The organism is Clostridioides sp. ES-S-0190-01, from assembly GCF_020658275.1.
Classification (GTDB): Bacteria; Bacillota; Clostridia; order Peptostreptococcales; family Peptostreptococcaceae; genus Clostridioides.
Genome location: NZ_JACVWA010000045.1, coordinates 115,343 through 230,685, shown reverse-complemented (window position 1 = coordinate 230,685; position 115,343 = coordinate 115,343). Strand labels below are relative to the sequence as shown.

Sequence of the window (115,343 nt, the reverse complement as noted above, 5' to 3'; positions counted from 1 at the left end):
AATCCAAAGCCATAGATTTAGAGTTAGAAAAGAAAAAAATACTTTATAAAAGATATATTAAACTATCACAAGAAGCTAAAAATCATATTGAGTCAATTAGGTATATGGAAGAAGCTGTAAACATTGGAAAAAGCATGATTACTAAGGAAGATAGACAACTTGGATTTTGGAAAGGTGTATCTACTAGAGCTTATATGGTAGCACTTGAGTCTCTTGCTAGGAAGTTAGAGAGTATTGATAATTTAAAGGAAGCTAGAAAGGTATTAGAGTATTTAATAGAAATCAATCCTGATGATGAGCAAGGAATAAGGTATAAATTACTCAATGTATTAATTAGGTTAAATGATAGAATAGCAATAAATAATTTATTTGAAATGTATAAAGAAGAAAATTCTGCTACATGGATGTATAGCAAAGCTCTTTATTATTTTAAAAATAAAAATATGTTTTTAGCAAGTGATGCTATTAAAAGTGCTAAAAATAAAAATAAATATATTGGATTATATTTAATAGATTGGCGAAATGCCTTTGGTAGAGAGTTTGTTACAGCGGAAGAAAAGGGAGAAGCTGTCTATTACTATGATGAAAATATAGTACTTTGGAATGAAGTTAAAGGTTCTATGGATTGGTTACTGAAAAAAATGTTGGAATTTTCATAAAAAAAACTACTCCTTATTACTTATAAAAAAGTAAGGAGTAGTTTTTTTATTTATACATCTAATTTTAAATCTCCTGGTTTTATCATACCTTTTTTTCTCATAAATTCTGATATTATTAGAGTTACAATAGCAGGAAGTACAAAGTTAAGTAAAAGTATACCAATCCACATAGTTATTCCACCTTTTCCAGCACTTTGCATGGCAGTTACTGTTCCAAATTGTCCAACTAATCCACAAGTTCCCATACCAGAGCCAATAGGTATATTTTCCATTTTAAATATTGTTGTAGATAATGGGCCAAGTATTATTGAAGCTATTGTAGGTGGTATCCAAATTTTCCAGTTTTTTATTATATTGGGAACTTGGAGCATGGATGTACCAAGTCCTTGAGCTACAAGACCTCCTACTCCATTTTCTCTAAAACTCATAACAGCAAAACCTATCATTTGGCAACAACAACCAACAGTTGCTGCTCCACCAGCAAGCCCTCCCAAACTTAACATCATACAAATAGCTGCACTACTTATAGGTAATGTAAGAGCTATTCCAACCAGTGCAGAGACTAGAGCTCCCATTATGATGGGTTGCATAGTTGTAGCTTGCATTATTATGTTTCCAAATGAAGTCATAAATGCAGAAACAGCTGGTCCAATAAGTTCTGCCACAAGTACTCCAATTAGTATTGTTACAGCAGGTGTAACTAATATATCTACTTTTGTTTCTTTTGAAACTAATTTTCCAATCTCTACAGCAAAAAGTGTAGCGACAAATGCCCCAACAGGACCCCCTAATTCGTTACCACAAGCTCCAACAAGTGCACAAGAAAATAGCACAAGTGGAGGCGCTTGAAGTCCATACGCAATAGCCACTGCTATAGCTGGACCTGTAACTTGTTTAGCAAGAGGGCTTATAACTTCAGTAAAAAGAGAAATATTGAAGTTGTCTCCTAATGTGTTAAAAATTGTTCCAATTAAAAGGGAAGAAAAAAGACCGAGTGCCATGTAACTTAACGCATCAATAAGATACCTTTGAACAGAAATTTCAATGTTTTTTCTTTTAGCAAATGATTTGAAATCTTTTTTTTTGTAATTGATTTCCAATTTAAAGCCCTCCTCATATAATACAAGTATAAATTTCTTTTGAATTAATTATATAACTTTTTAGCTGACAAGACAAATGTTATTTCACTAAAATTAGACTATTGTAATAGTAAGAAATTAACACTAATTTTAGTTTTAAATTTTAAATTTATGGTTTATAATTAGTATAGGGATATTCTGAAATATAATACTTTTCCAGTTTATCCCAATATTTAACTTAGGTAGATTGCTTACAAAACAAATGATTATATATTAGGCTAAAGGAAGTGGATAGATGAGATTTGTAGAAAATAAGAAATACAGAAAAATTGCCATAATTATATCTATTCCTATATTGCTTGTTGCGCAGTACTACCTTTTTAAATTTGGAATACTTAGACCAATGGTAAAGGGAGTGGAAATCGAAATTGTAGATGGGGAATATGTTAAAGATTTAGATAAATATGTAGTAAAACTAAATGAAACAGTTACTTTGTCTACTGGCGAATATATCAAGGTTCCTTCATATGCTAAAGACCCAAATATTTGGTTTAATGTGTTGGATAATTCAGGGACTTTAAAAATAGATGGAAATAAGATGACAGCATTAAAGGTTGGGTATTCTTCTGTGGGTATTATGAAGAATTCAAGAGTGTTGAAAAAGGCTACTATAAAGGTAGTAGACCCAGAAGTAGAATCACTAGATATGGAGATTAATGGGGATTTAAAACATGTTGGTGATAGTGCTACTATAGAAAGTACAATAGAGGTTGATTATGACAAATTTAAAAAGTCATATAAACCTATCTATAAGAGTAGTAATGATGATGTGCTAAAAATTAAAGGAAATACAGTAAGTGCAGTTGGAGTTGGAAAAGCCACAATATATGCTAAGTGTGGAAATAAAGAAGTAGAGAGAACCTTTAGAATTCAAGCTAGAGTTGCCGAAATAAATATGAATGATGTAAAAATAGAAGTTGACCAAAATGAGAAATTAAAACCAGATATAATAACTTCTCCACCAGGTTTAGAACCACCAAAAATACACTATGAGTTGGCCGATTCAAAATTACCTGTGGAAAGAGCTATAAGTCTAAGCGGTGATGGAAGTGTAGTAGGTCTTAGAGAAGGTAAAGAAAGAGTAAGGATAACTTGTGGAGATAAGTCTAAAATAATAACTGTAACAGTAGTCAAAGAAACTATAACTAATGATTATATACAGAATTTAGTAGGTTCACATAAAATAGTAAATAACAAAGTTATTATTAAACTTGAATGGGATTATATGAAAGATGTTTTTGACTATGATATATATCTTAAAGACAAGTTGTCAGAAGAATCATTTAAGAAAATCAAATCTATAACTGTAAATGAAAGTGATTTAGGAAAATCACAAAAAGTATATGCTACTATAGAAATTGATGTAAAAGATAATCAGAGTATAGATTATGATATTTATGTTCTAGGTAAGAAAGACTCAGACACAACCAAGCCAAGTAATATAATAAACATTACTAATATGAATGGTAATGGCAACTCAGATAATAATGATAACATACAAAACATGAAGGTTGAAAATATATCCGCTAATGTTGACAGAGATAACAATGTTATTAGAGTTAACTGGAGCAGTGTATCTCATAAAGAATGTACCTATAGTATATATATAAAAAATAATACTAATGGAGATGGTGAGTTTACTTTGTATCAAAGTGATATAAAAGGGAATGAACATACTATAAGTATCCCTGAAGGAGATTTAAATTTAGATATATATGTAGTGGCAAATTACAATGGACAAAATTCTAAAAATAGTGATGCTATAAATGTAAGATAAATTTATACAAAAATTTAGAAGTGTTAGATTTATGATTTATTAATAAATCAAATCATTATAAGAAGAGGATAGTATGGGAGTAATCATACTATCCTTTCTATTTTATTGAAACATACTGGTGTTAAATTTTTAGTGTGAAAATTATTGTAAAAATGAAAACATAAAAGGCATATATATCATACCAGATTATCATAATCCAACAACGCATTCTATGTCTAACTTATCATGTAAGAAAATAGCAGAGATAGCAAAAAAGTATAATATCATAATTATTGAAGAAAGAAAAGATGAGATTATAAAAAGAAATGAAGCTACTAATAAGATTTTATCTGAGTATAATTTAATTAAATAAATAAAAATGCGGAGAAATTTATTATAATAAACCTCCGCTTTTATTATTTAATGAAATACTTTACTTTCTATTAAAATTTTAACTTTAATCATCTTGAAAATATAATCGTTTTATGGTAAAATAATTCTTAAAAATAGAAATAATTAATCATTTGTTAAAAAAAATGCATAATAAATTGTAATTTATTGACTATAGTGGGAAAATATTCACAAATGTATAAAATAACAGAAAAAATGCAAAAATAAAATCAATTTCATATGTTATAAAATCTATATGGCAAAATTAAATTTGCCTATCAGAATGATATAAACACATCAGAAAGGAGGATGCTATCAATAATGGAAATTAATTAATTTTGGTAGCTAAAAATTATGAATGAACAAACTAGAATATCCTTAGAGAGAGCTGCTGAACTAAAATCAAAAATTGATGATTATATTCAGGCTAGGAAAACAATTAACAGAGGTCTTGAAAAAGAAGAAGAGATAAATAAACGAAAACAAAACATATTAAGCATATTAAATGGAACAGAAGAAGACTGGGATAATTACAAATGGCAATTATCAAATAGAATCACAGATGTAGATACTTTATCAAAGATTATCAATCTAACTAAAAAAGAAAAAGAATATATAAAAGAAGTTGGTACTCAATTTAGATGGGCAATATCTCCATATTATTTGAGCTTGATAGACCCAGATGACATATGTGACCCTATAAAATTACTTTCTATACCGACACATATAGAATTGGAAGATGAACAAGATGATTTAGACCCAATGGGAGAAGAGTATACAAATCCAGCAGGATGTATAACTAGAAGATATCCAGATAGATTAATAATAAATGTAACAAATGAATGTGCTATGTATTGTAGACATTGCCAAAGAAGAAGAAATATTGGTCAACAAGATTCTCATAAGTCGAAAGCTGTTATACAAGAATCTATAGACTATATTAGAGAAAATGAAGAAATAAGAGATGTATTAGTAACTGGTGGAGATGCTCTTACATTAAAAGATGATTATTTGGAATGGATTCTTAGCCAACTTAAAGAAATACCACATGTTGATTATGTTAGATTAGGAACTAGAACTCTTGTTACCATGCCACAAAGAGTTACAGATGATTTTTGTAATATGCTAAAAAAATATCATCCTATATATATAAATACACATTTTAATCATCCGATGGAAATAACTAAAGAATCTAAAGAGGCTTGTGAAAAATTAGCAAATGCAGGTATACCATTAGGAAATCAAGCCGTGTTATTAAATGGTATAAATAATGATAAATTTGTAATGAGATGTTTAAATCAAGAATTACTTAAAATAAGAGTAAAACCATACTATATATTCCAAAGCAAACATGTAAAAGGAACAAAACATTTTAATACATCAGTAGATGATGGTCTTGAAATAATGGAATATCTAAGAGGATATACATCAGGAATGGCAATACCAACATATATAGTTAATGCTCCAAAAGGAGGCGGTAAGACTCCATTACTTCCACAATACCTTGTATCAAAAGGAACAGATTATGTTATGCTTAGAACATGGGAAGGCAAAGTTATAAAAATGGAAGATGAACCAGCTGTAGATATAAAGAAACTTATAAAAGAGCAAGCACAGGATTAATAAAATATTTAAATATATAAAAAGAAACAACTTTAAAATAAAAATAAAATGGATGCTAAATTTATATCAATTTGCATCCATTTTTATATTAGTTAATTATTTTATTTATTATTTTGTTGTTGATTAACCAATTCAAGGTATCCACTTGGATGGAAGTAATATATCTCAGAAGTATTTTCATTTACAAAATAACCAATGTCACCATCTGCATCTGGTAAAAATACATATCCATTAAGATTTTTAGCTTTTAATGCTTCAAAATCGCTAGCATTTCCTTGATATATGTAATCAACTTTATTGTTGTATTTTACTAAAAGTTCTTTGGCTTGCTCTTGAGTCAATTTAGTACTTTGACTTACAGGAACATTCTTTTGAGAATCAGCATAAGAAGATTCATTTACTGGTGCAGTTAATAATAAACAAGATAAAACTAATAAAGATATAAGTGCTTTTTTCATACTAAAACCCTCTTTCGTAATTAATTATATAAGATTCATTTCTTAATAATATTATATGTTTTCTATAATTAAATATTACCATTAAAGAGGATAATATTACAGTTACACAGCTGTAACCTTTGATTACAAAATCGTAATTAAATTGTATTTTTATTCCATTTGTATTTTATCATGTCTACGATTAACAAATTCACAAAAGTATATTTTTATTACACCCATAACAGGAGCAGATAGAATCATACCAGGTATACCAAAAAATCCTCCACCAACAGTAACTGCTAGTATTGTAAAGAATGGGCTAAGCCCTAGCTGTCCACCTACAATTTTTGGTTCTATAAATGCAACTTCTACTTGTTGAATTATTATTAAGTAAATTAAACAAGTTAATGCAGTTGTCGGATTGTAGAATAAGTTGATTACTACAACTGGTGCCATACCTATTACTGGGCCAAAATATGGAACCATATTCATAATACCCATTAATGTACCAAACAATAGGGCATATTCAGACTTTAAAAAGTATAGACCAATTCCAGAAAGTACTCCAACTACAAATGAATCTAAAATTTTGCCTGTAAAGTATTTACCAATATTTAAATTTAAGCTTTGACACAATTCTATTATAAAGTCTCCATATTTTTTACCTAAAGAAATATAAACAATTTTCTTTGTAAATTCTAAGAATCTTTCTTTTTCTAATAATATATAGAAACAAATTATAAAACCTAAAACAAGTTGTACTATAAATTTTCCAACAGAGAAGGTAGTACTAAAGATTCCTCCAAGTGAACCAATAAGCAAGTTACTAAACTTGGGCATTACGCTCATAATTTTATCACCATATTCTTTTAATGTATTAGGGTCTACTGATTGTAAGCTTTTTCCTAAATCAAATAAAAATTGTTCTGTCTTGTCTATATACATAGGAACTTGAGTTACCAGATCAGCCAAACTATTTACTATGGATGGAACTGTAAATAGTATAAAAGATATTAATATAACTATTAATACGCCATAAGTAAGAAGCAAAGAATATATCCTTTTAAAATTAAGTTTATTTTCTAAAAATTTTACTAATGGATTAAATACATATGCTAATACAAAGGCTATTATAAATGGAGTTAGTAGTGACATCAGTAAACTTATTACTCCAAAAAAATATTTGTAATTATCAATAACTTTAATCAAAATATATGAAATAACTACAGTAAGTATAATATTTAAATGAATTTTTTTATCTTGCAAAACAACACAACCTTTCTTATATTTATTAAGTTTATATTTACTTAAATTTAAAATCAAGTTAATATTTATAGCTTATTATACAATAAAAAGTAGTATTAATATAGTGTGATTAATATTAAATTTGACAAGTGTACAATATTTTGCAAGTTTTCTCTAAATAGTGTTTTTATCTTCTCAAATTTGCATATTGCAAATAGAAACAGTTATAATTTGTTTCTAATTCTCTGTACATTTCTATTTATATAGTGCCTTCCAATATATTTGTATAAAAGATTTTTACACCATCCTATTTTTTGGTTATATTGATTGAAAAAATCATCTGGAGTATCAAAGGTTCCCAAATCATCAATTATTCCCTCTTTTTGAATAAATGTATTATTTAGATTCCAAGATATTTGAGGATTTTGCAAATCTTTAGTGGCAATGCCCCATCCCCAAAATAAGCCTTGACAGTCATTGTATTTTTGCTGAATACTTGTAAGATAATTTTTATCTAAAATAAGACCTTCTAATTGATACCATTGTTTTTCATAGTATACTTCTATCCATGTGTGAATGATTTCTGTAGGAGTAATCTTGTAAAGAACTCCTAAGAGTTCTAATTGAACTCTTTTATCTAGAGTAAAACCATGAATCCTACATGGAATGCCAACGCCTCTTAAAAGTGACATAGCAAGTATCGTTTTTGTATTGCATTGTCCATATCCATCTTTTAGTATTTTACTTGCAGATATATTGTCACTTTCATTAAAACCAAACTTGATGTCATCTCTAACAAAATTATAAATTTGTTTGATTTTATTAAAATTATCTAATTGATTCCATTTTTTTTCGATAATAAGCTCTTGAACATTTTTTGAATTAAAGTCTAATAATGTACTTTCTGATAAATGTCTTTTCATAAAATATAAATCTCCTTTATTTAGTGTAATTATATTTTATATCTTAGAGTAATTTGAAACTTTCAAAAACTTGCTGTTTTTTAATATACCAGAAATATTCATACCAGTCATACATTTATTGGTATATGCTAGATGTGAAGCGCTGTCAAAACCTGACATCATAGCAGCATCAGTTATAGAGTATTTACCAGATAAAAGTAAAAAATATGCTTTTTGAATTTTATGTAGGAGAATATAACTTTTTAATGGCATTCCTGTTTGTTCTTTGAATATATGGGACACTCTACTTGGCGAAAGAAAGACCATATTAGAAATCTTTTTTATAGAATGGTCATGACAGTCACACTCATTAAGTCTTTGCATTATTTTATGAATTCTTTTATCAACTACTGTGTAATTGTCTTGAGTAACATTAAGACATTCGAACATAGAATTTGTAAAATTTAAATAACTTTTTTCATCATGATTTTTGAAAAAATTAATATATTCTTTTTGTGTATGTTTATTATTATGAATATCTATAATTCCATAACCTTTAATTTTGTCAATATATTTTGACTTAAAGCTTAATGCAAGTGATGATGTTGGCTCAATTAACATAGTAAAACATATTTTTTCTCCTGTTGAAAAACAATGTTCTATATTACTATCTACAATAATACATTTACCTTCTATATCATTGCCATCTATAGTTATATTTAAACTGTCTTCAATTCCTATAAACAATTGTAACATCCAATGTTTATGCTTATTTGATTGAATAGAATTTGTAAACGAAGAAATATGATTATTTGATATAATTAATAAAATTACCTCCAAACATTTTTCTTATTGAGGAAATACAGGTTAATTGTACAGTATTTTTCAGTAAGATTAGTGAAATTTTTATTTTATTATACTTTAGATTTTAATTTTGTTCAATTATTTTAAAATTAGATTATTTTTATAATGAATTAATTTTATTTTATATAATATTGGACCTACATTAAGATATTTTAAAATATAAATTACTTATTGTAAAACTTGCATATAAAAAATAAAAATTTTATAATTATATTACAGATTATATAAAATAAAACATCAAGTCATAAGTTGAAGAAAAGAGGATGCCATGAAGTTATTTCAGCAAAAAACACAAGTTCATAAATTTAAAAATTCAAAGGAATTTATAGAAGAATTCAAAATTTGTAAATCAGATTTTATATTAACAAGTAAAAGTGCATATGATACATATTTTAAAAGTCTTGGTTTGGATGCACATGTAGAATATAAAAGTAAGTATGGAACTGGTGAACCTAATGATATAATGATGGATAAATTATTGGATGATTTTTCAAAAACTAATTGTACAAGAATTATTGCTATTGGTGGGGGAGCAGTTATTGATATGGCAAAGTTGTTAGTACTGAAAGATGGAAAGAAATCAAGTGATTTATTTCAAAAAAAGGTTCCTTTAGAAAAAATAAGAGAATTAATAGCTGTTCCTACAACTTGTGGAGCAGGTTCAGAGGTGTCAAATATTTCAATTGCAGAAATAACAGAGATGAATACGAAGTTTGGATTAGCTGTAGATGAATTATTTCCAGATTATGCAGTTTTAATTCCAGAGTTATTATTAGAGCTTCCATATTCATTTTTTGCTACAAGTGCAATCGACGCTTTAATACATGCTATAGAATCTTTTGTATCTCCAAAGGCGAGTATTTATACAGAAATTTTTAGTACCAAAGCTATAGAGATGATTTTAAATGGATTTCAGCAAATTGAACTAAATGGAAAAGATTATAGATTTGATATTATAGAAGATTTTTTGATTGCAAGTGATTTAGCTGGAATTGCTTTTGGGAATGCTGGTACAGGAGCAGTACATGCACTTTCATACCCATTAAGTGGAGTTTATCATGTTACTCATGGTGAAGCTAATTATCAATTTTTTATAGAAGTATTTAAAGCATATAATAGATTATCACCAGATGGTAAATTAGCAAAAATAAATATGCTTTTGAGTGAAATAATGAATTGTAAAGTATCAGAGGTATATGAAAAAATGGAAGAACTACTTAATAAAATTATTACAAGAAAAAGTTTAAGAGAATATGGAATGAAAGAGTATGAGATAAATAGTTTTGCAGACAGTGTACTAGATAGTCAACAAAGGTTGCTAAATCAAAGTTATATTAAACTTAATAAAGAAGAAATAGTAAATATATACAGAACTTTATATTGATACCCCAAATCTAAAAGTTAATTGTTCTATATTTAGCTATAACTCAAATTTATGAAAAGCGGTGATTTAATTAAATCATCGCTTTTTATGACTGATATTTTTATAAGATAATATATCTTGTACTTATTAAAAAATATATATTTCATTTAATTATGACAAATAAAGATAAAATTTAAATATTTTAGAGGTAATTTTATTTAGATATAGAATTTTAGAGTAATGATATACAAATGTGTTATATTACCACCTTATATCAAAAATAGTAATATAATAATCATATACATTTAGAAAATTTATTGTTTAAAAGGAGTAGAACCTATGATAAAAAAAGAAATGGGTAATTTTAAAGGAAGCAGTGATTATGTAGTATCACCAGAATTAATGGCATCAGTTAATGTTGCTATAGCACTTGAAAAACCACTTTTAATTAAAGGAGAACCTGGAACAGGAAAAACTATGCTTGCACAAGCAATTTCAAATCAACTGCAAAAAGATTTAGTAATTTGGAACATAAAATCAACTACAAAAGCACAGGATGGTCTTTATGTATATGATACTGTTCAAAGACTTTATGATAGCCAATTTGGAGGTGAAGGAGTAGATGATATTGGTAAGTACATAAAATATGGTAAATTAGGAGAAGCATTTAGTTCAGAACAACAAGTAATTCTTTTGATTGATGAAATAGACAAGGCAGACTTAGAGTTTCCAAACGACTTACTTTGGGAATTAGATAAAATGGAGTTTTATATAAATGAAACAAAAGAAACTGTAACAGCAAAACAAAGACCTATAGTGATTATAACTTCGAATGCAGAAAAAGAGCTTCCAGATGCTTTTTTAAGAAGATGTATATTTCATTATATAGAATTTCCTGATAGAGATATGATGGAGGAGATAGTAAAAGTACATTTTGATAAAGTTGAAGAACATTTATTGGAACAAGTAATGACTACTTTTTATTGGATTAGAAGTTTAAGAGAGATACAAAAGAAGCCTAGTACATCAGAGTTAATAGACTGGATACAAGCATTGACTTTGAGTGGAATTCCAATTGAAAAAATAGAAAAAGAAGTTCCTTTTGCAGGGATACTGCTTAAAAATAACGAGGATATTGAATCTATGCAAAAACGTTTGTAGTCAATAGGAGCTGAATAATTATGTTTATTAAATTTTTTTATTTATTGAGAGCAAGAGGTCTAGATATATCTTTAAATGAGTGGATGACTCTAATTGAAGCACTAGACAAAGGGCTTTGTTATTCAAATTTTTCGAATTTTTACTATCTTTGTAGGATGATTTTAATAAAAAGTGAAAGTAATTTTGATAAATTTGATGCAGTGTTTTTGGAGTACTTTAAAGGTATAGAACACAAAGAGGAAATTCCAGAAGAGATTATGAACTGGCTTAAAAATCCAAATGTAGATTTAGAAGAATTTGAAAGATTAGAGCAAAATCCCAACATAAACCTTGATGAATTGAGAGCTAAATTAGAGGAACGTATAAAAGAACAAGATTCTCCACATAATGGAGGGAATTACTGGATAGGAACAGGGGGTACTTCTGAATTAGGTCATTCAGGCAAAGGTCAAACTGGTATACGCATAGGCGGAACTTCCACCTATGGAAGAGCTGTTCTCGAAGTTGCAGGAGAAAGAAAGTATAGAGATTTTAGAGATGATGAAGTTTTAAATATGCGTCAATTTCAAGTTGCATTAAAAAGGCTTCGTCAATTTTCTACTAGAATAGATGCTCCAAAAACAGAACTTGATTTAGATAAAACCATTGAAGAGACTTGTAATAATGCAGGATATTTAAAACTGTTTTTCGAAAAACCAAGAAAAAATACAGTGAAGCTTTTGTTGCTTATAGATTCAGGGGGTTCAATGAGAGGATATAGTACTTTATGTAATACATTATTTCAGTCTGTAAGTAAATCAAATCACTTTAAAGATGTAAAAGTATACTATTTTCATAACTGTTTTTATGATAGATTATTTACTACACCAGAATGTTGGTTAAGTAAGTCTATTGATACTGAATGGATATTACAAAACATAGATAAAAACTATAAAGTTATAATCGTGGGTGATGCGTCTATGGCACCTTCTGAGTTACTTCATATTGGTGGTAATTATCGAGGTCCATATAACGATACACCTGGAATAGAGTGGCTTAAAAGATTCAAAAGAAAGTATAGTAAAATTGTGTGGCTAAATCCGGAACTGAGAGATGGGTGGGATTCAATCAGTTATTGGTATCAGACTCAAAGGTTAATACAAAGTGAGTTTAATATGTATCCATTAACTGTAAAAGGATTGGAAAAATCATTGAAAAATTTAATGGTCGCGAAATAATATAAAAAATGATGGTACAAATTATATAAAAAATGTACCATCATTTTTTATATTATAAATTGTATAATTGAAATTTAAAAATTATGTAGTCTAATACATTTTAGACTTACAAAAAACATATACATTAATAATAATTTTAGAAATTGAGGTGATTATAATAAATTATGAATTAATCGTAAAATACAATGGAGATATATTAAGATTAGAGCAAGAATTAGGTGTTTCAGTAGAAATACTTAATGCTTCCTATGCGATAATAACATCAAGTGATGAAGAAGATATAAATAGATTACTGACTTATCCAGAAATAGAGTTTATAGAAAAACCTTTTATATTACAAACTCAAGACATACAAAGTTTTTCAAGCACAGGGATAACAGGTTTTAAAAATAGAACAGGATTAACTGGAAAAGGAACTATAATTGGTATAATTGATTCAGGTATAGATTATACTTTGCCTGTATTTAGAGATAGTGAAGGAAAGTCCAAAATATTATACTATTGGGACCAGTCTATACAAGGAAATCCTCCAGCAGGTTTTAAAGAAGGAACATTATATAATAATGAAGATATAAATAATGCAATAGCTGGTAATACATATATACCTATCTCAACGACTAGTCTACATGGTACACATGTTGCAGGTATTTGTTCAACCATTGCAAGCGATGCTAGGATAATCGTAGTAAGGGTTGGAAATATACAGACAGATGTTTTTTCAAGAAGTACAGAGTTTATGAGGGCGATTAAATTTATTTTAGATAGGGCATTAGAATTAAGAATGCCTGTTACATTAAATATAAGTTATGGAAGTAATGAAGGCTCACATAGAGGGACTTCTTTATTTGAGCAGTATATAGATGATATGTGTTTATTTTGGAAAAATAATATAGTGGTAGCGGCTGGTAATAATGCAGATAAGGGGGGACATAAAAGGATTAGGCTTCAAAATAATACTACAGAAGAAGTTGAGTTTGTAATTGGAGAAGGAGAGCGTATATTAAATATAAACATATGGCCAGATTTTATTGATGACTTTAGTGTACATTTAGTAAGTCCATCGAATAGTCAGACACAATCAATTTCTCTAACTTCAGGTGAAATAAGAAATACTCTAGGAGATACAAGAATTACTGGTTATTTTTATCCTATAGCACCATATTCTCTTACTAGAAGAGTTACATTGCAGTTAAGTTCAAATACACAGATAAATCCTGGTCTATGGAGAATTGTATTTGAACCTATAGATATTGTAACTGGTAATGTAAACATATATCTACCAACTTCTGAGGGATTAAATAGAAACACGAGGTTTTTGATTCCTACTCAAGAACTTACTGTTACAGTTCCTGGAACAGCAAGTAGAGTTATAACTGTAGGAAGTTTCAATTCAAGAACAGATATAGTATCTATATTTTCTGGCGAGGGAGATACACAATTGGGTGTATTTAAACCAGATTTATTAGCTCCAGGCGAAGATATAATATCTTTTTTACCAGGAGGTACCAGTGGAGCATTAACTGGAACGAGCATGGCCACTCCTCATGTTACAGGAGTTTGTTCGTTGTTTATGGAATGGGGAATTGTAAATGGAAATGATTTGTTTTTATATTCGCAAAAGTTAAGAGCATTGCTTCTTAGGGGAGCAAGAAGAACAAGCAATCAGTCATATCCAAATAATTCATCGGGATTTGGTTTTTTAAGTTTATCAGACATAGATTTATATACTTTATCTAGTATAAATCAAGACTTAGAAACAGAAGACATTGGATATAGAAGCACTAATAAGTCGTTTAAAGATGAAGAAAATAATTATAGAGTTATAGAAAATTATAATTCTCAGAGAAACGATGATTTAAAGTTGGAGGATTTTATAAGTGAAAATATGGATAGACAATCAGGAACATTGGCAGGAATAAATGTAATTCATACTCCTGAATTTGAAGATGAGTTAGCTTCATTGGGTATGAGTCAAGAATTTCTTAAGCTAAGTGACTCATTTGGTGTATTATCTATAAACACTACAGACTATAATAGCATACAACGAGTTTTGGAACTTCCATCAGTTATAAGGACAGAATCAACTATAAAGATGACACTGCTTGGAGAGATTAATCAAGGTACTTTTGGTGGTGTAGTTGCAACCGAAGAAATAGGTGTAAATTTTTTTAAAAATAATCCCAATATAACAATAACAGGAAGAGGTACTCTTATAGCGATTGCTGACACAGGAATAGACTATTTACATAAAGACTTTATATATGCAGATGGAACCTCAAAAATAGCTTTTTTATGGGACCAAACAAAGAATGGAACTCCACCTGAAGGTTTTTATATTGGGACAGAATATACACGAGAAGATATTAATAGAGCAATTGCAGAAAATGATGCTAGTCTATCTCAAGATGAAGTTGGGCAAGGGACTATGATAAGTGGCATATGTGCAGGTCTTGGTAATGTAAATAAGGAATATGCAGGAATAGCTGAAGATGCTGAATTAATAATAATAAAAATTGCTAAGATAGAAGGATTTTATAATAGTGCAATGTTATTTGCTGCATCTCAGTATGCATATAAAAAATCTTTAGAACTTGGGAAACCATTAGTAATAAATATATCTTTGGGTAGCAATAGTTTAGTTGGATTGACCAATAGAAGTAATAGTGAAAAAGCATTTTTTACTAGAGGGCTGTGTATAACAGCAGGAGCTGGAAATGAGGGAAATACTCAGACACACACATCTGGAATAATACCAAATGTAGGAAGTTCCGTTGAAGTCGAGTTGGAATTAAATGAAGAAGAAGAAGAATTATCAGTTGAACTTTGGCTGAATAAACCAGATAAGGCAGATGTAATAATAGTGTCTCCCACTGGTGAAGAAAGTAAAAGTGTTGGAATATCAAGTTATAATAGGATAACAGGTTTATTTGATTTAGAAGGAACGGAGTATTCTATAACATATGTATATCCAACTACTTTTTCAGGGCAGCAGTTTACCAATGTTACTCTGAAAAATGCTAAAAGAGGAGTGTGGAAGATTAGATTAGTAGGAGTTTATATTGTAAATGGAATATATAACTTGTATCTTCCAAATAGGGCTCTTTTAAAAAGTGGAACTAGATTTAGAGAGGTTGACCCTTTTTATACAATAAATTATCCAGCTGTTCAAGATGATTTAATAACTGTAGGAGCTTATAATACTATTAATAATAGTTTGTGGCAAAGTTCATCAAGAGGGCCGACTATTGAGGATAGATTAAAGCCAGACTTAGTAGCACCAGGAGTTAATATAATAGCTGCATATCCTGGAAATACATATGCGACTATAACTGGGACAGCAGCAGCTAGTGCACATGCTGCAGGAGCCGCTGCGATGTATTTTCAATATACTTTTGTTGATAGAAGATATCCAAATCAAGCATATGTTCAAAAAATAAAAACTTTTATGCAGGCTGGAGCTAGAAAAAACCAAACTACAGAGTATCCAAATATGAGTACTGGATATGGAACTTTGGATGTTAGAGGTATGTTTGATGTGTTAAGATAGGAGGGATTTATGGAAAAATCTTATTGTATAATTTACCAAGGTGATATAGAAACTGCACTTCAAGAAAACGGAATAAATAAATATATGGTTTTAAATAGTCAGCTTGCAGTAATATATGTACCTATGGATTTTGATGAAACTATTTTAAACAATATATTACAGGTTGCTTGGTGGGAAGAATCTGCTCCAATGAGCAGCTTAATTGAAATAACTAATAATATGAATAATGGAGAAACTATTACAACAGCTACTGAAGCAGAGTATATTTATGAGAATCCATATAATGATATAACAGGAAGAGGGATTTTATTAGCAGTTATAGATTCTGGTATAGATTATTTACACCCTGACTTTATAAATGCGGATGGAACGAGTAAGGTTTTACGATTATGGGATCAGGAAGAAAATACAAATCCACCACCAGAAGGATTTATTTTTGGGAGTGAATTTACAAGAAGTGAATTAAGTCTAGCTATAAGTAGAAATGATGGAAGTTTAAGTCAAGATAATATAGGTACTGGAACTTTGGCTTCTGGTATATTAGTGGGAAATGGAAGAGTAAATTCACAATATAGAGGTATAACTACAGAGTCAGATTTGATAGTGGTTAAATTAAAATCATATACAGATACTTATTATGCTGGAAAGATAAATTATAGTGTTTCAGATTTTTTAGCAGCTATAACATATGTTACTAATATAGCAAAAACAGAAAATAAGCCTATAATAATAAATCTTACTATTGGAGTTAAGTCAGGTGCTGTAGCAACTACTTCCATATTAGATACATTTAATATATTAAGTAGTGCTGGTGTTGTTGTAGTAAGTGGTGCAGGTAATCAAGGTAATACAGATATTCATTATGCTGGAAGATTTAGTAGTTTAAATGAAGTCCAAGATGTAATAATACAAGATGGTGACGATTACGCACTTGATATAACACTCAATACAAATGGTCCAGATAAGATAGGGGCACAAATAATATCTCCTTCAGGTGAGGTTAGTCATGATATAAGATATTCTCCAGACTTTTATGTATATAGAGGAAAGTTTAATCTGGAAAATACTACTTACTCAATGAGATTCATCTATCCATATATTACTTCTGGGAATGAAAGCCTAGAGATAAGACTCAGAGATATAAAACCTGGTGTGTGGACTTTGAGGCTAACTCCAGAACTTATAATAGGGGGAGAGTATGATATATATTTACCAAATAAAAACTTGATAGCACCAGATACAAGATTTTTAGACCCAGACTCAGTGGCTACAATAACTATGTATGCTGCTGGTGATGATGTAATCACAGTTGGTACATTTAATAATAAGACTGATAGTATGTGGATTGGTTCATCAAAAGGGCCAATTAGAGGAAGGGGAATTAAGCCAGATATAGTAGCGCCAGGAGTAGATATAATATCTACATATAAAAATGGAACCTACAATACAGCAACAGGTACAGGAGTTAGTAGTTCAATAGTTTGTGGAGTCTTAGCCCTATTAATGGAATATTTGGAAAAACAAGATAATATCCCAAGGTTATCGTTGTTTACACAAGTTTTAAAAACATATTTAATATTGGGAGCTACGAAGCTCGATATATATACGTATCCAAATGTTTCACAGGGATATGGTATTTTAAATTTAAAAAATACAATTCAACAGATGGCAAATACTTTATAAATAAAAAAATATGTAAATAATGGTATTTTATCTATTATAAATTTTACTTATGAATTTAATTTGAAAAATTGCTAAAACTATTACAAAATAAATATATAGAGGTGATAGTTTTGGAAAGTAAAAAAGCAAGAGCATTAAAAGGTAATGATAACAAAAGACTTAGAAGTCCGCTTCTAGTTGGAAATGAATCAACAGCAGCTTGGGCAGATGTTGAAAAATTAAAACCTCATAGTAAAGTTTCAATACCTTCACTTAATAGTGTTGAAGAAGCAAAAGATTGGGTTGATAATGGAAGTAAACTGTAAAACTTCTATACTTGATAACAAAAATAAATAATTTATTGTATTTAAGTAAAGTGGTATTAGTTTAAAAAGCTTAAAGTTAAACTTAAGCTAATAAACAGTATACTGCTTTACTTTTTTTATAGGTGTCAGAAGGCAAAATGTAATTTATAAATATTTGAAAGGAAAATATAAATTTTTGCATATAAATATTTATAGATTATATAAGACAAGTAAATATCAATTGTATAAATTTATTGACTAAAAATTTATAAATTGGTATAATTTTGTTAATTAGCGGAAATAATAGAAGATAAATACTGTGAAGAGAAGAGTAGATATAAAATGTAGTTTTAGCGAGTTGAGGATGGTGAAAGCTCAATACAAGTTTTATATTGAAGAACATCTTGGAGTTTCTAATCGAAAGCTTATTTAGCAAGTAGACTTAGACGGAAGGCACCGTTATAGGCTTTAAGCATTGCTTAACTAAGAGGTCATTTATGACAACTAGGGTGGTACCGCGAAAGTAATAGTCTTTCGTCCCTTTATACAGGGATGAAGGGCTTTTTTTATGGAATTATATTTAGAAAAAATTACTAAAAATTAAACTAGGAGGCTTTAAAATGCAAAAGGAATTTATAACAGTAAAAGAATTGTACAGAGATAAAGAACAGTACATAGGAAAAACTGTAAAAGTAGCTGGATGGATAAGAACATCTAGAGTATCTAAAAACTTTGGATTTATAGAATTAAATGATGGAAGTTTCTTTAAAAATATGCAAATAGTATTTGATGAAAAAGTTGAAAATTTTAAAGAGATAGGTAAATTGGCAATAAGTTCATCTATACTTGTAGAAGGTGAGTTGGTATCTACAGAAGGAGCTAAACAACCAGTAGAAATACATGCAAAAAATATAGTTGTAGAAGGTGAATCAGATAGCTCATACCCACTACAAAAGAAGAGACATACACTTGAGTATTTAAGAACAATCGCACATTTAAGACCAAGAAGTAATACTTTTTCAGCTGTATTTAGAGTAAGATCAATAGCTGCATATGCAATACACAAATTCTTTCAAGAAAGAAACTTTGTATATGCACATTCTCCAATCATAACAGGTAGTGACTGTGAAGGTGCAGGAGAAATGTTTAGAATAACAACTATGGATTTAAATGATATACCAAAAACAGAAGATGGGAAAATAGACTATACACAAGATTTCTTTGGGAAAGAAGCTAATTTGACAGTTAGTGGGCAATTAAATGCTGAAATAATGGCACTTTCTTTTAGAAATGTCTATACTTTTGGACCTACATTTAGAGCTGAAAACTCTTATACAGGAAGACATGCTTCAGAATTTTGGATGATAGAGCCAGAAATAGTTTTTGCAGACCTTGAAGATAATATGGAACTTGCAGAAGATATGATAAAATATGTTATAAACTATGTTTTAGAAAACGCTCCTGAAGAAATGGAATTCTTTAATAGTTTTATAGATAAAGGATTGCTAGAAAGACTAAATAAAATAGTAAACTCTGAATTTGTTAGAATAACATATACTAAAGCAGTAGAGTTATTACTTGAATCAGGACATGAGTTTGAGTATCCAGTAGAATGGGGATGCGATCTTCAAACTGAACATGAAAGATATATAACAGAACAAATATACAATTCTCCAGTATTTGTTACAGATTATCCAAAAGATATAAAAGCTTTCTACATGAGAATGAATGAAGATGGGAAAACTGTTAGAGCAATGGATTTATTAGTTCCTGGTGTTGGAGAAATAGTTGGAGGTTCTCAAAGAGAAGAAAGAGAAGACGTACTATTAGATAGAATTCATGAAATGGGATTAAATGAAGAAGATTACTGGTGGTATTTAGAACTTAGAAAATTTGGTACTGCTACTCACTCTGGATTTGGTCTTGGATTTGAAAGAATAATTATGTATATGACAGGTATGTCTAACATAAGAGACGTTATACCTTTCCCAAGAACTCCTAAAAATGCTGAATTCTAATAATTATAATCTATAATATAATTATATAATTTTTCGATATAATAAAATAGCTTGTGTGCTATCTGATTTAGATACATACAAGTTATTTTTATTGTGTTTACAAATATATGTAGTTTGTTTGTTCATATTTTATTATACAATGTAATTATAAGTTACTTATACTAGGAGGATAAATAATGTGTAGTTTTTGTTTTATTAAATTTAATGTGAATGATGTAAAAATATTTAATCGAATAAAAAATTTATTTTCATATATAGCAGATATAAAAAATGATTGTATACAAATTGAGGATTTAGAATATTATATTTTAGAAAAAGTAGACGAATTTTATAATAAAGAAGAATTAGATTATTTTTGGTGGCCAACAGAAGCAGAAAATAAAATGTTTTGGGAGAACTATAAACTACTGGATGAAGAGAATCGACAGGAATACATAAAGTCTGTTTCATGGGATTTTGAGACTGTGTTTTCTGAAATTGGACTTGGCGATTATACAATAGAAGGTTGCGAAATGATTGGTGAACAAACTGCTAAACTTTATTTTAACCCTATTGGATATCCTTATGGTGGAAATGAAGTGCTTCAAGAGTCATTAAAAGCTTTTGGAGTGACAATAGTGGGTGTGCTTGGATAACGTTTGTTGTGCTATACTATAACTAGTAGAGTAATTTTTTGGAAGTTTAAATATAAATTATATTTAAGCATTATATTTATGTAAATAGTATAAAAATATGTAAAGTGATTTAAATCTAAAAAATTATTGAATAGTATATTTATTACACAAAAAGTTTTATCATTATCATGAGGGGGAGTAATAATGTTAAAGAAAGGGTTGTTTATAGTTTTAAGTTTGGCACTTATATGTACAGGTTGCAGTTCAGAAAATGATTCTAAAGGTAAGCAAGCAAACAAAGATAATTCTCTTATACTATTAAAAAATGATGAGAATAACTCAGGTGATATGACAGATGTATACATAAAGACAGAAGGTAAGGATGAAGAAAAAATAGCATCAGATGTACCTACATATACTAAAAAAGATTATATAAATGGAGAACAATCAATATTAATCCAAGATAAAGAAAATAATTTATATAAGTATAATCTAAAAAAAGAAAAGGAAAAAATAGCATCAGATTTATATTCTGACGAAATTAATTCATATGAATTTATGCCTTCTTCAAACACTATAGCATATATATCATCAGAAAAATCCTTGTATGTAAAATACGATGGAAAAGATAAAGAAAAAATAGCCAATGATGTTGTATTGTATAGGATGTCTACAGATGGAAAATTCATATATTATATGAATACAGATGAAGAGTTATATCTATATAAAGAAGATGGAAATAAAGAAAAAATATCTACTGATATACAGAGTTTTGATATTGTAAATAATAAAGGTGATGTAATATTTATAAATAATGATGATAATCTATATTTAAAAAGTGCAGATAAAAATGATAAGGTCAAAATTAGTTCAGATGTATCAAATTTATGGGGGGTAGAATCTAATGATGAAGAAATTATGTATATAAGTGAGTATAATTATAAGGATTTGAAAGGTGAATTATATTTGTACAAAAATAATGCTAGTGAAAAAATAGCATCGGATGTTAGGTCTTATAAATATAGAGATAGTAAATTTTATTTTATAAATAGTGATGATGAATTATATGAGAAAGAAATAGGTAAAGAGGTGTCTAATAAAATAAAATCAGACATTAATTATGTAAGTTTTATTAAAGATGGAATTGTATTTACAAATTCTGATGGAGATGTATATATTAAGAAAAATAATAAAGAAGGAGAAAAAATAGGCAATGATATGAAAGAAAATTCTAATGTATCTATTATTAATGATGAAAAATTACTTTATATTAAATCAAGTGGTGAGTTATTTTTAGATAAAGACAGGATAGCAAGTGATGTTGTTGGCTATTCATTTAATTCAGAGAATATAGCATATTCCACTAAAAATAAGGAAATACATTTTTATAATTTAAAAACTAAGAAAGACAATATAGAAATAAACAATGTAGGAAAATATTCAGAGATTTATTTAGGAAATAAATTGATTTACTCTAAAAATTTAGAACCAAAAGACTTAAATGGTTTTTGGAAAGCTGATGAATATAATATATTTGAATTTGAAGAGCCAAATAAGATAAAACTTTATAGTAAAAGTGAAGAAGAAAGCAATTATACAGTTAAATATGAAGTAGAAAGTTCAGATAGTAATAGCATAGTATTAAAAGGAAAAGATACTTTATCAAAGGAAAAATTTACTATAACTAAGTTTAATAGTAATGAAATTTCATTACAAGCTAATAATGTAAGTGGTACACTTAATAAAATTTCCAAAGAAGACGCGGAGAAATTTATCAAGAGTATAAATAACAAGGAAAATAGTGAAAATACTGATAAAAAGAGTACTAAAAGTAATTCAGGTTCAAGTTCGAATTTGAAAAATAAAGAAGTAAGTTATGATGATGATTATATTATATATGATAGTGATTCTAGAGTATTAACTAAAGATGAACTTGAGCTTTATAGTAAAGAGGAGTTAGCATATATAAGAAATGAAATATTTGCAAGATATGGATATGTATTTAAAGAAGAACCTTATAAAAGCTATTTTAGCAATAAGTCATGGTATCAGCCAGATTATAGTATAGGAGCGGATACAGATGTTTTAAATTCTGTAGAGAAACAAAATGTATCATTGATTAAGGAAATGGAAAACTAAGTTATAAGAAATTTTAAAATACATGTCTAAATGTAGTATAAGATAGTCTATAGACATTAAAATTGAAATGTGAATTAATTTTAAACATGAATTAATTATATATAAAATTATTAAATCTATAAGTTAGACTTAAGTATAATTTATAGATTTAATAATTATGAATCTAAAAGCTAATTTATAGGTTTACATAATATTATACAAATATTTTGAACAAAATAAATTTATTATTAAGAAAATATAAATATAAGGATTAATACTTTGTTTCTATACTCCTAATAAAACTCAACACGATTACGACCTTGTTCTTTTGCAATATATAAAGCTTTATCACAATAACTTATAAATTCATTTAAAGTTATTAATTCTTCAACTTTCTTTGTATGAACTCCGATGCTAACAGTCACACATTTTGAAGGAACGTCATCACGTTCAAAATTACAATACTCTATAATCTTACGTAAATATTCGGATTTAAGTTTAGCATTCGCCTCATCACAATTGAAAAGACATATAAAAAATTCTTCACCACCATAACGGATAGCATGTGAATTTTCAGAATTTGTAAAATCTAAAATTACTTTAGCAATATTCTGTAAACAGTAGTCACCCTTTTGATGTCCGTAAGTGTCATTAAACTGTTTAAAATAATCTATATCTATCATCATTCCTGTTATAGGTTCTTGCTTTGTATGGGTCTTTAATTTTTTTTGAAGAACATCTTCTAAATACCTACGATTATTCATTTTAGTTAGGTCATCAGTCATAACCTTAAGATTTAATAAATTATTCATATGGGAGATTTCTTCATATTGTTGATGGATTAGCATTTTATCATAATAAGTAAATACACGACTTCTATATAACATTGTAGAAATAAAAATAGCAAGTGATGTTATAAAAAATGTGTTTACAATATTACTGAACTCATTACCTGATACAGTTTGAATTCCTGGTAAGAGTAGATTAAGAAATAAAAAACATCCTCCAAAAACTATTATTGATTGACCTAATTTTAATACTGAAAAAGCAGCAGCTGTTAACATTATATAACTGAATACACTCAAATCATTTCCGCCTAACTGGTCAAGCAAAGTAATTACACAACCCCATAAGCAGAAAAATGTTACATAAATCACCCACAAGTTTATATAATAAGTACAATGTTCCTTTTTTTTATTCCAAAGATAAGAAAAAACAAGCATAAAAATTAAAGAGATACAAAATAGTATTATATACATACAAAAATACCATTGACGTCTTGGGGTGGCAAAAGGACCACCATCTCTAGCTGATATTGATATCATCATAATTAGTTGAGATATTATTATTATGATACAAATAATTTTGCCTGTATGATAAAGATAATTGCAAAGTTCCCGTTCAACATTTTCTTTGTATTTTTTATCTAGAGGGAATCCAAAGAATTTTTTAAAATTTTCTAAGTTCATATAAGCCTCCATTAAAAATAAAACATAAAAATAAGTATTCCTCTTCTTTTCTTAGATACTCGGAATACTTTGTTTATAACTTAATTATAGCAAAATATGTTATATGTAACAATCTAAATTTGTAATAGATAGTATTTATTAGTTAAGATTAAATAAAATTTTGTATTAGTATTTTATTATAATTAAGATTAGTAAGTTATTTATTTTAGAATATTAGACAATTATAATGAAATACTAATACAAGACAAATAAAATAGATAAATATATCCAATTAAGGTATAATTAAGTTTTATATGATATAGTTATATTTGATAATTGACAATGGTAAAACTTGGAGGGAAAAAATGGATGAAAAAAAAATAGATAATATGAATTATTCATATAGTAACTATTCTAAAAAAACAGGTAAGCCAACTAGAAAAATAAAAAATAATAACCTTACACTTGAAACTAAAGAAGATAAACTTTGTTCTAGTTGCAACAAAGAAAATAATCCTAAAGATAATTACTGTAAATTTTGTGGAAATGAACTTCATGAAATAGTATCATTAAAATCGAGCGAAACAAAACTTGACTTAAAATCTAAAATAAAAGAACTCTCATATCACGCAAATACAAGAGGGATATTTTTAACGACTTTTTCAACTATATTCATATTGCTTGTTATTTCGTTAATATTTAAGGCTATAATTACTATTCAATTTAATGATATCAGTTACATGATAAATCCAGCACATATAATGTTAGCCCTTAATCTAGGTCAAATTAGCGTATCTATGTCTACTATGATGGGTTCTGGATTTATAAGTGCAAATATAGGATTGTTAATATTACTTATAATTCCTGTTTTAGGATTAATTATATCAAATTTAATTTTTATGAGAAAAAGATGTAAGGATTCAAAAACTACATTAGCCAATTCTCTTGGAGTGGGAATTTTTTATGGATTAATTTTAGCTATTTTATGTACTTTTACTAATGTTAAAACTAGCTCACATAGTATGCTAGAGTATGGATATGCTTTAGAGTATAGTTATGAATTTTTTAGTGCACTTTTAAATGGATTTGTATTAGGATTTATATGTACATATATAACTAATTATAGAAAAAGCTATGAAAAAGAAAATATGTATATGTCCCTTTTTTCAAATGCTATTAAAATATTCATATTAGGTTATGTTTTAGTGTTAGCAATACTTTTTATATTAACTATATCTGATAGTAGTTATTTAAATGAATTGAATATGAGTGGATATTCAAGTGGTATCGATTTATTTGCTGTATTGCCACAAATTGCTAGTTACATGTGGGCTTTTGCAAATGGAATTTCGGTAACAATAATAAATTCAACAGTTTCAATGCTTAGCTTAGGCTCATCCTCTTTATTTGGAGATACTAAATTAATGTTTTATGCAATGGGGGCTTTGTCTGCATTAATAATTTTATTAAATGGATATAAATTAAGATTTAAATATGATACAGATAATATTAAACCTGTAATAATATTTAGTATATATTATGCATTTTTAATGGGTATGTTGGCTCTATTTAGTACTTTTATACTTGATAGTAATATTAACTTCTTTAATACAACTAGCTATGGAACAACTCTAGTTATGCAATTTAAATTGTTCTCAACTATTATAATTTCATTTATATACAGTTTTGTGATATCTTTAATAGGATATAAGCTAAACTCAGCTGATTAAATATGATTGGAGGAAACTTCTGTGGAAGAAAATAATAAAAAGACAGTAGATGATAAATTTTCTAAGGTTAAGAAAAGATTTGGTAATGGAAAATTTAAGATTGAATTATATAAAGAAAAATCAAAGATAAATAGAGAAATTGATGATATTCAAGAAAAGAAGAGTAAAATCTTTTTAGAAATGGGAATGTTGACTTATCAAAAAATTAGAGAAAATTCTATTGATGATGAGTGTTTTGATAAATTCTGTGATGAGTTATTAGAACTTGATAAGATAATTTATGAAAAAAATATGGAAATTAATGATATGGAAATTGCAGAAAGCAATGTAACTTGTGAATGTGGCTATATTGGAAATATAAATGACAAATATTGCGCTGAATGTGGTAAAAAATTTGAATTAGATAATGATTGCGATAATTTTATAGTTTGTGGTTATTGTGAAAGTGAAGTAGATTCGGAATCTGAGTTTTGTCCATGTTGTGGTAGAAAAATTATTATGGATTTAGAGTAATATTGGGGAACCTATGTATTGTATACATGGGTTTTTTTATTGAAATCATTTGTATCTATATAGAAATGAAAATAAAAACCAAAAAAATGAAATAAATTTTCTTAAAACTGTGAAATATAAGGAAATACTTGGAATAAATCTATAAAAAATAGAATTAATAAAAAAATATGAAAAAATATTGCAAAGAAAAAGTTTTCATGTTATTATTAATACATAAATTAAGAAAATAAATTTCAGAAATGAGGTAATCGAAAAAATGCTAGATAAGGTAAAGGGAAGACTAATAGTATCATGCCAAGCTTTAGAAAATGAGCCTCTTCACAGTTCTTTTATAATGGGTAGAATGGCTAAAGCTGCTCAAGAAGGCGGAGCAGTTGGCATTAGAGCACAAGGAGTTGATGATATTATTGAAATAAAAAAAGTTACTGGACTTCCTGTTATAGGTATTATAAAGAGAAATTACGAAGATTCAGATATATATATAACACCAACTAAAAAAGAAGTAGATGAGCTTTTAGCAACAGGATGTGAGATGATAGCACTGGATGCTACTAATAGAGTTAGACCAAACAATGAAGATTTAAAAGAAATTATAAATTATATAAAAGAAAATAATGTTTTAGTAATGGCTGATATTTCAAATTATGATGAAGCTGTTAAGGCGCAAAAATACGGTGTAGACTGCGTTTCAACTACATTATCTGGATACACTCCATATACAGAAATTTTAGATGGTCCAGATTTTGTATTGATGGAAAGATTGGTTAAAGATTTAAAAATACCTGTAATAGCAGAAGGAAAAGTAAATACTCCTCAAGATTTAAAGAAAGTCTTTGAAATTGGAGTTCATTCATCAGTTGTAGGTTCAGCAATAACAAGACCACAATTGATAACAGAAAAATTTGTTAAAGCAATTGAAATTAATTAAAAATTAATTATATTTAACTATATTTGAAAATTAAAATTGGAGGTAAAGATATGAGAACAACAGATATGAAAGGAATTTATTCAGCATTATTAGTTTCATTTGATAAGGAAGGAAATATAAACGAAAAAGGGTTAAGACAAATAATTAGACATAATATAGATGTTTGTAAAATAGATGGTCTTTATGTAGGAGGAAGTACAGGAGAAAACTTCATGCTTTCAACTGATGAAAAGAAAAAAATATTTGAAATAGCTAAGGACGAAGTAAAAGAAGAAATAAAGTTAATAGCTCAAGTTGGTTCAGTTAATTTAAAAGAAGCTGTAGAGCTTGCTAAATTTACAACTGATTTAGGATATGATGCTATAAGTGCTGTTACACCTTTTTATTATAAATTCGATTTTGAAGAAATAAAACATTATTACAATACAATAATAAATTCTGTAGACAATAGATTAATAATATACTCTATACCATTTTTAACTGGTGTTGATATGAGTTTAGATCAATTTGGAGAATTATTTGAAAATGAAAAAATAATAGGTGTTAAGTTTACAGCAGCAGATTTCTACTTATTAGAAAGAATGAGAAAAACATTCCCAAATAAATTAATATTTGCAGGATTTGATGAAATGATGTTACCAGCTACAGTTTTAGGTGTAGATGGGGCAATTGGTTCTACATTTAATGTAAACGGTATCAGAGCTAGACAAATATTTGAACTAACGAAGAGTGAAAAAATATCAGAAGCACTTGAAGTACAACATGTGACAAATGATTTAATAACAGATATATTAGGAAATGGTCTATATCAAACAATTAAATTACTACTTGAAGAACAAGGCGTTGAAGCTGGATACTGTAGACAACCTATGAAAGAAGCAACTGATGAAATGAAATCAAGAGCGAAAGAAATATACAGAAAGTATTTTTAATAAAAATACTTTTAGTATGGGAGGATTGGTCAAATGGTAGGATTTACTTGGATAGATTTTGCAATACTAGTAGTTTACTTATTGGCAGTTTTATTTGCAGGATTGTTATTTTCAAAGAAGGAAATGAAAGGAAAAGAGTTCTTCAAAGGTGATGGAACTATTCCATGGTGGGTTACATCAGTATCAATATTTGCCACATTATTAAGCCCAATATCATTTTTATCACTAGCAGGTAATTCTTATGGTGGAACATGGATTTTATGGTTTGCACAATTAGGTATGTTTATAGCTATACCTTTAACAATAAAATTCTTCTTACCTTTATACAGTAGATTAGAGATAGATACTGCATATGAATACTTAGAAATGAGATATGAAAGTAAAGGACTTAGAGTACTTGGAGCTTTAATGTTTATAATATACCAAATAGGACGTATGTCTATAATAATGTATCTACCATCAGTAGTTTTAGCAGGTCTTACAGGAATACCTGTAAATGTGTTAATAATAGTTATGGGGGTAATAGCAATAATTTATTCATATACAGGTGGATTAAAAGCTGTTTTATGGACTGACTTTATACAAGGCATGGTACTAATAGTAGGTGTTACAGGTACGCTATTTTATTTAATATCAAGTATAAATGGCGGATTTGGAACAGTGATGGATACTCTTACAAGTGGGCATAAGTTCTTAGCAACAAATGAAGTTATGTTTGATAAAAACATACTATCTACAAGTGCATTTATAATATTTGTTGGAGCTGGTCTTAATACTTTTTCATCATATGTATCAAGTCAAGATATAGTTCAAAGATTTACTACAACAACTGATATAAAACAACTTAACAAAATGACATATGGAAATGGTGTTTTATCAATGGGACTTGCAACAGTATTTTATCTAATTGGAACTTGTTTATTTATATACTATACTCAAAACCCAGATTTAGCACAAACAGTTCAACAAGACCAAGTATTTGCATCATATATAGCTTATGAATTACCAGTAGGTATAACAGGAATACTACTTGCAGCAATATATGCAGCATCTCAGTCAACTTTATCAACAGGGCTTAATTCAGTTGCTACAAGCTGGACTTTAGATATACAAACTATTATAACAAAAGATATGAGTATGGAAAGACAAACTAAAGTTGCACAATATATATCATTAGGAGTAGGTATACTTTCTATAGTTGTTGCAATAATCTTAGCAAATGGAGAAATAAAGTCAGCATATGAATGGTTCAATAGTTTTATGGGGCTAGTTCTAGGAGTTTTAGCAGGAATATTTGTACTTGGTGCGTTTTGTAAAAGAGCAACTAAAATGGGAGCATATATTGGATTTGCAGTATCAGCAATTTTAGTTGTTTATCTAAAATATAGAATGCCAGAAGTAACTTCTTGGGCTTATTCTCTAATAACAATAACTACTTCTGTAGTAGTAGGAACAGTATTTAGTGCAATAGAATCTAAAGTTAAAGCAAAAGTATCTTTACCAAAAGCTGAAACTACAGTTTATTATGAAAAATAATATAGAATTTAAATAAGAAATTATCCTATAGAGTGGCTAGATTAGAGTGATTAGATATATAAATAATCTAGCTACTCTATAAGAATGTATAAAGAACTGTATATGTAAAAAACCTGAAAGTAGAATATACTTAAAATTATATAGGGAGATAGTGATTATGATATTTGGAAGTATAAATCATAGTAAGACATATTCAACATTACACGAAGACTTACTTAAGTGTTTTGAATATGCTAAAGAAAATTCATTGATAGATTACGAAAAAGGGACTCATACAATAGATGGTGATGATATCTTTGTAAATATTGTTGAGTATAAAACTTGTGAAAAAGAAGAAAGATTCTGGGAAGCTCATAAGAAATATATAGATGTACACTTGATGCTAGATGGATGCGAAAGAATAGATTTGAATTTTATAGAAAATTTAGAGCAAAAGACATATGAAGAAGATAGTGACTTTTTGCCTCTTGATGGGAAAAACAATGGCTATGTTGAACTTAGAAAAGGTGATTTCTTAGTATGTTATCCAGAAGATGCACATATGACAGCAATAAAAGTTTCAGAAAAAGAAAATATAAAAAAAGCTATTTTTAAGGTTTTGGTTAGATAATGAAAATTTATATAACTACTAAGGCTGAAAATAGTGATTTAACTTTCAGCGATTAGTGATATTTCGTAAATTTTAGTTAGATTACTATTTTCAGCCTTAGTTTTTTATAAGAAAGTTTAAATAGATATTAAAAGGTTTAGAATTGTATAGAGGAGTTAATTTATGGATAAAATAGATGTATTTTTATTAATAGGACAAAGTAATGCGAGAGGCTTAGGAAATCCAAAAGACAGTGTTATTCCAAATGAGAATTGTTTTGAATACTTAAGTAGCAACGAGATTGTAAACATGAGATGTGAATTAGAGACTTCTGAAGGAGATGGTACTATAGCACCTGCATTTTCAAATGAGTGGAATAGACTTACTGGTAATAAAGTTTGTTTTATACACAATGCAAAGGATGGGTCAAGAATAAAAAATTGGAATTATGATAATAACTGGTTTTTAAATGACACTATAGAAAAATTTAATGCAGGGTGTAATACTTTAAGCAAGAATTATAAAATAACAAATAAATATGTTATTTGGATTCAAGGTGAAAGTGATGCAAAGTATGGTAGTGATGTTTTATACTATAAAGAGAGTCTAAAAAAAATTGCATATAGACTAAAGGAAGAATGTATCATTGATAAAATGTTTGTTAGTTTAACTGGTTATTGGCTTGGAGAAGATGAATATTTTGTTAGAACAAGACGAATTGCAGCAGCACAAGAATTTGCTTGTAATGAATGTGACATATTAAGCATAGGAAGCAAAATTGCTATGAAATTTCATGACCAAGGTCTAACTATTGATGATGTACATTATAGTCAAGAAGGTCTTAATATGTTGGGAGAAGATTTATGTAAGAATATTTATAAATATCATATAACTGAGAAAAAAATTATATTAAAGGATACCATAGATTTATCAGAAGCGAGAAAATATATCTGTGAGTTGGAAAAAATAAATAAAAAATTCATGTAATATAAAATTTTAATTAGTAATATTGGTTATAAAAATAATTTGTATGGAGATATGTTATGAAAAATTACGTTTGTATAGATATTGGAGGTACTTCAATAAAATATGGATTTATTAGAGAAGATGGGTTAATAATCGATAAATCCAGTTTAGATACTGAAGCAAAAGAAAAAGGTGGACCAGGAATATTATCTAAAATAAAGAAAATAGTTAAAAAATATATGAAAGAAAACAATATTGATGGGATATGTATATCAACTGCAGGTATGGTTGACCCAATTGAAGGTAGGATAGTATTTGCGTTAGAAGAATTAATTCCAAACTATAAAGGTATGGAATTAAAGAAAGAGATAGAAAAAGAATTTAATATAAAATGTGAAGTTGAAAATGATGTTAATTGTGCTGGCCTTGGTGAAATGTGGCTTGGAGCAGGTAAGGGAGCAACTTCTTCTATATGTATGACAATAGGTACTGGTATTGGTGGTTGTGTTATAATAAATAATAAGCTTATAAATGGATTTAGTAATAGTGCTGGTGAAGTAGGATATATGAATATGAATGGAAGTACTTTCCAAGAACTAGCATCAACTAGTAGTTTGGTAAAAAAATTAGCAAAAATAAAAAATATGGATGAAAATGACCTAAATGGGAAAATAATTTTTGATTTAGCAAAGAATAATGACGAAGATTGTTTAAAAGAATTGGATAATATGATAAAATCATTAGCAATTGGTATTGCAAATATATGTTATGTAATAAATCCTGAAGTTGTAATTTTAGGTGGTGGAATAATGGCACAAGAAGAATTTCTAAAACCTAAAATAGATAGAGCATTAAAGGAGATTCTTATAGAAAGAGTTTATAAAAATACTAATGTAGAATTTGCAAAGAGACAAAATGATGCAGGTATGCTTGGGGCATTGTATAATTTTTTAAACAAAATATAGAGAATAGAAGGTTTTTTAATGAGTATTTTAGAACAATTGGAATCACCAACTTTTAAAGTTACAAAGTCAGATAAATTATTGATAGCTTATATAAAGGAAAATATAGAGGATGTATTTTATAAACCAATATCACAAATTGCTAAAGAGAGTAATATTGGTGAAGCAACTATAACTAGATTTGTTAAAAAAATGAAGTTTAATGGGTTGCAAGACTTTAAAGTTACTTTAGCGCAAGAAATATCAAGTAGTAATAAAAAAAATATTATAAATAAGAATATACAAAATGATGAGCCAGCTTTAGATACAGCCAAGAAACTTTTAAACTCAAATATAACTACTTTAGAGAATACTGTTGAGATAATCAATAGTGTAGATGTTCATGACTGTGCAAGACTTATAATAAATGCTAAAAAGGTTTACTTTATTGGTATTGGATATTCAGGTATAATAGCACAAGATTCAAACTATAAGTTTATGAGAATTGGGCTTAATTGTGTAAGTTTTGATAGTAGTCATACTATGATAATGATGTCTTCTATAATGGAAGAAGGAGATTTAATAGTTGCAATTTCTCATTCTGGGGAAACTGAAGAAATTATAAAAACTGTAAAACTTGCGAGAGCTAATAATGCTAAAATTATATCTATTACTGAAAATAAAAATTCTGAATTAAAGGATATTTCAGATGTGCACTTATCTTATGTATCTGGGGAAACTGTATTGGAAACTGGTTCAATATCCTCTAAATTGGCACAATTTTTTATTATTGATTTAGTATATACACAGGTAGTAAAAGAGCTTTCAAATGAAGCTATTGAAAGAAAAATCAAGACTACAAATGCTATAAAACTGTTTAAAAATGAATAAAATCAGATATTTGTAATACTTTATGTGGTTTTCTTAAAAATTTAGTAATGGGGAGATTTTACATGTCTAAATTAAAAGACTATGATATTGACAAAGTAATACTTTTTAATAATTTATGTAGTGAAACTAAGAATCAACTTAAGGAAAAAGCTAAACTAAAAAGATTACAAAGAAAAGAAATTTTATTTTATGAAAAAGAACAATTGGACAGAGTATACGTACTTTTAGATGGAAAAGTATCTATTTTTAAGATAAGCGAAAATGGTGAGAGAAAGGTGATTTTTATATTAAATAATGGAGAAATTATAAATGACATTACCTTTGATTTTACGAAGAATTCTGCTGTTGGATGTGAGGCATTTGAAAATTCAATTGTGTCTTATTATAGCATTGAAGAATTTACAGAAATTATGAAAAATGATTTTCAGCTTACAAAAGATATTATTTCTTATATGGAGAGAAGGACAAGACGTTTATATAGACAGTTAAAAAATTCAATATCTATAAAAGTAGATAAGAAATTAGCAGCAAAATTGTATAGATTAAGTAAAGAGTTTGGAATTTATTGTGGAGAATGGACCTTATTAAATGTAAATCTTACAGTTACATATTTAGCTGATATGCTTGGCTGTAAAAGAGAGACAGTTTCTAGAATGATAAAAGTATTGCAAAAAGAAGAACTTATAAAGATTGATAATAAAGGTTTTTATGTAAAAGAAGCCGAACTATCAAAATACTTTAAAAATAATTAATTATAATTAAATAAAGATATTATTAAGAGAATCTATCCATAGATTCTTTTTTATTTATCTAAAATGATAATATTTGCCTTAAGTTTATTGAAACAGCTTAATTCTGATAGTATAATTAATTTAATATGAACAGTAAATATACAGATGTTGACACAGCTTCTATACTCAGAAAGGGATGTATCAAAATGAAAAATAAAAAATTCATAGGTTATGCTTTAGGTTTGATTTTTATATGTGTATTTGTGATGTTTTCTCTTTGGGATTTTACCTATAATGTTAATTCATTAGTAGAAAAAAGTAAAAAGATGCATTTAGAAGAGTTGTCATTGCAAAGTTCAAATACTATAAATGTTAAGCTTAACTCACTAACAAAGTTTATAAATAGTATTTCTAAAATTATTTCAGAGTCAGAGGGTATGAAGAAAGAAGATATAATGAAATTGCTAAATGATGTATCAAAGGAATCTGATTTTGAAAAAATCTATATTGCATATCCAGATGGTACAGCCTATACAGGTGATGGAAAGGTCTATAATATATCACAACATAGCTATTTTAAGAAAGCAATGAAAGGGGAAAGCAATATTTCAGAAATCATAAAATCATCTGTTAACAATGAAAATAGTTTTATAGTAGCGTCTCCTATGTACAAAAATGGTAAAGTGATAGGGGTTCTGTATGGTTCTTATTATACAAGTAAATTAAGTGAATTTATAGATGTGACTAGTTTTAATGGAGAAGGAAGTACATATATATTTGAAAAATCAGGAAATCTTGTCTTAAAATCTACTCCAGGAGAAACTGATGACACCATAAATAATGTTAGCGATTTTTTTGATTTTATTTATGTTAGAGAAGATTACAGTTATAAAAACTTTATTGAAGATATATCAAATAAGAAAAGTGGATTTTTAGAATATAAATTCAAAGGAAAAGAGGAATATGCCACGTATACTCCAGTTGGTATAAATGATTGGTATGTATTGTCTTTTATTCCAAAGACTTTGATAGTGAAAGAGATTTCTAAGATAAACAAACTTGCAATTATATTAACAACTAAAAACTTCATAGCACTTTCAATTTTGATTTTAATTGTATTTTATAAAGAGAAAAAATCCAAAGAAAAGCTTGTAAAAGCAAATCTAGAGATATCTTCACTCACTAACAATATACCAGGAGGTGTTTTTAAATGTAGTGTAGGTGAAAAATATGAATTTGTGTTTTTAAGTGATGGATTTATTAACCTGTTTGAATATACTAAAGAAGAGATAAAATCCATGTTTAATAATAATTTTTATGATGTAATTTATAAAGATGATGTAGATAGAGTGAAAAATGAATTTGCACTTCAAATATTAGAATCAAAAGTAGTTGAAATAGAGTATCGAATGATTACTAAGAGTGGGAATTTTGTGTGGGTTGTAAATAAGTGTGAGCTTATAAAAGATTCTGATGGAAAAGAGTATTTCTACTGTGTGTTGGTTGATATAACAGATTTAAAAAAAGTAGAAGAAGAACTTAAGATTAATGAAGAAAGGCTTAGAATAGCCTTATCCAAGACTTCTAACATAGTATTTGACTATTATATGCATACAAAATCTATACATGTCTCTAGTGATGTCTCTTTAATATATGGATTACAAAAAAATATTGAAAATGGCATAGAATATTTTATAGATTCTGGGATAATACATCCTGACTTTGTTGATGTGTTTAAAGAATCTTTTAATAAAATGGAAAAAGGTGAAGAAAGTGTAGTATCTGTAATAAAAACAAGACTAGTCAATGGAAAATATATATGGAATAGAATGACTCTAACGAATCTATTTAATGGAGCAGAAATTCCAATTAGAGCGATAGGTCTACTAGAAGACATAAATGAGCAAAAAAAAGCTGAAATGCAATATAATCAAGAAGAGCAATATAGAAAAGCTATGTTGTCTGAAGCAATTGCTATATATGAAATTAATTTTTCTCAAGATAAATTTATATCAAGTAATATAAAGCCTGATAACAATTTAGGCTTAAGACCTGCTGGAAAATATTCTGAAGTAATGGAGGCTATTGTTGACGATATAGTTTTTATTTCAGATAGGGAAAACTTTAAAAAAGTATTTTATTATGAAAATGTCTTAGATTCATATAATAAGGGAGTAAATGAGTTAAAGTTAGAGTATCGAAGATATGACATTAATGGTAAGATTTTATGGGAACTTTGTACAATGCATTTACTTAAAGACCCCCAAAGCAATCAACTTAAAGGATTTGCGTACATTAAAGATATAGACAAACAGAAAAAAGAAGAGATTGAGCTTAAATTTAAAGCTGAACGTGATATATTAACAGGAATTTATAATAAAGGTACAACTGAAACTCTAATAAAGAGATTTTTGAGTTTAGACAGAGTTAAAGAAAGTAGTCATGCATTTTTTATTATTGATTTAGACGATTTCAAAGCTATTAACGATAATTTAGGGCATGTCTTTGGTGATAAAGTATTAGTTGAAGTATCAAAAAAATTAACTTCTATTTTTAGAGAGGATGATATAATTGGACGTATTGGTGGAGATGAGTTTGTAGTTTTCATAAAAAATATGAAGAATATAAAATTTATTGAAAACAAAGCGATTGAGCTATGTAATGCATTTAGAAATTATTATACTGGAGAAAATAAGTCATATAAAGTTTCTTGTAGTATTGGAATATCTATTATGCCAAATCATGGAACAACTTTTATTGAATTATATGAAAAAGCAGATAAAGCTCTTTATCATTCAAAAAATCAAGGAAAAGATAGATTTATTATATTTAATGACTCTATTTAAAGTTTAAATGCAAATGGAGGGCTTAAATTTTTAATATAAAGAATATTAAGTTGAATAAGAATATTTTAACTATCTTGATATGATTTAGTTATAAATGGAGGCATATTATGAATGTAAAATATAGATTTACTATTACTATGGTTATTTTTTTACTTATATTAAATACATCATTTGTTTTAGCCACTTCTGAGAAAGAAAAAGTAAGGGTTGGATATTGGCCTAGTTATGGAATTTCTGTTACAAAAGATGGTCAGTTATATGGATATACATATGATTATATGAATGAAATCGCTAAAATAAATAATTGGAAATTAGAATATATACCTTGTGGATGGAGTCAAGGTCTAGAAATGCTTAAAGAGGGAAAAATTGATATATTTGGAGCATTGCAAAAGGATGAAGAACGTGAAGAATACTATGATTATACAAATTTAAATTTTGGATATGAATATGGAGCATTGTATGTGAACTCCAAAAACAATACAATATCTTATAATAATCTAAAAGAGATTGATGGAAAAGTAGTAGGTACAGTTTCAGATAATCATTTTAAAAGTGTATTTGATGAATACTGTAAAAAAAATAAAATATCTGTAAAATATAAGTACATAGAAGGTGCAGAAGAACTTCAAAAGGAACTTGAAAAAGGAACCATTGATATGATACTTACAGGAAGCATTAGAGATATACCAAATACAAAGGTAGTATTACGTTTTTCATCAGAGCCTATCTATTATGCAACAACTAAGGGAAACAAAAAAATACTAGATGGTTTGAATTATGCATTAAATGAGATTAAGCGAGAAGATATATATTATGATGGTAATTTATTTAATAAACATTATAAGAGTACTGCAATAGCTAAAGAAGTATTTACTTTGGAGGAAAAAGAATATATAAAGAAACATCCTGTAATAAAAGTTGTATCAGGTCCTGATACGTCACCACTATCTTTTTTTGATAAAAATACAAATTCCTACAAAGGTATATCAATAGATATATTAAAATCAATTTCAAATAACTCAGGTTTAAAGTTTGAGTATATAAAGGTAGATAATTTTTCAGAGGGTTTAAAAATGGTTGAAAATGGTGAGGTAGATATTTGTGCAAATATGTTTATGTCACGGAGTACTGAGTTAGAGCATAATATTATATTTACTGATGGCTACCTTGAAACTACCATGTTAGGTTTGGCAAAAAATGATATTAGAATGGATGAAAAAACTAAGGTAGCAATGATTAAATGGACAGGGATAGAATCATTCGTAAAAGAATATTATCCAAATCAAGAAGTAAGTTTTTATCCAAATGCTAGTAAATGTATTGAAGCTGTCAAGAAAGAAGAAAGTGATGTATTTATAGGAAGCAACTATATCCTAAATAATATAATTAATACTGAAGAATCTGATGGGCTTATGTTTATGCCAATAAAAAATCAAGTCGTGGATATTGGAATAGGGGTTTCTGAAAAAGCAAATCCTGCATTATTGTCAATACTCAATAAATCCATCAATAGAGTTACAGAAGAAGAGGTTGCAATTGCAGTTACAGGCAGTACGAAGTACTTAGAGCATACAGTTACTCTATTAGATTTTATACAGCATAATATTATGGCATTTATTTTGATAATATTATTTATTATATTTATAGTTTTTGGAATATTTATTGTAAATTATAAGGTACAAATGAATAAATTAAAAAAGATAGCATATGTTGATGAAGTAACAGGTATAAGAAGTCTATTGAAATTTAAAATTGATGCTAATAAGCTTTTTGAAAAATATGGAACGTATAACTTTGTTATATATTATATTAACATAGATAAATTTAAATATATAAATGATATGTTTGGTTTTGAATTTGGAGACAATATTTTAAAATATATAGCAAGAAAAATAGGTGAAAGTATTTTTAAGGATGAAATATATGCAAGATTATCAGACGATAGATTTATTGTAATGACTAAAAAAAGTAATATAGAAAATTTAAGAAAAAGAGCAAATGATTTTTTTGAGATTGTGAATAGTGATAAAGAAAATACATTTAAAATAGATATAATACTTAAATGTGGAGCGTATTTAATTGATAAAGATGATGTAAATATTGATGTAATGATTGATAGAGCTAAGATAGCTTGTCAAACAATAGAAACCAATTATAAGAGTAAAGTTGCTTTTTATGATGATAAAATAAGGCTTTCTATACTTCGTGAAAAAGAAATTGAAAATAATATGGATAATGCACTTTTAAATAAAGAGTTTGTAGTTTATTTGCAACCTAAAATTAACCTTATAACAGATGAGATTGTAGGTTCAGAGGCTCTTGTTCGTTGGATTCATCCAATTAAGGGAACTATATCGCCTAATGATTTTATTCCACTATTTGAGAAAAATGGATTTATAGAAAAACTTGATTTGTATGTTTGGGATAATGTCTTTAGTACAATGTCAAAATGGATAAAAAATGGAATAAAGCCACCACCAATTTCTATAAATGTATCAAGAATTCATTTAAATAATAGAAATATAGTAACTAGTTTAAAATCTTTAATCAATAAGCATAATATACCAGCGCATCTAATAGAACTTGAGTTAACAGAAAGTTTATTTTTGTCAAATATAAGCATGCTTTTAGATATTTTAAATGATTTGCATGATATTGGATTTATTGTATCTATGGATGATTTTGGAAGTGGATATTCTTCACTTAGTCTTTTAAAAAAATTACCAATTGATGTATTGAAGATTGATAGAGAATTTTTAAATGAGACAATTACATCTACACGTGGAGAAAAAGTTATAAAGAATATAATTACATTAGGTAAGGATTTAGATATGCTAATTGTAGCTGAAGGAATAGAAACTGAAGGTCAATTAAATTTATTAAAAAATGCAGGCTGTAATATTGGACAAGGATTTTACTTTGCAAGACCTATGGATATAGAATCATTTGAAAAGCTTGTATTTAAAAGAACAGATTTTTAATTTAAAGTTATAAATAATAAAGAAATATTACTAGAGTTTAATAAACTCTAGTAATATTTTTTTTATTATTTTTAAAACTGTGATAATTATCACAGAAGTATCTAAAATAAAGTGTTAAGATTTAAACAAGATAATAAGTAAGCAAAACTAAAATATAAGAAAGGTGATAAAAATGAAATTAAAATTAGATTCATCCAAATTCAATGAAGGTCTGAATTTCCTAAAAAAAGACTACAAAATATTTGCACCAGTCATAATGCCATTTAAAGGTACTTTTTCAGATACGGACATGATAAGATACAAGGAAGTAAATACTTTTGAAGAAATGGAATTTGCTCAAAAATCAAACTTTTCACCAAAAGAAGTAGTGCTTCCTATTAATCAAGTCTTATTTTACTTTACTGAAAAAGAATTTAAGGAAAGCGATTTAGACAATAAAAAGATTTTAATTTTTCTAAGAGCTTGTGACATAAATGGAATAAAGAGACTCGATGAAATATATTTAAATAATGGAGAAGAAAAAGATTATTTTTATAAACATATTAGAGAAAAAATAAAATTTGCACTTGTAGGATGTAAAGAGAGTTTTAGAAATTGTTTTTGTGTAAGTATGGATTCTAATAAAACTGATAACTATTCACTTGGATTGAATATAGAAGGAGAAACATTGTACTTAGACATAAAAGACAATGAATTTGAAGTATTTAATGGAGAGCCATCAGAATTTGATGTTAGTCATGTAACAGAAAATTTAATTTCTATAGATATACCAGAAAATATTGATTCTAATGAGATAATAGGAAATCCAATATGGGATGAATATGACACAAGATGTATTGGATGTGGAAGATGTAATTTTGTATGTCCAACATGCTCATGCTTTACAATGCAGGATATTTTTTATAAGGAAAATGAAAATGTAGGTGAAAGAAGAAGAGTTTGGGCTTCATGTCAAGTAGATGGATATACAGACATAGCAGGTGGAAATTCTTTCAGAAAAAAACAAGGAGAAAGAATGAGATTTAAAACTATGCATAAAATAAATGATTTCAAAAAAAGATTTGGATATAACATGTGTGTTGGATGTGGAAGATGTGATGATGCATGTCCACAATATATATCATTTTCAAAATGTATAGAAAAAATAAATGATTTAGTAACTAGTAAGGAGGAGATATAAATGAACTCATATATACCAGTAAGTGCAAAAATACTAGACATAGTTAAACATACTGATAAAGAATGGACATTCAAAGTGAATTGTGATACAAAAGGGGTTCTGCCTGGAAAATTCTATGAAATATCTATACCTAAATATGGTGAAAGTCCAATATCAGTATCAGGATATGGAGAAGATTATATTGATTTTACAATAAGAAATGTAGGTAAAGTTACTAGTGAATTATTCAATTACAAAGAAGGAGATTCGTTTTTTATAAGAGGACCTTATGGAAATGGATTTGATGTATCTTTATATGAAGGAAGAGAAATCGTAGTAGTAGCAGGAGGAAGTGCATTAGCTCCTGTAAGAGGAATAGTTGAATATTTTTATAATAATAAAGATAAGTGTGAAAAGTTTAAATTAATAGTTGGATTTAAATCACCAAAAGATGTTCTATTTGCAGAGGACTTAAAAAGATGGAGTGAAAAATTGGATATTTTAGTTACTGTGGATGGAGCTGATGAGGGTTATAGTGGAAATGTAGGATTAGTAACAAAATATATTCCAGATTTAGATATAAAAGATATAAATAATACTTCTGCAATTGTAGTTGGACCTCCAATGATGATGAAATTTACAGTAGGAGAGTTTTTAAAAAGAGATTTAGACGAAAAAAATATTTGGGTTTCTTATGAAAGAAAAATGTGTTGTGGAATAGGAAAATGTGGACACTGTAAGATGGATGATATTTATATATGTTTAGATGGACCAGTATTTGATTATTCATATGCTAAAAATCTTATTGATTAGGGGGTGGAGTTTGTGATAAGAGATTTAAATACTAAAAAAGTAATGAAAAATGCTTATAGAATTACAAAAACAAAATATAAAACTTCTTTAAGAGTTAGAGTGCCAGGAGGTCTTATTGACCCTGAAAGTTTAATCACAGTTTCTAGGATTGCAAATGAATATGGTAATGGTCAGATACACATAACTACAAGACAGGGATTTGAAATCTTAGGAATAGATATGGAAGATATGGAAGAAATAAATAATATCATACAACCTGTTATTGAAAAGATGAATATAAATCAAAGTGAGAAAAATGCAGGTTATCCAGCAGCAGGTACGAGAAACATAGCTGCATGTATAGGTAATAAAGTCTGTCCAAAAGCGCAGTATAATACAACTGAATTTGCAAAAAAAATAGAAAAAGCAATTTTTCCAAATGACTTACATTTTAAAGTGGCATTGACTGGATGTCCGAATGACTGTATAAAAGCTAGAATGAATGACTTTGGAATTATAGGAATGACCTTACCACTATATGAAAAAGATAGATGTGTGAATTGTGGAGCGTGTGTAAAAAAATGCTCAAAACTATCTGTTGGAGCATTAAAAACAGAAAATAATAAAGTAGTAAGAGATGGAGATAAATGCATAGGTTGTGGAGAATGTGTACTAAATTGCCCAACAAATGCATGGACTAGAGATGAAAAAAAATACTATAGATTAGCTATAATGGGTAGAACAGGTAAGAAAAATCCAAGACTAGCAGAAGATTTTCTTTTATGGGCAGATGAAGACAACATAATAAAAATAATACTTAATACTTACAAATATGTAGAGCAATATATAGATAAAGATGCACCAGGAGGGAAAGAGCATATAGGATATATAATTGACAGGACTGGATTCATGGAATTTAAAAAATGGGCACTTGAAGGTGTACAATTTGAAGAAATAACTAAAGTACATGAAAATATATACTGGAGTGGTGTTAAATATCTATAAGTAATAAAAAAATATATTTAAATAAATTATAAATTTAATAGAAGGAAGAGGGAATTATGCATAAAGAAACTTTGGATAAATTAACTAACGCAGCTATAAATAAAATAAATTTATTAAATACAAGTAAGATAAAATATTTAGTGTCTTCTGCTTTTGCAGGACTTTATGTAGGTATCGGTATACTTTTGATATTTACTATTGGAGGGATTTTGACAGATGCAGGTTCTCCTATGACAAAGATAATGATGGGGTTATCGTTTGCAGTAGCACTTAGTTTAGTTGTAATGACAGGAACAGAGCTGTTTACTGGAAATAATATGGTAATGTCTGTAGGTATGCTAAATAAAGGGGTAAGTATAAAAGATACTTCTAAAATATGGATATACAGTTGGGTAGGAAATTTAATAGGAGCTTTAATTTTAGGTATAATGTTTGTAGGAACTGGTTTAGTAGATAAAGGTCCTGTAGCAGAATTTTTTGCAAACACAGCAGCAGCCAAGGCATCTATGCCATTTATGTCTCTTTTCTTTAGAGGAGTTTTGTGTAATATCTTAGTTTGTGTCTCAGTTTTATGTTCATTTAGAACTAACAATGATAGTGCAAAAATAATTATGATATTCCTATGTTTATTTGCTTTCATAACAACAGGGTTTGAACATAGTGTAGCGAATATGACAATCTATAGTGTTTCATTATTTTCTCCAACAATTCAAACAGTTAGTATTGGAGGAGCTATTTATAATTTAGTAGCAGTAACACTTGGAAACATTGTTGGAGGAGCTTTATTTATGGGACTTGGTACTTACATACTAGGTAAAGAAAAAATTAAACAAGTTTGCTAGATAAATCTTACAACGCCCTCAATAAGTACAAATATTGTATTATTGAGAGCGTTGTTTTTAATTTTAAAAAAATATTTGAAAGAAAAAACGTATGCTGGCATATGAATATATATGTTATATATGATTATAAAGTTCGTTAATATATGAATTAAAATTAGAATTATAAATAGAAAAATTAGAATCCTCACGTAGAAAAGACGATTTTGAATACGATAATAAGTGTGATAAAATTGACTTTGTTGAAATTTTTAAGGAGGTATTTGATGACAAAAAAATTAATAATATCAAAAACTAAATTGTTTATTTTTATAATAGCATTTATATCTGCATTTATAGCTTTATTTGGAAGTAAAAATACACTTATAGGTGTGGCTATAGTAACAGCTATGCTAATGCTTTTGGAAAGGGATTTAACTATTTCTCCAATTAAAAATTTACTGAAATACTTGATAATAAACGTAACATTAGGAGTATTATCGTTTTTTGCAGTACAAAATATGTATTTAGGAATTTTATTAAATTTTATAGCATTATTTATAATAGGATATTTATTTAGTTATGACTTGAAAAGGGCTGTATATGTACCTTTTGGTCTTATGTATATATTTATGATAAGTATACCTGTAGGATTAAGCGAATTTCCTATAAGATTATCGGCTTTAGCTAGTGGTTCACTTGTCATAATGATTGCTCAATTTGTTATGAATAGAAATAGAATGAAAAAAATTGGTGACAAAGAATTAATATCTATATGTGATGAGTTGTTGGAAAAAATAAATCTTTTAAAAAATATTATTAATAGTGATAATTCTGTAAATAAGTCTAATATGAGAAAAATAGATAGTTGTAATTACACAATAAATTCTATATCAAAAGGTCTTAAAATGGTTATATTTGATAATAGAAAAGATGATTTTTTTATTAGTATTAAAGGAATGGATATAATAAATATCTTATTTTCATTAGAAAGAATAAGTTTAATCTTAGATAGATATAAAATAGATACTAAGGAATTTGAGGATGAAGACATAAAAAATATGCTAAAAGAAAGTAGTACAAATAGTAAAGAAGATGTTTTAGTTGTAGTATCTAAAGAAGTAAATTATATCAAGATGTGCTTAGAAAATAAAGATAAGATAACTGATAAAGAAATACTTGGGTTTAGAGACTATGTTGTCGCTCAAGATACTAAAAATATAAATTTGAAAGAAATTTATAGTGTTTTAGAAAATCTATATGAATTTTTATTAGAGTACAAAAAGGTAAAATCAAAAGAGGAAAAAAGAGTTGAAAGAAAAATAAAGATACCACGTGAATTTAAAAGAATATCAATATATAAACAACATTTTAATTTAAAATCTATAAGATTTTCTTATGCAATAAAAATCGCTTTGGCTGCAGCAATCTCAGGTTTTATTATGGATTATTTTCACTTAAAAGATGGAAGATGGATAATGTTAACTGTGTTTTCATTAACGCAACCTTATGCAGAGAACTGTTTGCAGAAATCCAGAAAAAGAATAGAAGGTACACTAGTAGGAGCGGTAATATTTATTGTTTCATTTTCAATAATAAAAGATAATACATTAAGGTCATTAATAGTACTTTTAGCAGGATACATAAACTCATATGTAGTTGATTATAGAAAACTGATAGTGTGTGTAACTGTTTCAGCCCTTGGTTCGGCAGCAGTTATGGGAGACCCTAATGTTTTAACTATGAGTAGAATTTCATATGTAGTATTAGGTGCAATTATTGCATTAATAATAAATAAATTTGTTTTACCATATGATGCAAAAATGGGGTATCAGCATGTTATAGATGTGTATAAAGGTATAGTTAAAAATATAATTAATGAAGTTAATAAATCTATTGAAAATTCAACCAATGTTCATTATATAAAGAATCTATTATTAGTGCCATCACTTATTGAAGATAGACTTATGCTGATAAATACTATATACAAAGATGAACATCAAGATGATTTCTTAGAAAATCAACAATTACTAATAAGTAATATGTACAATTTATATATAAATGTCAAAAAGAATAATATTAGAGATGAAGATGTAGAAAGAATATTGAGAGATACTAGTTATATTTCAAATTATGATGCTGATAAATATGATGAAGGAAGAAGTGTAATTTTAGATAGTATTGAAAGTACAGTAAGTTTAGGTGATAAAATAATTTGCCTAAATTTACTTCAAACCTTAAATGGTGTAAAAGAAATGTATAGAATAAGTAATATCAGTAAAATGTTAGTGCAAGAAGTTGCATAGTTTTCTAATCTAATCTAATTAAATTATATAAAAAGTCATAGCTTTAAAATAAAGTATATGACTTTTTCTTTTATACAATGTTAACAGAAAATAGTATATTAAAAACAAAAACCATATATTTATGAATTTTGTGTGAAAAAGGTTAAAATATTGATTTTTTTCATTGGTTGAAAAAACAATTTACTTAGGATAAACTATAATAGTATTCAAATATTATGGGGGTTAGATTTATGAGTAAAGATGTAAAGGTAAAGCGCAATAAGAAATATGATACATTTAGTATAACTATGGAACTTGAAAGACCTTTACTTTATGATGAGGTTGAAAACGAAGATGATAAAAATGATAATAGAAAATTTAATATAAAAAAGAAAATATTCATGGGAATAGGTATACTGTTTGTATTGATTCTGCTTAGTTTTTTCATATGGATAAACAAAACATATGAACCTCAAAAACTAGCAAAAGAAGCATTAGTTAGCAATAGTAAAGTTGAGGTAACCATAAATGAAAATATTTCATTTACACCGAAGGGTAGAAAAGTTTCTAAAGGTCTAATTTTTTATCCAGGAGCTAAAGTAGAAATTGAATCATATGCACCACTTGCAAGAAAAATAGCAGAAAGTGGATATGAAGTGGTAATTGCAAAAATGCCACTTAATCTAGCTATACTTGGAACTAATAAAGCACAGAAAATTATGGATTCTTACAATAATATAGAACATTGGGTAATAGGAGGTCACTCATTGGGTGGAGTTGTTGCATCTAATTTTGCACGTGACAATAAATTAATTGATGGAGTTGTGTTTTTATCTTCCTATCCAATGGGCAATGAACTAAAACAGCTAGGTAAAAAGGTTATATCTATATGGGGAAGTAAAGATGGAGTAGTTAATTTTAAAAATCTTATAGAAGCAAAAGAAAAACTTCCTGATGATACAACTTATGTTGAAATTGAAGGGGGAAATCATGCACAATTTGGAGATTATGGAAAACAAAAGGGAGACAATGATGCTATTATAAGTCAAGAAAAACAGCTTAAGATTACTGCAAATAGTATTATTAAATTTTTAAATAATATATCTTAAACAAAAGCTTGAAGTTTATAATATATATAAAGTATTATTTTAAGTAAATATTATTAATATAATAAAATTAAGAGTTGATTAAAAGGGGGATTTTAATATGGAATATGATATGCCACTTTATAGACCGCCAAGTGAGGCTTATAGTCTTATAATACAAGTTACACTAGGATGTTCTCATAATAAATGTACATTTTGTAGTATGTACAAATCAAAGAAATTTAAAATAAAACCATTAGAAGTAATAAAAAATGAAATTGATATATTTAGAAGACATTATAAAAATGTAGACAGAATATTTTTAGCAGATGGAGACGCATTGATAATACCAATGGAAAAACTAAGAGATATAATATTGTATATAAAAGAAGTTTTTCCAGAGTGTGAAAGAATTACTCTATATGGCTCTCCTAAGTCTATAGAGAAAAAAACTGATGATGAACTTAAAGAGTTAAAAAAACTTGGTGTTAAGATGATTTATCTAGGGCTTGAGAGTGGAAATGATGAGGTATTAGAAGATATTAAAAAGGGATTTAATAGTGAACAACTTATAAAAGTTGGTAGAAAAGTTAAGCAAAATGGTATTAAATTATCAGCTACTGTAATAGCAGGTCTTGGAGGAACTAAAAAAACGAATCAACATGGAGTTGATACAGGAAAAATGCTAGGAGCAATTTCACCAGATTATGTAGGTGTATTGAGTTTAATGGTAGAACCTAATACTGAACTTTACGATTTACTTCAATCAGGTGAATTTACAGTATTGGAAGATAAAGCTGTGCTACAAGAAATTAAAGAAATGATAAAAAATATAGATACCAATGAAAAAGTCGTATTTAGAAGTAATCATGCCTCAAATTATGTTAACTTAAAAGGAATATTACCTGAGGATAAACAACGTCTAATTGATGAGATAGATTATTATCTAAGTAACTTAAAATTAAAAAGAGAAGAGTATAGAAGACTGTAAAATTTAGCTATTCTTAATATATATGTGTAGATGTAAAATATTAAAATTATCTAGAGTTTAAGTAATCATGCTACATTAATAGTGTATCACTATTAATGTAGCATGATTTTTTTGTTAAGAAACATAATCATAAAATTATAGAAAAAATCTATCAATAATGATGAAAATATGCACTGGTTTAATAGATTTCTACGCATTATAATAGAGACATAAATTTAAAACACAAAAACTATAAACATAAAAACGTGTGGAGGAATAGAAATGAAAATATATCAAAATATCTTTGAACCATTAACTATAAAAAGGATGAATGTAAAAAATAGAATAGTTATGCCACCAATGGGAACAAACTTTGGTGGAGAAAGTGGAGAATTTAAAGATGAACACATTAAATATTATGAACAAAGAGCTAAAGGTGGAACTGGACTTATAATTGTAGAAAATGCTTGTGTAGATTTTCCTTTAGGTTCTAATGGAACTACACAAATAAGAATAGACCATGACAGATACATACCTGCTTTATATAAGTTAACTGAGAGTCTACATAAACATGGTGCATGTGTAGCTATACAAATTAATCATTCAGGTGCTTCAGCTATGCCAGATAGAATAAATGGATTAACTCCAGTATCTTCTTCGAACATACCCTCAAAAAATGGAGGAACAATACCAAGAGAATTAAAGAAGGAAGAAATACTAGATATAGCTACAAAATATGGAAAGGCAGCAAAAAGAGCTCAAATAGCTGGTTTTGATGCTATAGAGATACACGCTGGACACTCATATCTAATAAGTCAATTTTTATCCCCAATTTACAATAAGCGTACAGATGAATTTGGTGGAAGTCTTGAAAATAGAGCGAGATTTGCAAAACTAGTAATTGATAAAGTTAGAGACGAAGTAGGAGCCTTATTTCCTATATCTTTAAGGATAAGTGCTGATGAATTTATAGAGGGAGGAAATACTTTAGATGATACTTTAAAGCTTCTTGAATATTTAAATGAAGAAGTAGATATATATAATGTATCAGCAGCATTAAATGATTCTATACAATTTCAAATCGATACAATGACATTAGAAGATGGGTGGCGTTCATATATGTCTAAAGCAGTTAAAAAAAGATTTGGAAAAACAACAATAATAACTGGAAATATAAGGAATCCAGAGATAGCATCAAAAATACTTGAAAATAATGAAGCGGATTTTATAGGTATGGGAAGAGGCCTTATAGCTGACCCTAATTGGGCTGAAAAGGTAGAAAATGGAAAAGAAGATTCAATAAGAAAGTGTATTTCATGTAATATAGGATGTGCAGGTAATAGAATTGGAGCAAATAGACCTATAAGATGTACAGTAAATCCAGACTTAATAAATGGAGAAGAATATAAACAAAGAAAAGTAAATAAGACAACAAATGTGGTTGTTATAGGTGGAGGAACGGCGGGTCTCGAAGCCGCAGCCACAGCAGCAGAGGTGGGCTGTAATGTATTTTTATTAGAAGAAAAAGCAGATATAGGAGGGCTTGCTGAGACAATATCAACTTTTCCGGATAAAAGTAGAATAAATGATTTTCCAAAGTATTTAAAACAGAGAGTTAATAAATTAAAAAATTTAATTGTTTTTAAAAATACAAAGGCCGATATTAAATTTATAGAAAATTTAAAACCTGATATAATTATAAATGCTACAGGTTCAAAACCATTACTTCCACCAATAACTGGTTTGATGGATAGGATAGACCAAGAAAATGGAAAGGTGAGTTCAATATTTAAGCTATTTAATGATATAGAATATTTTAAAACAAAAGACTTAGAAAATAAGAAAGTAGTAGTTGTGGGTGGTGGAGCTGTTGGATTAGATGTTGTAGAATTTTTCTCAGAAAATAAGGCTAAAACTTCTATAGTTGAGATGTTACCAGTTGTGGGCAAAGATTTAGACCCTATAACAAAGGTGACAATGATGAAGATGTTAAAAGATTACAATGTTGATGTTTATACAAATACAGCATTATTGGAAGTTGAGGATGATAATTTTAAAGTTAAGAAGAATGAAGAAGAGTTCTTACTAAATTTTGATTATGGATTTATATGTTTAGGAATGAAATCTAATAATCCAATTTTGAATAATTTAAAGAAATATTTTGAAGCTAAAAATGTGGAAGTTCTAAATATAGGAGATAGTAAAATAGCTAGAAGAATAATCGATGGAGTTAGAGAAGGAAGAAATATAATAACAACTTTAGAAAAGTTAAATCTTTTATGATAATAAATAATAGAGATGATTTTAGAAAATTCGAATCTCTTGTAGAGAATAAATAATAAAAGTAAAGTAATTTTAGAAAAGTTAAATTATTTTTGTTTTATAACCGTAGTACTATTTTTAATTTTAATTATATCAAGTAGGACTATTGGCAATATAGTAGATTTAAGGGAATTCCTAAAAAGATTTCCCCTAAATCTCGTTTTAAGATAAATTAGTTATAATATTAAACTAATCTATCAATAGCTCCTGATTGAATGTGTTGAATACTTGATTGGATTTTTTCATATGACCAATCCCACCACTTAATTTTTAATAATTTTGAAATTATATCATCATTAAATCTTTTCTTTATAATTTTTGCAGGTATTCCTCCAACAATAGAATATGGAGGGACATTATTAGTAACTACAGCTCTTGTTCCAATAATTGCTCCATCACCAATTTTTACACCTGGCATAATTACAGCATCATAGCCTATCCATACATCATTTCCAATTACAATATCACCCTTATTATCCCAAGCATCTGTTATATGATTTATGTCTAAATCCCATTCTTCATAAAAGATTGGAAATGTATAAGTAGAGAGTGATTTCACAGTGTGGTTTCCACTGGTCATTAAAAACTTTACATTACATGCAATTGAACAAAATTTTCCGATTATTAATTTATCAGTGTTTATAGGATACTGATATAGTACATTATTTTTTTCAAAATCCCTTGGGTCATTATAAAAGTCGTTATATATTGTATAGTCTCCAACTTTTATATTGTCTCTTGTAATCACATTTTTAAGATATATAGTTTGATAATCATTACTTCTTGGATATATTTTATCTGAATTTGGAATAGTCATGTTTAAATCTCTCCTTTATATTATGTTGTTTTCCTGACTATCCCATTATTACAATGCATCTCTTCACAGAATCACTCCTTATATATTACTTATTTATTTATAGTTTATTATTTTATTTTAAATAAAATATTTTTAACTAAATTGTATTTTATTACAATTGTCTATTTATTTGATTATATCAAAGTGATAAAAAATTACAAGTATTTAAGATATACCAAATATAAATCATCTTTTATTAAGTTAAATAATGCTATTATTGAATTAAACTTTAATTTTCAACAGTGATTTGACTAGAATATATTGGGTATGATAAAATTATGTTTATATAAATATTTATGTAGTATTTATGTAAATTTATTATCTATATTATATAAATAGATAGTATTTATATGTATTTATTTTTAGGAGGTTTTATTATGAGTCGACTAGAGAGACTCGAAATGAAGAAAGTAGAAACTAAGCATTTGCAACAATTCAATCAATTGTTACGTTATGTATTTCAAGTGACAAACCATGATTTACAACAAGTAGGTTGGGAGGAAAGAGAAATAACTCTTGCTAAACTACCTGTATTAAGACAAGCAGATGTATTTGGTTGGTTTGATGAGGATAAACTAGTATCTCAAATAGCTGTTTATCCATTTAAAATCAATATATTTGGTCAAGAATACGATATGGGTGGTCTTACTGGTGTTGGAACATATCCTGAATATTCTAATTTAGGTCTTATGGATAAATTGATGCGACAAGCATTAACAGATATGAGAGAAAGAAAACAATCTATATCTTATTTATTTCCATACTCAATTCCATATTATCGTCGTAAGGGATGGGAAATAATATCAGATAAGATATCTTTTGAAATTAAAGATACTCAGTTGCCGAAACCTAAAGCGGTATCAGGAGAAGTTGAGCGTGTAAGTATAGAACACGAAGATGTCAGAAATGTTTATGAACGATTTTCTAAAAAGAGCCATGCGTCTATGATTAGAAGTGAGTTGGCATGGGAAGAATACTGGCGTTGGGATTTAGATGACTTAACATGTGCAATTTATTATGATAAAAACCATGAAGCACAAGGTTATGTGTTATATTGGATTTCTGATGAAATATTCTATATTAAAGAAATGGTATTTGTAGAAGAAGAGGCACGTACAGGATTATGGAATTTTATAAGTGCTCACTTTTCAATGATAAATAAAGTGGTTGGAAATACATATACAGATGAACCATTGGCATTTTTACTTGAAGATGGAGACATAGAAGAAAATATAAAACCATACTTTATGGGTAGAATTGTTGATATAGAACAATTTATAAATCAGTATCCATTTAAAGAACAAGAAAATGAAGTAAAGTTAGTATTTCAATTAAAAGACCCTTTATTAGATTGGAATACAGGAGTATTTACACTAAGTGTTTCTAAAGAAGGTAAAGGTATACTAACCTCTGGTGGTGATAAGTATGATTTGAAGCTTGATATACAAACACTTACAACTATGTTGCTTAGTTACAAAAGACCAACTTATCTTCATAGAATAAAAAGAATTACTTGTGATAAAGAAATAGTAGATTTATTAGAAAATCTTATTGAACGTGAAAATCCATACTTCTCAGATTATTTCTAATAAACTTTAATAAATTTTAAAATGTGTCTGGGATTGTACAGAGTATTTACTCTGAAACAATCCCTTTTTAACTTGTTCTTATTCCATTTTATCAATTAGATTATTGTTTTTACTGTAATTAATAACAAAGTTTCTAAAACTATTAACAGCAGGAGTTAAATATTTATTTTTCATTGTAGCTAAATATATGTACCTTTCATGTATAGGATTTGTTATTGATAAAACCTTTACATTAAAATATTTAAGAGCAAAAATATTTGGAACAACTGCTATACCATAGTTAATAGAAACTAAACCTGCGACAGCTGTATCTTCTTCTGTTTCACATACAATTTGTGGTTTTACATCAACTTTTTCAAAGAGCTTATCAATAATTGGTCTAACTCCACTATCTTCACTAAAGAATATAAAAGGATAATCCTTTGTATCCTTTAAGTCTACACTTTCATTTGAGGCTAAAGGATGGTTATATGGCACTATTACAACCAATTCTTCCTGAAGTATAGCTGTAAAATCTATGTTGGGTTCATTTGGAACAAAAGAGCAAAATGCTAAATCAAATTTTTCATCTTTTAAACTTTGGATAATCTTTTTAGTAGTACCTTGACCAAATGAAAATGAAATATTTTTATTTGACTCTTTTTCTAAAAACTTACCAAGTATATCTGGAATGAAGTAAGCTCCCAATGTATAAATAAATCCTAAGTCTATGACACCTTTTGATATACTCGTATATTCTCTAAGCTTTTTTTCTCCTCTTTCTAATTCACTCAATGCTTTATCAACATAAGTTAAAAAAAATTTACCATATTTAGTTAAACGAACATTTCTACCTTGTTTTTCAAATAAAAAAGTTCCCAGTTCTTTTTCAAGAGCAGATATAGCATGACTTAAGCTTGGTTGAGTTATAGACAATTGTGTAGCTGCTTTTGTATAGTGCTCAACTTTGGCTAAAACTCTAAAGTAATGCAAATGATTTAGGTTCATTGATATTCAATCCCTTCATAAGTAATAAAATTCGGGTTATTTCTACAAAATTATACCATATTATACCATAATTCATAGATTAATTCTATCAATATTAAGAATAATATGTATTTTATTAATAACAATTAAGTAATATAATGAAATTACAAGAAAGAGTGTAAAAAAATTAAATGTAAGTATATAAAATGAAGTACTACTGTAGAATTAGTATTGTTATGACTTATAGTATTTTTACGATATAATAATATTGTGATGTAAAGAATATAAAATCTGATAAAACTTCTATATGTGTGGAGGAGAAATATGAATAATATAGTACAAGTAAAAAATATTAGAATAGGAGAAGGTATACCTAAAATCTGTGTACCAATAGTTGGAAAAACTAAAGAAGAAATTATTGAAGAAGTTAATGACTTAAAGGAAATTTGTTTGGATGTTGTAGAATGGCGTGTTGATTTCTTTGAGAATGTAGAAAATATTCAACAAGTTAAAGAAGTTATTAATGAATTAAGAAAATATATACCAGATACACCTCTATTATTTACATTTAGAAGTATAAAAGAAGGTGGACAAAAATTAATATCAAAAGATTATTATACTATTTTAAATAAGGAAATCTCTAATACAGGATTAATAGACTTAATAGATGTAGAGCTATTTATGGGAGATGAAATTGTAAATGAAATAGTCGAGTTTGCTCATGAAAAAGAAGTGAAAGTAGTCATGTCGAATCATGATTTTAATAAAACTCCCAAAAAAGAAGAGATTATATCTCGTTTATGCAAAATGCAAAAACTAGGAGCAGACTTACCTAAAATAGCTGTTATGCCAAAAAATGAAAGAGATGTTCTAGTGTTGCTTACAGCTACAAATGAAATGGTTCAAGTTTATGCAGATAGACCAATAATAACTATGTCTATGGCAGGAATGGGAGTTATAAGTCGTTTGTGTGGGGAAATATTTGGCTCAGCATTGACTTTTGGAGCAGTTAAAAAGGTTTCTGCACCAGGTCAAATGTCAGTTGAAGAACTAAATTCAATACTATGCATATTACATAAAAGTATTAATTAGTTTAAAAGACTTGAGTATATATGATAAAGGTTGATGTTGTTTCAGGTTTTTTAGGAGTAGGAAAAACTACACTCATTAAAAAAATATTAAAGGCATAAGGTTTTGTAAATTCATCTGATGTATATTTAGAATTTAGCTATTCTTCTGGCAAAACTAATGTTTTTAAATATAGCGGAGTTAAGGATGGAAAAGTAACTATAATAGGATTAAATTTAGGTAATAAAGTTTTAAAAGAATTATTTAATTAAATAACAAAAATATATAATTCTAATTTTGATTATTAAAAGATTATTATAAGAGTCTTTACTAATATAACTAATATGTGAAATTATGGAAAAATAATAATTTTATAAAAATAGATGATAAATATAAATTAAATTATATATGTATATATTGTAGTCCAATAGTGATATAATAATATAAAAAATTTTTATAGAGAGTGAGATTACATATGCGAAGACTTGAAGAGATATTAGAGTACAATAAATCATTTGTAAAAAATAAAGAATATGAACAGTATGCAACCTCAAAACATCCAAATAAAAAAATAGTAGTCCTATCATGTATGGATACAAGATTAACTGAACTTTTACCTAAAGCCATGAATCTTAAAAATGGAGATGTTAAACTGATAAAAAATGCAGGTGCTACTATAATGCATCCATTTGGAAGTATTATGAGAAGTATTTTAGTTGCAATTTATGAATTTGATGTGGATGAAGTTATGGTTGTAGGACATCATGGATGTGGTATGTGCAATGTGGATACGGATAAATTACTAAATAAAATCTTAGATAGAGGAATATCAAATGATGTAATACTTACACTTCGTAGTGCAGGAATTGATACAAAACAATGGTTACATGGATTTGATTCAGCAGAGGATTCTGTAAAAGATAGTATTAATTTAATAAAAAATCATCCTTTAATTCCAGAGGGAATTGTTGTGCATGGGTTGATTATATCGCCAGAAACTGGAAAAATAGATGTTGTTGTAAATGGATATGAGGATAAATAATATATTTTTATAGTATATAAGTAATATATTATTAAATAAGAGGTTGTTTCAAAATTTATTTTATTTTGAAACAACCTTTTTTAATTGATAAATTTATGAAAAGGTTTATCTTAAGGTTTTAATGAAAAATATAAGTAGTTAGCTAATTAAAAAACTTATTATTAGCTATTAAAATCATAACTAATCAATAGAAAAATATTTAATAAATGAAATTTATATGAATTTTTTATAAATATATTGAAAAAAGATATCTGTTATAGTAAAATAATCATTAGCCGACTAAGTAATATAAAAATAAGGAGGGTAAGTATGAATAGCAATTCTGAAGAAAAATTAAATGATGTTTTCTTGCAATTGATGCGAATATATTTTATAAGAACTCATTTTTATTTTGATAAATTAGGCTTGTACCAGGGTCAGCCACAAATACTTTTTTCTCTTAGGATGAAAAATGGTCAAAGTCAAAAAGAATTAGCAGATAAAAGAAAAGTAAAAGCATCTACAACGACAGTTATGATAAAAAGAATGGAAAAAACTGGGCTTGTAGAAAGAAAACAAGATGAAAAGGACCAAAGAATTTCTAGAATTTTTTTAACAGATAAAGGCCTAGAAGTATGTAAGAAAGTTGAGGAATTTAACAAAGAATTAGAAAGAGAAATCTTTTTAGGATTTAGTGAAGAAGAAAAAATAGTACTTAGAAGACTTCTAATGCAAGTTAGAGACAATTTAAAAGCAGGATGTCATAAACATGAGCATGAAAAATATTTCTAAAGTTTAAAACAATGTTTTTCAATTAAATGCTATCAGACTAATTAATATTACAGAAGGGAAGAAGTGTATGTTTAAATTAATTAAATATTTAAAGAAGTCAGCCTTATCAATAGTAATAATAGTATGCTTATTGGTAGTTCAAGCAGTATGTGACCTTTCTTTACCAAAATATACATCTAATATAGTAAATATAGGGATACAGCAAGGTGGAGTAGAAAACTCTGTTCCATCTATAATTAGAAAAAGTGAATTAGATAAGATTACTTTGTTTATGGATAAAGATAATAAGGATAAAATATTAGACAATTATACTTTATTGAATAAGGAAGATTACAGCAAGTATAAAGAGAAGTATCCAAATTTAAAAGACGAATCTCTTTATGAGTTAAATACTAAAAACAAGGATACTATAGATGAGTTAAATACTATTTTTGGTAAATCTATTTTAATTGTATCAGGGCTTGAGGGGGACAGTAAGGAAGTAAAAGCAATGAAATCTCAGATAATGAGTCAACTTCCTACACAAGGGACTCAAGGTGAAGAAGTTAATATATTTAAAGTGTTATCAATGATGCCAACAGAACAATTAGACAAATTAACTAAAGAGATGAGCAAAAGCTTTGAAAGTATGCCAGAAAGTATGATAACACAAAGTTCAGTATCATATGTAAAAGCAGAATATGAAAACATAGGTATTGATACAGAAAATATGCAAAATAATTATATATTACTTACTGGTGCAAAAATGCTTGGTATAGCTATGATTAGTATGATAGCTACAATTACAGTTGGATTTTTAGCAGCAAGAGTAGCAGCAAGCGTAGGAAGAAATTTAAGAAGTGGAGTTTTTAGAAAAGTTATGTCATTTTCAAATAGTGAAATGAATGAGTTTTCTACAGCATCATTAATCACTCGTAGTACAAATGATATTCAACAGATACAAATGTTGATGGTTATGCTACTTAGAATAGTTTTTTATGCTCCAATAATGGCTATAGGTGGAATAATAAAAGTTTTAAATACTAATACTTCAATGGCTTGGATTATAGCAGTTGCAGTAGTAGCCATTTTATCTTTAATAATTGTATTATTCTCAGTTGTTATGCCTAAGTTTAAATTGGTTCAAAAGCTTGTCGATAAGTTAAACTTAGTAAGCCGTGAGATAATTACAGGTATTCCAGTTATAAGAGCTTTTAGTACTGAAAAACATGAAGAAAAAAGATTCGATGAAGCAAATAAAAATTTAACTAAAACAAATCTTTTTGTAAATAGAGTTATGACATGTATGATGCCTGCTATGATGCTTATAATGAACCTTATTACAGTTCTTATAGTTTGGAGAGGTGCATATAGTGTTGATTCTGGAGCAATGCAAGTTGGAGATATGATGGCATTTATACAATATACAATGCAGATAATAATGTCATTCTTGATGATATCAATGATATCTATTATGCTTCCAAGAGCATCTGTTTCAGCTACACGTATAGATGAAGTGTTGGTATCAGATATAAGTATCAAAGACCCAGAAAAATCAAAAGTACAAGAATTTAAAGAAGATAAAAAAGGTCTTGTTGAATTTAAAAATGTTTCATTCATGTATCCAGATGCAGAAGAAGCTATATTGACAGATATATCCTTTACAGCAAAACCAGGAGAAACAACTGCATTTATAGGAAGTACTGGTAGTGGTAAGTCGACTCTTATAAATTTAATTCCTCGTTTCTTTGATGTTACTGAGGGAGAAATATTACTTGGTGGAGTTAATATAAAAGATGTTGCTCAACATGATTTAAGAGAAAAAATTGGATATGTACCTCAAAAAGGAGTATTGTTCTCTGGTACCATAGAATCCAACTTGAAATATGGCAGAAAAGACGCAACAGATGAAGAAATGAGAGCTGCAGCTGAAATAGCTCAAGCTACAGAATTCATTGATTCTAAACCAGAAGCTTTTAAAACTGAAATTTCTCAAGGTGGAACAAATGTCTCTGGAGGTCAAAAACAAAGACTTTCTATTGCAAGAGCAATAGCAAAAAATCCAGAAGTTTATATATTTGATGACAGTTTTTCGGCTCTTGACTTAAAAACTGATGCAGCTCTTCGTAAAGCTTTAAAATCAAAAACTGCTGAAAGTACAGTATTAATAGTTGCACAAAGAATTAGTACCATCTTGCATGCAGAACAAATAGTTGTTTTAAATGAAGGAAAAATAGTTGGAATAGGAACACATAAAGAGCTTCTAAAAAATTGCGAAGTTTATGAGCAAATAGCTTTATCACAACTTTCAAAGGAGGAGCTAGCTAATGAGTAGAATGGGAAAAGGTCCTATGGGAAAATCTATAGGAGCAGGACAAAAAGCAAATGACTTTAAAGGAACCATGCGAAAACTAATTGCATACTTATCTAAATTTAAAATATCAATAATTTTGGTAATTGTATTTGCTATTGGTAGTGCATCGTTTTCTATAGTAGGTCCAAAAATTTTAGGTAAGGCGACTACAAAGATATTTGAAGGATTAGTGAGCAAAGTCTCTGGAGGCAATGTAGGTATAGATTTTGACGCAATTGGAAAAATTTTAGCCTTATTACTTTGCCTTTACTTGGTAAGTGCACTATTCTCTTTTATACAAGGATTCATAATGAGTGGAATTTCTCAAAAAGTATCTTATAATTTAAGACAAGAGATTTCAGTAAAATTGGATAGATTGCCAATGAAGTATTTTGACACTAAAACACATGGTGAAATACTATCAAGAATTACAAATGATATAGATACTCTAAACCAAAGTTTAAATCAAAGTATGACACAACTTATAACATCAGTAACAACTATGATAGGTGTTTTGATAATGATGTTATCTATAAGTGGTATTATGACATTAGTGGCAATTTTAATATTACCAATATCAATGTTTGTAATTTCAAGAATAGTAAAGAAATCACAAAAATACTTTAGATCCCAACAAAAATATTTAGGGAATGTAAATGGTCAAGTTGAGGAAACTTATAGTGGTCAAACAATAGTAAAAGCATTTAATCGTGAAGAAGAAGCAATTAATGAATTTGATAAATTAAATGATAGTTTGTATAATTCAGCATGGAAATCTCAATTTTTATCTGGGATAATGCAACCACTTATGATGTTTATTGGAAACTTAGGATATGTAATGGTATCAATCTTAGGAGGTTGGCTTGCAATTAAGAAAACAATTGAGGTTGGAGATATACAGTCATTTATACAATATGTAAGAAACTTTACACAACCAATGACTCAGATTGCACAGGTTGCTAACTTACTACAGTCAACAGCAGCAGCTTCTGAAAGAGTATTTGAGTTTTTAGAAGAGGAAGAAGAAGACCAAGTTGTTGAAAATGCAGTTTCAATAGATGGTTTAGAAGGTAAGATTGATTTTGAAAATGTTAATTTTGGATATAATTCAAATAAGACTATAATAAATGATTTCTCAGTAAATGTTAAACCTGGTCAAAAAGTTGCTATTGTTGGACCTACAGGAGCAGGTAAAACTACTATAGTTAAGCTTTTAATGAGATTTTATGATGTTAATAGTGGTTCAATACTAATTGATGGTCATAATATTAAAGATTTCAATCGTAGTGAGCTTAGAGAAATGTTTGGTATGGTTCTTCAAGATACATGGTTATTTAGTGGCTCAATTATGGAAAATATAAGATATGGTAAACTAAATGCTACAGATGAAGAAGTTATAGAAGCAGCTAAATCTGCACATGTTCATAGATTTATCAAAACATTGCCAGATGGATACAACATGAAATTAAATGAAGAAGCAAGCAATGTTTCTCAAGGTCAAAAACAATTATTGACTATAGCTCGTGCCATTTTAGCAGACCCTAAAATCTTAATATTGGATGAAGCTACAAGTTCTGTTGATACTAGAACAGAAGTATTAATTCAAAAAGCTATGGATAATCTTATGGAAGGTAGAACAAGCTTTGTTATAGCACATAGATTATCAACTATACGTGATGCTGACATGATTCTTGTTATGAATGAAGGAGATATAGTTGAACAAGGAAACCATGAGGAACTTCTAAAGAAAGGTGGATTCTATGCTAATCTTTACAATTCTCAATTTGAAGAAGATGAAGCAATGTAGTAAGAATTTACTTTAAAATATGAGTATCGTTGTAAGAGAAATATAGAATAAACTATGTAGATAAGATTATATTTTGTAAGATATAATCTTATCTATTTTTTTATGTATTTACAAAGTTATGTATTTTGTTATAATATATAATAAGGAAAATGTTGGAGGTGATTATCAAAATGTATATTTAATCGTATTCTTTAAATTTTATTAATAATAAAATTTAATTTTAATAGTTAACAATTATGTAAAGTTATCTACTTTAGTTACTTTTATTAGTTGTGTAAAAAACTACTTAAATTTAAGAATTGGGTTAAATATAATATAATAATCACATATGAGTCAATTAAATTGACATATTTTTAATATATATTTAGAATTTTAATCCTTCTTATAATGTAAGTAGATTGTTTTGTATTACTTAGATTTATAAGGAGTTTTTTTATTGAAAAAACTACATAATATAATTGAGGAGAGGTGTTTTAAAGTGATTTTTTATATAAGATTAAGAAAATAACGCACGATTATGGTTATTATAATATTAAATTAGAAGTATCATTTAAGGATAAAATTAAACAAGCAAATTCTTAATGAATTTAATTATAGAGCCATAATCTCGTGCTATATATTAAATAAAAAATAGTATATAAGGAGAATATGGATATGGCCAAAAAAGGAATAATAGTAGGACTAAACATAAATAGTAAATCTGAGGATTTCAACGAACTAATGATTGAACTTGAAAACTTATGCTCTGCATGCAATATTGATGTTGTAGGAAGTATAACTCAAAATGCAAAGCAGGTTAATAGAGCATATTATATTGGTATAGGTAAAGTTGAAGAATTATTAAATATAATAAAACAAGAAAAAGCAGATATAGTTGTGTTTTATAATGAGCTTTCTACATCACAACTTAAAAACCTTGAAGAAAAATTAAACTGTGAAATTATAGATAGAACAGCATTGATACTTGATATATTTGCACAAAGGGCAAAAACTAGAGACGCCAAGCTTCAAGTGGAAGTAGCAAGTTTAAGATATATGTTACCAAGACTTATAGGCTCAAATGAAAATTTAGGGCGTCAAAGTGGAGGAGTAGGTACTAAAAATAGAGGTTCTGGTGAAAAGAAATTAGAGCTCGACCGTAGAAGAATAGAAGAAAAGATAACTTCTCTAAATAGGGAATTAGATGATTTAAAATTCCAACGAGAAACTCAAAGAAATATGAGAAAAAAATCTAATCTTCCAAATGTAGCTTTAGTTGGATATACAAATGCCGGAAAATCTTCAATAATGAATGAATTAGTTGATATATTTAAAAACTCTGAAGAAAAGAAAGTATTTGAAAAAAACATGTTATTTGCGACATTAGAAACTTCTATTAGAAGCATAGTTCTTCAAGATAATAAAGAATTTTTATTGTCTGATACAGTTGGATTTGTAAGTAATCTACCACATGATTTAGTAAAAGCATTTAGGTCGACATTAGAAGAAGTGTGCGAAGCAGATGTGTTATTACATGTTATTGACGTTTCAAATCCAAGCTATAAAAATCATATTAAAGTAACAGTAGATACTTTAAATCAAATTGGCGCAAATGATATCCCTATAATAAATATTTACAATAAAATTGATTTAGTTGATGAAAAATTATTAAATGATATTGTAGATGATATAGGCAAGGAAGGTATATTTGTTTCAGCCAAAAAAAATATAAATATAGACAAAATGATAAAATGCATTTGTGATAGCATATTTAAAGATTATATAAGATGTAAGCTTTTGATTCCATACAGTGAAGGAAATGTAGCTTCTTATTTTAATAATAATACAAGTGTCATAAATACAGAATATATGGAAGAGGGAACTCTTTTAGATGTAGAATGTAGTAATATAGAATATAACAAGTATAAAAAGTATGTTTTAGAATAAACTTTTTAAAAGGTATTGTAATCTAGAATTTATTTAAAGTAGTTAGTTTGGAGTTAAGTTGTAAAATTATTATAAATTATAATTTGTATAAAGCGGTATAGTTATCTAAGCTATACCGCTTCATTATATATGATAAAAAATAAGATTATTGACACAAAAGTAATTAATTACTATAATATAAAGTAACTAGTTACTAATTATAGTTATTATCAAGATTAAGGAGATAATTAACATGAAAAATATAGTGATAATTTATAAAAGTAAGTATGGTTCAACAAAAAAATATGCTAAATGGCTTTCAGAATCATTAGCTTGTGATATTTTTGAAATTAAGGATGTTAATCTAGAAAAGATTATAGATTACGATACAATTATTTTAGGTGGAGGTCTTTATGCTTGTAATATAGCAGGAATTTCTTTTTTTAAAAAGCACTATGAGAAATTAGCAGGTAAAAATCTAGTTGTTTTTGGTGTAGGAGCATCTCCATATGATGATTCAGTAATAAGAAAATTGAGAGAAGTTAATTTTAAGGATAAGTTGAATAATATTCCTTGTTTTTACTGCCGTGGCGAATGGAATGAAACAAAAATGTCATGGCTTGATACCACTCTTTGTAGTTTTCTTAAAAAGTCAATAGCTAAAAAACAACGTCAAGGTTTTAATCCAATAGAAGCTCCTTTATTATTAGGAGAAGATTTTGATTGGTGTGATAAAAAGTATCTAAATCCTATACTTGATTATGTGGATAAACTTCAAAATACAAGCTTATAACTATATTGTAATTTATAGAGTAATTAATTCTTAAAAATACAATTTTTTTATTAGTTCTCCTGTATCTAAAAGGGGGGCTTTTTTTATTTGTAAATTTATGTTATATTGATATGAATTTATTATTGTATAAAAATTATATTAATAGAAATTTAAACAATTTGTTTTAAAAATAGAGTAGTCTAATTCTTAAAGAGGGGGTTTTAAATAGTGGATATAAATAAGATAGTAATGATGCAAAGGGAATACTATAATACAGGTAAAACAAGAGATGTATCATTTCGTTTAGAGCAGTTAAAAAAGCTAAAGTCAGTTATATTAAAAAATGAAGATAAAATACTTTTGGCATTAAAACAGGATTTAAATAAATCAAATTTTGAAGGATTTATGACAGAAGTAGGTATTTTATATAGTGAGTTGAATTTTGCTATAAAAAATATAAAAAAATGGAGCAAAACAAAAAGAGTTCGTTCAAGTATGGTCAATTTTCCATCTATATCTAAGGTTGTTCCTCAACCTTATGGTGTTACACTTATAATGTCACCTTGGAATTATCCATTTCAACTAGCTCTTATACCATTGGTTTGGTCATTAGCAGCAGGCAATTGTGCAATAATAAAACTTTCTGAGTACTCTGTATCAACTTCACATATAATCAAAGACATACTTGAAAGTATATTTTCAAAAGAATATATTGCAGTAGTTCAAGGTGACCAAGAAGAAAGCGAAAAAGTACTTTTAGAAAAATTCGATTATATATTTTTTACAGGAAGCACTGCGGTAGGTAAAGTAATTATGAAAGCAGCATCAAAGTATTTAACTCCTATAACTTTGGAACTAGGAGGAAAAAGTCCTTGTATTATACTAGAAGATGCAGATATAAATCTTGCTGCAAAAAGATTGACATGGGGAAAACTAATAAATGCAGGACAAACTTGTGTAGCACCAGATTATATTTTAGTACATGAGAATAAAAAAGATGAGTTAATAGAGAAAATAAAATATTATATTGAACAGTATTTTGGAGAGAATCCATGTGATAATGAGCAATTTCCTAAAATTATAAATGAAAAGCATTTTAAGCGTATAATATCCCTTATTGATATGGAAAAGGTAGTATATGGTGGTAATTATAATAACCATACATTAAAAATAGAGCCAACTATAATAGATGATGCTAGTTGGGATGATGATATAATGAAGGAGGAAATATTTGGACCAGTATTTCCTGTTTTGACATATAAAAACTTAGACGAAATTTTGCAAGAAATTATACAAAGACCAAATCCACTAGCTCTTTATATATTTACAAAAGATAAGTATTTGGAAAATAAAGTTTTAGAAATGATTCCAGCAGGAGGGTGTTGTGTAAATGATACAATTATCCATATAGCTACCAACTACTTACCATTTGGAGGTATTGGTGAAAGTGGTATGGGTTCATATCATGGTAAAGCAGGATTTGATACATTTACGCATTACAAAAGTGTATTGAAAAAATTAAATTTAGATATTCCTATTAGATATGCACCATATAATGATAAATTAATTAAAATTCTTAAAAAAATGATGTAAACTATATTGTAGAAAAAATACAAATCAAATTAAAAATATATATTTTGATTATATTTTATCAAATTAAAAATTTTAATTTGGCATATTTGTTATAAAAGTAGTAATTTTGTGATAAAATTTAATTATATAGAAATAAGGAGGAAAAAATGAAAATTAATTGGAATACAAAGTACACGACAATAGCAATTTATACGTTTATAATATCTGCTTGTAGTATTATATTCTATCTTATATCATCACAAATTGATGTATTCTCTAACAATTTAGATATTATGTTTACAACATTACAGCCATTTATAATAGGGTTTGCTATTGCATATCTTCTGAATTTTATTTTGAAATTTTATGAAGAAAGACTTTTTATCAAAAGTGAAAAATTAAAAAACCTAAAACAAAAATCAAAAAGAGGATTGGGTCTTTTATTAACATATGCAACAGCTGCATTGATACTTTACTTATTTATGCAATTCGTATTACCTCAAGTAATTGAGAGTATTGTTGGATTAGCAAATGATATACCTATGTATGTAAACAACGCAACTAAGCTTCTTGATAAATTAATGACTGATTTAAATCTTGATGAACAATACTTTAATTTAGCAGTAGATAAATGGAATGAATTTGTCACATACATTATAAAATTTGTAACAGATTTAATACCAATATTAGGAAATATGTTGAAGGATATAGCTTCTAGTATATGGAATATTGTACTAGGATTGATTGTTTCAGTATATTTGCTAATTGATAAAGAAAAATTCTATGGATTAAGTAAAAAAATAACTTATGCACTTTTTACAGAAACACAAGCTGCTAAAATTCTAGAATTAACTCACAGAAGTAACTATACATTTGGTAGATTTTTAGGTGGTAAGATACTAGATTCATTTATTATAGGTATTTTAACATTTGTAATACTTACAGTGGTAAAAATGCCATATACATTATTAATATCAGTAATAATTGGTATTACAAATATTATTCCATTCTTTGGACCACTGTTTGGAGCAATACCATCTACAATAATAGTAATGTTTGTTTCTCCAATACAAGCACTATGGTTATTGTTAATTATATTAATAATACAACAAATAGATGGAAATATTATAGGTCCTAAAATACTTGGAGACTCAATTGGGATATCTGCATTTTGGATTTTATTCTCATTGTTAGTTGCAGGTAAATTATTAGGCTTTGTTGGAATGGTAATAGGAGTTCCTCTATTTGCAGTAATTTATTCTATAATTAAAGATATTATTGAGGGTAAATTAGATAAAAAAGGATTACCAACAGATACTTCTGATTATATGTAGTTAAAAATATATAAATTAATAAAATATTTAAAGCACTGAGACAATTAAAATCTTGGTGTTTTTTAGATAATAAATTCATTATAAAAGAGGTGTTTTTTGTGGCATTTATAGAATGTAAATTTAAATCAAAATATACAGGAGGAGAGACTGATATAATCGTAGTTTTACCTATAGCAAATGGAAAAGAACTATTTACTGGCAAAGAGATATATGACTTTGAAGGTAAGTTTAAAACATTGTACTTATTTCATGGGCTAGAAGATGACCAAAGTTCATGGATTAGATACACTAATGTAGAACATTATGCCAAAAGCAAAAATATAGCTTTAGTAATACCAAGGGTAGAAACTAGTTTTTACACAGATATGTTATATGGACATAAATATTTCACCTTTGTAAGTGAAGAGTTACCTAGATTTGTTAGAGCTATATTTCCTTTATCAGATAAGAGAGAAGATAATTTTGTAGCTGGAATGTCTATGGGAGGGTATGGCGCTTTAAAATTAGCACTTTCAAAACCAAATGAATTTTCAGCAGTAGCAAGTTTTTCTGGTTCACCTGATATGATTCATGAGTTGGAAAATCAGCAAATAGAAACAAATGCTGATATTCTATTCCATGACTTTGGGAAACCAGAAGATGCTAGAAATAGTGAGAATGATTTACTTTACATACTTAAGAATCTTAAAGAGAGTAATAAAGATATTCCTAAAATTTATCAATTTTGTGGTGATAGGGATTTTTTATATAAGAATAATCAAACCTTTAAAAAATATGCAGAATCTTTAGATGTTGATATTGTATATGAAGAGTGTGTTGGTGGTCATGAATGGCGTCTATGGGATTTATGGATAAAGAAATTTATAGATGCAATTGGATAAGCATTTTATTGTCATTAGAGCAAAATATTATAAAGTATTTTTAAACGTAATAAAGACTGAAATATTAAAATACAATTATGATTTCAAAATTTCAGTCTCTAAAAGTTCAATAAAATTTTATTAAGTTCTTATGCGAGTTATTATTGGCGTAAAATTATCAACTATATCTATATAGTATTTACTCAATTCTTCTAAAATATCTTCGCATAAATCAGTGCTGTGACCAAGGTTAATTAGAAACTGTTTTGTAAAATATTTTATTACAGATTGATAAGATATATCATATTTATGTGAAGTATAGACCCTAATTATCTCAGGTTTCATAGCGAGTATACCAATACAGGAAAGTATCAATTCGTCATGTTCTATAGATTCTTTTTCATTAACATATCTTTTCATGACCATTTCAGTTACACTTCGTTGATAGCTTAAAATAGCCTCCTCATAAGCTATATCCAAATAAAAGTTTCTATACGCTTCATTTTTTAAAAGAAAACAAAGGTCAGCATTCATAGCAAGAAAGAACATCATCATTGTACCTTCTTCATGATAATTATAGATTAAAGATTGCATTTCATCCCTTATATCTTCATATATTATAGCTCCTATTTCACTTTTACTTGAGAAATAATAACTTATTAAGCCTAAATTTATATTGGCTCTTTCTGCAATTTGCCTAGTGGTTGTCTTGTGATAACCTTGTTCAAAAAATAATTCTCTAGCAGCACTTATAATACTAGCTTTTGTTTCCTTACCTTTTTCTGATTTTGACATATTTACTGTGTATACCTTTCTTTTCAATCTTTTTTTGAAAATTTACTAACTATAAATATCGTAACCGAACCACCTATTATAGGTACTAAAATTCTGTCAAAGACAGTAAGGAAGCCAATCATATTTAAAAATGCTAATATTGCACTTACTATGACAGCACAGATAGCTCCTTTTTTTGTAGCACCTTTCCAGGAAAGACCAATGACAAATGGTGCAAATATCACACCTGTACATAATGGTGCTGGCCAAAATAATAGTTCTAATAAACTGTCAAACTTGAGTGCTATAATTGCTCCTATTATAGCTGTTAAAGCTGAGGCGATTTGAGAGTATTTAAGAGTATTTTTTAAATCATTAAACTCTATATTAGGATGTAATAATTTATTATAAATATCTCTCGATATTATGGCACTCATTGAGGTCATTAATGAGTCAGCAGTGGACATTATGGCAGCTAATATAGCAGCTAAGAATAATACAGAAACTAAAGGAGGTAGAGTTGTTGATATCATTTGAGGTAAAACCTGAACAGATGATATGTTTGGAAATAAACTACCACCAATAGCTCCAATTATGCCTATAGGGAAAGCAAGAAATAATAGTATAAATCCTGCAATAACACTGCTTTTAACTGCATTTTTAGCATTATCAGCACATTGGTATCTCAAAAAACTTTCATAAGAAAATATTGAGCCTAAAACCAATGGTAAAACTGTATACATAAAATCACTAAGCGACTTATTTCCTGGGAAGAATGGTTCTTTTACCATTGATTGTAACATAAGTAAAGGATTGTCGCCAACTAATTTTAAGCTTATATAAGCTACTATTGGCAAAAATACTACACAAATAGCAAGTTGAATAAATGCTGATACTGCAACTCCCCACATTCCTGATGCATAAGTATATATAATGATTACTATGACTCCTACAATTACAGCTATATCATAAGGGATACCAAATGCAGTAGATACAGAACCAAAAGATATTAGTTGACTGCCCATAATAGCTAATATTGATATTGGTGTTACAAGACATTGATAAGCTCTTAAGAATATACTATGACCATATCTAGTTTCAATATAGTCAGCAGGTGTTATATCACATGATAAGCTTCTTAATTTTCCTGCAAAAAACGCATTTACAAAACAAGCTAAAGCCGCACCTATAGTAGAGTACATACCAACCCATAGTCCTCTTTCAGCTCCCCATTGAACTCCACCAACCAAACATCCTCCTCCAAAAGACGTAGCAGCAATAGTTGCGGCAAGTATGGGTAAAGGAAGATTTCTACCCGCAATTAGGAAATCGGATGCTGTTTTAACTTTTTTAGAAAAATAAAAGCCAATCCATATGTACACTGCACATGTAGCAATTAAAAGTAACATAATTTTTTCTCCTTATATAATATTTTTTAAATAAAATTTATAAAATATATTTATAAAATATATTTTATATAAAAGTAAGACAATATTGACTTTAACTGGCTTTGGATTAGTGTAGCTACAATAATTTAACATATTATGTTATGTAAAAGTTAGATAAAATAAGAAAATTGAAAATTCTGAAATTAAAGATTATAATAAACGTTTACTTGATATATTCTTTTTTGTAATTGTAACATGCTTTTATTTTAAAATCAATAGTACATGTATAAAAATAAAAGGAATTTAAAGGGTGAAAAAATATTTTTAATATCTGATTGTAGTATATAAAAAGAAGATAAAAATTATTCTTGAATAAATTTATAATAATTTAAAATAAGTAAAATTTTGATAAAATAATTTAGAATGTATGCTTTGGTGACACTTTATATGGATATATTAATAAAAATAACGATTTAAATTAAGTATAAATGCCTTTTTAGTTCATTTAAGTAATGAAAAAATAAAACCAAAAAGTGTTTGACAATTATGAATTTTAAGAATATAATTAAATTAAAATTATACACATATAAAATTTTGGTTCGAATCATAGAAAGTGTAGAGTTGGATTTGAAATTCAAGTTATTATACGTGAATAAAAATAAATAAAGAATAAATTATATTAAGGAGGGGTAGATGTGAGTAGTCAAGAAAGCAAACCAAAAGGAAACCTTATATCAAACTTTAGAGATGATATGAGAGACCCTAAAAAGAGAGCAGTATACACTTACTCAGGTTCTATAAATTTGGCATATAATTTTATAGGCTACTTTGTATCAACAGTAACAAACATATTTTTAACTGATGTAGCAAAGCTTGGGGTAATTATGGCAGGTGGTATGCAAATAATACAATCTTTCATAAAGATGGCTGTGGCTCCGATAACAGGGACTGTATTTGACAAACAACCATTTAAAAAAGGAAAATATTATCCTTGGCTTAGATATACACCAGCAGCATTAGCACTAACATATGGAGTATTTTTCATAGTTCCATTAATGAAAATAAGCCCAACATTGCTTTTACCTTTAATGACAGCATTATTGTTAATAGCATCTTGTGCTCAGCAAGTAGTTTTCACTATAATCTATGCTATTTACCCTGTGGTTACTAAAACACCTAGAGACAGAGTTATAGGTTCGACTACTACAAATATATTCAAAGAAGTTGGAAAATTTTTAGTAGGTTTTTCATATCCGTTATTATTAGTTTTATTTGCAGATGTACTAGGTGGAGAAGGAATGGGTTATTTAGGTACTTATCTATTCTTTGCAGTAGGATGTCTTCTAGTATTTTGGTTTTCTTCAACAGAGATAATAAAGTCTGGAGCAGAAGCTGAAGTACTTCAAAAAGAAGAAAAACCAAAAATTAAAGCAAGTGAAATGCTAAAAGCTTTATTTACTAATGTACCACTTATGATGGCATTCTGTTTAGAGTTTCTTATATGCATAAGATCTATAGGTTTAGGACCTTTAGCTCCTTATTACTTTAAGTATGTAATAGAAGATGAACGTGGATTAGCAGTATTTTTAGCAATAATGCCTTTGGTAAGTGTAGGCTTTATGTTTTTCGCACCAGTATTTATAAGAATTTGTAAAGAACAAAAATTAGCTTCAATAATTTCTTTCTCTATATGTGCATTATGTCACTTGTTAGTTGCATGGACTCCTTGGGGGAGAACAACTTTAGGTGTAACTATGTTATTGGCAATTGGTGGAGGTTTCTCAAATGTAGTATCAATAATAAATCTTAACTTCTTTGCTGGTTCTTGTGATTATGGACATTGGAAATCAGGAAAAGATTTACCAGGTTTAAGTATGTCACTATATCCAGTTGCAATACAAGTAGGTGTATTACTTGCGACTACTATAAGAACAATTTTAATGAATTCAATGGGATATCAAGCTGATATGGTAGTTACAGCAGCAGTTAAAACAGGTTTTATAAATATGATTTCTTACTCTATGGCAATACCTTTAATAATAGCTGTTGTTATAGCAATCTTATATCCAGTAAGTGATAAAAAATTAAATCAAATAAGAGAAGAATTAAATCAAAGAAACGCTTAATAAAAAATTTGAGTAAATGACTTAGTTTAGTTGTGAGAGTAAGTAGACGCAATAGCGTTTATATAAATGAAAATACATATACAGAGGGGGCTTTTAAAAATGATAGAAAAATTATTGAGAAATACAGTAAAAGAATTACATCAATATGTTCCAGGTGAACCAATAGAAAAAGTAAAAGAAAAATATGGTGTAAAAGAAATAATAAAACTAGCTTCAAATGAAAATCCTCTAGGACCATCACCAAAAGCAATGGAAGCTATGATTGAAATGTTAAAACAAGGTCAACTTTATCCAGAGCCAGAAGCTAATGAACTTAGAAGAAAATTAGCTGAAAAATTGAATCTAAAAGCAGAAAATTTCATTGTTGCTAATGGAGCAGATAACGTTATCACGCTAATAGGTGAAGCTTTTATAAATAGAGGGGATGAAGTTATATACTGTGACCCAACATTCCCGTCTTATAGAACAGTAACTGTTAAAAATGAAGGAATACCAGTAGAGGTACCTTTAACAGAGGATTATAAGTATGATTTACAAGGTATATTAGATAAGATTACAGATAAAACAAAGTTAATATGTGTATGTAATCCTAATAATCCAACAGGAACAATTGTAGATGATAAAGAATTGGAAGAATTTTTAAAGAAAGTCCCTGAAAATATTATAACTATATTAGATGAAGCATATATAGAATTTTTAACAGTACCTAATTATGTGGATGGGCTTAAATATGTAAGAGAAAATTACAATGTTATAGTGACAAGAACTTTCTCTAAAATATATGGTCTTGCAGGACTTAGAGTAGGGTATGGTATTGCTAAAGATGAGATAATAAGAACTTTATTTACCGTAAAAGAACCTTTCTCTGCTAATCGTGTTGCGATAAGTGGAGCAACAGCAGCACTTGATGATGATGAATTTATAAAGGAGACATATGAGTTAAATAGAGTTGGAATGGATTATTTCAAAGACGAGTTCACAAAAATGGGATTTGATGTTGTAGATTCACAATCAAACTTCCTTTATGTAGATATGAAAACAGATATACCTAAGCTATTTGAAGACTTAAAACAAAGAGGTTTTGTAATAAGACCAAATGCTACACATGCACGTGTAAGTATTGGAACTATGGAAGAAAACAAGAAATTTGTAGCAGTTTTAAAAGAAATATTAAATCTTAAGGAAGAGCCAAGTATTGGCTAATAGATAGAAATATTACGAAATGGGGTGTAACTATGAGTTTAAAAATAAACGCAGAGAGATGTAAAAGTTGTGAATACTGCGTTATATCTTGTAAAAAAGGAGCATTAAAAATATCCGATAATATAAACACAGAAGGATATACTCATGTAGAAGTCGATGAAAGCAAATGCATACTTTGTGGAATCTGCTATCAAGTATGTCCAGATAATGTATTTGAAATAATTAAAGAAGAAGCATGTCAAGAGGTTTAAAAGGAGTTGGGAGAATATGAAAAAAATGTGGAAGGGGAATCACGCCATTGCAGAAGCAGCTCTAAGAGGTGGTTGTGAGTTTTATGCAGGATATCCAATTACACCACAAACAGAGGTAATGGAATTTTTATCACATAGAATGTCTGAACTTGGAAGAACTTTTATACAATCTGAAAATGAAATGGCTGCTATATATATGGTATATGGAGCATATGCAAGTGGAATGAGGTCTATGACAAGTTCTTCAGGACCAGGAATATCTTTAAAACAAGAAGGAATCTCATATTTATGTGCAAATCATTATCCTTGTGTAATTGTAAATGTGCAAAGATGGGGACCTGGTCTTGGTTCACTAGATTCAGCACAAACAGACTACCTAAGAGACACTAGAGGGGGAGGAAATGGAGATTATCATCTAATAGTTTATGCACCAAATAGTATTCAAGAAACTGTAGATTTAATGTATAACTCATTTGATGTAGCGGAGAAATATAGAGTGCCTGTTGAAATTTTGACAGAAGCAGCTTTAGGTCAAATGATGGAACCAGTAGAGTTTCCTGAATTTAAGAAAAGAGAAGAAGACTTAGGTTGGACTTATGATGGAAGCAATAGAGACCATGCAAAAGTTCCAGATAACCAAAAACCAGCTTTTTGTATGGAAAAGCGTATGAAAATAACTGAAAATGAACAACAATGGGAAGATTATCAAGTTGAAGATGCAGAATATGTGTTTGTAGCGTTCGGTATACCATCAAGAACAACTATGAATGCGGTTAGAAGACTTAGAGAACAAGGCGAAAAAGTTGGAATAATAAGACCAATAACAGTGTGGCCTTTCCCATATAAAGCATTTGAAAAGGTAAATAAAGATGTAAAAGGATTTATCTCAGTAGAGTCAACTGATACAGGGCAGTTAGTAGAGGATGTTGCATTAGCTTCAAAGAAAATATGCAAAGAAAATGTACCTGTTTATGGATTATTTAGTGGAAATCATATACCAAAAACATTACAAGTAATGGACACTTACAGCAAAATAAAATCTGGCGAAATTAAGGAGGTGTTCTAATATGGCTACAGATAGATTAACACCTAGCATTGTTTCAATACCAAATAAATTTTGCCCAGGTTGTGGTCATGGAATAGTAAACCGTATAATAGCAGAAGTGATAGAAGAAAATGGATATGAAAAAAATCATGTATTAACTTTAGGCGTTGGCTGTGTTTGTAATATGAATTTTAGCTGGAATGGAGATAAGATGCAAACCGCACATGGTAGAGCTTCATCTACAGCTATAGGAGTAAAAGTAGCACGACCAGATATGTTAGTTATGACTTATCAAGGTGATGGAGATGCATATGTTATAGGTCTTTCTGAAACATTAAATACTGCATATAGAAATCATAATATAACTGTGTTTGTAATAAATAACAATAACTTTGCAATGACTGGTGGTCAAATGTCATGGACTACTATGCCAGGTCAAGTTACAACAACAAGTGTAAATGGAAGAGATATAAAAACTACTGGTAGTCCATTAAAAGTTCCTGAAATGGTGGCAAATTACTTTGATGTAGCCTATGTAGCAAGAGGTTCAGTTCATAGTCCAAAAGAAATAATTAATCTAAAAAAATATATAAAAAATGCTATAGAAGCTCAATTGAATGGAGAGGGATATTCATTGGTTGAAATATTAGCACCTTGCCCAACTAACTGGGGTGTATCATTAGAAAAATCTATCCAGTGGATTGAAGAAGAAATAGTGCCATATTATACTCTTGGCGAATTTAAGCAAAGGGATGGTGAATAGTTATGGAAAAAGAGTTAGTATTTGCAGGATTTGGTGGTCAAGGAGTCTTAACTTTAGGTTTAATTGTGGCTGAATCAGCACTTGAATTAGGAAAACAAGTTACTTGGATGCCAGCATATGGTCCAACTATGAGAGGTGGAAAAGCATACAGTGTGGTTAAGTTTTCTGATGAGAGTATAGGTGGACCTGATATGGAAGAAATAGATGTTTTAGTAGCAATGAATAAGCCATCCTTAGATTATATAAATTTAGTAAAAGAAGGAGGAACAGTAGTTATTAATACGTCTGCTATAGATGAAAATATAGTATTAAGAGAAGATGTAAATGTAGTTAAAATAAATTGTCAGGAATTAGCTCAAAAGGCAAACAATCCAAAAGCCGCAAATGTAGTAGTTCTTGGAGCATTGGTTGCAAAAACAGGATTATTTGAGAAAGAATTAGCTATAAAAACTATGTGTGATTTCTTTGAGGAAAAAGGAAAAGGCAAATTTAATGTTCAAAATGAAGCAGCATTCATGGAAGGCTATAATAACGCCATTTAATAAATTACCCTTATCTTAAGTGATTCATCTCAAGATTTAGCAAATCTTAAGTGCCAAGAGAAGCTTTATCTTGAGATGGAATTTACTTAAAATCACAACTATAAACATATAGGAGAGTGAATTTATGAGTTTGGAAAAACTTATTAGACCAAAGAGTATTGCTATAGTAGGAGTTACTGATAAACTTGGTTTTGGTAGAAGTGCTGCACTTAGCATAGTAAAAAGTAAAGATACAGATAGAGTATATTATGTAAATCCAAAAAGAGAAGAGTTATTTGGCAGAAAATGTTATAAGACAATACAAGAAGTTCCAGAAGTTGTAGACTGTGTGGTAGTATGCACACCTAGAAATGTAGTTCCATCTGTGTTAAAGGATTCTGGAGAATTAGGAACAAAGGCGGCAGTGGTATATGCTAGTGGATTTGCAGAAGAAGGAACAGAAGATGGAGTAGATTTAGAAAATCAACTTATAGAAATATCTAATACATATGATATGAAAATATTAGGTCCAAACTGTATGGGATTACTAAACTGTATAGATAAAGTTAATCTATGGGCTGGTGGTTCTAAGTGGGATTTGGATACTAAAAAACCAGGGATAGGAATTGTAGGGCAAAGTGGATTTATAACTGCAGAAATTGTTTCAAGTGATTATTTTAATATATCTTATGGTTTTTCAACAGGAAATGGAAATATAGTTACACTAGAAGATGCAGTAGACTTTCTTGTAGATGATAATTATGCATCAGTAATAGCTATTTATCTTGAGGGACTAAAAAATCCTCAAAAATTTATAAATGCACTAAAAAAAGCAGCTCAAAAAAGAAAACCAGTAATAATCTTGAAGTCAGGAAGGTCAGAAAAAGGAGCTATATCAGCTGCTTCCCATACAGGAAACTTAGCTGGTTCAAGTAAAGCTTTTGAAAGTATTTTTGAAAAGTATGGAGTAATTTCTGTAGAGAATTTAGAACAATTTATGAGTTTAGCTCAGGCTTTTAGTGTCTTAGAGGGTAATTTACCTAAAAATTCTAATTTTGCAGCAATAAACTTCTCAGGCGGAGAAAATACTATTTGTGCAGATTTAGCAGAAGAAAATTGCGTAGAACTTGCAGAAATATCTGCTGAAACTAAAGAAGAGATGAAAAAATATCTTCCAGGATTTGCAACACCTAAAAATCCATTGGATGCTACGACTGCATTATTCCATGAAAAAGATATGATAGTAGGATTATTACACACATTTGATAAAGATGATAGTGTTGGATTTACTATGATAGGTGCAAATATAAGAGATGAAGAAAATGAAATGCATGAGACTCTTTGTCAAGCTGTAAGCGAAGCTAGAGAGCAGGGATTAAAGAAACCTGTATTTGCAGTTCCTACACTTGAAGGAAATAGATATCTGAATTATAGGGCTAGGTTAGAAAACAGCCAAGTACCTATAATGTCATCAGTTGGGACTACATTTACTTGTTTCAATAAAATGGCTAAATTTGTAGATTATGATTATTCAAAGAGAACTTTAGAATTTGAAGCTGTTAAGAAAAGAAACTCAAATAATGTAGTAGCTTTATCGGAATTAGACAGTAAAATTGAAATGAAGAAATATGGAGTACCAGTGCCAGGTCAAGGTATTGCAAAAAGTATTGATGAATTGGATGAAATTTTAAATTATATAAACTATCCTGTTGTCCTAAAAATAAACTCTTCAGAGATATTACACAAGTCTGATGTTGGAGGAGTCAAAGTAGGAATTAATAATAGAGAAGAGGCAGTAAACGCATATAATGAGATTTTAACTAACGTAAAAGAAGCAAAGCCAAATGCCAAGATTGATGGTATATTGGTTCAAGAAATGGTTGAAAGTGGAATAGAAATAATTATTGGTATAACTAATGATGACCAGTTTGGACCAATGTTATTGGTTGGTTTAGGTGGAGTGTTTGTAGAAGTATTTAAAGATACTACTTTATATCCTTTGCCTATAAATCATGATGAAGCTATAATGATGCTTAAGAAGTTGAAATCATTTAAGCTTTTAAATGGATACAGAGGTAGTGAACCTTGTGATGTTGATGCTCTTGCGGATATGATGGTTAAATTAGGTAAATATGCTTATGAAAACAAGGATGAGGTTAAGGAAATAGATTTAAATCCTGTGTTCGTATATCCTAAAGGAAAAGGTGTATGTGCAGTAGACGCCTTAATAGTTAAATATAAATAGTTAACAAGTTTTGGTATTCAACCATAATTAAAGTACTGACTGAAAATCACACTAATTTATAGATTGTGATTTTCAGTCACCCCACATTTAATACACCTTATCTATTATACTAAAAATTTTAATGGTAATATTTTTATATTGTTACAGGTGGATTTGTTGGTACTGAATATGTACGAGTAGCCAATTCTTGGTCTACAAAGAATAACCCACCTTCTCCAGCAAGTTTAACACGTTTTATATTGTCTTCGCAAGTTGTCTCTTCTTCTGCTTGTTCAGATATAAACCAAAGTAAGAATTGAGAAGTTCTAAAGTCTGCTTCAGAGTTTGCTACAGCAGCTAGATTGTTTATTAAAGCAGTAACTTTTTGTTCATGAGCTAATGTACGCTCAAGAACATCCATTGCAGAAGTGAAATCTGCATCTGGCATTGGTATAGCATCAAGCTGAACATTTCCTCCTACATTATGTAAGTATTTGTAGAAATACATAGCATGGTCTGTTTCTTCTTTATATTGAACATAAAACCAATTAGAAAATCCTTTAAGTCCTTCTGCTTCAAGGTAAGAAGACATAGAAAGGTAAAGATATGCAGAATATAATTCATGGTTAATCTGTTCATTAAGTAATTTTTCCATTTTAGCTGAAATCATTTTTATACCTCCAAATTTTAAACGCTCTTATAAGATATAATAATATTAAATGGAAAAATATTCAACAAAAGTGATTAAATATTTTAATATTTTACATATTTAATCAAAACTTATACTACCATTAAAAAAATTATAGCTTACTATGGCTACAGAACCAATTAGTGGTGCATTTGCTCCAAAATTTGAATGCCTTACATTTATTTTTTTATATTTAGAAAAACTTGCTGAAGCAGTCAATTTCTTTAATAATGTATTTTCTATAAATGTACCAGGAATATTAAAGTCATAACCTATTATTATAGAACTACAATCAATTAAGGTAAGTGTATTTACTAATGCATATGATATATATGTACAAAATTCATCAAGTAAAAACATACCTAGATTATCCTTGTTATTGGCTTCATCTATTAACTTGACTAGAGAAAAATCTTTACAATTAATTAGTGGAGAATCTGGATAAATATGACTTAACGATTCAATTCTTTTAATTAACTTACTCACACTTGTATAATAGTCTAGACATCCATTATTGCCACAACTGCATACTGGACCACTAAAATTAATAGATGTATGCCCTATTTCACCACTTTGCCCTAAATTACCAGTGTGAAGTTTATTTTCTAATACTAAACCAGCTCCGATTCCATTCATTATATGTAGATATATATAATTTGGAATATCTTTACCTAGACCATACATTTTTTCAGCCAAAGCACCTGCATTAGCATCATTTATCAAAAATATAGGTAAATCAGATATTTCTCCTATAAAATTTACTATGTTTAGGTTTGATACGTTTCCAAAGTCTGGAGGATTTAATATTATACCATTTATATTATCTACAGGACCTATTGAAGAAATCCCAATTCCAATTATATCTCTTTTGTTATTTTTCATTATTTTAGAAAACATTCGTTTTATTATATCTTTTAAAACGTCATTTGACAGATATTTAGGGTAAGTCTCAAAAAGTTGTTTGACAATATTACCTTTTAAATCTGCAATGATTACCTTACAAATATTTCTTCTTATCAAAATGCCACAAACACAAGGAGAGATATTAGAAATATCTAATAAAATAGGTTTACGACCTGATGAATGTGCATTTAAAGTTGATGATTCTATCTCTCTAATCATATTTTCATTAATAAGTTCAGTGACTAGGTTTGATAAAGTCATTTTAGTAAGACCTGTAGATTTAGCTAAATCAACTCTAGACATAGGAGTATTTGTAGAAAGTAGTTTCAGTATTATTAACTTATTTTTAATTTTTACATCTTTTATGTTAGAACCTTGTTTGTTGCTCATCGTAGATCTCCTTAAAAAAGTTAAGTATTTTTATGTATTTTCATATATATACTATGACCTTATAATAGAATAACATTTGATTAAGTTCGAAAATACCATTAATTAGAATATATCACATTATATATTAGAATAGCACTAAAAATATGCTATAATAGGATGAAAAAATATTAAAGTAAGTTAAGGTATACAATAATAAATTAGAATTTGAGGTGAAATACTATAGATAAATATACAAAAGAAGAATTGATACAAACACTAAGAGTTGTATCTTCAGTTATCGTAAGATGTGAAAAAGCACAACTAAAGTTTATGGAAGGGACTTCTCAACATTCACTCCTTAAGAATAGGATAAAAGCAATGTATATTTCAAAATCATTAATAACAGATGAAAATATAATTGATAAATATACAAAAGAAGAATTAATAGAAGCACTACGACCCGTATCTTCAAGTATAGGCAAATGTGAAAAAGCACAGTCAAAATTTGCAGAGGGTACTACTAATTACAAACGATTTAGAAATATAATAAAAGCAATGTATATTTCTAAATCATTAATAACAGACGAGATTAATAGAAGAAGTTAGATTCCAGATTTTTAAGTTATTAGAAGCTTATTTTTTAGGTTATTTTGAAAAAATAATTATTCCTATTTCTAAAATGGGAAAGTCATTTTATATAATCAATTAGAATAATAGTCATCCACTTAAATGCTATATTTTTGTGCCCTTTCTTAACTTTTTCATATCTAAAATTTTCTATTTTAATATCATGATGAAGGATTAGTCATACCTGCTACACTTGTTACTATAATATTTCTGCTTAAATTTATTACAATTGTTCCTGCACATGTAGTTACAAATACAATAATAAGGGTTTCAAGAGCAAAACCGAACATTAAAGAAAGAAGCAGTGAAATATTGATTGTTATTTTTCTCATTAACTGTAAAATAACAATTAGTACAATAAATAGAAAGAACAGTGTAATAGCAAATAACATGCAAATGATAAATGATAATATGATTTTTGAAAAAAACAAATCCTAAATTGTCTTTGTGCTGTTATTGAAAAGAGCTACAGTACCACCAGTCAGTACAGGTATTAAAGATAGGAGCAGAAGAGAAATCATTTTTTTGACTCCTTGGTTCTTATCTCCTACGCAATACATTATATTTCGTTTATTCAAATAAAGCAATAAAAGATATCTTTTATTGCTTTTTATAATATGTTTATTCAATAGTGAAAGTCTTATATAATTTTTATTAAATTTTTATATGCAATAAATTTCATTATTGTATAATATTAAAATGAATACAAAGTGTATTTACTATCTTTTATTACAAATTGTTACCAAATATGTATACATTAGAATTAAAAAATGGAAAATTGTAACTAAAATGTAAATTTTTTCTCTAATCTATCTAATATTATGGAAACTTTTTGTAATTTATGATATAATAAGAAACATATAATTATTAAATTATAATAAATGACTATAGCGTAGATGTATTACTATGTTATAGTCATTTTTGGATTAAACTTGATATATCAAGGGGGAAGAATATGAGAACAATTAAAAGAGTTTTAGCATTAGGTTTAACATTAGCTATATTTCTAATGAACGCACCTAATGTAAGTGCATTAACATCAGATACCATTAAAGGTAAGAACATATACGAGACGGCTGGATTAATAGCAGATAAAACGAGTTATGATACAGCAATTGTGGTAAATATGGATAGTTCTATAGCAGATGGTCTTTCAGCAAGTGGTCTTGCTGGTGCTGTAGATGCTCCGATTTTACTTGCTCAAAAAAGTAACATACCAAATGAGACAAAACAAAGATTAAAAAATGTAAAAAAGATATACATAATAGGTAAAGAGTTATCAATAAGTAAGTCAGTAGAAACTGAACTGAAAAATACAGGAGCACAAGTAACTAGATTAGGTGGAGATGATAGAATAAAGACTAGTTATAGTGTTGCCAAAGAAGTAAGTAGCATTAAAAAAGTTGATGAAGTTATATTAACTAATGCATATAAAGGAGAGGCTGATACTATAAGTGCTGCACCTGTCTCAGTAAGAGATGTAGCTCCTATAGTACTTACAGATGGAAAAAGTGTTCCTTTTTCAACAAGTAATGTAAAATCATATGCTGTAGGTGGAAGTATTTCTATGAGTACGAGTTTAGTTAACAAGACTAACTCTAAGAGACTTGGTGGTTCAGATAGATATGATACAAATAAAAAAGTTATAAAAGAATTTTATCCAGATTCATCAGAATTTTATTTAAGTGATGGATATGATTTAGTAAATGCTCTTACAGGTTCTACAATTGCTAAAGATAATCCAATTGTATTAGTATCAGAAGATAGTGATAAATCCATACTAGCAGGAGCAGATAAGATTACTAGATTAGGCTCAATAAGCGATAGTGTATATAATAAGTGTGTTTCTGCTGCACAGAATAATGGTGATTCGTCTACAAAAGGGGATTCACCTATGAAAGATGAGACAAGTATATTAGGTGAACCAACAGCTAGCTTAGAAGCTTGTTTAAAATGGGCAAAATCTAAAAAAGCCAATGATTTATTTATAGAATTAATACCAATACTGTATGATACAGCTGTTCAAGAAGGTGTAAATCCTGTTTTAGCTGTAGCTCAATCAGCAAAAGAAACTGGTTTCTGTAATTTTGGTGGAGTATTAGATGCATCTTTTAAGAATCCTTGTGGACTTAAGACTTCTGTTGGTGGTTCTGATACTGACAAAAATGCACACTCAAAATTTGATACTTGGGAAGAGGGAATACTAGCTCAAATTCAACATTTATGTCTATATGCAGGACAACAGGGTTATCCACTTTCAAATCCAGTAGACCCTAGACATGAAAAATCTTTGTTTGGGAAAGCTAAAACAGTTGAAAGTCTTTCTAATAATTGGGCTGGTGGTCAATATGGACAAGACTTAGTTAGAATGATGGGAGAAATTGAGGCGACAAAGTAATTAAATTATTAATTTAATGGTTATATTTAATGAGTTTCATTAAATAACCAATTCAAAATTACAAATAAGGAAAATTTATTATGAAAAAGAGTAATGTTTTTAGTATTATATTTCCTACAATCATAATGTTATTGGTGTTTTTGACTTTTGCTACAGATATATTCAATATACCAGATATTCATTCTAAAGGGATTTTTGTAATAGGGATGATTTTAATTTTTCCAATTGCCTTTTTAATTCAAGGGATAGTTTGTGTATTGAGTAAAACCAACTGGATTTTATCACTTGTAGTATCTTTAATAACTTATATAATATTAATGTATATGTTTTTAAATGATTCAGCATATATCTATATTTTACTTTATGCCGCTTTTTATATGATTGGATATATAACCACTAAAATTTGTCAAAAAATGAAAATTTTTAAAAGATAAATTAACCAAAATATATTAATAAGGAAGTGTCTGCATTGATTTTTTTAAATCAAAAGATAGACACTTCTTTTATTGTAAAAATAAAATATTTATTTAAGAGGAAGTATTGTAAATAAAATTTAACTATTATCATTTTCTTTTAACAATTGTATACAATAAACCTGTAGTATAATTAAGATAGATAAAATAAAGGGAGGGATAATATGAATTTAATTGATAATCATATTCATACTAATTTTTCAAGTGATGGAAAGGATTCAATGGAAGATACAATAAAAAAAGCTATAAGTATAGGTGTTAGATATTTAACTTTTACAGACCATTTAGAACATGATGAAGGGAAGGGATTTTGTATAGATTATAACAACTATGTCCCAGTGTTTAATACACTAAAAGAAAAGTATAAAAAGGATATAGAATTATTATTAGGTGTTGAAGTAGGATATAGAAAACATTTAAAAAATGAAATAAAAGATGTAATAAGTTCACATCCTTTTGATTTTATATTGTGTTCAACTCATACAATTGATAACGTACCTGTTCCATCAAAAAAATACTTTGAAGGACTTAGCAAAGAAGATGCGTACTATAAATATTTTAATAGCATACTTGAAACTAATCATGAGTTTAAAGATTATAATATATATGGACATTTAGATTATATATCTAGATATGGGATATATTCAGATAACAGAGTGATATATAATGATTTTAAAGATATTATTGATGAAGTTTTAAAGTCAATAATTAATAATGGAAGTGGAATAGAGTTAAATACATCTGGTTATAGATATGGATTAAATGCCATACATCCAAATGAAGATATCTTAAAAAGATATAGAGAACTTGGTGGTTTTATAGTTACTGTAGGTTCTGACTCTCATAGAGTAGAAGATATCTGCAAAGATTTTGATGTGGCTTACGATATGCTTAAATATCTTGATTTTAAATATGTATCATTATTTAAAGAAAGAGAAACTTATTTTTTAAACATAGAAAAAGTTAAATCTAATAATATAGCATAAAGAACTAATATGGCATATAGAGTCTTTTTAAATAATTTGAAAGTTAGTATAAAAATTAATAGCAGAATATTGTATCCTCTAGGAAAATACTAGAGGTTTTTATTTTGTAAAAAATGATAATAGAGAAGAGTTTAAGTTTAAGAAAAATGATTGTCTCAAATTAGAAAACTATTACTATTATATTTAACTATTATATCTTTTTATTATGATATAATAGTTAAATACATTAACCTATCTTTAAATCATGCAAATTATTAGAAAGAAGGGATAAAGTTGTCTAATAAAAATAAAGAAAATATAACCTTAAGCAATCAAATCACAGAATCAACTCAACAAACTTTAACAAAAGAGGCTATACTACATATACCAATGAGCAACTATGCTTATGGCTATGATAGAGAAACATTACATATAAGAATTAGAACCAAAAAAAATGAGGCAAAAAAAGTGACCTTAAGGATAGGAGACCAATATGTATGGGACAAAGGAGGTGCAGGAGGAGGGAATCTAAATGCATCTGGACTTGGTTGGTCTGGTGGAACAAATATAACAATGAACAAAGAAGTAGAAACAGAATTATTTGATTATTGGATAGCTGAGTGTAAGCCTTTAAATAAACGTTCGAGATATGGATTTATAATAGAAGGTCAAGAAGAAAAAATTTTATTTACAGAGAAAAAGATAATAAAATTAGGAAACGAAAATGATGAAAAAGAGTTATGCGAAATAAGTAATTTTTTTGGATATCCATATTTGAATTATATAGATATACCTAAAGTTCCAGATTGGGTAAAGGAAACTATTTGGTATCAGATATTTCCTGATAGATTTGCAAATGGAAATCCATCTATAAATCCAGAAGGAGTAGATATATGGGGCGCTATTCCAACAAGAGATAATTTTACAGGTGGAGATTTACAAGGTGTAATAGACCACCTAGATTATTTGAGCGATTTAGGGATAAATGGAATTTATTTTTGTCCTATTACAGTTGGAAAAACTAATCATAGATATGATACGATGGACTACATGGAAATAGACCCTACCTTAGGTGATAAATCTACTTTGAAAAAACTAATAGAAGAAGCCCATAAAAGAAATATAAAAATAATGTTGGATGCTGTATTTAATCATATAGGATATTATTCTAAGCAGTGGCAAGATGTAGTTAAAAATAAGAATAATTCGAGATATAAAGATTGGTTTTATATAAAAGATATAAGTAAAGTTGATACTCCAATAGAAGAAATAGATGAAAAAAACATACCTTATGAAACTTTTGGGTGTGAAAAATACATGCCAAAACTTAACACAGAAAATTCAGAAGTAATAGAGTATTTATTGCGTGTAGGGAGGTATTGGATACAAGAATTTGATATAGATGCATGGAGATTGGATGTATCAAATGAAGTAGATCATGTTTTCTGGCGAAAATTCAGACAAGAGATTAAAAGAATAAAACCTGATATATATATATTAGGAGAAATTTGGCATGGAAGTTTACCATGGTTGATGGGAGACCAATTTGACTCAGTTATGAATTATTTAATGTCAGAAGCTATGAAACAATTCTTTTGTACAAATGAGATAAATGCTGAAGAATTTAAATACATGATAAATGATGTAATAGTAAGCTATCCAATGCAAGTTAATGAAGTTATTTTTAATTTACTTGGAAGTCATGATACTACTAGAATATTGAGCTATGCTGATGGAAATGTGGATAAATTTAAACTTGCATATTTGTTTATGTTTATACAATCAGGAGGTCCGTGTATATACTATGGTGATGAAATAGGAATGCAAGGAGAACTAAGTCCAGTATCTGAAGGACAAAGAAAATGTATGGAATGGAATGAAGGAAAGTGGAATAAAGATATACTTGATTTTATGAAGAAGATTATTAGACTTCGTAAATCAAATAGAGAACTTAGAACTGTATCAAATGAATGGATACTAGCAGATAAAGAAAATGGAACAATTATATTAAGGAAAGAATCTATTACAATAATAATAAATAATTCATCCAAAGATTTAACCTTAAGATTACCAGATTATTTGGTAAATAGAAAAGTAAAAGATTTATATGAAGAAAAAATAGTTGATTTAAAGAAAGAAATAACATTAAAAAAATACAAGTTTATTATTTTAAAATAATATAACCATGTGTTTGTTAGATTATACTATAACTTTTTATATTATTTAAACAAAGTATCATTAATTATAATAAGTGAATTCAGTATAATTTTATATACAAATTATTTGCAGTAAAACTTGTTAAGTAAAGTTTTTATTTGAATAAAAATTAATATTGAAATTTTTAATTATTTTGTAGTTAAGTAAAGATGTATAATTACTGAATAAGTAGAGGGAAGGGAAAACATGAATGACTATGAAGAATATATAGTTACAGTAAAATCTAGTATCGTGAATCTAATTTTAGGTTTAATATTTTTATCAATTGGGATTGTATTAATTGTATTTTGTGTATATATTAAACAGTACTATATATTATTAATTACTCTTGTACTTACAATATATGGATTAATTTCAATTCTCAAATATACAAGAAAGTATATTATTTTTGATTTATATAATATTAAAGTTCGTAAATGTATAGGGAGTGAAAAAGAGTATTCATATAATGATATTACTAGAATTTCAATAAATAATAAGAAACAGGAATGTCCAGTTAATATATATGTGGATAATAATAAAATTGCAACTTTTTTTGTATCGGATAAAAGTTATATGTCTGCTATAGCGGAAATGAAGCGAAGAGAGTTGCCATTTGATGATAAAAGTATAGACTATATATCAGACATGCCACTTTGGATTCCAATTCCATCTAGTGAGATTAAAAAATTTTGCAATGAAGCTTCAAGAAAACTTGAAAAACAGGTTAAAGAGGATTTGTGTAAAATAGAAAAGGAGTTTGGAAAAGATATATCCTTTTCTTTTGGTATAGATGTTGAAGAAAAAATATTTGTATGTGTATTTTTAGTATGTATTATGAAAAATGGCAACTATACAAAAGTTATAAAAAAATACAGAGGAAAAAAAGCATGGGCTATGTTTCCTGTATATATAGTGGGTCCACAACTATATAAGAAAGAGATTGAAGATGGCAAATTTATTTGTAATATAAATTATTTAAATGCTTTTTCTGGAAAAATGTGGTCAAATTTTTCTAAAATGATAAAAAAATATGGTGTGCAAGAGAGTGAAATAGAAGTTGATTTTGAATTAAAGAGTGAATTGGATTAAATAGTTCTATAGAGAATATCTTAAATATAAGGTATAGACACAAAATAAATTAATTATTAGTCTAAAAAATCCTTATAGAGAAAGGGGTACAAGAATGCTAGAAGCATTTATATTTGATTTAGATGGAGTGATTACAGACACAGCATATTATCATTATTTAGCTTGGAAAAAACTAGCTGATGACATTGGCATAGATATAGATATAGAATTTAATGAGTCTTTAAAGGGTATAAGTAGAATGGAGTCATTAAATAAAATATTAGAATATGGATATAAAAAAGATTTATTTTCAGAAGAAGAAAAAATGAAAATGGCAGAAGACAAAAATAACTATTATGTATCTTTAATAAACAAAATAACTTCAAATGATATTTTGCCAGGTATAAAAAATTTACTTGATGATATAAAATCTAATGATGTAAAGATAGGGTTGTCTTCTGCAAGCAAGAATGCTACAAATGTATTAAAACATCTAGGCATAAGTGATAAGTTTGATTTTATAGCAGATGCGTCAAAATGTAGGAACACCAAACCATATCCAGATATATTTCTTATGTCAGCAAAGGGACTTGGTGTAAATCCTAAAAATTGTATAGGAATAGAAGATGCAAGTGCAGGTATTGATGCTATAAACTCAGCCAATATGTTTTCTGTTGGAGTTGGAGATTATAAAAATCTAAAAAAAGCAAATTTACTTGTAAATTCAACAAGTCAGTTAAATTTTAAGTATATATTAAGTGAGTATAATAAGTATATAGTTAGGAGCATTATATGAAATGTTTGTTTGATAATATAAATGAGTGGAAAGTTATACAAGACAAGATTGAAATTAAAGAAAATAGATTAGCAGAGTCTATAATGAGTATAGGCAATGGTTATATGGGTATGAGAGGAAACTATGAGGAAAGATATAGTGGAGATAGCCATAGAGGTTCTTATATAGCTGGAGTATGGTTTCCTGATAAAACTCGTGTTGGATGGTGGAAAAATGGATACCCAGAATACTTTGGTAAAATTCCTAACTCAGTTAACTATATAGGGATAAGAATTTTCATAGATGGGGTAGAGTTAGACCTTGAAAAATGTAATGTTGAAAATTTTTATAGAGAATTAGATATGAAAAATGGTATTTTAAAACGTAAATTTACTGTGAATATTAATGGTAAAAAATTTGAAGCTAATATAACAAGATTTTTAAGCGTATCAGTTAAGGAATTAGCTGTAATAAAGTATGATATAAAAGCTTTGAATTCTAGTGCTAAAATAAAATTTATTCCATACTTAGATTCAAATATAAAAAACGAAGATTCAAATTACGAAGAAGAATTTTGGAATGCAGTTTCTTCAAGTTCCTCAGAATATAGAGGAAATATACTTTCACGTACAAAAGAAAATACATTTAAGACACCCATATTTACAGTAGGTGCAACGATGCATATTAAAGCAAGAGGTAAAGTAGATGATATATCTTATTTAAGTACTGATAATTACTGTGAAAATTCAATAACAATGGATGTTTTAGAAAACGAAACTATTGGAATAGAAAAATATGTAACAATAACTTCCACTAGAGATTATAGTGAAAATGAGTTATTAAAGAAATGTGATGATATCTTAAATATAGAAATATCTAAAGAGTATGAAGAAATTTTAAATGAACATACAAAATTGTGGAATAAAAGATGGGAAAGTGCAGATATAAAGATAGAAGGAGATAAGAGTAGTCAACAAGGTATAAGATATAATCTATTTCAATTATTCTCGACTTATTATGGAGAAGATTCAAGATTAAATATAGGGCCAAAAGGTTTTACTGGTGAAAAATATGGAGGTGCTACTTATTGGGATACAGAAGCATATTGTCTTCCAGTCTATTTAGGTGTAGCAGATAAGAGTGTAGCAAGAAATCTTTTAGTATATAGATACAATCAGCTAAAGCAAGCAAAAGATAATGCCAAAAAACTTGGACTTAAGGGAGCACTATACCCAATGGTTACTTTCGATGGAGTGGAATGTCATAATGAATGGGAGATAACATTTGAAGAGATTCATCGCAATGGAAGTATAGTATATGCAATATATAATTATACAAATTATACAGGTGATTTTGGATATATAAAAGAAAAGGGCATAGATGTAATAGTAGAAGTAGCTAGATTTTGGGCTAGTAGGGTACATTTATCTACAAGAAAAGATTTATATATGATACACGGAGTTACAGGCCCAAATGAATACGAAAGTAACATCAATAATAATTGGTATACTAATTATATAGCTAAGTGGTGTTTAGAATATGCTGTAGAAAACATCTTAAAATTAGAAAAAGAGTACAGTGAATGTATTAAAAGAAATAATGTAAGTAAAGAGGAAATTGAGGACTGGAAAATAATATCAAATAAAATGTATTTGCCATATGATGAAGAATTACAAATAATAGTTCAAAATGATAATTTTTTAGATAAGGAATTTATAGAGGTAAAGGATTTGCCAAAAGAGAATCTTCCTCTTAATCAAAAATGGTCTTGGGACAAGATTCTTAGGTCATGTTTTATAAAACAAGCAGATGTGTTACAAGGAATTTATTATTTTGGGAATATGTTTACTAAAGAAGAGAAAAAGAGAAACTTTGATTTTTATGAAAAATATACTGTACATGAGTCTTCTTTATCTTCTAGTGTTTATTCTATTATTGCTTCTGAAGTAGATGACTTAAAAAAAGCTTATGAATTATACTCAAGAACAGCTAGGCTTGATTTAGATAATTATAATAATGATACTAATGATGGTCTTCATATAACTTCAATGTCTGGCTCATGGCTTTCTATTATACATGGATTTGCAGGGATGAGAACATGGAATGAAACACTATCTTTTGAGCCTAAGTTACCTCAAGAATGGAATAATTATTCTTTCAATATAAATTATAGATATAATAATATCCATGTTGATGTATGTAGTAATTTAATTAAGATAGAAAATTTAAAGGGAAAACCAATAAAAATTATTGTATATGGAGAAGAGTATGTATTAGAAAAATCTATAGAAATTAATAGAAGTAAATTAAAATAATGTCTTAGTGTATAAATAGTTAAAATAAATTTATCTAATTTTAAATTTATTTTAACTATTTTTTATTTAATGCAAACCTATATATTATAACAATAATCGTGCTTTAAATTAAATATATTACATAAATCTTCATAAAATCTTCATAATTTCGTAAAGAATATGTAACAAAAGTAGGGTATATTGTATTCTGTAGAGAATATAAGGGAGGAAATAATTTATGAAGAATAAGAAGTTCATTATAGCAATACTGATAATAATAGTTGGAATAGGTGTGTTAGTAAAAGAATATTCAATTAAAGAGATAAATAAGGCTGATATAGATGTTAGTAAGTATATAGAATATGCTGATTTAGCAAGTGAAAATAATGCACAAGTTAATTGGAAGTATGTAGCTTCTATCATTGCTGTATTAAATAAAAATAAGTTAGAAAAAGTTAATGATTCACAAATAAAAGAAATATCAGATTTATTTGTTAAAGATTTTTCTAAAAATAATAAAGTAGAAAATTTAAGTAGTGTTTTAGATGAGTTGAAATTTAATAATAAACAAAAAAGATTGGTTAATGATTATATAGAGGACCTTAAAGATTATGGAATAAAGCCAGAAAGATTAAAATCTGATACACAATATATGAAATTTATTAATGAGATTGAAACATCTGCTATACAAAACTATAAAAATTATAAAATATTGCCATCTATAACCATTGCACAAGCAATAATTGAATCTAGTTGGGGTAAATCAAGTTTAGCAAAAGAGTATAATAACTTATTTGGTATAAAGGCTGATGCCTATTGGAAAGGAAAATCAGTTACTTTAGAAACAAAAGAACATTTAGATACAATTATAGATGATAAATTTAGAATATATGATGATAAAAGTGAATCTATAAAAGACCATGCAGAATTTTTAGCTACAAATAAAAGATATAAAGCCAATGGTGTATTTGATGCAAAAACATATATCTATCAAGCTAAAGCATTAGAAAAAGCAGGTTATAGCACTGCAAAAGATGAAAGTGGAAGTAACATATATGCAGAACGTCTAATAGAATTAATTCAACAATATAATCTTCAATTAATAGATAGTGAAATTCAAAGTAAATTGTAACTTTGGTGTAACATAAGGGTGATATATTTATCGAGGAGGTGGATTTTATGAAAAAAATATTCTCGGTATTTACAAGTTGTATGATTATTGCAACTACTATCACTGGATGTAGTAGTAGTGAGGTTATTAATGACACATCATCTATGTATAATGTCAAAAATCTGGACTTTAATTTTGAAGTAAAACCAGAAACTTTTGAGGTATCAGTAGAATCTAATGGTTTAAAGGAAAAGATATCTGAACCATTAAAAGAAAGGAAAGTATCAAATTTTAAACAGACAAAAACAGAGACATCATGGACATATCCTGATGAAAACATAGACATAAATATAAAAAAAGAGGAAAGCTATTTAGATGTAGATATTAAATCTAATTCAGAAAAAGAAGCTAGTTTTAATTGGCCAAGAATTGAAGGCGAAAGTTATGTGTTACCACTTTATGAAGGTAAATTTATACCAAGTGATGATAAATACTGGAAAGAGCATTTAAATGAATCAGCTTACAATGTCATAGAATCCTTTTCGATGCAGTTTTTTGCAGTAAATAAGACAAAGTATTCTGTGCTTTATATTATTGAAAATGAATTTAATAATGAGATTAAATTTAATTCTAAAGATAAAATTAATTTTACATTTACACATGAATATCCAAGTATAAATAAAAATAAAGAGTATGGATTTAAAATATATTTGACTGATAAAAATATTACAGATGTGGCAAAAACCTATAAAAATTATATAGTTGATAAAGGTGAGTTTAAAACATTAGAAGAAAAATCTAAGGATAATAAAAACATTGAAAAGCTTTATGGAGCTCCTCAGATTTATTTTGCAGACAAATCTATAATAACAGTAGGTGATATTAAATGGGACAAATTAAAGGAAAATTTATCAGATGATTTAATTAATTGGATGAAAGAACTCCTAAGTAAAAAACCTGATAATAGTGAATTTATAACTGTACTTAATCAAATAAAAACCCAAGATTATATAGATAAATATCAAAAAAATCAAATAGTTCAAGCCTTTAATCAAGTTATGCAACTAAATACTTTTTATAATAGTAAGGTTTTTGATAGTAATGATAAAGAAATAAAAAAAGTACTAGATAAAGGAATATCTAAATTAAATAGAGTAGAACTTATAGAGTTTAACAAAAAGTTATTAAAGTTAAAATTGGGGAATAGTGTGAATAAAATTGATACATGGGCAAGATATAATACAATTGATGTAATTAATGATATGAATAAATCTGGTATTGATAATGCTTGGATAGGGTTTGATGATATGGAAGAAGGTTATGTATCACCAGAAATAGTCAAAAGAGCTAATGATTTAGGTTATCTTGTAGGACCATATGATTCATATCATTCTATACACAAGCCAGGGGAAGAAAAATGGAGTACAGCATCATTTAAAGATAAGTCACTATATGAAAATGCTACTATAGAAAATAAAAAAGGTGAAAAAGAATCTGGATTTCAAGGAGAAGGAAGACAACTAAATCCTACATTATCTTTACCAAGTGTAAAAGAGAGAGTAAAAAGTATATTGAATGAGGGGTATGAATTTAATTCTTGGTTTATAGACTGTGATGCTACAGGAGAAATTTTTGATGATTATTCTCCAAATCATATAACAACACAGTCACAAGATTTAAAAGCTAGACTTGAAAGAATGTCATATATAAGAGATAATGCAAATATGGTTATAGGTTCAGAAGGAGGAAATGACTTTGCAAGTAGCACTATAGCATTTGCACATGGGCTTGAAACACCAGCGTTTGCTTGGGTAGATAAAGATATGAGTAAGAACAAAGAAAGTGAATATTATGTTGGTAGATACTATTCTCCAACAGGAGGAGTGCCAGAAGTCTTTTCAAAGCAGATACCTGTAAAAGAAAAATATAAAAAAATATTTATAGACCCAACTTATTCTTTACCTTTATTTAGATTAGTTTATAATGATTCTGTTGTATCTTCTCATCAATGGCTATGGGGAACTTTCAAAATTAAGGATGAAGTTGGAAGTAGAATGATGAAAGAAGTATTATATAATACACCACCTATGTATTATATAGATAGAACTGAATGGGAAAAACATAAAGGTGAAATAATTTCTCATGATAAAGTATGGTCAGAGTTCAATAAAAAGGCTATTAAAAGAGAAATGACAGACTTTAAGTTTATTTCTGATGATAGATTAGTTCAAATGACTAAATATGGAGATGATTTAAAAGTAGTAGCTAATTTCTCTGAAAAAGATGTTAAATATGAAAATGAAATTGTAAAATCAAATTCTTTGGTAATATATGATAATAATAAGAAAATTATGTATAAACCAGAATAATAGATTTAATGAAAATAAATTCTATCAAACTCACATATAAAATAATATTTAATTAAACTATACAAAATGGTGACTATAATTAATTTTAATAATTAAGATAGTCACTATTTTTATATCATTTTTAATATTGAAAGCTTTACTTCAGTAATATTAAATATCCTAATTATTCTAATATATGTCATACTCATTGTGCCTCTTAATAAATATAAGTTTTATTTTTATTTTAGACAATATATTGACTTTTTGTATTTGAAATAGTATTCTTAGATAAGACACTATATTGTCTAATTGAAGTAATATTATTTTATGAATTATGAATGAATCAAATTTGAAAGATTTAATAAACACTAAAAATAAATACTGGTTCATAGAGAAAGGAAAATATTAAAGAAAATGAATACAATCATTAAAGTTCAAGATTTGGTAAAAGTATTTGATAATCAAGAGGTCATAAAACATTGCAATATAAATGTAGAGAAAGGAAGTATTTATGGATTTTTAGGTGCAAATGGAGCTGGAAAAACTACAGTACTAAAATTGATAGCAGGTTTATTAAAACCAACCACTGGGAATATAATGATTTCTGATATGAATATATCTGAAAATCGTAATAATATTTTAAGAAAAATTGGATGTATTATAGAAACACCAATTTTTTATGAACATTTATCAGCTGAGGAAAATTTAAAGATACATAATGCTTACATGAATTTTTATGATGCAGATATAAATGCTGTTTTGCAAAAAGTAGGACTCGAAAATACTGGAAAGATACAGGTATGTAAGTTTTCTTTGGGTATGAAGCAAAGGTTGGGGATTGCTCGTGCAATGATACATAATCCAGATATTCTTTTACTTGATGAACCTATCAATGGTCTTGACCCTATGGGAATAAAACAAATGCGTGATTTATTCAGAACACTTGCAAAAGAATATGATATGACACTTATTATTTCAAGTCATATATTAAGTGAAATAGAGTATATAGCTGATACAATAGGCATTATTTCGAATGGAAGTATTTTAAAAGAAATTCCTATGTCTACAGTAAAACAAGAATTTCCTAATGGCTTGGAAGAGTATTTTTTTGAAATAATGAATGGAGGAAACAACTGTGTATAAACTTATAAAATTAGAACTAAAAAAAAATAATATTCGCCCTTATCTTCATGCCATGGGTATCATTACCTTATGTGTATTAGGATTTTTGTATACATTTGCTATGATTGCTTATACAGGGGGGGATACAGATTCTGCTGAGTTTTCTAATTACCATAATATTTGGGTAATCACTAACGTTCTACAAATGTCAGCTTATGCCATTTTATCAGCTGTATTGTTTTCCACATTTGTTATAAAAGAATATTCTGGAAAAAATGCAATTTTGATTTTTACTTATCCAATAAATAGAAAGACTTTATTGAACTCAAAGATTGTATTGATAGCTACATTATGTTTGAGTTTTATGTTGCTTGGGACGATTATTTCCCTCCTTATATTTATGGTTACAGAAGCTTTTTTTCCTATGATTTCTGATAATTTTACTCTTGGATTGTTTTTTAAGATTATTATTGAAACAATTTTGTGTGCTGTATTCTCTTTATTTATAGGTGTAATTTCTGTTAGCATTGGATTTCGAAAATATTCCATTCAAACAACGATTATAGTCTCTGTTATTCTTGCCTCCTGCACTGCTAACATTATAACAACTATGCTTCACACATATATTCCTTTTATTATTGTATGGATAGTAGCAGCAGTATTAGCTGGACTTTCGTATTTATGGCTTATCTCAAAAGTTGAAGACATAGAAGTATAATTGTATACTTAATAAAGGTAGTTCTAATGAATAAAGCAACAGATAATAATGCGTCATACTTTATTTATCTGTTGCTTTTTAACATTTTGTGGATGATTAAAGTATGTTTTCCAATCGGTTTGTACATTTAAAAATAATTTTTAATTATTTTATACTTTATGCTTTTGATTCATTCTTATATAGATACTTAGCAAGAATTGAAATTAATAGCATAATTATGAACATACATACTATAGGTATATAGACTGTGGAACTGAAAATTTCAAATAATTTTCCATGCATAATTTGACCAACTGGAGCAACACACTGTGATACAGCGGTAACAGTAGCCATTACTTTACCCAATAATTCATTAGGAGTTTGTTTTTGAACAATAGTTAAAACGAATATAGTAATAATTGTCATAGACATGGCTATAGGTATAACACAAATAAATAACAATATAAAAGATGGATAATATCCTAGTCTAAGCATTAAAGGTGAAATAGAAATAGCCATTGGTATCATCAGAATACTAATTAACATTAACCAGCGATACAGTGTATTCATTTTCATTTTTTTAGCAAACAGACCTATTGAAAGTGCACCTAAAACACTACTAAATTCAATAATTCCTATCCCTATGCCATACATATTATTACTACTATGCATTGTTATACGTAAAATATATTGTATTCCTACAAGTAAGAATGGAGTCAAAAATAAATTTAAAGAAGCAGCTAGAATCATGGCTTTACTAATATAAGATTGTTTTATAACATAAGAAAATCCTTTTTTCATATCACTGACTATTGTTGATACTATGCTTCCATTAACTTTTCTTTTATTAAAAGGTATATGAATAAACATTTCCATTACTGCGGATAGAAAAAATGCAATACAACTTACAATAAGAAGCATCTTAATTCCAATAAGGCCATATAACAAACCTCCAAGTACAGGAGCAAACATACTTGAAAGAGAGCTTATTCCGTTTACAATTCCATTTGCTTGTTCTAAATCTTTTTCATTTGCTATTAAAGGTATGCTTGCTTGCACAGTAGGTTGATACATAGAACTAATAATTGATAATAGTACCATAATAACCCCAATTAATACAATAGAATTATTTAAAGTAGAAAGAAGACAAATAAAAGTAAAAATAATAACTGAACTAATAAAATCAAATATAACCATTAAATTTTTACGATTAAATCTATCAGCTATTGCACCACCAATTGGAGAAAATAAAAGAGGTATGCTTGATATTGCGTATAAAGTTGCAAATATGTCTGCACGTCCTGTCATATCTAAAATATAAGTGGAAAGTCCAAATCTTAACAACGATGAACCAAGTATAGAGACAATTTGACCAAGTACTATTAAATTAAAATTCTTATTAAAACAACTATTCATTTTATTTAAATCTTGCATTTCTAGAACACCTCACTTTTTAAGACTGACCGTCGGTCTATAAAAATTATAATCAATCACAAATAAAAAGTCAATAGAAATATTTAATTTATAATTTTAAAATTATATTTTTATTTTAAATAAAAGGTATGATATCTATCAAAAATATATCATATCTTATAAATAGCGATATTTCTTTCATACAAAATTAAAAATGGTAATTTGAAATAGTTATAATGAATAGTATTAATATATAGATATAGGGAGATTGATGAAATCATGCATGAAAAAGATAAGGTTATATATAATCTGGAAGAATGTGAGAGTCTAGAAAATACACTCTACTTTTCTCAATTTAATACATATAAAAATTTTAAGCTAGTTTCTAAAAAATCTGGAGTAAATTTATTAGATACATCTGTTTGTGGAATGAATATCCACGATATAAAATTGATTGATACAATAGAATGTATGTCGTTAGAGGATGAGCAGATGACTGGTAAAAAGTTAATTTTAGTTGGTGATATAAATACTAACATAAGGTTAGAAAATATAAATAATGCTAAAAGAAATAGGAATTTTACAAAGAAAAATATACTTGAATTAAAAATACCTTTTAGTACATTTATACAAATGCCTAGAGGAATAAAAAATAACGATAAAATTAATTTAAAGTATATTATACAAGATATAACATCATCCATTTTAGATGACAATAATTTATTTATAAGTATAACTACAATTATAAGTTATGACAATAATTTTAAAATAAGATAATATTTAAATTATAGAAAGGTGGGTGCAATGAGAGGTATCAATGAATATGGGGGAGATTTTAGTTATAAGTTATTATCTAGAAGCCCTATAATAACAAAAACTACTTTTAGTAATATTGTTTCAAATGATATGAGTGGAAATATTTTAGAGGTAGAAAAATATGTTGATAAAGAATGTGCATCTGTATTTGATATTTTAACATATACTATTGTTGTTACAAATATGAGTAATCGCAAAACTGGGAATATATTTTTTAAAGATTATATTTCTAAGTACATAAAATTTATAAATAATACTGTAGAAGTTAATGGTATCAGAAAGGGTGGATTAAATCCACAACAAGGTTTTTACATAGGTAAAATAAATGGAAATTGTAAAAAAATAATATCTTTTAAAAGCATAGTATTAGCAAATTCAGCATGTAGGGTTATAGAAAACCACGCTAATATATATTATTATTATAAGTATGATATGGAAAAATTTCCAATGAAAATATCAATAGAAAGTAATCGTGTTTATACAAGTATTAAAAAAGCTGTATTTAAACAATTAAATATAAGCAATACTTTAAAAGCACCTAAAAATCTAAAAGATATATTAAAAGTGAAGACAAATAGCAAAATACTTAGTATAAAACTTATAAAAAATCCTATAAATAAAGACAAAAATCTAAAACTATGCAATTTAATAATTGTTGGAAGTATAGAGTTTGAAATTAACTATAGTTGTAGAAATTATAGTAGATTTAAATCAGTAAATAAATTAGATAATAGTTATAACATTCAAGAAGATAAGGACTATAGAAGTAATATAAAAATGGCTAATGAAAATATAGAAAATTACAAAAATCAAATTAATATTACTCCTAGCAAAGTTAAAAAAGTTACTAAAACCTTTGGTTTCTCTTGCTTTATTTGTTCACCTGTTGGAATAGTTTATGAAGATGTAAAAAGTATAAATATAAAAACTGAACATATATCAATAAATGAACTGAATAATGGTGAATTATTCATAAATACATCGCTTTTATTATACTATTAATTGGTTGTACATAAAATTTAAAATTACTAAAACAACTATATGATTTAATGTATACAAATATTATTATAGATTAGATATAAGGTGATAATTATTGTTAAAATAGCATCAATTATAAAAAATCAGTTAATCAAGTATTTATGACTTATAAATTGATTATAAAGCCTTAACAATAAGCTATTATCAAATAATTTATTATAATATTATAATGACAAGTATATAGTTTAAGAATAAAAGTGTTAGCAAAGTTAGAGATAAGAAATTTATGATTCTTGAGGAAATTTTAGCTTGCAATATATCTGTAATAAATATAGAAATATAAATTTAATAACCACAGTATTCTTAGGAATACACCAAATAATTCAATGTTTGTAACATATACTGTTAGATAATGTGTTGAACTATAATACTTATACTGGATTTACAGTAGTTATTATGAAATAGAGTTAAATAATAATTGTAATAAATAAAATTAAGCATCTAGATTTATGCTAAAATAAGACAAATATGTTAAAAAAATGATAAGTTATGAGAACTTTTGCCATCTTCAATTAATATATTATTACTAGTAATAGCTTTAAAATCATATTACTATTATACAAATTTTAGCTTTAAAAGAAGGTGACAAAAAGTAAATGAAAATATGCATAACAGTAGGTCATAGTATACTAAAAGGTGGAAAAAGTACAGGTGTAAATGCAATAGTTGATGAGTATAGTTATAATAAAAAATTAGCTCCTATGTTAGCAGAGATGCTCATAAGTCAAGGTAATACAGTAGATGTAATAATTTGTCCAGAAAGACATTTTGTAGCAGAAAAAGAAGAGTTTTTTTATAGAGTTCCAAAAGTAAATAGTGGCAAATATGATTTACTAGTAGAGCTACATTTAAATAAAAGTGATGGAAAAAGCTTTGGTGCAGAAGTACTTTATTATGGTAATGAAGGATTAGAATATGCTAAAAGAGTATCTAATAAACTTGGAGAATTATTTGAAAATAGAGGAGCTAAAAAAAGAGAAAATTTATATATCTTGAGAAACACGAATCCAGTTGCAATACAAATTGAAAGTTTTTTCTGTGATAATGTGGATGATTGCAATAAAGCCAATGAAGCAGGTTATGACTATATAGCACGATTAATTACAGAAGGTATTTTGAATAAAGATATAGGTATGTGAGATTATGGTAATTTAGGTATTGATTAATACCTTTTAATCTTAGATATAAATTGAAAAATTGTCTAGGAATATAAATTAAACCTAAGAAGTATACTAATTCAGTTTATTTAAATCAATTTAATTATCTAAAAAAAATACCCCTTGAAAATATTGACTTATCAATGTTAATAAGGGGTATTTTTTTAGATTTTATTTTGATTTAAGGACTAGTTCATAATTTTTTCTGCTAAAATCTATATATAATGATAAAAAGTATAAAAATATCGGTGTCTTACATTATAATAATATAATGGAGAAAAATATAATTGATAAGATAAAAATAAACATAATAAGGTGGTAATATATGAAATATACATTCGAAAGTTTTAAATTGGATAAAAAGATACTTAAGTCATTAAAAAATTTAGAATATAATGTACCTTCTAAGGTACAAATAGAAGTTATTCCAGAATTGTTAAATAGTAAAAATATAGCAGTAAAATCAAAAACAGGAAGTGGGAAAACAGCAAGTTTTGCAATACCGATATGTGAAAATATTGATATAGAATACAATAATATTCAAGCACTTATAGTAGTACCAACGAGAGAATTAGCGCTACAGGTAAAAGATGAGATATCAAGTATAGGAAGGTTAAAGAAGGTAAGATGTAGTGCTATATTTGGTAGACAATCTATAAAAGAACAAGTAGCTGAGTTAAAGCAAAGGGTTCATGTCGTTGTAGCTACTCCGGGTAGAATAATTGACCATATAAATAGAAGCACTATTAATTTAGAAAAAATAAAGTATTTAATAATAGATGAAGCTGATAAAATGTTTAATAAAGGTTTTCTTGAACAGATGGAAACAATATTAACAAATATACCTAAAGAGAGAACCTTAGGTCTTTTTTCAGCTACAATAGGTGAAGAGATAAAATATATATGTGAAAAATATACGCCAGATTACGGCATTATAAATGTAGAAGGAAATGAAAGTAACACTAATGAAGGATTAAGACAAATAGATGATAAAATAATCAAGTCAAAGGAAAGAAATAAGTATGTAGTTTTAAAAGAATTAATATACAGCGAAAATCCAAGGAGTGTAATAATATTTTGTAATACTAAAGAAAAAGTATCTAAACTATATAATAAAATGAGTAAGGAAGGTTTTTTGGTAAGAGAGTTACATGCAGATTTATCACAAGAAAAAAGAATATTTGTGATTAAGGATTTTAAAAATATAAAGTTTAATGTATTAGTTAGTAGTGATGTAGCATCTAGAGGAATACATATTGATGATATTTCTTTAGTCATAAACTATGATGTGCCACAAGATAAGGAAAACTATATACATAGAATAGGTAGGACTGGTAGAAAAGGAAATAGTGGAAAAGCTATCACTATAGTAGATGAAAAAGATGAGAAATATATAGATAATATAGAAACATATGTAGGATATAAAATAAATGAGTTAACTAATATAGAACAAAGTAGTATTATTAAGGGTAAAGTTTTGTTTGAAGAATATTCAAAAGAAATTTTGAAAGAAGTATCGAAAAGAAAAAAAATTGCTAAAAATTCAAACAAAAGTAAAGATATAAAATCAAATCTAGAAAATGAAGTAGTTAAATTGTATTTAAATGCTGGTAAAAAGAAGAAGATAAGGGTATTAGATATAGTTGGAGCATTTAGTAATATAAAAGGTATTACTAATGATGATATAGGTGTAATCGAAGTTCAAGATTTATGTTCATATATAGATATATTAAATTACAAGGGAGACTTGATATTGAAAAGATATAAAGAGATTCCTATAAAGAAAAAAATGGTTAAGGTAAAAAGAGATATACAATAATTCAATTATCATTATTAGTTAATTATTATAATAAATTGCATTGGTTTTGTATTTTCTAAGTATAATGAGATTATAAAGGCTAGATAAAATAAAATTAGAAGAAAAAAGAATTTGATTAAGAGGTACTATATGAAATATTTTGGAAATGGGTTAAGTGAAGTACACAAAGAATTAAATAAAATCATACGTAAAGAAGAAAAAATAGAACAGGTAAAAACACTATTTTTAGAAATTCATTCAAAATTACATCTCTCAGAAATATCAAATACAGAAAAAAATGAAGTGGACAAACTTATTAATGACTTAAACAGAAATGAATATGCTATTGTGCCAACAAGTAAAGACGAAACTATTGCATGGGTTTTGTGACATATCTCAAGGATTGAAGATTTAACAGTAAATGTACTAGTTGCCCAAAAAGAACAAATTTTTAATGAACAATGGAAAGAGAGATTGAATATTTTTATTACAGATACAGGAAATGCTCTCTTTGATTATGAAATTATGAATTTAAGTAAAAGTATCAATACTAATGAATTGCTTTGCTATCGAGATGAAGTTGCAAATGGAAAGAACATTTTCGTACAAAAAAGAAACTTTACAGAAGTTAGATTATAATAACTTAAGTAAACAACAAATCAACTAAGGTATTATTGATTTTGGTTATACTCTAAGTTATACTATTTTTAAGTGTTTATGACAATAGTCATTTTAAATGTAAATCATAAACATATATTTATAGAAATATTAAAGGGGGAAACATATGGCATACTTTAAATATAATAACAAACAGTGCTACTATAATGAAATTGGAGATGGTACACCATTACTTTTTTTACATGGAAATACAGCCTCATCTAAGATGTTTGATGATATAATCGATTTTTATAAAGATGAATATAAAATAATATTAATTGATTTTGTTGGTCATGGCAAATCTCAAATGGTTGATAAGTTTTCTGTCGATTTATGGTTTGATGAGGCTATGCAAGTTATATGTTTTTTAGAAAAGATGAACTATAAAAAAGTAAATATAATTGGCAGTAGTGGAGGAGCTCTTGTTGCATTAAATGTTGCACTTGAAAGACCCGATTTAGTGAATAAGGTAATTGCAGATAGTTTTGAAGGAGAAGCTCCTCTAGAGTCCTTTGTGCAAAATGTGAAATTAGAGCGTGAAGCATCAAAGCAAGATGATGATGCAAAAGCTTTTTATATTTACAATCAAGGCGAAAATTGGGAGCAAGTAGTAGATAATGATACAGAAGCTATTTTTGAACATTATAAAACTATAGGTAAATTTTTTCATAAACCTCTAGAAACTATGCAACCAGATGTACTTTTAACAGGAAGTAAAGAAGATGAATTTGTATCTTTAGTAGCTCATGATTTCTTTGAAAATACTTTTTCATCACTTCTTGAAAAAATTAAAAATGGAAAAATGCATCTGTTTAATAAAGGTGGGCATCCAGCTATTTTATCAAATGGATTAATTTTTTCAAATGTAGCAAAGAAATTTTTAAAAGAATAATTTAATGATATAATTTGAGCATGGAATAGAGTGTGTTATGGAAATAAAGAATACTTTATATTTTATAAAGGCGTTGGAATATATGAGATACGTACATACAAATATAATAGCAAGAGACTGGGAAAAGCTGTCTGAATTTTATAAAGATGTATTTGAATGCAGAAAAGTACCACCACAAAGAAACCTAAAAGGTGAATGGTTGGATAGATTGACAGGGATAAAAGATGCTCATATTGAAGGTGTGCACTTAGCTTTACCTGGATATGATGATTGTTTACCAACATTAGAAATATTTTCATATAATTTATATGGTGAAGTGCTTCAAAAAAATATAAATAATTATGGTTTTTCACACATCGCATTTGAAATTGAAAATGTTGAAGAAACCCTAAATAAAATAAAAAGTGCAGGTGGAGGTCAAGTTGGAGAAATTGTTAAAACAAAATATCCTAATGGACAAGTTGCTACATTTGTATATGCAACAGATATAGAGGGAAATATTATTGAATTACAGAGCTGGGATTAAATAATAACACAAACAAATTTTTATTTATATTACAAAAAATTTAAAAAGGGTGTTATTAAAATATGTAATTAGACATATCTATTATGTATTGATAACACTTTTTTAATAAATTGGTCATCCTGCAATTTTATCAAATGGTATTGCTTTCTTAAAAATAGCTAAAGGTTTTCTTAAGAAGTAATTTAAAAAGTTTTTGTATATAATAATGAATAACAAACAATGGAAGAGAGACTTATAAAAAGTAATAGATATTGCTTATAAAAAGTAATAGATATTGATTATAAAAAGGATACTTGATTATTTCATAGAGAATTTATCAGGTATCCTTTTAAATGCTAAATTAATTGACATAGTTTTTCTAATGAGGCAGATTTATACTTATTTTTATTTATTACTACAGTAATATCATTAAAAAGTTTAAAATCAGGAATAAATATCTGTATAAGGTTTCCTTTTTCTATTTCTTGCTCAACTAGAATTTTAGGAAGAATTGAAACACCTAAACTATTTTTAGTAGCTTCTATTAGGGATTGTGAATCTACACTTTCCCAGCTTGCATGTACTTTGTAACCTTGCAAGGTTACAGCTGATTCAAAAGTTTCACGTACAGCACTTCCTCTTTCTCGTAATAGTAAATCCATACCCAATAGTTGAGATAAACTTAACTCGGCAGTATTGCAATAGCTTGGTGAAGATACAATGCATAATTCATAAGAAGAAAATTTTCTGATTTCTAATGCGCCTTGTATGATTTTCCCTTCAATAAAAGCTATATCAACCTTTCCTTGTTTCAATAATTTTAATGCTTTTAATGCACTATGAACTTCAACGTTAATCTTAGTATTTGGAGATATTTCTTGAAATCTCCTTATTAATTGAGGCAGCCATATTTGAGCAAACGTAATACAAGACGCAATATGTATGGGCGTTTCACACTCTAAGTTTTTAATCCTTGATTCAACATTTTCTAAATTTTCAAGTATTGGCAAAATTTCTTGTAAAAGAAGTTCTCCTGTTTTTGTTAATTTAACACTTTTATGTAATCGCTCAAATAATTTGGTTTCAGCCTCATTCTCAAGCTCTCTTATTGCATGGGAAACTGCTGATTGTGTAATAAATAGATTATTTGCAGCTTTAGTGAAATTTTCTACTCTTGCAACTTCTCTAAAAATAATGCAATGTTTAAAATTCATAATTAGACTCCTTTACTCATGAATTAAATTCATGTCTGCAACAATATTTTATCATTTTACAAATAGCAGTACAACATTTATAATATGTCCATGTGCACATAGAAAGGAATATTATGAGAAAAAATATTAAATTGTATTTATGGCTTTGCTATATAAATTTATTTATAAGTGCCTTTACTTTTGGTGGTGGATACGTTGTTGTTCCTATGATAAAAAAGTACTATGTTATGGATAAAAAAATATTTAGTGAATCAGAGCTTATGGAAATGGCTACAATTGCTCAATCTTCACCTGGAGCAATTGCAATCAACTTAAGCATTTTAGCAGGTAAAAGAACAGCTGGATTTATAGGAGTAATTATCAGTTGTATTTGTTCAATTATACCTCCTATAGTAATTTTAGGACTTGTTTCAAGGTGGTATGTTGCGTTTTCTTCAAATATTTATATAATTGCAATCTTAAAAGGTATGCAGGCATGCGTTGCTGCATTGATTGTAGATTTGACTATAGATATGTATAAAATGATTCTTAATGAAAAATCAATGTTATTAAATCTATTAGTACCATTTTCATTTATTGCTTGTACTTTCCTTAAAATTAATGTAATACTCGTATTACTTTTAAGTTGTTTGATTTGTTTATTTGCTATATATATTCAACTTCGAAAAAAGGGGGAGAGTATATGATTATAAATTTATTCTTTACGTTTTTGAAAATAGGAATGTTTAGTATAGGTGGTGGTTATGCTATTATTCCAATTATACAGGAACAGGTAGTTTTTAAGCAAGGATGGATAACACAAAAGGTTTTTACTGATATTATTACAATTTCTCAAATGACTCCAGGTCCATTAGCTGTTAATACTTCTACTTTTGTTGGTATGCAAGTGGCAGGAATTGAGGGTGCTATATCAGCAACAGTTGGTTGTATAATATCAGGAATAATTATTTCTATGTTTTTATATGGATTTTTTAAAAAATATAAGAGTTCGAAATTTGTTTTTGAAATTTTAAATGGACTGAAAGCATCCTCTTTAGGATTAATCATCTCAGCAGGATTTACAATTATATTGTTGACATTTTTTGGTTCTTCAAATTATTATACTACCAATATTTTCAAAAATATAGATATTATAGCTGTTATTTTATTTTGTTGTTCATTGTACTGTTTACGAAAATATAAGATTGGACCTATACTTATGATGGTGTTATCTGGATTGTTTGGATTAATTGTATATTTATAAAGAAGGTTAATATATAAGCAAAGAAAGATTTACATATAATTTGCAAAGCTTAAGATATTATGGAGTCTCCTATATTTTAGGAAACTCCTGTTTATCAATTACAAATAACATAGTAGTATTTTATTTTTACTTACTATATATCTTACCTTCAATTAAACAAGTCCATTATCTCACTATCAGATAAACTTCTTAATACACCTTCGTTAGAAAGCTCTCCATTTATAAATTGATTTATAAGCTCTTTTTTATTTTCTTGTAATTTTATTATCTTTTCTTCTATAGTGCCTTTAGCAATTAACTTTATAACTTGTACTACATTTTTTTGACCGAATCTATGAGCTCTGTCACTAGCTTGATTTTCTACTGATGGATTCCACCATGGGTCAAAGTGAATTACAATATCAGCAGTTGTAAGATTTAATCCTGTACCACCTGCCTTTAAAGATATTAAAAAAACTTTTTTGTCAGTACTATTATTAAATTTATCTACAAGTTCAAGCCTTTCTTTAGCATTAGTTTTACCATCTATATAGTGATATGCAATTTTACACTTATCAAGTTCCTTGCCTATATTTTTAAGGACAGATGTAAATTGTGAAAATAATAATATCTTGTGATTTTCATTTATACTATCTCTAAGTATTTCTAGACATGTTTCTATTTTTGAACTTTTTTTATTATAATCTTTTACCACTATACTTGGGTCTAAACAAAGCTGTCTTAGTTTAGTTAAATAAGAGAAAATAACTATTTTATCTTTCTTAAGATTTTTATCTTTCATTTTATCTTGTATATCTTTTGCATACACACTATATATTTTTTTCTGTTCCTTATTTAATTCAACAAAAAAGTTTTTCTCAATCTTGTCTGGGAGTTCTTTCATTACTTCTTTTTTACTTCTTCTAAGAATAAAAGGCTTTATAAGTCTTTTTAAATTTTCAACATTATCTTCTTTATTTATAAATAACTCTTGAAATTTTCCTCTACTATATAAATATCCAGGCATTATAAAATCAAATATAGACCATAACTCTACTAAATTGTTTTCCATAGGTGTACCAGTAAGTGCAAATTTATTTTTGGCATTTATATTTTTTACAGCTTCTGTTACTAAAGCCACTGGATTTTTAATGTTTTGAGCCTCATCTATTACACAATAATCAAAAATTATTTCATTATATTTTTCTAAGTCATTTCTAAGAGTACCATATGTTGTAAGGACTACATTAAAATCGTTTATTTCTCTAAAGCACTTTTCTCTATCTTTTTTATTTCCATGTATCAATAGAACTTTTATATCTGGAGCAAATTTTTCAAATTCATTTTTCCAATTATAAATAAGTGATGTTGGCGTAACAATAATACTTTTTTTATTGAATACAGATAGTAAAAATGTAATAGTTTGTATTGTTTTTCCAAGACCCATTTCATCAGCTAATATACCACCAAATTTATAAAAATCTAAAACTTTAAACCAATTAAAACCATTTATTTGGTAGTCACGTAGATTTGCTTTTAAATTACTTGGAATTTCTGAATTTATAACATTAAAATTTCTAAATTTAGCACATGTATTTTCTAATTCATTTTTACCAGTTATAAATTTTAAATCTTTACCTTTTATCATTTCATTTATATATAGAGCTTTATTATTATGAATTTTATTATCTTTTGATTTATCAATTACATCCAAATTTTCAACCAGTTCAAAAAAATCTTTAGTTTCTTTTTCTGATAAGTCTATAAAACTTCCATCTTTTAGCTTATAAAAAGTACGTTTTTCTTGGAGAGCTTTTAGAATATCTTTGTACTCTTTTGGATTTATATCAGATATATTAAAATTAAATTCTAGATAATTTTGATTAGTTTGATTAATTGAAGCTTGAATTGATGAAGAATTATATATTTTCTTCAATTTAAACTTTTCAGAATAATAGATATCTCCAAATTCCTTTAAAGATTCTAACTGTAAATCTAAAAATGTAAATAGGTCATAGTCAGTTCCTTTAAATGTATATCTGTTATTTTCTTTTACAAATTGTGAAGAAAGCATTTTATTTTCAATTTTAGCCTCCTTTTGTATATTGGGAAGTATAAATTTTTTACCACCTTCATCATCATAGATATACTTTATGTCGCAACATACATTGCCATCAATTATATCAAAGTAAAACTCTGTTTCAAAATTATTTGCTATATTATTTTTTATGTTTTCATCCAAATAAACTTCTTTGGATATTGACTTTAATTTAGGCACTAATAGCCCTAAAACATCTTTAGAGTCTTCTTTATCAAATTTTAATTCCTTAGATTTTGATAATACTTGATAGATTTTTGAATAATCTCGAGCTTTTTTATGAGACAATAAGTAGATATTATTCTCATATAAAAGTACATCACCTTTTCTACTAAGTGGAACAGGTAGTAAGTCTTTGGAGGATAAGACAATTTTATCTTCTATATTTTTAAAATTAAATTTTATTGGTAAAATATCACTTGATACTTTTGGATGATATTCTTCCTTAGAAAAAATTAGAGTAAAATCCTTGTCCTTAAGAGCATTCAAAAATTGTTTCAGAGAACTCATATTTATTTCCATGAACTTTTTTGAGTATGATGAAGAAAAATTATATGAAAGATTTGTTCCATATTCTTCTATCATATCTATTAATTTCTCATCTTCATCAGCAAAATAATGGATGTTAGGATTATAAATAAATTTTTTTCCAAACTCCAATTCATATCCATTAAGTTTTGAATATGCAAATTCAGTGATATTTTTTAAAACATACATTTTATCGATTCCAATTTTAAACTCAGCAATTGCTTTGTTTGAATCAATGTTTAATAATACATCTAAATTGACTCTTTCTTTTTTAGTATCATTTAAAAAAGAAAGTAGTTGTTTACTTAAGTCCAAGCCGACTTTAGAATCAGTCTTAGAAAGTTTATCTTTATCATCATCTAATATATCTATTAGAACAGGAGGAATGTCATTTTTACTTTTTATTTGCTTTAGGCTTTTTATCACAATAGCAACTAGATGTTTACATATAAAGATGCCTCGATTTGTAATATTTGATTGACAATCAACACAACTACAGTCACTCTCAATTATTTTAAAGTGTTTTATATCTATTGTTATTGAATTAAAATAAAAGCTATAATTATCCTCAGAATTGACTCCACCACGAAATGTTAGCAAGTTATTTTGTAAGTCATCAATATCAATGTCTATATAATCAACTAATTGATTACTATAGTATTTTATACCTCTTGACCATCTTGATGGTTCTGTATTTCTTTTGATTAATTTATATATCATATCTATTTTCATTTTATTCACCTTACCTCACTGTATATATTATAATCTAAATCTATTCAATTTACACTCTAAATACAGTGTTTAAATTAAAGCATATATAAATAGCTTTTATCTATTGCAAAATATATATAAATAACAATTTGCTATTAGATTTTTATTGTAATCTCCTGTAAACTAGGAGTGAAAAATAATGATTTAAGTAGTTTATAAATGTATATAAAATTTAATTATTAAAAACATATTTTAAGTTTATGATATTTAAATTAAAAGAATGTATAATAATTATAGTGTTTTATATTTATCATTGGGAAAGGAAGATATTGATATGGATAGTTATAAATTGATCAAGGCTAAGATACCATGTAAGGAAACAGGAATAGAAATAAAGAAGACTTTATGTGATATTTGTTCTCCAGGAATTCATTGTGGAATTGATGCATATGTCAAAGATGGCAAAGTAATAAAAATAGAAGGAACAAAAGAGCATCCAATGAACAGAGGGTTGTTGTGTACAAAGGGGCTTTGTAATAGAGAATATATGTATCGAGAAGATAGAATAAAAACACCACTGAAGAGGATTGGAAAAAGAGGTGAAGGAAAGTTTAAGCCAATATCATGGGAAGAAGCTTATAGTGAAATAGGGGGAAAATTAAATAAAATAAAAGACGAATATGGAGCAAAACATGTAGCATTTTTTACAGGGTATGGAAAGTGGTATAGACCGTTTTTACAAAGGTTTGCATCTTCATTTGGTTCTCCTAATTATGGTACAGAATCAAGCTCCTGTTCAACATCAGCACAGATGGCTGGAAATGTTGCAACTGGGAGAAATTTTACAATGCAGGATATGGAAAATGCAAATACTTATTTAGGTTGGGGGTTTAATCCATACTACTCTAAATTTTTAAATAGTGTAAATTTAAGTAAACTAAAGGAAAAAGGTTTAAAATTTATAATTGTAGACCCTAGGATAACACCAACAACTCAAAAAATAGCAGATTTGCACTTGAGAGTTAAGCCTGGTACTGATGGAGCTTTAGCTCTAGGAATGGCTAATTTATTTATAGAAAAAGATTTGATAGATAAAGAATACATAGAAAAACATGTACATGGGTTTGATGAATACAAGAAATATGTAAAATTATTTGATTTAGATACTGTCAACAAAATTACAGGGGTTTCTAAAGATGATATAGTAAAAGCTGTAGAGATGTTATCGAAAGGTCCATTTTGTATAAATGAAAGTGCTGCTCCAGTAGTTCATCACCAAAATGGATTTCAAAATTATAGGGCAATGATGTCTCTATCTGCTATAACAGGTAATTATGATAAAATTGGAGGTAACATACCAAAACAAGATTATTTTGCTGGTAAGGTAGGAGGATTTCAAACATTAGAAAAAGCGTTTGTAAAAGAAGTGCTACCTAAAAATATAAATGAAAGAATTGGTGGGGAAAGATTTCCTCTTTGGAATGAAATGGTAAATCAATTTCAAGCTATGGATTTAACTCGACAAATAGAAGAAAAGACACCTTATGAAATAAAAGCATTGTTTTGTCATGGTATAAATGCTAGAATGTTTCCTAATTCAGGTAGGCTTTTTAACGCTCTAAACACTGTAGATTTCTTTGTCAATATAGATTTATTTATGACAGATGCATCAAAATATGCAGATATACTTTTACCTGCATGCACATCTTTTGAAAGAGAAGAATGTAAGAGTTATCCAGGTGGATATATTACATATACGAAAAAAGTAATTGATACATTATATGATTCAAAATCAGATGTAGAAATACTTTCTGACTTAGCAAATGTTATGGACATAGATGATGATTTCTTAAAAGCAGGTTATGAAGCAAGTATAAGACATATGTTTAAAGGAACTTGTGTAGATGTAGATGAACTTAAAGAAAGTGATTTACCATTGAAATGTAAAGATTTTAAATCATATGAGGTAGGTTCGTATACAATGGAAGGTTATGATACTAGTACATCTAAGTTTGAATTAAAATCTACAATTATTGAAAAATATAAAGATTTTGGATTAGATACATTACCAACATACAAAGAATTTAATGATGATATAGATGAGTATAATTACCTATTAACATCAGGTGCAAGAATTCCAAATGCATTACACTCAAGACTTCATGATGTTAAGCTTTCGAGAATATTAAAAAATGAGGCTAGTTGTGATATTTCTAGTTTAGATGCAAAAGACTTAGGTATTAATAATGGAGATTATATAAAAATAACTACTAAAATAGGAAGTTTGAATGTTAAGGTCAATGTTACTGATAGAGTTTTATATAAAAACATACATATGTATCATGGATATAGAGAAGCTGATGTAAATAGTATCATCTGTGATAATTTTGACCCTTATAGTGGATTCCCTGCATATAGAAGTTGTAAGTGTAAGATTGAAAAAGTGAATAAATAATTGGGGGGATATAATGAAAAGTTTATTTGAATTCAATAAAGAGTTATGTACAGCATGTGGGGCTTGTTTGCTTGCTTGTATAGACCAAAATGATAATGACATAGATAAGGGTGAATTTTTTAGACATGTATTTACAGTGGAAGAAAAAGAAAAGGTAGAGTATTTTTCATTATCATGTGTTCATTGTGATGAAGCAAAATGTGTAGATGTATGTCCTAAAGATTGTTTTAAAAAAGAAAATAAATTTGTCATATTAGATAATCAAGATTGTATAGGATGTAAACTTTGTGAAAAAGCTTGTGAATATGGAGCTTTGATTTATGGAAATGATGGTAAAGCAAACAAGTGTAATGGTTGTGTTGAACGAAATGAGTGGGGTATGGATGCACCTTGTGTAATGGTATGTCCTACAGGAGCATTAAAGTTTAATATGGAAGTAGATTAATTATAAATTATAATTTATACTAAGATGTAAAATGAACTTTGTAAAAGACTACATTAAATTTGTATTATAACTAATTTAATGTAGTCTTTTTATGTATATACTTATAAAATAAAAAATTGAGATAGTTAGAAGTTTAAATTTTTATTTTAAAAAGTTTGTCTTATGGATTACTAATCAATTAACATGTTTAAGAATTTTTCTTTATGATTTAAAAAATCTTGAGTAAGTTGATAATTTTCACTATCTTCGCATTTAACTTTATTAATGCCATTCTCATTTATTTCATAGATGATTGAATTAGGATAACAAATTAATATGGGTGAGTGTGTTGCTATGATGAATTGGCAATTTTGGGTTACTAATTCGTGTAATCTTGTTATAAAAGCCATCTGTCTAGCAGGTGAAAGTGCTGCCTCTGGTTCATCTAATATATATATTCCTTCTTTAGAAAATTTATGAATAAATAATGAGAAGAAGGATTCACCATGAGATTGTTCATGCAATGATACTCCTCCATAATAGTTTATAGTTTTTACTCCTGACGAAAACCTAGAAGCTTTATCTATTGCAGTAGCTACATTATAAAAAGATTCAGCTCTCAAAAAAAAATTTTGCTTAGGTTTTTTAGGTCCTTTTGTGATTGTTATATATTTATGAAGTTCAGAGTGGCTATTATAAGTACTAAAGCCAAAGTTTTTTGTCCCACCTTCAGGGTTGAATCCATATTCAATAGCTATTGCTTCTAATAATGTTGATTTTCCACTTCCATTTTCACCAATTATAAAAGTTACGTTTTTATGAAACTCAAGTTGATATAAGTTTTTTACTATTGGTAGATTAAATGGATATTCATTTATACTATGTATACCTTTTCTGTTTAGTTTAACTGACCTAATATATTGATTTATTTTTTCAGCATTCAAATTTAAAACTCCCTTTTATTGATTTTAATATACTTATTATAACTTAAAATTAGTGACTATATTTAGGTTTTTATCTAATAAATTTTAATATAGATATTAATAATTTTTAAATTGGAATATAGATATAGATATTCATAGTGTTAATTATCAGAAACCTTACACTAACAACAGATAATTTTAATTACTCTTAAAATATTTACTTAGGAAATTAAAATATTTTATATTTTTAACAATAAAATATGTCTTTTATTATAAAAAATTATTGAAAAACGATATTATATGGTGTAGTATATAAAATATTTTAAAGGAGTTGATATAGTGTCTGATAAATTTATAAAAAATCTATTAAATGGTATATTACAAATTTTATTTTTTTTTTAAGCATTAGTACTTTCTGTAGGAGGAATTAAAGGCTTTAGTTATATTTGTTTTAGTGGTGAAGCAACTATACAAAGTTTTATATCTGGTATGTTAAGGTTTTCTTTGGTTGTATCATATTTTATTATAGTAAAGTCATTGTTAGAAATATTAAATAGTTCTGAATATAGCTTATTCATAAATGAAAATGCAAAAAGATTTAGACTTATTGGCTATCTTTTACTTTTAAATTCTGTTATAGAATTTAGTTCAACTTTCGGTACTACTGGAACAGGAATGAGGTTCCTAGATTTAGGATTCGGATTTTACTTCACAGTCCCAACTCTTGTATATTTTGTGGTTGCTCTTATGAGTTTTGTGATTTCAGACGGATTTAAGAAGGCAATAAAGATAAAAGAAGATAATGATTTAATTATTTAGGAGGCACACTATGTCAATTATAGTAAATTTAGACATGATGTTTCGATAACTCTATATTTATGTTTAGTATATGGTAATAAAATATTTAATATATACTCAGTCTTTATTTTAATATATCCAGTATTCGTTCCATCACTACATCCATAATAATTCTTCTGAAGTAAATGATACACGAGATATATTTAATTCTTTACTAAATTTTTTCGTATCTAATTTTTTATTGATTAATATACAGTCTTCCACGGAGGTTGATTTGCAATAGCAGTAATGATATGTAAATATCTATATTACAACTTTTTCATATGTTTTAATTTTATAAAAACGAGTTAGACAGCCCAATCATATTAAATAAATTTGATATTAAAAAGGGCTATATAAGTGGGTAAGGAAATAGTTTTTTTCTATTGGAAAAATAAATAAAATTCTATTATAATTTAATATGTGACAAAAGTTTGCAAAAAACAACATTAAGTGAGGGGGACTTATTTTATGATTTTTAACATGAAATATTTTTTGGAATTATTTCCAATAATAATGAAATCATTCAATGTAACTGTGATTTTAGCAATAAGCTCACTGATATTTTCATTAATTATAGGAACGATAGTAGCGTTATTATCTTAGAAGAAAAAGTGCTTTAAAAATACTTGGAGATGAAAATATTGAAATGATTGATTTTTCAGCAATGACAGGTGAAGATTTTGCTATTTATATGAAGGAAAGACCTAGTTTATTTATGTATATAGGGGTAGGAAATAAAGAAAAAAATATAAATTACAGACTTCATAATAACAAGTTTAATATAGATGAAAAATGTTTAAGCACAGCATCTTCATTATTTGCACAACTTGCAGTAGGTTATCTTTGTCAATGTTAGATTATAATTATAAGAATATATTCTATTTAAAAATAAAATGACTAAGTTATTTTTAGATTTCAAATTAACATATTAATTTTTAGTATCAAATATGTGATT

The 115,343-nt window shown here is 27.5% G+C and carries 96 protein-coding genes and 1 other annotated feature (1 of these 97 cut by a window edge); of the genes, 79 read left to right on the top strand and 17 right to left on the bottom strand.

The window, feature by feature from the left end:
• Positions 1–659: the 3' portion of a DUF6398 domain-containing protein gene (locus IC214_RS19300; RefSeq protein WP_227866915.1), read on the top strand. The gene continues 376 nt to the left of window position 1, outside the view; only the last 659 of its 1,035 coding nucleotides appear in the window; its start codon lies off the left edge, out of view; its stop codon occupies positions 657–659.
• Between the two features lie 50 nt (positions 660–709).
• Here IC214_RS19300 and IC214_RS19295 read toward each other — a convergent pair whose 3' ends face one another.
• The gene (locus IC214_RS19295; RefSeq protein ID WP_227855528.1) at positions 710–1,759 is read right to left on the bottom strand and encodes a PTS transporter subunit IIC; all 1,050 of its coding nucleotides are present in this window, start codon (positions 1,757–1,759) and stop codon (positions 710–712) included.
• 274 nt (positions 1,760–2,033) lie between these two features.
• On the opposite strand from IC214_RS19295, the gene IC214_RS19290 reads away from it, so the two are divergent.
• From IC214_RS19290 to eam, 3 genes are all read left to right on the top strand, one after another.
• Positions 2,034–3,575 (top strand): hypothetical protein, encoded by a 1,542-nt coding sequence (locus IC214_RS19290; protein WP_227866914.1) that lies wholly within the window; start codon positions 2,034–2,036, stop codon positions 3,573–3,575.
• 211 nt (positions 3,576–3,786) lie between these two features.
• Positions 3,787–3,927 carry a hypothetical protein gene (locus IC214_RS19285; RefSeq protein WP_227482756.1) on the top strand — a complete coding sequence of 47 codons (141 nt, stop codon included), beginning with the start codon at positions 3,787–3,789 and terminating at the stop codon, positions 3,925–3,927.
• Between the two features lie 371 nt (positions 3,928–4,298).
• The gene (gene eam, locus IC214_RS19280) at positions 4,299–5,567 is read left to right on the top strand and encodes a glutamate 2,3-aminomutase (protein ID WP_227855526.1); all 1,269 of its coding nucleotides are present in this window, start codon (positions 4,299–4,301) and stop codon (positions 5,565–5,567) included.
• Between the two features lie 101 nt (positions 5,568–5,668).
• Here the strand turns inward: eam and IC214_RS19275 are convergent, their stop codons facing one another.
• From IC214_RS19275 to IC214_RS19260, 4 genes are all read right to left on the bottom strand, one after another.
• Entirely contained in the window at positions 5,669–6,025 is a 357-nt protein-coding gene (locus IC214_RS19275; RefSeq protein ID WP_227437284.1) for a hypothetical protein, read from the bottom strand.
• A gap of 150 nt (positions 6,026–6,175) precedes the next feature.
• On the bottom strand, positions 6,176–7,270 hold the full coding sequence (locus IC214_RS19270) for an AI-2E family transporter (RefSeq protein ID WP_227437282.1): 1,095 nt from the start codon (positions 7,268–7,270) through the stop codon (positions 6,176–6,178).
• Between the two features lie 203 nt (positions 7,271–7,473).
• Positions 7,474–8,172: a transglutaminase-like domain-containing protein gene (locus tag IC214_RS19265; RefSeq protein ID WP_227437280.1), complete on the bottom strand. Its 699-nt coding sequence runs from the start codon at positions 8,170–8,172 to the stop codon at positions 7,474–7,476.
• Between the two features lie 36 nt (positions 8,173–8,208).
• The gene (locus IC214_RS19260; protein WP_227866913.1) at positions 8,209–8,991 is read right to left on the bottom strand and encodes a helix-turn-helix domain-containing protein; all 783 of its coding nucleotides are present in this window, start codon (positions 8,989–8,991) and stop codon (positions 8,209–8,211) included.
• Between the two features lie 292 nt (positions 8,992–9,283).
• On the opposite strand from IC214_RS19260, the gene IC214_RS19255 reads away from it, so the two are divergent.
• The 9 genes from IC214_RS19255 to IC214_RS19215 all read left to right on the top strand — a co-directional run bounded on the left by IC214_RS19255 (position 9,284) and on the right by IC214_RS19215 (position 23,041).
• Positions 9,284–10,399 carry a 4-hydroxybutyrate dehydrogenase gene (locus tag IC214_RS19255; RefSeq protein ID WP_227437276.1) on the top strand — a complete coding sequence of 372 codons (1,116 nt, stop codon included), beginning with the start codon at positions 9,284–9,286 and terminating at the stop codon, positions 10,397–10,399.
• 318 nt (positions 10,400–10,717) lie between these two features.
• The gene (locus tag IC214_RS19250) at positions 10,718–11,539 is read left to right on the top strand and encodes an AAA family ATPase (RefSeq protein WP_227437274.1); all 822 of its coding nucleotides are present in this window, start codon (positions 10,718–10,720) and stop codon (positions 11,537–11,539) included.
• Positions 11,540–11,559: 20 nt separating this feature from the next.
• Positions 11,560–12,756, top strand: a complete 1,197-nt coding sequence (locus tag IC214_RS19245; protein ID WP_227866912.1) for a VWA domain-containing protein — start codon at positions 11,560–11,562, stop codon at positions 12,754–12,756.
• Between the two features lie 148 nt (positions 12,757–12,904).
• Positions 12,905–16,303, top strand: coding sequence for a bifunctional germination protease/germinant receptor pseudoprotease CspBA (gene cspBA, locus IC214_RS19240; RefSeq protein WP_227437270.1), 3,399 nt, complete (start codon positions 12,905–12,907; stop codon positions 16,301–16,303).
• A 9-nt stretch (positions 16,304–16,312) separates the two neighbouring features.
• A complete protein-coding gene (cspC, locus tag IC214_RS19235; RefSeq protein WP_227437268.1) occupies positions 16,313–17,986 on the top strand; it encodes a bile acid germinant receptor pseudoprotease CspC in 1,674 nt (557 codons plus the stop codon).
• A gap of 110 nt (positions 17,987–18,096) precedes the next feature.
• Positions 18,097–18,291: a CDIF630_02480 family spore surface protein gene (locus tag IC214_RS19230; RefSeq protein ID WP_227437266.1), complete on the top strand. Its 195-nt coding sequence runs from the start codon at positions 18,097–18,099 to the stop codon at positions 18,289–18,291.
• A gap of 289 nt (positions 18,292–18,580) precedes the next feature.
• Positions 18,581–18,815, top strand: a binding site (T-box leader).
• Positions 18,816–18,890: 75 nt separating this feature from the next.
• The gene (asnS, locus tag IC214_RS19225; RefSeq protein WP_227437264.1) at positions 18,891–20,288 is read left to right on the top strand and encodes an asparagine--tRNA ligase; all 1,398 of its coding nucleotides are present in this window, start codon (positions 18,891–18,893) and stop codon (positions 20,286–20,288) included.
• A gap of 176 nt (positions 20,289–20,464) precedes the next feature.
• On the top strand, positions 20,465–20,923 hold the full coding sequence (locus IC214_RS19220; RefSeq protein ID WP_227862708.1) for a hypothetical protein: 459 nt from the start codon (positions 20,465–20,467) through the stop codon (positions 20,921–20,923).
• A 183-nt stretch (positions 20,924–21,106) separates the two neighbouring features.
• Positions 21,107–23,041, top strand: a complete 1,935-nt coding sequence (locus IC214_RS19215; protein ID WP_227866911.1) for a YARHG domain-containing protein — start codon at positions 21,107–21,109, stop codon at positions 23,039–23,041.
• A gap of 272 nt (positions 23,042–23,313) precedes the next feature.
• Here IC214_RS19215 and IC214_RS19210 read toward each other — a convergent pair whose 3' ends face one another.
• A complete protein-coding gene (locus tag IC214_RS19210) occupies positions 23,314–24,489 on the bottom strand; it encodes a GGDEF domain-containing protein (RefSeq protein WP_227855520.1) in 1,176 nt (391 codons plus the stop codon).
• Positions 24,490–24,833: 344 nt separating this feature from the next.
• Here IC214_RS19210 and IC214_RS19205 point away from each other — a divergent pair, with 344 nt between their 5' ends.
• The 20 genes from IC214_RS19205 (at position 24,834) to IC214_RS19110 (ending at position 50,452) form a co-directional block, all read left to right on the top strand.
• Positions 24,834–26,198, top strand: a complete 1,365-nt coding sequence (locus IC214_RS19205; protein ID WP_227866910.1) for a hypothetical protein — start codon at positions 24,834–24,836, stop codon at positions 26,196–26,198.
• A 21-nt stretch (positions 26,199–26,219) separates the two neighbouring features.
• Entirely contained in the window at positions 26,220–26,711 is a 492-nt protein-coding gene (locus IC214_RS19200) for a zinc ribbon domain-containing protein (RefSeq protein ID WP_227434928.1), read from the top strand.
• A gap of 256 nt (positions 26,712–26,967) precedes the next feature.
• A complete protein-coding gene (locus IC214_RS19195; RefSeq protein WP_227855256.1) occupies positions 26,968–27,639 on the top strand; it encodes an N-acetylmannosamine-6-phosphate 2-epimerase in 672 nt (223 codons plus the stop codon).
• Positions 27,640–27,689: 50 nt separating this feature from the next.
• Complete coding sequence (locus IC214_RS19190; protein WP_413926681.1) at positions 27,690–28,571, top strand: N-acetylneuraminate lyase; 882 nt, start codon at positions 27,690–27,692, stop codon at positions 28,569–28,571.
• A gap of 33 nt (positions 28,572–28,604) precedes the next feature.
• Positions 28,605–30,107 carry a sodium:solute symporter gene (locus IC214_RS19185; RefSeq protein ID WP_227434925.1) on the top strand — a complete coding sequence of 501 codons (1,503 nt, stop codon included), beginning with the start codon at positions 28,605–28,607 and terminating at the stop codon, positions 30,105–30,107.
• A gap of 157 nt (positions 30,108–30,264) precedes the next feature.
• Positions 30,265–30,717, top strand: a complete 453-nt coding sequence (locus IC214_RS19180; RefSeq protein ID WP_227434923.1) for a YhcH/YjgK/YiaL family protein — start codon at positions 30,265–30,267, stop codon at positions 30,715–30,717.
• A 162-nt stretch (positions 30,718–30,879) separates the two neighbouring features.
• Positions 30,880–31,683, top strand: a complete 804-nt coding sequence (locus IC214_RS19175) for a sialate O-acetylesterase (RefSeq protein WP_227866909.1) — start codon at positions 30,880–30,882, stop codon at positions 31,681–31,683.
• A 56-nt stretch (positions 31,684–31,739) separates the two neighbouring features.
• Positions 31,740–32,627 (top strand): ROK family protein, encoded by an 888-nt coding sequence (locus IC214_RS19170; protein ID WP_227434920.1) that lies wholly within the window; start codon positions 31,740–31,742, stop codon positions 32,625–32,627.
• A gap of 18 nt (positions 32,628–32,645) precedes the next feature.
• The gene (locus IC214_RS19165; protein ID WP_227482491.1) at positions 32,646–33,494 is read left to right on the top strand and encodes a MurR/RpiR family transcriptional regulator; all 849 of its coding nucleotides are present in this window, start codon (positions 32,646–32,648) and stop codon (positions 33,492–33,494) included.
• A gap of 62 nt (positions 33,495–33,556) precedes the next feature.
• Positions 33,557–34,246, top strand: coding sequence for a Crp/Fnr family transcriptional regulator (locus IC214_RS19160; RefSeq protein ID WP_227434918.1), 690 nt, complete (start codon positions 33,557–33,559; stop codon positions 34,244–34,246).
• Positions 34,247–34,431: 185 nt separating this feature from the next.
• A complete protein-coding gene (locus IC214_RS19155; protein ID WP_227434916.1) occupies positions 34,432–37,071 on the top strand; it encodes a diguanylate cyclase domain-containing protein in 2,640 nt (879 codons plus the stop codon).
• A gap of 107 nt (positions 37,072–37,178) precedes the next feature.
• Positions 37,179–40,055, top strand: coding sequence for an EAL domain-containing protein (locus tag IC214_RS19150; protein ID WP_227866908.1), 2,877 nt, complete (start codon positions 37,179–37,181; stop codon positions 40,053–40,055).
• 172 nt (positions 40,056–40,227) lie between these two features.
• Positions 40,228–41,235, top strand: coding sequence for an anaerobic sulfite reductase subunit AsrA (gene asrA, locus IC214_RS19145; protein WP_227434906.1), 1,008 nt, complete (start codon positions 40,228–40,230; stop codon positions 41,233–41,235).
• Positions 41,236–42,027, top strand: a complete 792-nt coding sequence (asrB, locus tag IC214_RS19140; protein WP_227866907.1) for an anaerobic sulfite reductase subunit AsrB — start codon at positions 41,236–41,238, stop codon at positions 42,025–42,027. It begins immediately after the preceding gene.
• A 12-nt stretch (positions 42,028–42,039) separates the two neighbouring features.
• Entirely contained in the window at positions 42,040–43,011 is a 972-nt protein-coding gene (gene asrC, locus IC214_RS19135) for a sulfite reductase subunit C (RefSeq protein ID WP_227434903.1), read from the top strand.
• Positions 43,012–43,067: 56 nt separating this feature from the next.
• Entirely contained in the window at positions 43,068–43,853 is a 786-nt protein-coding gene (locus IC214_RS19130; RefSeq protein ID WP_227434902.1) for a formate/nitrite transporter family protein, read from the top strand.
• Between the two features lie 263 nt (positions 43,854–44,116).
• Entirely contained in the window at positions 44,117–46,135 is a 2,019-nt protein-coding gene (locus IC214_RS19125; RefSeq protein ID WP_227866906.1) for an FUSC family protein, read from the top strand.
• 230 nt (positions 46,136–46,365) lie between these two features.
• The gene (locus tag IC214_RS19120) at positions 46,366–47,223 is read left to right on the top strand and encodes an alpha/beta hydrolase (protein ID WP_227434899.1); all 858 of its coding nucleotides are present in this window, start codon (positions 46,366–46,368) and stop codon (positions 47,221–47,223) included.
• A gap of 97 nt (positions 47,224–47,320) precedes the next feature.
• Positions 47,321–48,190, top strand: a complete 870-nt coding sequence (locus tag IC214_RS19115; protein ID WP_227434897.1) for a radical SAM protein — start codon at positions 47,321–47,323, stop codon at positions 48,188–48,190.
• 261 nt (positions 48,191–48,451) lie between these two features.
• Positions 48,452–50,452 carry an FAD-dependent oxidoreductase gene (locus IC214_RS19110; protein WP_227830639.1) on the top strand — a complete coding sequence of 667 codons (2,001 nt, stop codon included), beginning with the start codon at positions 48,452–48,454 and terminating at the stop codon, positions 50,450–50,452.
• A gap of 223 nt (positions 50,453–50,675) precedes the next feature.
• Here IC214_RS19110 and IC214_RS19105 read toward each other — a convergent pair whose 3' ends face one another.
• The gene (locus tag IC214_RS19105; RefSeq protein WP_227866905.1) at positions 50,676–51,308 is read right to left on the bottom strand and encodes a CatB-related O-acetyltransferase; all 633 of its coding nucleotides are present in this window, start codon (positions 51,306–51,308) and stop codon (positions 50,676–50,678) included.
• A gap of 416 nt (positions 51,309–51,724) precedes the next feature.
• Here IC214_RS19105 and eis point away from each other — a divergent pair, with 416 nt between their 5' ends.
• Positions 51,725–52,936, top strand: a complete 1,212-nt coding sequence (eis, locus tag IC214_RS19100) for a GNAT family N-acetyltransferase (protein ID WP_227845947.1) — start codon at positions 51,725–51,727, stop codon at positions 52,934–52,936.
• A 78-nt stretch (positions 52,937–53,014) separates the two neighbouring features.
• Here eis and IC214_RS19095 read toward each other — a convergent pair whose 3' ends face one another.
• On the bottom strand, positions 53,015–53,923 hold the full coding sequence (locus IC214_RS19095; RefSeq protein WP_227434891.1) for a LysR family transcriptional regulator: 909 nt from the start codon (positions 53,921–53,923) through the stop codon (positions 53,015–53,017).
• A gap of 303 nt (positions 53,924–54,226) precedes the next feature.
• Between IC214_RS19095 and aroD the strand changes: the two genes are divergently transcribed.
• The 11 genes from aroD (at position 54,227) to IC214_RS19040 (ending at position 67,386) form a co-directional block, all read left to right on the top strand.
• A complete protein-coding gene (gene aroD, locus IC214_RS19090; RefSeq protein ID WP_227482499.1) occupies positions 54,227–54,994 on the top strand; it encodes a type I 3-dehydroquinate dehydratase in 768 nt (255 codons plus the stop codon).
• Between the two features lie 20 nt (positions 54,995–55,014).
• Positions 55,015–55,092, top strand: coding sequence for a GTP-binding protein (locus IC214_RS21265; RefSeq protein ID WP_227434955.1), 78 nt, complete (start codon positions 55,015–55,017; stop codon positions 55,090–55,092).
• A 353-nt stretch (positions 55,093–55,445) separates the two neighbouring features.
• Positions 55,446–56,012 (top strand): beta-class carbonic anhydrase, encoded by a 567-nt coding sequence (locus IC214_RS19080; protein ID WP_227434884.1) that lies wholly within the window; start codon positions 55,446–55,448, stop codon positions 56,010–56,012.
• Between the two features lie 309 nt (positions 56,013–56,321).
• Complete coding sequence (locus tag IC214_RS19075; RefSeq protein WP_227434883.1) at positions 56,322–56,783, top strand: MarR family winged helix-turn-helix transcriptional regulator; 462 nt, start codon at positions 56,322–56,324, stop codon at positions 56,781–56,783.
• 67 nt (positions 56,784–56,850) lie between these two features.
• Positions 56,851–59,097 carry an ABC transporter ATP-binding protein gene (locus IC214_RS19070; RefSeq protein WP_227866904.1) on the top strand — a complete coding sequence of 749 codons (2,247 nt, stop codon included), beginning with the start codon at positions 56,851–56,853 and terminating at the stop codon, positions 59,095–59,097.
• Positions 59,090–60,922, top strand: coding sequence for an ABC transporter ATP-binding protein (locus tag IC214_RS19065; RefSeq protein WP_227866903.1), 1,833 nt, complete (start codon positions 59,090–59,092; stop codon positions 60,920–60,922). The genes IC214_RS19070 and IC214_RS19065 overlap by 8 nt, the downstream gene beginning before the upstream one ends.
• 654 nt (positions 60,923–61,576) lie before the next feature.
• Positions 61,577–62,848, top strand: coding sequence for a GTPase HflX (hflX, locus tag IC214_RS19060; RefSeq protein WP_413926680.1), 1,272 nt, complete (start codon positions 61,577–61,579; stop codon positions 62,846–62,848).
• Positions 62,849–63,080: 232 nt separating this feature from the next.
• Positions 63,081–63,620: a flavodoxin domain-containing protein gene (locus tag IC214_RS19055; RefSeq protein ID WP_227434879.1), complete on the top strand. Its 540-nt coding sequence runs from the start codon at positions 63,081–63,083 to the stop codon at positions 63,618–63,620.
• A gap of 207 nt (positions 63,621–63,827) precedes the next feature.
• Positions 63,828–65,192: an aldehyde dehydrogenase gene (locus IC214_RS19050; RefSeq protein WP_227830635.1), complete on the top strand. Its 1,365-nt coding sequence runs from the start codon at positions 63,828–63,830 to the stop codon at positions 65,190–65,192.
• Between the two features lie 146 nt (positions 65,193–65,338).
• The gene (locus IC214_RS19045; protein WP_227434877.1) at positions 65,339–66,505 is read left to right on the top strand and encodes an AI-2E family transporter; all 1,167 of its coding nucleotides are present in this window, start codon (positions 65,339–65,341) and stop codon (positions 66,503–66,505) included.
• A gap of 98 nt (positions 66,506–66,603) precedes the next feature.
• Positions 66,604–67,386, top strand: a complete 783-nt coding sequence (locus IC214_RS19040; protein WP_227434876.1) for an alpha/beta hydrolase — start codon at positions 66,604–66,606, stop codon at positions 67,384–67,386.
• A 120-nt stretch (positions 67,387–67,506) separates the two neighbouring features.
• On the opposite strand, the gene IC214_RS19035 is transcribed toward IC214_RS19040, so the two are convergent.
• Both IC214_RS19035 and IC214_RS19030 read right to left on the bottom strand, forming a co-directional pair.
• Positions 67,507–68,160 carry a TetR/AcrR family transcriptional regulator gene (locus IC214_RS19035; protein ID WP_227434875.1) on the bottom strand — a complete coding sequence of 218 codons (654 nt, stop codon included), beginning with the start codon at positions 68,158–68,160 and terminating at the stop codon, positions 67,507–67,509.
• A 23-nt stretch (positions 68,161–68,183) separates the two neighbouring features.
• Positions 68,184–69,548, bottom strand: a complete 1,365-nt coding sequence (locus IC214_RS19030) for a sodium:solute symporter family protein (protein WP_227824045.1) — start codon at positions 69,546–69,548, stop codon at positions 68,184–68,186.
• A gap of 674 nt (positions 69,549–70,222) precedes the next feature.
• Between IC214_RS19030 and IC214_RS19025 the strand changes: the two genes are divergently transcribed.
• The 7 genes from IC214_RS19025 to IC214_RS18995 all read left to right on the top strand — a co-directional run bounded on the left by IC214_RS19025 (position 70,223) and on the right by IC214_RS18995 (position 77,681).
• Positions 70,223–71,653, top strand: a complete 1,431-nt coding sequence (locus IC214_RS19025; protein WP_227434873.1) for an MFS transporter — start codon at positions 70,223–70,225, stop codon at positions 71,651–71,653.
• 99 nt (positions 71,654–71,752) lie between these two features.
• Positions 71,753–72,856 (top strand): histidinol-phosphate transaminase, encoded by a 1,104-nt coding sequence (gene hisC / locus IC214_RS19020; protein ID WP_227824044.1) that lies wholly within the window; start codon positions 71,753–71,755, stop codon positions 72,854–72,856.
• Positions 72,857–72,888: 32 nt separating this feature from the next.
• Complete coding sequence (locus IC214_RS19015; protein ID WP_227866902.1) at positions 72,889–73,107, top strand: 4Fe-4S binding protein; 219 nt, start codon at positions 72,889–72,891, stop codon at positions 73,105–73,107.
• Between the two features lie 16 nt (positions 73,108–73,123).
• Positions 73,124–74,173 carry a 3-methyl-2-oxobutanoate dehydrogenase subunit VorB gene (vorB, locus tag IC214_RS19010; RefSeq protein WP_227482503.1) on the top strand — a complete coding sequence of 350 codons (1,050 nt, stop codon included), beginning with the start codon at positions 73,124–73,126 and terminating at the stop codon, positions 74,171–74,173.
• A 1-nt stretch (position 74,174) separates the two neighbouring features.
• A complete protein-coding gene (locus IC214_RS19005) occupies positions 74,175–74,915 on the top strand; it encodes a thiamine pyrophosphate-dependent enzyme (RefSeq protein ID WP_227434863.1) in 741 nt (246 codons plus the stop codon).
• 2 nt (positions 74,916–74,917) lie between these two features.
• Positions 74,918–75,457 (top strand): 2-oxoacid:acceptor oxidoreductase family protein, encoded by a 540-nt coding sequence (locus IC214_RS19000; protein ID WP_227482504.1) that lies wholly within the window; start codon positions 74,918–74,920, stop codon positions 75,455–75,457.
• Between the two features lie 124 nt (positions 75,458–75,581).
• On the top strand, positions 75,582–77,681 hold the full coding sequence (locus IC214_RS18995) for an acetate--CoA ligase family protein (RefSeq protein ID WP_227824043.1): 2,100 nt from the start codon (positions 75,582–75,584) through the stop codon (positions 77,679–77,681).
• Positions 77,682–77,814: 133 nt separating this feature from the next.
• Here the strand turns inward: IC214_RS18995 and IC214_RS18990 are convergent, their stop codons facing one another.
• The gene (locus tag IC214_RS18990; protein WP_227434858.1) at positions 77,815–78,330 is read right to left on the bottom strand and encodes a ferritin; all 516 of its coding nucleotides are present in this window, start codon (positions 78,328–78,330) and stop codon (positions 77,815–77,817) included.
• 99 nt (positions 78,331–78,429) lie between these two features.
• Positions 78,430–79,641 carry an ROK family transcriptional regulator gene (locus tag IC214_RS18985; RefSeq protein ID WP_227434857.1) on the bottom strand — a complete coding sequence of 404 codons (1,212 nt, stop codon included), beginning with the start codon at positions 79,639–79,641 and terminating at the stop codon, positions 78,430–78,432.
• A gap of 243 nt (positions 79,642–79,884) precedes the next feature.
• Here IC214_RS18985 and IC214_RS18980 point away from each other — a divergent pair, with 243 nt between their 5' ends.
• On the top strand, positions 79,885–80,226 hold the full coding sequence (locus tag IC214_RS18980; RefSeq protein WP_255612860.1) for a hypothetical protein: 342 nt from the start codon (positions 79,885–79,887) through the stop codon (positions 80,224–80,226).
• A 182-nt stretch (positions 80,227–80,408) separates the two neighbouring features.
• Here the strand turns inward: IC214_RS18980 and IC214_RS20955 are convergent, their stop codons facing one another.
• Positions 80,409–80,537: a hypothetical protein gene (locus IC214_RS20955; RefSeq protein ID WP_255613215.1), complete on the bottom strand. Its 129-nt coding sequence runs from the start codon at positions 80,535–80,537 to the stop codon at positions 80,409–80,411.
• Between the two features lie 665 nt (positions 80,538–81,202).
• Here IC214_RS20955 and IC214_RS18975 point away from each other — a divergent pair.
• From IC214_RS18975 to IC214_RS18925, 11 genes are all read left to right on the top strand, one after another.
• On the top strand, positions 81,203–82,645 hold the full coding sequence (locus IC214_RS18975; protein ID WP_227824042.1) for a cell wall-binding repeat-containing protein: 1,443 nt from the start codon (positions 81,203–81,205) through the stop codon (positions 82,643–82,645).
• Between the two features lie 80 nt (positions 82,646–82,725).
• Positions 82,726–83,079: a hypothetical protein gene (locus tag IC214_RS18970; RefSeq protein WP_227866901.1), complete on the top strand. Its 354-nt coding sequence runs from the start codon at positions 82,726–82,728 to the stop codon at positions 83,077–83,079.
• A gap of 203 nt (positions 83,080–83,282) precedes the next feature.
• On the top strand, positions 83,283–84,104 hold the full coding sequence (locus IC214_RS18965; protein ID WP_227434851.1) for a histidinol-phosphatase HisJ family protein: 822 nt from the start codon (positions 83,283–83,285) through the stop codon (positions 84,102–84,104).
• Between the two features lie 273 nt (positions 84,105–84,377).
• The gene (locus IC214_RS18960) at positions 84,378–86,261 is read left to right on the top strand and encodes a glycoside hydrolase family 13 protein (RefSeq protein WP_227830631.1); all 1,884 of its coding nucleotides are present in this window, start codon (positions 84,378–84,380) and stop codon (positions 86,259–86,261) included.
• A gap of 225 nt (positions 86,262–86,486) precedes the next feature.
• Entirely contained in the window at positions 86,487–87,371 is an 885-nt protein-coding gene (locus IC214_RS18955; RefSeq protein ID WP_227835432.1) for a hypothetical protein, read from the top strand.
• A 94-nt stretch (positions 87,372–87,465) separates the two neighbouring features.
• Positions 87,466–88,146 carry a beta-phosphoglucomutase gene (pgmB, locus tag IC214_RS18950; RefSeq protein WP_227434848.1) on the top strand — a complete coding sequence of 227 codons (681 nt, stop codon included), beginning with the start codon at positions 87,466–87,468 and terminating at the stop codon, positions 88,144–88,146.
• Complete coding sequence (locus IC214_RS18945) at positions 88,143–90,440, top strand: glycoside hydrolase family 65 protein (RefSeq protein ID WP_227835434.1); 2,298 nt, start codon at positions 88,143–88,145, stop codon at positions 90,438–90,440. Before pgmB ends, IC214_RS18945 begins: the two co-directional genes overlap by 4 nt.
• A 217-nt stretch (positions 90,441–90,657) precedes the next feature.
• On the top strand, positions 90,658–91,551 hold the full coding sequence (locus tag IC214_RS18940) for a glycoside hydrolase family 73 protein (protein ID WP_227824037.1): 894 nt from the start codon (positions 90,658–90,660) through the stop codon (positions 91,549–91,551).
• A 47-nt stretch (positions 91,552–91,598) separates the two neighbouring features.
• Complete coding sequence (locus IC214_RS18935) at positions 91,599–93,899, top strand: glycoside hydrolase (RefSeq protein WP_227824036.1); 2,301 nt, start codon at positions 91,599–91,601, stop codon at positions 93,897–93,899.
• A 393-nt stretch (positions 93,900–94,292) separates the two neighbouring features.
• Positions 94,293–95,021 (top strand): ABC transporter ATP-binding protein, encoded by a 729-nt coding sequence (locus tag IC214_RS18930; RefSeq protein WP_227434844.1) that lies wholly within the window; start codon positions 94,293–94,295, stop codon positions 95,019–95,021.
• Positions 95,014–95,718, top strand: a complete 705-nt coding sequence (locus IC214_RS18925) for an ABC transporter permease (protein WP_227830625.1) — start codon at positions 95,014–95,016, stop codon at positions 95,716–95,718. Before IC214_RS18930 ends, IC214_RS18925 begins: the two co-directional genes overlap by 8 nt.
• Positions 95,719–95,874: 156 nt before the next feature.
• Here IC214_RS18925 and IC214_RS18920 read toward each other — a convergent pair whose 3' ends face one another.
• Entirely contained in the window at positions 95,875–97,131 is a 1,257-nt protein-coding gene (locus IC214_RS18920; RefSeq protein ID WP_227866900.1) for an MFS transporter, read from the bottom strand.
• A 258-nt stretch (positions 97,132–97,389) separates the two neighbouring features.
• Between IC214_RS18920 and IC214_RS18915 the strand changes: the two genes are divergently transcribed.
• From IC214_RS18915 to IC214_RS18880, 8 genes are all read left to right on the top strand, one after another.
• Positions 97,390–97,887, top strand: a complete 498-nt coding sequence (locus IC214_RS18915; protein ID WP_227835439.1) for an SPOCS domain-containing protein — start codon at positions 97,390–97,392, stop codon at positions 97,885–97,887.
• Between the two features lie 27 nt (positions 97,888–97,914).
• Positions 97,915–98,928 (top strand): DUF11 domain-containing protein, encoded by a 1,014-nt coding sequence (locus IC214_RS18910; protein WP_227835440.1) that lies wholly within the window; start codon positions 97,915–97,917, stop codon positions 98,926–98,928.
• Between the two features lie 632 nt (positions 98,929–99,560).
• Positions 99,561–100,103 (top strand): N-acetylmuramoyl-L-alanine amidase, encoded by a 543-nt coding sequence (locus tag IC214_RS18905; RefSeq protein WP_227434839.1) that lies wholly within the window; start codon positions 99,561–99,563, stop codon positions 100,101–100,103.
• Positions 100,104–100,446: 343 nt separating this feature from the next.
• On the top strand, positions 100,447–101,940 hold the full coding sequence (locus tag IC214_RS18900; RefSeq protein ID WP_227866899.1) for a DEAD/DEAH box helicase: 1,494 nt from the start codon (positions 100,447–100,449) through the stop codon (positions 101,938–101,940).
• Between the two features lie 129 nt (positions 101,941–102,069).
• Complete coding sequence (locus IC214_RS18895) at positions 102,070–102,309, top strand: hypothetical protein (RefSeq protein ID WP_227482516.1); 240 nt, start codon at positions 102,070–102,072, stop codon at positions 102,307–102,309.
• Positions 102,310–102,393: 84 nt separating this feature from the next.
• On the top strand, positions 102,394–102,558 hold the full coding sequence (locus tag IC214_RS18890; protein WP_227482517.1) for a hypothetical protein: 165 nt from the start codon (positions 102,394–102,396) through the stop codon (positions 102,556–102,558).
• A gap of 145 nt (positions 102,559–102,703) precedes the next feature.
• Entirely contained in the window at positions 102,704–103,468 is a 765-nt protein-coding gene (locus tag IC214_RS18885) for an alpha/beta fold hydrolase (RefSeq protein ID WP_227434835.1), read from the top strand.
• Positions 103,469–103,550: 82 nt separating this feature from the next.
• On the top strand, positions 103,551–103,994 hold the full coding sequence (locus IC214_RS18880) for a VOC family protein (RefSeq protein WP_227824032.1): 444 nt from the start codon (positions 103,551–103,553) through the stop codon (positions 103,992–103,994).
• A gap of 335 nt (positions 103,995–104,329) precedes the next feature.
• Here IC214_RS18880 and IC214_RS18875 read toward each other — a convergent pair whose 3' ends face one another.
• Positions 104,330–105,187: a LysR family transcriptional regulator gene (locus IC214_RS18875; protein WP_227845935.1), complete on the bottom strand. Its 858-nt coding sequence runs from the start codon at positions 105,185–105,187 to the stop codon at positions 104,330–104,332.
• Positions 105,188–105,300: 113 nt separating this feature from the next.
• Here IC214_RS18875 and IC214_RS18870 point away from each other — a divergent pair, with 113 nt between their 5' ends.
• Positions 105,301–105,873 (top strand): chromate transporter, encoded by a 573-nt coding sequence (locus tag IC214_RS18870; protein ID WP_227824030.1) that lies wholly within the window; start codon positions 105,301–105,303, stop codon positions 105,871–105,873.
• Complete coding sequence (locus tag IC214_RS18865) at positions 105,870–106,430, top strand: chromate transporter (RefSeq protein ID WP_227434832.1); 561 nt, start codon at positions 105,870–105,872, stop codon at positions 106,428–106,430. Before IC214_RS18870 ends, IC214_RS18865 begins: the two co-directional genes overlap by 4 nt.
• A 148-nt stretch (positions 106,431–106,578) precedes the next feature.
• Here the strand turns inward: IC214_RS18865 and IC214_RS18860 are convergent, their stop codons facing one another.
• Entirely contained in the window at positions 106,579–109,767 is a 3,189-nt protein-coding gene (locus tag IC214_RS18860) for a DEAD/DEAH box helicase (RefSeq protein WP_227482521.1), read from the bottom strand.
• Between the two features lie 259 nt (positions 109,768–110,026).
• Between IC214_RS18860 and IC214_RS18855 the strand changes: the two genes are divergently transcribed.
• Together IC214_RS18855 and IC214_RS18850 are read left to right on the top strand one after the other, a co-directional pair.
• Positions 110,027–112,201 (top strand): molybdopterin-dependent oxidoreductase, encoded by a 2,175-nt coding sequence (locus IC214_RS18855; RefSeq protein WP_227866898.1) that lies wholly within the window; start codon positions 110,027–110,029, stop codon positions 112,199–112,201.
• Positions 112,202–112,214: 13 nt separating this feature from the next.
• On the top strand, positions 112,215–112,646 hold the full coding sequence (locus IC214_RS18850; RefSeq protein WP_227845931.1) for a 4Fe-4S dicluster domain-containing protein: 432 nt from the start codon (positions 112,215–112,217) through the stop codon (positions 112,644–112,646).
• 170 nt (positions 112,647–112,816) lie between these two features.
• On the opposite strand, the gene IC214_RS18845 is transcribed toward IC214_RS18850, so the two are convergent.
• Positions 112,817–113,569 carry an AAA family ATPase gene (locus IC214_RS18845; protein WP_227434828.1) on the bottom strand — a complete coding sequence of 251 codons (753 nt, stop codon included), beginning with the start codon at positions 113,567–113,569 and terminating at the stop codon, positions 112,817–112,819.
• Positions 113,570–114,037: 468 nt separating this feature from the next.
• Here IC214_RS18845 and IC214_RS18840 point away from each other — a divergent pair, with 468 nt between their 5' ends.
• From IC214_RS18840 to IC214_RS18835, 3 genes are all read left to right on the top strand, one after another.
• Positions 114,038–114,367, top strand: a complete 330-nt coding sequence (locus IC214_RS18840; RefSeq protein ID WP_227824027.1) for a DUF2975 domain-containing protein — start codon at positions 114,038–114,040, stop codon at positions 114,365–114,367.
• A gap of 489 nt (positions 114,368–114,856) precedes the next feature.
• A complete protein-coding gene (locus IC214_RS20950; RefSeq protein WP_255612862.1) occupies positions 114,857–114,991 on the top strand; it encodes a hypothetical protein in 135 nt (44 codons plus the stop codon).
• A gap of 43 nt (positions 114,992–115,034) precedes the next feature.
• Positions 115,035–115,244 carry a hypothetical protein gene (locus IC214_RS18835; protein ID WP_227866897.1) on the top strand — a complete coding sequence of 70 codons (210 nt, stop codon included), beginning with the start codon at positions 115,035–115,037 and terminating at the stop codon, positions 115,242–115,244.
• The last annotated feature ends 99 nt before the right edge of the window (positions 115,245–115,343 follow it).

Excerpts from the sequence above, each read along its gene's own strand:
- IC214_RS19290 (WP_227866914.1), top strand. The coding sequence starts at position 2,034 with ATGAGATTTGTAGAAAATAAGAAATACAGAAAAATTGCCATAATTATA.
- IC214_RS19285 (WP_227482756.1), top strand. The coding sequence starts at position 3,787 with ATGTCTAACTTATCATGTAAGAAAATAGCAGAGATAGCAAAAAAGTAT.
- eam (WP_227855526.1), top strand. The coding sequence starts at position 4,299 with ATGAATGAACAAACTAGAATATCCTTAGAGAGAGCTGCTGAACTAAAA.
- IC214_RS19275 (WP_227437284.1), bottom strand. The coding sequence starts at position 6,025 with ATGAAAAAAGCACTTATATCTTTATTAGTTTTATCTTGTTTATTATTA.
- IC214_RS19265 (WP_227437280.1), bottom strand. The coding sequence starts at position 8,172 with ATGAAAAGACATTTATCAGAAAGTACATTATTAGACTTTAATTCAAAA.
- IC214_RS19255 (WP_227437276.1), top strand. The coding sequence starts at position 9,284 with ATGAAGTTATTTCAGCAAAAAACACAAGTTCATAAATTTAAAAATTCA.
- IC214_RS19250 (WP_227437274.1), top strand. The coding sequence starts at position 10,718 with ATGATAAAAAAAGAAATGGGTAATTTTAAAGGAAGCAGTGATTATGTA.
- IC214_RS19245 (WP_227866912.1), top strand. The coding sequence starts at position 11,560 with ATGTTTATTAAATTTTTTTATTTATTGAGAGCAAGAGGTCTAGATATA.
- cspC (WP_227437268.1), top strand. The coding sequence starts at position 16,313 with ATGGAAAAATCTTATTGTATAATTTACCAAGGTGATATAGAAACTGCA.
- asnS (WP_227437264.1), top strand. The coding sequence starts at position 18,891 with ATGCAAAAGGAATTTATAACAGTAAAAGAATTGTACAGAGATAAAGAA.
- IC214_RS19220 (WP_227862708.1), top strand. The coding sequence starts at position 20,465 with ATGTGTAGTTTTTGTTTTATTAAATTTAATGTGAATGATGTAAAAATA.
- IC214_RS19215 (WP_227866911.1), top strand. The coding sequence starts at position 21,107 with ATGTTAAAGAAAGGGTTGTTTATAGTTTTAAGTTTGGCACTTATATGT.
- IC214_RS19210 (WP_227855520.1), bottom strand. The coding sequence starts at position 24,489 with ATGAACTTAGAAAATTTTAAAAAATTCTTTGGATTCCCTCTAGATAAA.
- IC214_RS19205 (WP_227866910.1), top strand. The coding sequence starts at position 24,834 with ATGGATGAAAAAAAAATAGATAATATGAATTATTCATATAGTAACTAT.
- IC214_RS19195 (WP_227855256.1), top strand. The coding sequence starts at position 26,968 with ATGCTAGATAAGGTAAAGGGAAGACTAATAGTATCATGCCAAGCTTTA.
- IC214_RS19190 (WP_413926681.1), top strand. The coding sequence starts at position 27,690 with ATGAGAACAACAGATATGAAAGGAATTTATTCAGCATTATTAGTTTCA.
- IC214_RS19185 (WP_227434925.1), top strand. The coding sequence starts at position 28,605 with ATGGTAGGATTTACTTGGATAGATTTTGCAATACTAGTAGTTTACTTA.
- IC214_RS19180 (WP_227434923.1), top strand. The coding sequence starts at position 30,265 with ATGATATTTGGAAGTATAAATCATAGTAAGACATATTCAACATTACAC.
- IC214_RS19175 (WP_227866909.1), top strand. The coding sequence starts at position 30,880 with ATGGATAAAATAGATGTATTTTTATTAATAGGACAAAGTAATGCGAGA.
- IC214_RS19170 (WP_227434920.1), top strand. The coding sequence starts at position 31,740 with ATGAAAAATTACGTTTGTATAGATATTGGAGGTACTTCAATAAAATAT.
- IC214_RS19165 (WP_227482491.1), top strand. The coding sequence starts at position 32,646 with ATGAGTATTTTAGAACAATTGGAATCACCAACTTTTAAAGTTACAAAG.
- IC214_RS19160 (WP_227434918.1), top strand. The coding sequence starts at position 33,557 with ATGTCTAAATTAAAAGACTATGATATTGACAAAGTAATACTTTTTAAT.
- IC214_RS19155 (WP_227434916.1), top strand. The coding sequence starts at position 34,432 with ATGAAAAATAAAAAATTCATAGGTTATGCTTTAGGTTTGATTTTTATA.
- IC214_RS19150 (WP_227866908.1), top strand. The coding sequence starts at position 37,179 with ATGAATGTAAAATATAGATTTACTATTACTATGGTTATTTTTTTACTT.
- asrA (WP_227434906.1), top strand. The coding sequence starts at position 40,228 with ATGAAATTAAAATTAGATTCATCCAAATTCAATGAAGGTCTGAATTTC.
- asrB (WP_227866907.1), top strand. The coding sequence starts at position 41,236 with ATGAACTCATATATACCAGTAAGTGCAAAAATACTAGACATAGTTAAA.
- IC214_RS19130 (WP_227434902.1), top strand. The coding sequence starts at position 43,068 with ATGCATAAAGAAACTTTGGATAAATTAACTAACGCAGCTATAAATAAA.
- IC214_RS19125 (WP_227866906.1), top strand. The coding sequence starts at position 44,117 with ATGACAAAAAAATTAATAATATCAAAAACTAAATTGTTTATTTTTATA.
- IC214_RS19120 (WP_227434899.1), top strand. The coding sequence starts at position 46,366 with ATGAGTAAAGATGTAAAGGTAAAGCGCAATAAGAAATATGATACATTT.
- IC214_RS19115 (WP_227434897.1), top strand. The coding sequence starts at position 47,321 with ATGGAATATGATATGCCACTTTATAGACCGCCAAGTGAGGCTTATAGT.
- IC214_RS19110 (WP_227830639.1), top strand. The coding sequence starts at position 48,452 with ATGAAAATATATCAAAATATCTTTGAACCATTAACTATAAAAAGGATG.
- IC214_RS19105 (WP_227866905.1), bottom strand. The coding sequence starts at position 51,308 with ATGACTATTCCAAATTCAGATAAAATATATCCAAGAAGTAATGATTAT.
- eis (WP_227845947.1), top strand. The coding sequence starts at position 51,725 with ATGAGTCGACTAGAGAGACTCGAAATGAAGAAAGTAGAAACTAAGCAT.
- IC214_RS19095 (WP_227434891.1), bottom strand. The coding sequence starts at position 53,923 with ATGAACCTAAATCATTTGCATTACTTTAGAGTTTTAGCCAAAGTTGAG.
- aroD (WP_227482499.1), top strand. The coding sequence starts at position 54,227 with ATGAATAATATAGTACAAGTAAAAAATATTAGAATAGGAGAAGGTATA.
- IC214_RS21265 (WP_227434955.1), top strand. The coding sequence starts at position 55,015 with ATGATAAAGGTTGATGTTGTTTCAGGTTTTTTAGGAGTAGGAAAAACT.
- IC214_RS19080 (WP_227434884.1), top strand. The coding sequence starts at position 55,446 with ATGCGAAGACTTGAAGAGATATTAGAGTACAATAAATCATTTGTAAAA.
- IC214_RS19075 (WP_227434883.1), top strand. The coding sequence starts at position 56,322 with ATGAATAGCAATTCTGAAGAAAAATTAAATGATGTTTTCTTGCAATTG.
- IC214_RS19070 (WP_227866904.1), top strand. The coding sequence starts at position 56,851 with ATGTTTAAATTAATTAAATATTTAAAGAAGTCAGCCTTATCAATAGTA.
- IC214_RS19065 (WP_227866903.1), top strand. The coding sequence starts at position 59,090 with ATGAGTAGAATGGGAAAAGGTCCTATGGGAAAATCTATAGGAGCAGGA.
- hflX (WP_413926680.1), top strand. The coding sequence starts at position 61,577 with ATGGCCAAAAAAGGAATAATAGTAGGACTAAACATAAATAGTAAATCT.
- IC214_RS19055 (WP_227434879.1), top strand. The coding sequence starts at position 63,081 with ATGAAAAATATAGTGATAATTTATAAAAGTAAGTATGGTTCAACAAAA.
- IC214_RS19045 (WP_227434877.1), top strand. The coding sequence starts at position 65,339 with ATGAAAATTAATTGGAATACAAAGTACACGACAATAGCAATTTATACG.
- IC214_RS19035 (WP_227434875.1), bottom strand. The coding sequence starts at position 68,160 with ATGTCAAAATCAGAAAAAGGTAAGGAAACAAAAGCTAGTATTATAAGT.
- IC214_RS19030 (WP_227824045.1), bottom strand. The coding sequence starts at position 69,548 with ATGTTACTTTTAATTGCTACATGTGCAGTGTACATATGGATTGGCTTT.
- hisC (WP_227824044.1), top strand. The coding sequence starts at position 71,753 with ATGATAGAAAAATTATTGAGAAATACAGTAAAAGAATTACATCAATAT.
- IC214_RS19015 (WP_227866902.1), top strand. The coding sequence starts at position 72,889 with ATGAGTTTAAAAATAAACGCAGAGAGATGTAAAAGTTGTGAATACTGC.
- vorB (WP_227482503.1), top strand. The coding sequence starts at position 73,124 with ATGAAAAAAATGTGGAAGGGGAATCACGCCATTGCAGAAGCAGCTCTA.
- IC214_RS19005 (WP_227434863.1), top strand. The coding sequence starts at position 74,175 with ATGGCTACAGATAGATTAACACCTAGCATTGTTTCAATACCAAATAAA.
- IC214_RS19000 (WP_227482504.1), top strand. The coding sequence starts at position 74,918 with ATGGAAAAAGAGTTAGTATTTGCAGGATTTGGTGGTCAAGGAGTCTTA.
- IC214_RS18995 (WP_227824043.1), top strand. The coding sequence starts at position 75,582 with ATGAGTTTGGAAAAACTTATTAGACCAAAGAGTATTGCTATAGTAGGA.
- IC214_RS18990 (WP_227434858.1), bottom strand. The coding sequence starts at position 78,330 with ATGATTTCAGCTAAAATGGAAAAATTACTTAATGAACAGATTAACCAT.
- IC214_RS18985 (WP_227434857.1), bottom strand. The coding sequence starts at position 79,641 with ATGAGCAACAAACAAGGTTCTAACATAAAAGATGTAAAAATTAAAAAT.
- IC214_RS20955 (WP_255613215.1), bottom strand. The coding sequence starts at position 80,537 with ATGTTCGGTTTTGCTCTTGAAACCCTTATTATTGTATTTGTAACTACA.
- IC214_RS18975 (WP_227824042.1), top strand. The coding sequence starts at position 81,203 with ATGAGAACAATTAAAAGAGTTTTAGCATTAGGTTTAACATTAGCTATA.
- IC214_RS18970 (WP_227866901.1), top strand. The coding sequence starts at position 82,726 with ATGAAAAAGAGTAATGTTTTTAGTATTATATTTCCTACAATCATAATG.
- IC214_RS18965 (WP_227434851.1), top strand. The coding sequence starts at position 83,283 with ATGAATTTAATTGATAATCATATTCATACTAATTTTTCAAGTGATGGA.
- IC214_RS18955 (WP_227835432.1), top strand. The coding sequence starts at position 86,487 with ATGAATGACTATGAAGAATATATAGTTACAGTAAAATCTAGTATCGTG.
- pgmB (WP_227434848.1), top strand. The coding sequence starts at position 87,466 with ATGCTAGAAGCATTTATATTTGATTTAGATGGAGTGATTACAGACACA.
- IC214_RS18945 (WP_227835434.1), top strand. The coding sequence starts at position 88,143 with ATGAAATGTTTGTTTGATAATATAAATGAGTGGAAAGTTATACAAGAC.
- IC214_RS18940 (WP_227824037.1), top strand. The coding sequence starts at position 90,658 with ATGAAGAATAAGAAGTTCATTATAGCAATACTGATAATAATAGTTGGA.
- IC214_RS18935 (WP_227824036.1), top strand. The coding sequence starts at position 91,599 with ATGAAAAAAATATTCTCGGTATTTACAAGTTGTATGATTATTGCAACT.
- IC214_RS18930 (WP_227434844.1), top strand. The coding sequence starts at position 94,293 with ATGAATACAATCATTAAAGTTCAAGATTTGGTAAAAGTATTTGATAAT.
- IC214_RS18920 (WP_227866900.1), bottom strand. The coding sequence starts at position 97,131 with ATGCAAGATTTAAATAAAATGAATAGTTGTTTTAATAAGAATTTTAAT.
- IC214_RS18915 (WP_227835439.1), top strand. The coding sequence starts at position 97,390 with ATGCATGAAAAAGATAAGGTTATATATAATCTGGAAGAATGTGAGAGT.
- IC214_RS18910 (WP_227835440.1), top strand. The coding sequence starts at position 97,915 with ATGAGAGGTATCAATGAATATGGGGGAGATTTTAGTTATAAGTTATTA.
- IC214_RS18905 (WP_227434839.1), top strand. The coding sequence starts at position 99,561 with ATGAAAATATGCATAACAGTAGGTCATAGTATACTAAAAGGTGGAAAA.
- IC214_RS18900 (WP_227866899.1), top strand. The coding sequence starts at position 100,447 with ATGAAATATACATTCGAAAGTTTTAAATTGGATAAAAAGATACTTAAG.
- IC214_RS18895 (WP_227482516.1), top strand. The coding sequence starts at position 102,070 with ATGAAATATTTTGGAAATGGGTTAAGTGAAGTACACAAAGAATTAAAT.
- IC214_RS18885 (WP_227434835.1), top strand. The coding sequence starts at position 102,704 with ATGGCATACTTTAAATATAATAACAAACAGTGCTACTATAATGAAATT.
- IC214_RS18880 (WP_227824032.1), top strand. The coding sequence starts at position 103,551 with ATGAGATACGTACATACAAATATAATAGCAAGAGACTGGGAAAAGCTG.
- IC214_RS18875 (WP_227845935.1), bottom strand. The coding sequence starts at position 105,187 with ATGAATTTTAAACATTGCATTATTTTTAGAGAAGTTGCAAGAGTAGAA.
- IC214_RS18870 (WP_227824030.1), top strand. The coding sequence starts at position 105,301 with ATGAGAAAAAATATTAAATTGTATTTATGGCTTTGCTATATAAATTTA.
- IC214_RS18865 (WP_227434832.1), top strand. The coding sequence starts at position 105,870 with ATGATTATAAATTTATTCTTTACGTTTTTGAAAATAGGAATGTTTAGT.
- IC214_RS18860 (WP_227482521.1), bottom strand. The coding sequence starts at position 109,767 with ATGAAAATAGATATGATATATAAATTAATCAAAAGAAATACAGAACCA.
- IC214_RS18855 (WP_227866898.1), top strand. The coding sequence starts at position 110,027 with ATGTATAATAATTATAGTGTTTTATATTTATCATTGGGAAAGGAAGAT.
- IC214_RS18850 (WP_227845931.1), top strand. The coding sequence starts at position 112,215 with ATGAAAAGTTTATTTGAATTCAATAAAGAGTTATGTACAGCATGTGGG.
- IC214_RS18840 (WP_227824027.1), top strand. The coding sequence starts at position 114,038 with ATGTTAAGGTTTTCTTTGGTTGTATCATATTTTATTATAGTAAAGTCA.
- IC214_RS20950 (WP_255612862.1), top strand. The coding sequence starts at position 114,857 with ATGATTTTTAACATGAAATATTTTTTGGAATTATTTCCAATAATAATG.
- IC214_RS18835 (WP_227866897.1), top strand. The coding sequence starts at position 115,035 with ATGATTGATTTTTCAGCAATGACAGGTGAAGATTTTGCTATTTATATG.